The organism is Brachybacterium phenoliresistens, assembly GCF_000576425.1.
Taxonomy (GTDB): Bacteria; Actinomycetota; Actinomycetes; order Actinomycetales; family Dermabacteraceae; genus Brachybacterium; species Brachybacterium phenoliresistens.
In genome coordinates, this window is record NZ_KK069989.1 from 395030 (window position 1) to 486077 (window position 91048).

Here is a 91048-nt window from a genome sequence, read left to right on the forward strand (position 1 = left end):
GATTGAAACTGATCTATTTGGCAAGGCGTCTCCTGCTCCGCAACAGGGGAGCCGAGTGGGTCCGTCTCCTTCCGAGAGTCAGCAGACCAGGGCCTTGAAGAACATTGACCGCGCGATCCGAGCCCTGAACACGCATGTGGGCGAACTGCGGCGGTAGTCTTCGAGGCAGCGTCGGTGAGATCGGCGGCGCCTGCGGCGGCCGGAAGCTTGCTCTCCTACACCGGAATCTCCCGCCCCTCCGATCCGTCGTCGACTGGCGGCACGACGGGTAGGTCCTCGCCGGTTGCCGAGTGCCCTCGTCGCCTCTCGTGCGCATGGTCCTGTTCGCTACGTCGTCTCCGACTCTGGGCGCTTCTCGTGGGTGCCCTGCAGCCGCCGGACGGGCCGTCCAGCACGTACATGCCGGTGCGATTGAGGCTGATGCGCAGCATATTGCCGTCGTCGCGTCGGACCGTCTTGGCTTCGGGTCACCGGGCGCGTTTTCTCGTCGCCCCCGCTTGCGCGTTGGTCGTATGCGATCTGCGGATACCGCTGTGACCTGTGGTGGGGCCACGGTCCTCCCCATCCTGGAGGAGTGATGCCGCCCCTGCGGCACCATCCCCCGGTCTGACCGGGAGGTCACCGCCCAGGGGGAGGCGACGGCTCGAGCTCGCGACCAGCGCCGGACGCGGGCACAGCGGCTGCGGGAGGAGGCTCGAGGCCATGACGTCCCGTACCCCTGCCAGGCCGTTCCACGCCCCTCGCCCCGCCCTCGAGCGGACCGCCGTCCTGCCCCGGCTGCTGCCCGCGACCGCCCGACCCGCGCCCTGGAGCTCGTCCGCGTCGACGGCCGCTCCCCGCCGCCGTGGCCTCCCTGCGGGGACCGCGGGCCGCGCGATCGCCGACGGGGGAGCCGGCTCCGGCGGGGTCGCGATCCGCGGGACCGGCGACGTCGCTGCCGGAGCTGAAGCCGCCGCCGAGCAGGGCGGGGCCGACCGGGGGAGCGGCGGCGGCATCGGCCGCCTCGAGTCCCTCGACCTCGTGCGGCTGCTCGCCATCCTCGGGATGATGGCCGCCCACCTCCTCGCGCCGCTGGCGATGGTCGGTGCCGACGGGCTGCAGGGGGCGACGGCGCGCGTCGCGAGCGTGCTGACCGAGGGGCCCGCGTCCACGACCTTCGCGGTGGTCGGCGGCTTCAGCCTGGTGCTGGCCTCCCGCGGCCGGCTGCTCGCCGGGGACCGTCGCGGAGCCGTCCTCGCCGGAGTGCTGCGCGGGGCGCTCGTGGCCGGCATCGGCCTGGTGCTCGGGTTCGTGCCCACCGCCGTGGTCGTGGTGCTGGTGCCCTTCGGCATCGGCATGATGATCACGGCGCCCCTGCTGCTGCTGCGCAGCCGATGGCTGATCGCGATCGCCGCCGTGCTCACCGCCGGCGGCGGGTACCTCAACGCGCTGGTCCGCTCGAGCCTCGGCCAGGTGCAGGAGGTCGGCGCGATCACCCCGCTGAACCTCGCCGAGCCCGTCGTGCTGCTCCGCGGCCTCGCCCTGACCGGCATGTACCCGCTGGTCACCTGGCTGCCGTACCTGCTGCTCGGCGTCGTCCTGATGCGCTCGCTGCTCACGGCCCTCGAGGACGGTCGCGCCCGCCGGTGGTCCGCGCGCGCCCTCGGCATCGCAGCTGCGGTCGCGACGGCGACGTACGGGCTCTCCGCCCTCGCCGGTGCCTGGGCGATCGGTCACGGGGTGGACCCGCTGGCCGTGAGCCTGCACGGCTTCGGCGCCCCGGTCCTCCCGGAGGCCTGGGCCCTCGCCGTGGCCGCCCCGCACAGCGGCTCCCCGGCCGACATGATCGCGACCGCCTCGGTCGCCGTCGCCCTCATCGGCGCCATGACGCTGCTCGTGCCGCCGGGCCGGCACCTGCACGGGACCATCGGCCGTGCACTGCGCGCCGCGGGGGCCGCGCCGCTGACCATCTACACGGTGCACGTGATCCTCACCGGCGTCGCTCTCGTCGTCGCGATGCTGTCCGATCCCGAGGGCGGGTTCATGACGATGCCCTGGTACGTCGCGGGCCTCGGCGTGCTCGCCGTGCACGTCGCGATCGCCCTCGGGATCGGCGCCGCGCTCGCGCGGAGCGGGAGGCGCGGACCGCTCGAGGCGGCGCTCAGCGGAGCCGTCCGCCGAGGCGTCCCGCAGCGGTGACGTCGGCATGCCGTGATCGCGCACGGTCCTCGCCCCGCGCTCCTACACTGCAGCCATGAACGCGGATCCGAAGGACTCCTCGCCCCAGGACCCTCCGCTGTCGGAGGCGGACGGCCCCACCGACTACGCGCGCCATGAGACGAGAGCCGCGCAGCTGGACCGCAACTGGAACGAGATCCTCCAGGAGATCCGCGTGCTGCAGACCGGATCGCAGATCGTCGCGGCCTTCCTCATCGTGCTGCCGTTCCAGTCGCGGTTCGAGATCCTCGACGCCTTCCAGGTGGGCTGGTACCTCGGACTGCTGGTGCTCGCCCTGCTGATCGTGGCCCTGCTGCTGGCCCCGGTGAGCATGCATCGCAGCCTGTTCCGCCGGCGGGTCAAGGACGACATCGTCACCGCCTCGAACCGCATCGTGAAGCTCGCCCTGGTCATGCTGGGGCTGCTGCTGGCCGGGGTCGTCCTGCTGATCTTCGACGTGGTGGTGGGGCGCGGCGCAGGCATCGCGGCCGGCGCCGTGCTGCTCACCATCGTGCTGTGCCTGCAGGTCGTGTACCCGCGGGTGATGGTCGCCCGGAGCTGAGCCCGGCGGTGGGGGCCGGTACCCTCGCGGGCATGGGTACGCCACCGCTCGTGATCGGATCCGCCCAGGGCAGGCCGATGCCGACCCTGCCGACGACGGAGATCGGACTGCGGCGCCTCGGGTCGGCGGCGCTGGGCGGCGGCGCGGTCGTCCTCGTCCTCGCCGCGACCGGCGTGGCCGTCGTCCTCGAGGGCACGGCGCCGGTCACCGCGCTGATCGCGGTGGCGCTGCTGATCGCATGCGCGGCGCCGATGATCCTCACCGGCCGGCGCGTCCTGCGTGCCGTGCACGCCGCACAGGGCGGCCCCGTCCACATCGCCCCGCCCTACGCCTTCCGCGTCGAGAAGGACGAGATCATCTTCCCGCCCTGGTACCGCGGCCGCGGCGAGGTCTGGCTGCTCTCGCAGACCACCCTGCGGAGCCGCCGGACCCGTCGCGGCGCCGTCCTCGAGATGCGGGCTCCTCAGCGTCGACCGCGCCGCTTCTCCCAGTCCGCCCTGGCGCTGCCCGTCGAGGACGTGATCGCCCAGGTCGAGGCTCGCCGCTGAGGCATGCCCGGAGGACGAGGCATGCCCGGATCATGCGTGCCTGGATCAAGAGGCGTGCCCGGATCGGCACGCCTCAGCCGGCGGACGGGCCCTGCTGCTGCGCCACAGCTCCCGCGACCCGGGCGATCTGCGCCGGCCCCACCCGGCAGCAGCCGCCGATCAGCCGGGCGCCCGCCGCCGCCAGCTGCGGGACCGCCCCCGGAAGATCCGCGCCCGGCTCCCCGGGCAGCCAGCGGCGATGCACGTGGTCCCAGATCTCGCCGCTGTTGGGGTACGCCAGCAGCGGCACGTCCAGCTCCTCCGCCAGGATCCGCAGCGCCGCCACCGCATCGGGCACCGGGCAGCAGTTCACGCCGACGGCGATCAGGGAGCTGCCCCGCAGCACCCGGGCCGCCTCGCGCAGGTCCGTGCCGTCGCCGAGGGAGCCCTCGCGCACCGTCATGCTCAGCATCGCCGGAACGGGAAGGCCCTCGAGCTCGCCGGCCAGCGCCTCCACCTCGCGGATGCTGGGCACCGTCTCGGCCAGCAGCACGTCCGCGGCGGTGTCCGCGAGGATTTCCAGCCGCGGCCGATGCCAGGCCGCGAGCTCCCGCGCGCTGAGCCCGTAGGCGCCGTCGTACTCCGTGCCCGCGCCGGGACCCGCTCCGTAGGGGCCGATGGAGGCCGCGACGAGGCGGAGCGCGGACCCGCGGCCCGCCGGCGCCGCACCGGGGTCCGCGTCGCCGCGGGAGCCCTCGGCCCGGGCATCGCTGTCGCCCCCGGCAGCGGCCGGGGCGTCGGCGGCCTGCCGGGCGAGGTCCACGCTGGCCCGCAGCAGCTGCTCGAGCTCCTCCGGGGCGGCTCCCGCGCGCGCCAGACCATCGGCGGTGACCTGGTACGAGCAGCTCGTCGCCACCTGAGCGCCTGCAGCGAAGAAGTCCGCGTGCGCGGCGCGGACCTCCTCCGGGCGCTCCCGCAGGATCTGCGCCGACCACAGCTCTCCGGTGACGTCCAGCCCCCGATCGGCCAGATGGGTGCCCAGCCCGCCGTCCAGCACCCGCGGCGGAGCGCTGCGATCGGCGAGGACATCGGCGAAGGAGGGGGCGGAGGGCGCAGCGGGATTCACCGTTCGAGGGTACGGCCGCGCCGCGCCGTCCCGCGGCCGGCGCCGCCCGCATGAACGCGGATGACACGGCGCGGCGCACGCCGCCCCGCCCCCGGTACCGTTCCTCCGTTCCCGACCCAGGAGGCGCCATGGCCCGCCCCGATGTCCCCCACGGCGCCGCCGGCGCCCCCGCCGCGCTCGTCGCCGAGCCCGCCCGCGACCCATCGGCCGCAGCGCCGGAGGCGGGGGAGGGCGAGCTGCGCTCCGGCCTGCGCCGCACCATGGCCTCGCGCCACCTGGTGATGATCGCCCTCGGCGGCGTGATCGGCTCGGGGCTGTTCGTCTCCTCCGGGTACACGATCTCGCAGGCCGGCCCGCTGGGCGCCGTGCTCGCGTACGTGATCGGCGCCCTGGTGGCCTACATGGTGATGGCGAGCCTCGGAGAGCTGTCCGCGAAGCACCCGGTGGCCGGCGGCTTCCACGCCCACGCCACGCGGAACCTGGGCCCGGCCTGGGGCTTCGCGACCGCGTGGCTGTACTGGCTGTGCTGGGCGGTGGCGCTGGGCAGCGAGTTCACGGCCGCCGGCATCCTCATGCAGCGCTGGTTCCCCGGCGTCGAAGTCTGGGTGTGGTGCCTTGTCTTCGCGTCGCTGCTGTTCGCGATGAACGCCGTCTCCTCCCGGGTGTTCGCCGAGACGGAGTTCTGGTTCTCCCTGGTCAAGGTCGCCGCCGTGGTGGCGATCATCGTCGTCGGCGCCGCGACGATCCTCGGCATCAACCCGGTCGCGGAGGCCGGCACCGGGGGACTGGGCGGCTTCGTCACCGACGAGGGACTGTTCCCCCGCGGGGCCACGGGCGTCCTGGTCACCGTGCTGGCCGTGTTCTACGCCTTCAGCGGCACCGAGCTGATCGGCGTCGCCGCCGGCGAGGCGCGGGACCCCGAGCGCACGATCCCGCGGGCGATCCGCACCGCCGTGATCCGCCTGGCCGTCTTCTTCATCGGCGCGATCGCCGTGATCGCCGCCCTGGTCCCCTTCGAGACCGCCGGCACCGACGAGAGCCCCTTCGTCACCGTGCTGGACCGTGCGGGCCTGCCCGCCGGCGGCGACCTCATGAACTTCGTGATCATCACGGCGCTGCTCTCGGCCGGGAACTCCGGCCTGTACTCCTGCGCGCGGATGCTCCACTCCCTGGGCGCCGAGGGGCAGGCGCCGCGCTGGCTCTCGCGCACCACCGGCCGCGGCATCCCCCTGATCGCCCTGTCGCTGTCGATGCTGGGCGGCCTCGCCTCCCTGCTCACCAGCGTGATCGCCCCGGGCAGCCTCTTCCTGGCGCTCGTGTCCATCGCCGGGTTCGCGGTGGTGGCGGTGTGGATCATCATCTGCGCCTCGCACCTGGGCTTCCGCCGCCGGTACCGGCGCGACGGCGGCGACCTGGCCGACCTCCCGTACCGTGCGCCCCTGTTCCCGGTGCTGCCGATCATCGCGCTGGTGCTGCTGGGCGCCTCGCTCATCGGCGTCGCCCTGGACCCGGCGCAGCGGGCCGCCCTCTGGTGCGGGGTGCCGTTCACCCTCGCCTGCCTGGCCTGGTTCCGCCTGCGCCACGGGCCCGGGGTCTTCTCGCCGCGCTGAGTCCTGCCTATCCCGGGCCGAGGGGCCGGGCCGAGGGGGCGCCGCGCCGCCGGCGTCTGACCGGCGGGTGACCATCGGATGCCGGGACGGTGACGTGCGATGACGCGGCGGGAGCGCTCTCCTAGAGTGCAGGAGCCCCGTCCTCCCGACCCCAGGAGAACCCCCGTGAACTCCCCTCTCGCCCGTCGCACCCTCATCGCCGGCCTCGGCGGCGCCGCCATCGGCACCGCCGCGCTCGCTGCCGTCGCCGCTCCCGCCGGCGCCGCCCCGGTCCCCGCCCGCGGAGGCGGCGCCGCCCTCATCGGGAAGGCGAAGCGGGACCGCCTGCACATCATGAGCTTCAACATCCGCTACGACCGCTCGCGCACCGGCGACACCCAGCCGGGCGACCCCGATCACTGGCCGGACCGCGAGCCCATCCTCATCGACCTCCTCGAGCGCGAGCAGCCCACCGTGCTGGGCGTGCAGGAGGCGCTGTACCACCAGATGGCCGCCGTCGAGAAGGCCCTGCCCGGCCACCGCATGGTCGGCTTCGGCCGCGAGGGCGGCAGCGCCGGCGAGTACTCCGCGATCTTCTACGACACCGCCCGCCTCGAGGTCCTGGCCTGGGACCAGTTCTGGCTCTCCGACACCCCCGACGTGATCGGCTCCGCCACCTGGGGCAACACCGTCACTCGCATCGTCGTGTGGGCGCGGCTGCGCGACCTGGCCAGCGGCACGGAGTTCGCGGTGATCAACACCCACTTCGACCACCGGTCCGAGCCCGCGCGCATCAAGAGCGCCCAGGCCATGATCGACCTGTTCGAGGGCGGCGAGCTCGACCAGCTGCCCACCATCGTCACCGGCGACTTCAACTCCGTCGCCCACGGCTCCGGCGCCTACACCACCCTGGTCGCCGACGGCCCGACCCTCGACACCTGGGACACCGCGGCCGAGCAGCTCACCCCCGCCTGGGGCACCTTCCCCGGGTACGAGGATCCCGTCGAGGGCGGCAGCCGCATCGACTGGGTGCTCGCCACCGGCGACGTCACGGTCCACCAGGCCGCCATCAACGTCCACCGCGACAAGGACGGCTCCTACCCCTCCGACCACGCCCCCGTGCAGGCGCTCGTCCAGCTGCCCTGACCCGTCCCGGCGCGGCGGCCGATAGTCTCCCCCGATGACCGGGAAACCCAGGACCGAGGACGCCGCGCCGGTGCGCCGCATCGACCACGTCGCGATCGCGGCGCATGACGCCGACGCGGCCGCGCAGTACTACGAGGGCACCCTCGGCATGCGGCGGGTGCGGGACGAGGAGGTCGCCGAGACCGGCTCGCGGCTGGTGTGGCTGGAACCGGTGGGCATGCCCGCCGGCGGGGCGCGCTTCCAGATCGTGCAGCCCCTGCGCGACGGCCCCGTGGCCGAGTTCCTCTCCCTCCGCGGGGAGGGGCTGCACCACGTGTGCTTCGCCGTGGACGACGCGGCGGCCTTCCTCGCCGAGCGCGGCGAGGAGGAGTCGGCCCTGTTCACCGGCGGGTTCGGCCTGCCGTGCGCCTTCCTCGGATCCGCGCCGGAGGGCATGGCCGTCGAGATCGTCGAGCCCGCGCCCGGTGCGCAGGCTTCCCCCGTCGACCCCGTCGACCCCGTCGACCCTGTCGGAGCGGAGCACCCGTGGACCTGAGCTTCGTCGCCGCCCTCGTGTCCTGGCGCGGGCCGGCCCCCTTCGTCTTCGCCCCGGCGCCGGAGGACGCGGCCGATGAGATCGCCGATGTCGCCGCGCGCCTCACCTACGGCTGGGGCGCGATCCCGGCGACCGTGCGGCTCACCGCCCTCGACGGCGGCGAGGGGACGCGGCGGACGCCCCGCCCGGGGACGCCGGCATCGCCTACACCACCTCGCTGTTCCCGCGCGAGGGCACCTACTTCGTGCCCGTGAAGGTCGCCGTGCAGCGCGCCGCCGGCGTCGGCGTCGGGGACCGCGTGCGCATCGACCTCCACCTCGAGCTGCGGCGCTGATCCCGTCCGATTCGTCCGTTGTGCCCCGCCGTCCCGATCCGGGCGATACCCTGCGAGCACCGACGACCGAGGAGCCGACCATGTTCGATCTGACGGCGAGCGCCGACCGCGCGGCGGTCCTGGTGGCAGGCGTCTTCGACGCCCAGCTCGAGGACCCCACCCCGTGCCCCGAGATGCGGGTGCGCGAGCTCGTCGCGCACCTGCACGGCCTGGCGATCGCCTTCGGCGACGCCGCCGCCAAGGTCGACGGCCCCACCACCCGCACCCCGCCGGACCCCGCCGCCTCCGTCCTCGTCCCGGACTGGCGCGAGGCCGCCCCGGCGGCCCTCGCCGCGCTGGGCCGCGCCTGGCAGGATCCCGCCGCCTGGGAGGGCATGACGGCCGCCGGCGGCGTGGAGATGCCCGCAGAGGTGACCGCCATGGTCGCCCTCGACGAGCTCGTCCTGCACAGCTGGGATCTCGCCGTCGCCACCGGCCAGAGCTTCGATCCCGACCCCGCCGCCCTCGACATCGCCGAGCAGTTCTGCGCGGACATCGGCGAGGACCCGGCCGAGCGGGCGGGGCTGTTCGGCCCGCGGGTGCCCGTCCCCGAGGGCTCCGGACAGCTGGACCGCGTGCTGGGGCTCTCGGGCCGCGATCCGTTCTGGACCCCGCCGGAGGACTGACGCGCAGCGAACCGTCGCGGCGCGTCAGGCGCCGATGCGCGCGCGGATCGCGAGGACCGCTGCGGCGCGCGCCCATTCGTTGAACTCGAACGGTGCGATCTCCAGGCTGATCAGGGCACCGTTCGGATGGGCGTGCGCGGTGATGGCCTCGTCGATCTCGGCGCGTGCGAGCTCGGTGACGGCGATCCCGTCGCCGGTGACGACGACCTTCTGCGGGTCCAGGGTGTTGGCGAGCGTCGCCGTCGCCGCGCCGAGGGCGCGGCCGGCGATCCGGAACACCTCCAGCGCCTCCTCGTCCCCCGCCCGGGCCAGCGCGACCAGCCCGGGGTAGTCGATCCCGGGGCGCGCAAGGGTGCGCAGCATGGCATCGTTCGTGAGCGCGGCGGAGAAGCAGGCGCGCCGGCAGTACGGGCAGATCGGCCCGTCCTCGCTCAGCGGCAGATGGTCCAGCCGTCCCGCCTTGCCGTGCGTCCCCGTGACGAGCCGGCCGTCGAGGATCATCCCGAACCCCAGGCCGACCCCGACGGTCAGCAGCACCAGGGAGTCGAGGCCGGATCCGACGCCGAAGAGGTGCTCCGCCGCGGTGAGGCAGCGCACGTCGTTCTCGACGTGCGCCGGGATGCCGAGCGCCTCGTCGACCAGGCGGGCCAGGGGCACGCCCTGCCATCCGTGGTACGAGGAGTCGACCATCGCGCCCAGTCCGGGGATCATCCGGACGTCGGCTCCCAGGGCGACGCCGGCCGCGGCGAGGGGCGGGTGCGGTGCCTCGAGGCGCTCTCGTGCCTCCGCGATCTGGGCGACCACCTCCTCGACCGCGCGAGAGCGCAGCGGCTCATCGGCCTCGACGAGGATCTTGGCCGACAGGTCGGTGATGACTGCGTAGAGGCGGTCGCCGGTCAGCTTGATGCCCAGGAAGCTCCAGGCCTCCGGCCGGGCGTGGAGCATCTCCCCGGGGCGTCCGGTCGCCCCGCGCAGCTCCAGGTGCCCCTCGGCAACGAGGCCGTGGTCGACCAGGTCCCGGGCGGCGCGGGTGATGCTCGCGCGGGACATGTCGAGCTCCCGGGCGATCTCGGCGCGGGACCGGGAGCCCCGCGTGAGCAGCGTGCGCAGCGTCCCGCGGTGGACCGGGCTCAGCGGAGGCCAGCCCGGGGCCGGAGATCCGCCGGGCCGGGCCGTGGGGTCTGTCATCGCTGCTCCTTCGCCGGGTGTGGCGACACCCTAGCCGCGCTCGCTGGGGTCCGCGATCGGCGGGCTGCGTCCTCGGCGGGCCCGGTCGGCCGGTCGGCCCGGTCGCCGCCGAGGGCCGGGACAACGTCTTTGTTACATTCGTTGACAAAGAAAAGCGTCGCCTCGTAGCGTGTGCCGCGCGGGAGGCCGGGACCCCGGCCGCGACCCGCGCATCGCTCCATCTCAACGATGAGGACAGGACCATGGCGAACGACGTGAAGACCTCCGCCCTGCGACGGCGGACAGTGCTCAGGACAGGACTGCTCGGCTCGGTATGCGCCGCAGGGCTGCCCCTGCTGAGCGGGTGCGGGGAGATCAGCGGCGGGGAGGGGAGCGTCCAGACGCTCAACGCCGAGCTGGACATCCTCCCCGAGTACGTGGAGTGGCCGCTGCCGACGCAGCCGGATCTGGTGGGGGAGCCGCCGGACCACCCCAGCGCCTACCTCACCTACCCCAGCCCGGTGCCCAAGGCGGTCCCCGAGCCGCACGGCGGCTCCGGGACGTACCGGGTGTACGTGCCGAACTGGGGGCCGGCGATGGCGAAGGACGATCCGTACTACGACGCCATGGCCGAGGCCATGGGCGGGACCCGGATCGAGTTCGTGCAGAACGACCCCAACGCCTACACCGAGGCATCCGTGCAGTGGATCAAGGCGCAGGAGTTCGGGGATGCGATCCTCCTGTTCTCCTGGATGACCGGGGCGGACGCGAACTTCGACCAGACCGTCGTCAACCGCTTCGCGAACCTCTCCGAGGTCCTCGCCGGGGACATCTCGCAGCGGTGGCCGCTGCTGGCAGGGCGCGGCGACGCCGCCTGGGCAGCCTCGGTCTGGGCGGCCGATCCCGAGAACCCGGCCGAGACCTCGGGCATCTACGGCATCCCATGGACGCTCAACGGCGGCCCCGGCAACGGCTTCTTCTACCGCGCGGACCTGCTGCGGGAGGCCGGGCTGGAGGTCCCCACCACCGTCGAGGAGCTGCTCGAGGTGGCGCGCGCCTGGACCGATGATCCCGCGGGCCGATGGGCGATCGGCGGCACGGACTACATGTCCCGGGCCTGGTTCCGCCTCGCCCCCGGCTCCGGATGGATCTGGGACGGCTCGGCCATGGTCCACAACAACGAGCGCTCCGAGTTCGCGGAATGGGTCGCCTTCCAGCGCCAGATCCGCGAGGAGGGCCTGGTCCATCCCTCCGTCGGCACTCCCGAGTTCGACGGCAAGGCGCTGCAGCGCGCCGGCCAGGTCCTCCTGGACCAGGACGGCTGGGCGCGCTGGACCGACATGCCGGCGCAGGTCGCCGCCACCGGCGAGAACCCCGACTTCGACCTGGACGTGCTGGGGCCGCTGACCTTCGAGGGGCGCGAGCCGATGTACCACGGCGCCGGCGGTGTGGCCGGATGGCTGTTCCTCAGCAACCAGCTCGAGAAGGAGCAGATCGAGGAGATCCTCGACGTCGCGAACTGGTGCGCGGCACCCAGCGGCACGGTCGAGGCCGAGATGATCACCTACGGCATCGAGGGCGAGCACTTCGAGCGCGGCGACGACGGTCGCCCGCAGTTCACCGAGGCGGGCATCGCCGCCAAGCAGGACTCCTTCGCCTTCACGGCGATGAGCGGGATGGTCCAGAACCTGCTCGAAGGGCCGGCGGAGATGGTCCAGCGCCGCTTCGACTTCCACGCCTCCGTGCTCCCCGTGCTGGTGAAGGACCAGTTCGAGAATGCGCGCGTGACAGCTCCGGCCGGCGCCTCGGAGGCCGGCACGGTCTTCGACGAGAAGGTCAACGACATCATCTCCGGCCGCGCGGAGCTCAGCAGCCTCGAGGACGCCGTGGCCGCATGGAAGGCCGACGGCGGCGACGCGACCCGCGCCGTCTACGACGAGGTCCGCAAGACCCTGGAAGGGCAGTGACATGGCGCCCTGTCGGATGACGACCGCCCCCGGCGGTCCCCAGGGAGAGGCGCGGATCCGATGATGCTCCGTTCCTCCCGCGCGACCTCGACCCTGGAGGCCGGGTCGCCCCCGGGCGACGACGTGCTCCCGGGCGCTTCTCGGCCCTCGTCCTCCCGCCCCCGGACGCGCCGCGCGAAGGCCGGCGCGACGGCCCACGGCGCTGAGGGGGTCGGCACGATCGAGCGCCGCCGCATCCCGCTGCGCAGCCGGCTCCGTCGCGACTGGCCGCTGCTGCTGCTCGTGCTCCCGGCGCTCCTCCAGCTGGCGTTCTTCTTCTATCTGCCCTCGGCGTTCAGCGTCATCGCGTTCATGGACTACAGCCCGTACCGGCCGTTCTGGGAGAACCCGATCATCGGGTTCACCTACTTCCAGATGCTGTTCCAGGACCCGTACTTCGTGAGCGCGCTGATCAACACGCTGCAGTTCGCCGGGGCGCAGCTGCTGTTCGTCTTCCCGTTCTCGATCATGCTCGCGCTGGTCGTCCACGGGATCATGTCGACGGTCCTGCGCAGCACCTTCCAGTCGATCGTCTACCTCCCGTACTTCTTCTCCTGGGTGCTGGTGGTGACGATCTTCCTGCAGGTCCTCGGGCAGGACGGGCTCCTCAGCCGATGGCTCGTGGGGATCGGCGCCGAACGCCTCCAGATCATGAACGATCCGGACACGTTCATGCTCCTGGCGTGGATGCAATGGACCTGGAAGGACGCCGGCTGGGGGATGATCATCTTCCTCGCCGCGCTGGCCGCCATCAATCCGAGCCTCTACGAGGCCGCGGCGGCCGATGGCGCGAACCGCTGGCAGCGCCTGTGGCACATCACGCTGCCGGGGATCCGCCCGGTCATCGTGCTGCTGCTGATCCTGCAGCTCGGCGGGATCCTCACCGTCGGCTTCGAGCAGTACCAGCTGCAGCGCCAGGCCGTGGGATGGGGGACGGCGGAGGTGCTGGACACCTTCGTCTACTACCGCACGATCCTCGCCTCCAACGGCGAGTCCATCGGCACCGCGGCCGGTCTGTTCAAGGGCGTGATCGGCCTGCTGCTGATCCTCGCCGCCAACAACGTCGCGCATCGGCTCGGCGAGCAGGGGGTGTACCAGCGATCATGACCGCACAGATCCAGCTGTTCGGCGCGAAGAAGCGCGCCCGCGTCCGCCCGGTCTGGGACGAGGAGCCGTCGATCCCGACGAAGATCCTCAAGGGCCTGTTCCTCGCCGTCTACGCGGGGGCCATCCTGGTGCCGATCTGGGCGGTGGTCGCCACCAGCCTCGCCAGCGAGGAGGCGCTCGCCCGCGCCGGCGGAGACCTCGTCCTGCTGCCCTCGGACATCAGCCTCCAGGCCTACCGGGAGATCCTCTCCGGCGGCGCGGTCACGGCATCGCTGCTGTTCACGATGCTGCTGACGGCGATCGGCACCGCGGTGAGCCTCGTGCTCACCGTCGGCGCCGCCTACGGGCTGTCCCGCCCCGGCACGCTGTGGCACTCGAAGATCCTCACGGCCGTCCTGATCACGCTGCTGTTCGCCCCCGGGATGTACCCGTCCTACCTGGTGGTCCAGAAGCTGGGCCTGCTGAACAACATGTGGGCGCTCATCCTCCCCGTCTGCTTCAGCGCGTGGAACCTCATCGTGCTGAGGACGTTCTTCATGACGAGCATCCCCGGGGATCTCATCGACGCGGCGAAGATCGACGGCGCCGGGGAGTTCAAGATCCTGTTCAGCATCGTCCTGCCGATGTCCAAGGCGATCCTCGCCGTGATCGGCCTGTTCTACGCCGTCGGCTACTGGAACACCTACTTCCTCGGCGTGCTCTACACCCCGGGGATGGACGTGAAGCCCATCCAGGTCCTGATCCAGCAGTGGCTGCTGGCCTCCTCCGGGCCGACGGGCCAGGACGCCGCCGCGGCGGCGGCGATCTCCTCGGGGATGAAGAACGCCCCGGCGGCCTCCCTGAAGATGGCGGCCGTGGTGTGCACGATCATCCCGATCATCATCATGTACCCCTTCATCCAGAGGCACTTCACCAAGGCGGTGATCACCGGCGCCGTGAAAGGCTGATCGGCCGATCGATGCTCGCCCCGGGCCGCCCGATCCGCGGCGCGGGGCGGGCATCGTCCCTGTCTCGGCATCGCGGTGGCCGATGGTGGCGGCCGAGACCCCTCTCGGACCAGCCGGGACAGCCCGTCGCATGCCATCGCTAGGATGAGGCCATGGATGCATCGGGGTGCACCGTATCTCCGCTCGACTCCTCGACCTGGCCCGCATACGAAGCGGCGGTTCGCGAGGCGGGCGGCATGCCTGCGGGGTGCTGGTGCATGGCCTTCCATCCCGAAGGCACGGCGATGGCCGGGCGCGGCGCGGACGCCGAGCTCAACTGCGCACGCCGCCGGGCGAAGGTCGAGGCGGGGACCACGCGAGCGGCCCTCGTCCTCGACGGCGAGCGATGCGTGGGCTGGTGCCAGTACGGCACGCCGGACGAGCTGCCCCGGATCAAGAACCGCGGCGCGTACGAGAAGGCCGTCGAGAAACTGCCGGACTGGCGCATCGGGTGCTGCTACGTCACCAAGCCCTCCCGTCGGCACGGCGTCAGCGAGATCGCGCTGCGCGGCGCGATCGACCTGATCGCCCGCGCCGGAGGCGGGGTGGTCGAGGGGTATCCGGAACCGGCGGACCAGGTCCCGGCGGGATTCCTGTTCCACGGCTCCCTCGGCACCTTCGAACGGCTCGGCTTCACGCGCACCCGGCAGATCGGCAAGCACCGGTGGGTCGTGACGCGCCAGGTCGATCCGGCCCCGCCGGCTGCCGGCGCGCCCTGACCCCGGCTCCCCGCCCCTGATCGCGGGCCCGCCTCGCGCCGGGACGTCGCCGGCACGGCCCCGGTCGCCGACGCGCCGGGGCGCGCAGGGCGGATCCGGGGTCCCGCCAGGTCCGGAACCGTATCCTGGTCCTCTCCCCACCTCCGCCGATCCGCATCGGCCTCGCGCCCGGGGAGGTCGCAGCCGGCCCGGAAGGAGGGCGCATCCCCATGCAGCGGAAGCCGATCCGGCGGCCCACGATCGCCACGATGGCGGGTGATCTGGGGGTCTCGCCGGCGACGGTGAGCTACGCGCTCAACGACAAGCCGGGCGTCTCCCCGGCGCTGCGCGAGCGGATCCTCGCCCACGCCCGCGAGGTCGGGTGGGTGCCCAACTTCGGGGCGAAGGCGCTGCGGCTGGGGCTGACCGGCAACATCGGCCTCGTGCTCGTGCGCGATCCCGAGGAGATCTCCCGCGAGCCGTACTACTCGTCGGTCACCGCGGGGATCGAGTCCGCCACCAGCGCCAGCGGCTACGAGCTGCTGCTGCGCTTCGTCGAGGGCGGCACCGCCGCCGAGCTGGACGTCTACCGCTCCTGGGCGGAGAACCGTCGTGTGGACGGCGTCGTCCTGCTGGACCTCAGCGTCGACGACCCGCGGCCGCGCGCCCTGGAGGAGCTGGGCATGCCCTTCGCGGTCCTCGGCGACCACGGCGGCGACGAACGGTTCGTGAAGGTCGTGACCCCGGAGTCCAGCGACGCCCAGATCCTCGTGGACCACGTCCTGGCCTGCGGCTACGACGCATGCATCCAGCTCACGGGGCCGATGCGGTACGGCCACGAGACGCGCCGCGCGGACCTGCTGCGGGAGCTGTGCGCCGAGGCGGGGCTCCGGCACGTCCTCGCGGAGGCGCCGTACACCATCGCCGGCGGGACGCAGGCGTTCTCGCGGATCGGCGACCTGGACGGCGCCCGGGCTGCCGTGATCGCCTCGAGCGACCTCATCGCCCTCGGCGCCCTGCGCGAGATCCGCTCCCGCGGCATCGACGTCCCGCGGCAGATGGGCGTGATCAGCTGGGACGACTCGCTCATCGCCGAGGTGGCGGCGCCGGCGATCACCGCGCTGGACCGGGCGCCGTTCCTGAAGGGCCGCTGCGCCGGCGAGCTGCTGGCTCGGCTGGTGCGCAACGAGGTCGAGGCCGGCACCGCCTCCGCCTCCGGCCCCTCCACCCTCGTGCCCCGGGAGTCCACCGGCCCGCGCTGACCCGCGCAGCCGTCGCCCCGTCGTACCCCGCGCGACGGGGAGCTCGGCGGCGCCCGCGCCGTCCCCGCCCCCCCGCCCCGCCGTCTCTGCCTCCTCCGGACGGTCGCCCGAGGCGCCGCACCCTGCTCGGTTGACACGCTCGACCCCTCGATGCCAGACTCACGAATCGATTAAGCACGAATCGATTAAGCGACAGCGTCCGATGCGGGACCACCGTCGCCGATCGGCCAGCAGCACCCCTCGACATTCCCCCTCACCTGCACCGATGTCGGTGCTCAAGGAGACGATGATGCGACGCCGCACCCTTCTGTCCGCTGTCCCCCTCGCCGCCGCAGCCGGCGCCGGGCTGGCCGCCTGCGGCTCCGGCGGCTCGGACGCGCAGCCCGACCGCCTCACCTACTGGGCCTCCAACCAGGGCCAGTCCCTCGACGACGACAAGCAGATCCTCACCCCGGTGCTGGAGAAGTTCACCGAGGACACCGGCATCACCGTGGACCTGGAGGTCATCGGCTGGACCGACCTGCAGACCCGGATCCAGACGGCGATCACCTCCGGGCAGGGCCCGGACGTGGTGAACATCGGCAACACCTGGGGCGTGAGCCTGCAGGCCACCGGCGGGCTCTACGAGCTGGGCGACGCCGAGTTCGAGACGCTCGGCGGCAAGGACCGCTACGTCGAGGCGGCGCTGGAGACCGCCTTCGCCCCCGACACCCAGCCCGCGTCCGTGCCGCTGTACGGCCTCGCCTACGGCCTGTACTACAACACCGAGATGTTCGAGGCGGCGGGCATCGCCCCGCCCACCACCTGGGAGGAGATGGTCGCGGCCGCGAAGGCGCTCACCGATCCCGCAGCCGGGGTGTGGGGGATGAGCCTGGCCGCGGGCTCCTACACGGAGAACGTCCACTTCGCCTTCATCAACGCCGTGCAGAACGGGGCGCAGCTCAGCACCGAGGACGGCAGCCCCGACTTCACGAATGACGGTGTGGTCGACGGGGTCCTGCGCTACCTCGACCTCATGCAGGCCGAGAAGGTCGTCAACCCCTCCAACGCGCAGTTCGACAGCGGAACCAAGTCGGTGACCTCCTTCGCCAACGGCGAGGCGGCGATGATCATCAACCAGAACAACGCCCACGCCACCATCGAGGCCAACGGCATGACCGCCGAGCAGTTCGCGGCCGTGCCCTTCCCGGCCCCGGCCGGCGCGGCCAGCCAGTGCGCCTCGCACCTGGCCGGCATCAACATCGCGGTCATGGAGTCGACGAAGAACCTCGACGGCGCCCTCCAGCTCATCGCGCACCTGACCTCGAGCGAGGTCCAGGCCCAGCTCGGCAAGCCCTTCGCCGCCCTGCCGGTGCTCACCGACGGCGAGCCGACCTTCACCGAGGACGCCGAGCAGGCGGAGATGTTCCTGGACGTCTACCGCGAGCGCGCCGAGCCGCTGCCCCGCGTCCCGTGGGAGGACCAGTTCGAGTCCGCCGTCGGCCAGGCCATGAACGAGATGTTCGCGACCATCGCCACCGGCGGCACCGTGACCCGCGAGGACGTCACCACCGCCATGCAGACCGCGCAGGACGCGATCCGCGCCTGAGCCGTCCCGGCCGGGCCGATGCCCGCGACCTCCCCGTCCGGCATCGGCCCCCGGGGCCCGAGCCCGGCCGTCCCTCGACCACGAGAAGAGATCATGCCCCCGACCTCCACCACGACGCCCCCGCGCGCCGATGTCGCCCCGGCCCCCGCGGCCGCGGCGCCCCGACCGCGCGGGCGGCGCACCTGGTTCCCCTACCTGATCCTGATCCCCGCGCTGCTGCTCGAGCTGCTGATCCACATCGTCCCCATGGTCACGGGGTTCTGGATGAGCTTCGTGGAGCTCACCAAGTTCTTCATCCGCCGCTGGACGGACGCCCCGTTCGCCGGCCTGGAGAACTACCGGATCGCGGTCGACGTGAGCACTCCCGTCGGCCAGGGGCTGCTCACCTCGTTCCTGGTCACCGTGGCGTTCACGCTCCTGGTGGTGAGCCTCAGCTGGGCCATCGGCATGGCCGCCGCCGTCGCGCTGCAGCGGACCTTCCGCGGGCGCGCCGTCTTCCGCACCCTGTTCCTGGTGCCCTACGCCCTGCCGATGTACGCCGCCGTGATCACCTGGAACTTCATGCTCCAGCGGGACACCGGCGCGGTGAACCACGTGCTCGTCGACCAGCTCGGGATCCTCGACGAGGCGCCCTTCTGGCTGATCGGCGACAACGCCTTCGTCTCCGTGGTCGTGGTGGCGATCTGGCGCATGTGGCCCTTCGCCTTCCTCATGTTCATGGCCGGCCTGCAGTCGATCCCCGGGGAGCTGTACGAGGCCTCCGCCCTGGACGGCGCCTCCCCGTGGCAGCAGTGGCGGCGCATCACCCTGCCGCAGCTGAACGCCGTGAACTCGACGATGCTGCTGGTGATGTTCCTGTGGGTGTTCAACGACTTCAACACCCCGTACGTCCTGTTCGGCACCGCCCAGCCCGCGGCCGGGGACCTCATCAGCTTCCACATCTACAACGCCTCGTTCCTCACCTGGGACTTCGGCACCGGCAGCGCGATGAGCGTGCTCCTGCTCCTGTTCCTCCTGGCGGTCAGCCTCGGCTACCTCCACCTCACCCAGCGGAAGGCGAAGCGCGATGCGTGAGACCACCGGCGAGAAGATCTTCCGGGTCGTGGTGCTGAGCGTCCTCAGCGTCTTCGTCCTGGTGCCCCTGTACGTCATGGCGACCACGGCGCTCAAGCCGCTGGGGGACGTGCAGTCCTCCTTCAGCTGGATCCCCAGCCGCGTCACCCTGGCGCCGTTCGTGCAGATGTGGGAGACCGTGCCGCTGGCCCGGTACTTCCTGAACTCCCTCATCGTGACCTGCGCGGCGACGCTGTTCAGCGTGCTCGTCGCGATCCTCGCGGCCTACGCCGTCTCCCGCTGGCGGTTCCGCGGCCGCGGGCCGTTCATGACCACGGTTCTGTCCACGCAGATGTTCCCCGGCGTGCTGTTCCTGCTGCCGCTGTACCTCATCTTCGTCAACATCGACACGACCTTCGGCATCACCCTGGTGGGCACCCGCCTGGGCCTGATCATCACCTACCTGACGTTCTCGCTGCCGTTCTCGGTGTGGATGCTCGCCGGCTACTTCGACGGCATCCCGCGGGAGCTCGACGACGCCGGGAAGGTCGACGGCGCCTCGAACATGGGGATCCTGCTGCGGATCATCCTGCCCGCCGCCCGCCCGGGCATCGTGGCCGTGGCCATCTACGCCTTCATGACCGCCTGGGGCGAGGTGCTGTTCGCCTCGGTCATGACCACGGAGGACAGCCGCACCCTGGCCGTGGGCCTGCGCCAGTACGCCACCCAGACCAACGTGTACTGGAACCAGATCCTCGCCGCCTCGCTCGTGGTCAGCGTCCCGGTCGTCGCCGGCTTCCTGCTGCTGCAGAAGAACTTCGTGGCCGGCCTGACCGCCGGCGCCGTGAAGTGACCGCCGCCCGTCCCCTCCGCCCCTGACGCGCGGGCCCGTCCGTCCGCGGCGGGCCCGCCCCCCGCCCATCGGCCGCCCCTCACAGAGAGCACCCCCATGCAGATCTCCCTCCAGCTGTACAGCGTCCGCGACGCCCTCGCCCAGGACCACCTCGGCACCCTGCGCCGCCTGGTCGAGATGGGCTTCGACACCGCCGAGCCCTACCACCTCGTCGAGCAGCGCGATGACCTGGTGCGCGCCCGCGAGGAGCTGGGCATCGCCTTCCCCAGCGCCCACCAGTCCTTCCTCGGCGACGGCGAGCTCGGCCCGGTGCTCGAGGCGGCTCGGGCCGTCGGCGTCCGCTATCTCGTGGACCCCTTCTGGAACCCCGAGGACTGGACGGACGCCGGCGCCGTCCGCGCGCTCGCCGATCGACTGAACCGGCGGGCGGCCGAGGCGGCCGGATCCGGGATCACCGTCGGCTACCACAACCACCACTTCGAGCTCGCCTCGCAGCTGGAGGGCCGCTCGGCCCTGGAGCTGTTCGCCGACGAGCTCGAGCCGGGCATCGTCCTGGAGATCGACACCTACTGGGCCGTCGTCGGCGGAGCGGACATCACCGCGCTGCTGGGCGCCCTGGGGGAGCGGGTGAAGCTCGTCCACCTCAAGGACGGCGACCTCGCCGAGGACCCCGCCGGCCAGCTGCCGCTGGGCGAGGGGCGCATGCCGCTGGCCGAGACCCTCGCCGCCTCCCGCCGCGCCGAGCTCGGGGTGATCGAGTTCGACGCGTACGCGGGCGACATCTTCGAGGGCGTGGCCGCCTCCCGGACCCACCTGCTCGAGCGCCGCTGAGCCCGCGGGCCGGGCCCCGGCCCCCGCCACGAACCCGACCACGGGCCTCACGGCCCCGACCTCCCGCGGCCCCGGCCGCCCCGCATCCCTCTCAGGAGACCCCTCATGACCACCCCCACCACCGGCCCCGTCGGCGTCGGCATCATCGGCGCCGGGACCATCTCGGCCGAGTACCTCACGCACCTGACCTCCTTCCCGGACGTCATCGTGCACGTGATCGGCGACATCGTCCCCGAAGCCGCCCGCGCCCGCGCCGAGGAGTTCGCGGTGCCCGCCTCCGGCAGCCCGGAGGACGTGCTGGCCCACCCGGACGTCGAGATCGTCGTGAACCTGACGATCCCCACCGCCCACTACGCGGTCTCCCGCGCCATCGTGGAGGCGGGCAAGCACGTGTGGACCGAGAAGCCGATCACCACCGCCCCCGCGGACTCCGCCGCGCTGCTGCAGCAGGCCGCGGACGCGGGCGTGCGCGTCGGCGGCGCCCCGGACACCGTGCTCGGCGCCGGCATCCAGACCGCGCTTCGGACGCTGCGCGAGGGACGCGCCGGCGAGCTCGCCAGCGCCCTCACCCTCTTCCAGACCCCCGGCCCGGAGGACTGGCACCCCAACCCGGCCTTCCTGTTCCAGGAGGGCGCGGGCCCGCTGTACGACATCGCGCCCTACTACGTGACCACCCTGGTGCTCGCGCTCGGTCCGGTCACCGGCGTCTCCGCGGCGGGCTCGACGGCCCGCGCGCAGCGCACCATCGGCTCCGGCCCGAAGGCCGGGGAGGTCTTCGACGTCACCGTCCCCACGCAGGTCGCGGCGCTGCTGCGCTTCGCCGGCGGCCAGAACGCGACGACCCTGCTGAGCTTCGACTCCCCGCACCGCCGCGCCGGCTTCGTGGAGGTCTACGGCACCGAGGCCACCCTCGCGTTCCCCGACCCCAACGTCTTCGACGGCGACTCCCGGCTGACCGCCTACCGCTCCGATGCGGCCGATGCGATCCCCGCCTCCGGCGCGACGACCGGCCGCGGCCTCGGCGTGCTGGAGATGGCCCGGGCGCTGCGCGCCGGCGTGCCGCACCGGGCGCAGGGGGCCATCGCCGCGCACGTCCTGGACGTCATGGTCGCCATCGAGCAGGCCATCGGCTCCGGACAGACGGTGCCGGTGACCTCGACCTTCGAGGCCGTCGAGCCGATGCCCGCGGACTTCGACCCGTACGCCGCGACCCTCTGAGCCCCGACGGCCCGCCCCGGGCGGGCCGTCGGCGGCGCGGTCAGTACAGGGTGCTGCTGCCCGCGTCGACGCGGGCTCGGTAGTCCTCCAGCACGGCGAGGGCCTCGGTCTCGCAGCGGCCCGTGGTCACGGCGATGCCGCGGCCCTCGAGCTGCTCGCGCCAGTCGGCCGGGACGGGGCCCTCGTCGAAGCCGGTGATCCGCTCGACATCCGCCCCCAGGGCGGCGATGTCCACGGCGCGCACGCCGGACCAGATCACCGCGCCCAGGCACATGGCGCACGGCTGGGCGCTGATGACCAGGACGAGCCCCTCCGTGCCGTGGGCGCCCAGATCATGGGTGCCCAGCCGGGCCTGGGCGAGGCTGAGGGTGACGACCTCGGCGTGCGCGGCCGAGAGCCCGGAACCGGTCACGAGGTTCGTGCCCACGGAGACGACCCGCCCGGTCGCGCGGTCCAGGACCATCGCGGCGAACGGGCCGCCGGTGCCCTCCTCGACGCTGCGGGCCGCCAGATGCAGCACGAAGCGCATCCGCTCCTGCGCATCGGGGACGCGCGGCGGCATCGCGGCGATCTCCTCGCGCAGCCAGACGGGCAGCTCGACGCCGAAGGCGTCGGGATGGGGCGGGAGGGCATCGGTGGTCATGGCAACCCCTGGGACGTCGGTCGGCTCGGGCCCGCATCCGGCGGCGGCCCGGCATCGAACGTAGCACCGCGTGCAAGGATGTCGGCACCCTCGCCCCGCCGCGCGTCGCGGCCCGACCTCCCCGAGGTGAACGATGTCCTCCTCCGCCGACCTCCTCTCCCTGCTCGCCGTCGTCGCCATCGGCGCCGTCGGAGGCGTGCCCATGGGGGTGCTGCTCGCCGCCGGGATCCTCGCCGCCGCCCCGGGCAGGGGCCGGTTCGTGCTGGCGGCGGCCGCGGCCGTGATGCTGCCGACCGTGCTGCTCGTGATCGCCCTCGCCCTCGGGGCCGCGCGGCCGATGCCCGCCGTGCAGGATGCCGTGATGGCGCTCGCCCTGCTCGGCCTGGTGCTGTGCACCCTGTGCTCCCTGGTCGCGGCGGTGCTCCTCCTGGCCCGGCGCGCCGGGACGACGGCGGCGACGGTCGCCGGGGCCGCCGCGGCGGTGCTCAGCGGGGCCCACGTCCTCGAGCAGGGCCCCGCCTTCGCGGGCCTCGCACCGCTGGGCGCAGGGGGCTTCGGCGCGACGCTCGGCGTGCTGCTGGGCACGGGCGCGACGGTCGTCGTCCTGCTCGCGGTGGCGGCAGGGCTGGCGTCCCTCGGCCGTGCGCGTCCCCGGGCGGCCGGGGCGGTCGCCGTCGCGGCGATCCTCACCGGCGCCGCCGTGCTCCTCCAGGTGCTGGTGTACGCCCTGCACCGGCTCGTGCATCTGCCGCTGATCCCGATGGCGGCGATCCTCGCCGTCGCGGTCCTGGGGCTGGGCCTCGGGGCGATCCTGGCCGCGGCCGGCGCCCTCCCGGCGACGCCGCACCGCGAGCAGGTCAGCCCGAGACGCTGAGGCCGAACTGCGCCAGCAGCGCGGAGCCGACGTAGGTGCCGATGAACACGAACACGGCGGTGATCGCGACCTTCCACGACGTCCGCGAGAGGTCCACCATGCGGTCGGCGACGCTGACGCCGGCGAAGGCGAGGATCGGAGTGGTCAGCGACAGGAAGTCGACCGCGCCGATGGCGTCGACGAAGCCGCCCCAGGCCAGGCAGCCGGCCAGCGAGGTCAGCGACACCCAGCCCAGCACGGGGAAGTCCCGCAGGACCGGCACCCGGGACAGGGTCATCAGGTCCCCGATGACGATGCCGATCATCGCGAACAGCCACAGCGTCGCGAGGCCCCCGATGGTCAGGGCGGTCAGCGGCGTGGACTCGGGGTTCACCCACAGCTTCATCTGCTGGGTGAACAGCACCAGCGCCACCGACAGCAGCAGCACGGCGGCGAAGGTCGCGTAGCGCCGCGCGGCGAACAGGGTGGCCGCGCTCGCCGGCGCCGCCTCGGCCGCAGGGGAGGCCGGGGACGCCGAGGAGGGCGCGGCGGGGATCGCGCCGCCGGCGGGCAGGCGGTCCTTCCCGCGCATGAGCAGGTTGTACAGGAAGCGCTGCAGCGGCACGGCGAGGAAGACCATCGTGTAGGTGCCGATGAAGCTGGTCAGCAGCTGGCTCGCCGCGGCGTAGGAGACGATCGTGTCCTGCAGGTCCGGCGTCTGCGCGGCGAGGGTCGAGGAGGCCGCCGTCATCATCGAGGCCGAGCCCATGCCGGAGGCGATCGCGAGCGCCCGCACGTCCAGCCCCAACCCGAGCAGCACCGGCGCGAAGAAGGAGAAGAACAGCGCGCCGAACAGGGTGCCCATGAGGTACATCGACAGCACGCCGCGGCCTGGGTCGGAGTTCAGCGAGTACTTCTCGGAGATGTAGGCGAGCTCGCCCTCGCGGCCCAGGCCCAGCGTGGAGCCGATGGCGTGACGGCGCAGCCCCAGCAGCAGGGCGATCGGCAGGCCCAGCAGGACGGTGCCCAGGTTGCCGAGCTCCTGCAGCAGGAACACCCAGCCGATGGAGACGATCTCGCCGAGCCGCGGGGCGACGTCGGCGCCGTAGCGGGCCATCAGCGGCAGCATGATGATGATCAGGAACGCGCCGGAGAAGCCGACGTTGCGCCGCGAGTAGATGCGCCGCAGGATGCCCTTCCGCCACACCGGGATGCCCAGGATCATCGTGATCAGCACGGCGAACACGAGCGGCAGGATCGTGATGGTGATCGAGTCGGTGATCGGCACCGGGCGGATGCCGATGGCCTCGGCGATCACGATGGTGACCAGCACCAGGCCGATCAGCAGGCCCATGTCGAGCAGGGCGCCGCCGCGCGAGGGCGCGACGGCCGCCGGGGCGGGGGATGCGGGGTGCGAGGTCATCGGGCCTCCGAGGGCGAGGTGGGGACAGGGGCGCCGGGCGCGGCGGGGGAGGGGGCGTCGGCCGCGGCGGCCGGGGCGGCTCCCTCGGGCACGGGGGCGATCGCGGCGATCGTCTCGACGTACTCGGCGTAGGTGCGGCGCGGCAGCGGCTCGGGCAGGTGGGCGCCGAGGCGCAGCAGGGCGGCGACCAGCAGCCGCGGCACGGCGATGAGCACGTGCTCGGGATCGACCATCCGGAAGTCGCGGCCGTGGATGGTGCCGTCGAAGCCGCCGTAGGACAGCTGCACCGTCGGCATCATGAAGGACAGGTCCCCGGCGTCGCCCGCGGCGGCGATCGCCCCGCGGTCCTCGATCAGCCGGGTGATCGTCGGATCCTCCGCGAAGGCCTCGCGGAACGCGCCCGACATGGTGCGGTCCTGGACGAAGGGCAGGTACCCCATCTCCGTGCGCACGTGCGCGGTGCCGCCGAGCGCGGCGGCGCAGCCGTGGGCGGCGCGGTCCACGCGGGAGGCGACCTCGCCCAGGTAGTCCAGGTCGATGGAGCGCACGTCGGTGCCCACCACCGCCCGGTGCGGGACGACGTTCGTGGTCATCTCCGTGGAGGGGATCACCGGGTTCATGCGCACCAGCACGTCCTCGCGCAGCTGCTGGCGGCCCAGCCCCAGCGCGGTCGTGAACAGGGTGGCCATGGCGTAGGCGTTGGTGCCGCTGAACGGGTCCAGGCCCGCGTGGGAGGCGACGCCCTCGAACTCGACGGTCTTGTACAGGAAGCCGGCGAGGTCGCAGTCGATCTCGATCGTCGGCTCCTCCTGCAGGCCGCCGATGGCGTGCAGGCACACCGCGGCGTCCACGTCGTCGAAGACGCCCAGCATCATCGCCTCCGGCTTGCCGCCGAACCAGGTGATGGTGCCCTCCTCGCGCAGCCGGGCCCGGTGGGCGAGGTCGACGAACTCCTCGGCGGGCACGAAGACGAAGGTCAGGTCGACATCGGCCTGCTTCCAGGCGCCCGTGGCGACCAGCTGCGCGAAGGCCGCCAGGGCGATGCCGACCTGGGTGTGGTGCCCGCAAGCGTGCACGGCGCCGGTCGTCGGGTCCGCGTCGGGATGGGCGGGGGAGATGACCGCGTCGAGCTCGGCGACCACCGCGATGCGGCGGCGCGGCGCGGCCGCGGGGTCGCCGCCGGGCACGGCCGGGCTCGCGCCGGCGGCCGAAGGCAGGGCGACCTTCAGGCCGGTGGTGGAGAAGCGCTCGACGCGCAGGCCGTCGCCGTGGCGGTGCAGGAACTCCTCGACCGCGCGGGAGGTGCGCTCCTCGCGGTAGCCGAGCTCGGGATGGTCCCACAGGCCGTCGACCAGGGCGCGGACCTCGGGGTAGATGCTCTCGAAGGACATGGTGGGGCGGAGTCTCCAGGGTGGCGGGGGAGGCCGGGGTGCGGCCGGGAGCCACTGTAAATCGGTCAACCGGTCCCGGGCACGGGCGTCCCGCTCCGTGGCGGCCCCCGCCCGGGGTGCGGGGCGGGGTCGGCGCCCCCGGGCCGCCGCGTCCCGGCCCCGGCGCGGCCCGGTCACTACTGTGGGGCCATGGTGGTCGAGCGCGGCGAACGGTACAGGCAGATCGCCGAGGTCCTGGTGGGCTTCGGCTGGAGCGCGGTGGCCGATGCCCTCGGCATCGGCCGGCAGGTCCCCTCCTTCGCCGCGATCGTGCGCCGGCATCGGCACGAGCACGGGCGCGGCGCATCGGCCCCGCAGCCCGGGGGCGAGGCGCCCTCGGCCCCGGTGCGGCTGCGGCTGGCCCTCGAGGCGCTGGGCCCCACCTTCATCAAGCTCGGGCAGATGCTCGCCACCCGCGAGGACATCCTGCCGCCCGCCTATGCGCGCGAGCTCGGGGCGCTGCAGGACGGCGCCGCGGCGGTCCCCTTCTCCGACATCCGCGCGGTGCTGCGGGCCGAGCTCGGCGCCGATGCCGAGCACCTGTTCGCCCATCTCGAGCAGACGCCGCTCGCCTCGGCGTCCATCGGGCAGGCGCATGCGGCGCGGCTGGCCGACGGCCGGGAGGTCGTGGTCAAGGTCCGCAAGCCGGGCGTCTCCTCGCAGGTCGAGGCCGATCTCGCGATCCTGCGGGACCTCACCGAGATCGCCGCGCGGGAATGGGAGCTGGCCGAGCGCTACGGGCTGCCGGCCCTGGTCGCCTCCTTCGACCGGGCCATGCGCCGCGAGCTGGACTATCGCATCGAGGCCGAGAGCGCCCGCGCCTTCGCCCGCAACCTCGCCGACGACCCCCTGGTGCGGATCCCCGCCGTGATCGACGAGCTGTCCACCGCGCGCGTGCTCACCGAGGAGCGGGCCACGGGGATGCGCATCGACGACACGGCCGCCCTGGACGCGGCGGGACTGGACCGGCGCGCCCTCGCGCAGGGGGCCACGCGCACGGTGATCCGCATGGTGCTGGCCGACGGCCTCTTCCACGCGGACCCGCACCCCGGCAACATGTTCGTGCAGCCGGACGGCAGGCTGTGGCTGATCGACTTCGGCATGGTCGGCGAGCTGGACGAGGACACCCGCGGCGAGCTGCTGTGGCTGCTGCTGGCGCTGGGCCGCCACGACGCCGACGCGGTCATGAGCCGCCTGCTGCACCTGGCCCCGCCGCGCGGCACGGTGGACCGGCGGCGGCTGCGCGCCGACGTCCGGTCGCTGATGGAGACCGTCAGCGGGAACCTCGCCGAGATGTCGATGGTGGACTTCTTCGCGCAGCTCACCGGCATGCTGCGCCGCCACGCCCTGCAGCTGCCCGGCGAGGTCGCGACCCTGCTGCGGATGCTGGTGCTCACCGAGTCCACCGCCACGGTGCTGGATCCCGGGTTCCGCCTGGGCGCGGTGCTCGAGGAGGTCGGCTACGGGGCGCTGTTCGAGCAGTGGGGCGTGCACGCGCTGTCCCGGCGGCTGACGGGCGCCGGGCTGCGGTCGGCGCACCTCGCGGCGGACCTCCCCGAGCGGGGCGAGCTGCTGCTGGAGGACTTCGAGGCCCACGGCCTGCGGGTGCGGCTGGATGCGCAGGATCTGGAGCCGCTGGTCGAGCGGGTCGAGGTGGTCAGCGACCGGGTGATCGCCGGGATCACGATGAGCGGTCTGCTGGTGGCCCTCGGCAGCGTCGTCGCCACCGGCGCCGGCCCCGCGGGCCGATGGCGCGACCCGATCATGCTCGCCGCCGGAGGGGCGACCAGCCTGCTGGGGGCGTACCTGATGGCTGGGGCGGGGCCGGCCCGCGGGGCGCGGCGGGCGGTGCGGCGCGCGCTGCGACGCCCCTGACCGCGGGGGACGCTGACCGCGGGGGACGCTGGCCTCGCGGACGCCGGCCCCGGGGACGGGCGCCGGGGCCGGGATCAGCCGGCCGCCGCGACCTCCCCGTCCCGCAGCCGCAGCGCCCGCCCCGCGAGCGCCCCGGTCGGCTCGCCCTCGGCCAGGGCGGCACGGCCGTTCACGAGCACCCAGGAGATCCCGATCGCCGGCTCGCGCGGGTGCTCGTAGGTGGCGCCGGGGGCGATGGTCTCCGGGTCGAACAGGACCAGGTCCGCCGCCCATCCCTCGCGCACCAGGCCCCGGTCCCGCAGTCGCAGCCGCCGCGCGGCCCGTCCGGTGAGGTGCGCGATCGCCTCTTCGAGCGTCAGGTCGCCCAGCTCGCGGACGTATCGGCCCAGCAGCTGCGGCGCGGTGCCCCAGGCCCGCGGGTGCGGCTTGGCGCCCACCAGCAGGCCGTCGCTGCCCACCAGGTGGGCGGGGTGCCGCTGGATCGCGCGGACGTTCTCCTCGTGGCCGACGTGCTGGAGGATCCCGGTGGCCAGGCGGTCGCGCCGCAGCTGGTCGACGAGGACGGCGAAGGGCTCGATCCCCTCCGCCCGGGCGATCTGCGCGATCGTGCGGCCCACCCGGCCGGAGAGCTCCGGGCGGGAGACCCCGCTGATCTCGATCGTCTCCCAGTCGGCGGTGACGCCGTGGCAGCCGTCGGAGCCGGTGACCTCGAGCGCCTCCCGGATCCGGGCGAGGGCCGCGGGATCGGCCAGGCGCCCCAGCGTCGCCTCGAGACCGCCGGCCGATGCCCAGCTGGGCAGGACCGCCGCGAGGGTGGTGGCCCCGGCGAGATAGGGGTAGGAGTCCACGGTGACGTCCCCTCCCTCGGCGATCGCCGCGTCCACCAGCGCCAGCAGCTCCCCGGCGCGCCCGGCGTTGGGCGGGAAGTTCATGGTGGCGTGGGTGAGGTGCAGGGCGCAGCCGCTGTCCCGGGCGACCTCGAGCACCTCGCGGTACGCCTCCAGGGCGCCGGCCCCGTAGGAGCGGGTGTGCGGGGCGAAGACGCCGCCCGCGGCCGCGACCACCCGGCACAGCCGCACCAGCTCCTCGCGCCCCGCGTACATCGCCGGGGTGTAGGTCAGCCCGGTGGACAGGCCCACGGCCCCCTCGGCGAGGCCCTGGGAGACGAGCTCCTCCATGCGCGCCAGCTGCGCCGCGGTCAGCGGCGCGTCCTCCCAGCCGGCGGCGACCGCTCGCACCGTCCCGTGCGGGACCAGGTGGGCGGCGTTGGTGGCGATCCCCTGGTCCAGCCGGTCCAGGTACTGCCCGACGCCGCGCCAGGACCAGTCGAACCCCTCCGGGTCGCCGTTCCAGCCGGCGATCTTCGCCCGCAGCTCCGGCAGCACGGCGTCGGTGACGGGCGCATAGGACAGACCGTCCTGGCCCAGCACCTCGGTGGTGAAGCCCTGGGTGATCCGTGAGGGGTGCGCGGGCTCGAGGAGGATCCGCAGGTCGGCGTGGGAATGCAGGTCGATGAAGCCGGGGGCGAGCACCTGGCCGTCGGCGTCGATGCGGTGGGTCCCGGGCGGGACGGCCACCTCCCCGCGGGAGCGACCGATGGCCGCGATGCGCCCCTCGCGCACGAGCACGTCGGCCCGGAAGCCGGCAGCACCCGTGCCGTCGAGCACCTGCGCGCCGCGCAGCAGGATCGGCGCGGCGGGGGAGGCCGGGACGGTCATCGGGCGCGGACCCCGGGCGCCGGGTCGGCGCGCATCAGAAGTAGGTCCGCAGGAGCGCGGTCACGGCCGGGTCGGCGGCCTCGGCGTCGTCGATCACGGGGATCAGCCGCCACTTGTCCAGAGCCGTGCACGGGTGGGAGAGGCCCAGGCGCACCACGTCCCCGACGGCCAGCGGGTCATCGGCCGGGATCTCGAGGAAGGTGTGCTGGTCGTTCATCGCCGTGGCCCGGGCGCCCTCGAGGCGGCGGGAGGCGGCGCCGAAGCCGGGCATCGCGCGCTGCGGCTCGGGCAGCCCCTCGTCGAAGGACAGGTCCCGCTTGCCGCCGTCGAGCAGGGCCAGCGTCGGCTCCGGGCGGGAGAGCACCCGCACCCAGGCGTGCATCGCCGGGACCAGTCCGCCGCCCTCGGTGGCGGCGCCCAGCGGGGTGATCCCCCGGTAGAAGCCGTCGTCGTGGACGATGTATGCGCCGGAGCGGAGCATCACCGTGGTGCGCAGCTCCCCGGCGCTCGCGGCGACCTCCTCGCCGACCCCGGCGAAGCGATCCACCACCAGGTCGAAGTAGGCGCTGCCGCCGGCGGTGAGGACGATCTCCTCCGCATCGAGCAGCCCCTCGGCCGCGAGGCGCACCAGCAGCGCCCGCATGTCCTCGAGGTAGGCGGTGACGGCGGCGAGGCCCTCGGCGGAGCGGTCGTGCGCGAGGGCGCCCTCGTAGCCGGCGACGCCGCGCAGCCGCAGCCGGGGCGAGGCGTGCACGGCGGCGGCGACCTCCCGGGCCGCGTCGATCCCGCGGGCCCCGGTGCGACCCCCGGGAGCGCCGAGCTCGACGAGCACGTCCAGGGCCGGACCGTCGGCCGCGAGATGCCGGGCGAGGCGGGCCACCGCGGCGAGGTCGTCCACCCAGGACAGGACCTCGACGCCCTCGGCGGTCATGGCCTGCGCCAGCGCGATCCCGTGCGGGTCCACCAGGCAGTTCGCCAGCTGCACCCGGGCGATGCCGGCGGCCCGGGCCACGGCGAGCTGGGCGGGGTTCGCGACGGTCACGCCCCAGGCCCCGGCCTCGATCTGTTGGCGCCACAGGTCCGGGGCCATCGTCGTCTTGCCGTGCGGGGCGAGCGCGACGCCGTGCCGCGCGCAGTACTGCGCGAGCAGCGCGATGTTCGCCTCCATCGCCGGCCCGGTCAGGGCGAGGACCGGGGTGGTCAGGTCGCTGAGGTGCAGGCCGCGGTCCAGCAGCTCCCGCACGGTCAGCTCGGAGGATCCCTCCGGAAGGGACTTCTGGGCCGGGCCGACGCGCAGCGCGTCGAGGTTCTCGAGGGTCATGGCGTCCTCCCGGGCGATCGGGCGTGGGATGGAGAGGGGTGGGGACGGTACGGGTCGGGGAGCGGCGGGGCCGGGTGCGGCGGGGCCGGGGAGCGGCGGGGCCGGGGAACGGCGAGGTTGGAGAGCGGCGGGGCCGGGTGCGTGCACGGACGGCGGTCTCAGGTCCTCGAGCCAGGCAATCGCTTGGCTCGAGGACCTGAGACCGCCGTCCGTGCACGCCGACTCCGGGGAACTCCGGCGAGCAGGGCCGGACGTGCCGGCTCAGGCCTGCTCGGAGCCCTCGGGCAGGGCCAGGATCGCGTCGATCTCGATGTCGAAGCCGACCAGGGCGATGGGCAGGGTGGTGCGGGTGGGCGGGTTCTCGCCGAAGTACTCGCCGAAGACCTCGTTCATCACGGGGAAGTGGTCCATCGAGGTGATGTAGACCTGGGCGCGCACGGCATCGGCGAGGCTCGCGCCGGAGGCCTCCGCGAGGGCCTTGAGGTTCTCGAAGGCCTGCACGGCCTGGGCGCGGAAGTCGCCCTCGACGACCTTCTTCTCCGGCCCGGTCAGGTGCGGGGTGCAGCCGGAGAGGAACGCGAAGCCGTTCGCGATGACGGCGGGGGAGTAGGGCCCGCCGGGAGCGGCGGCCTTGTCGGTGGTGATGACCTTCTTCATGGACCGAACCTACGCCGACCCGGACGATCTGTCCATCTGTTCGGACGATGAGTCCAGACGCTGGGCGGTGCTGGGTGGGCCCGCCGCCCGCTGGCTAGGGTGGCGGCGTGCCGACCGATCCCGCCCCGCGCCGCGTCGCCGTCCCCTTCGAGACCATCGACGAGGTCCTCGCGGTGTACGGCCCGCTGCTGCCGGCGATCGCCGCGGCGGTCGGGCCGCGCTGCGAGGTCGTCCTCCACGACCTCTCCGCGGAGGACGTGGACCTCTCCGCCACCATCGTCGCGATCGCCCACGGCGAGGTCAGCGGCCGGGATGTGGGAGGGCCGTCCTCGAACCTCGGCTTCGAGGTGCTGGCCGACGGAGACGAGGACCACGACGCCTTCGGCTACGGCGGGCGCACCCGGGACGGGCGCGAGCTGCGCTCCTCCTCGCTGTACCTGCGCAACGCCGCCGGTCGCGTGATCGCGGCGCTGTGCATCAACTACGACCTCAGCGCCGTGCGCGCCCTGCAGTCGCTCGCGGCGGCGCTCGACCCGGTGCGCCCGGCGGGCAGCGCGGGAGCCGAGGGCGCTGCAGGTGCCGCGGTCGGCGGGGCGCCGGGGGCCGAGGCTCCGCAGGAGGTCCTCGGCGCGGACATCGGCGACGTCGTGGAGGACATGATCACCCGCGCGATCGCGGAGACGGGCCGCGAGCCCGGGGCGCTGGGCCGGGACGAGAAGGTCCGGATCGTGCGGCGCCTGGACGAGCGCGGGGTGACCCGGGTGGGCGATGCGATGCGCCGCATCGCGGCGCGTCTGGAGGTGTCCCGCTCGACGGCCTACCAGTACCTCGACGAGGCGCGCCGCCGCGCTTGACCTCACCCGTCGCGGGAAGGCACGCTGGGCCAGACATCGGGTGACTGCGACGACGGCGTCGCGAGCGCCCCGACGATGGCAAGGAGGCCATGCATGTCCAGCAATCGTGGAGTCGCGTACAAGGGGCCGGGCGAGGTCGAGGTCGTCGACCTGGACTACCCCACCTTCGAGCTCAAGGACGGGCCGGGAGTGAACCCGGCGAACGTGGGGCGCCAGCTGCCCCATGCGGCGATCCTCAAGGTCGTCACCACCAACATCTGCGGATCGGACCAGCACATGGTCCGCGGCCGCACCACCGCCCCGGAGGGGCTGATCCTGGGCCACGAGATCACCGGGGAGGTGGTGGAGGTCGGGCCCGGCGTCGAGTTCATCCAGAAGGGCGACCTGTGCTCGGTCCCCTTCAACATCTCCTGCGGCCGATGCGTCAACTGCAAGACGGGGCGCACCGAGATCTGCCTGAACGTGAACCCGGACCGTCCCGGCAGCGCCTACGGCTACGTCGACATGGGCGGCTGGGTCGGCGGGCAGGCCGAGTACGTGCTGGTGCCCTACGCCGACTGGAACCTGCTGCGGTTCCCGGACAAGGACCAGGCGCTCGAGAAGATCCTCGATCTCACGATGCTCTCGGACATCTTCCCCACCGGCTACCACGGCGCCGTGACCTCGGGCGTCGGCCCGGGCAAGTCGGTGTACATCGCCGGTGCCGGGCCGGTGGGCCTGGCCGCCGCGGTCGGCGCCCAGCTCCTGGGTGCGGCCGTGGTGATCGTCGCCGACATGGTCGCCGAGCGCCTGGAGGCGGCCCGCGCCTTCGGCTGCGAGACGGTCGACGTCTCCGAGTCCGACCCCCGCGAGGAGATCGCCAAGATCCTGGGCCGGGAGGAGGTCGACTGCGGCGTGGACGCCGTCGGCTTCGAGGCCAAGGGGCACGGCCATGACGCGAAGGAGGCGCCGGCCACCGTGCTCAACTCGCTCATGGACATCACCAAGGCCGGCGGCGCGCTGGGCATCCCCGGCCTGTACGTGACCGGCGACCCGGGCGGCGTGGACGCCGCCGCGCAGGAGGGCTCGCTGTCGCTGCGCCTGGGTCTGGGCTGGGCGAAGGCGCACTCCTTCACCACCGGCCAGTGCCCCGTCATGCGCTACCACCGCGAGCTGATGGAGGCGATCCTCCACGACCGCGTGCAGATCGCGAAGGCGGTCAACGCCACCGCGATCTCGCTGGACGATGCGCCGCGCGGCTACGCGGAGTTCGACTCCGGCGTGGCCAAGAAGTTCGTCATCGACCCGCACGGCATGACAGGCCTCGTCGCTGCCTGATCGGCCTCGTGGCCTGATCGGCCCCGCCGCCTGATCGACGACACGGCCTGACCGACCTCGCCGCCGGCGACCGGCCCCGCAGCGGGCCGCTCGCCGGCGGCGTGCGTCCTCGCGGCGTTCGTCGCTGCGGCGTCGCGCCGAGCTCCGGCGCGGCGTCGAGCCCCGGCGCGCTGCCGAGCTCCGCCGCGATGCCGATGCCAGGAGGCGCGGTGGCGATGCCGGCATCGGCCCCCGGACACGTATCGTCGCCCTGGTGACGCGGACGTCTCGCGGAGCGGCCCGCCCGATGCCTGGATCGGGTGAATGTATACAATCCCGCGCATGACGTCCGTGCGCCGCGACCTGCCCCTGATGCTCGCCCTCACCTTCTCGACCGGGGTGATCGACGCGGTCGGCTACCTGGGCTTCGACCGGGTCTTCAGCGGGAACATGACCGGCAACGTCGTGCTGCTGGGCATGGGCATCGCCGGCGCCGAAGGGCTGCCCGTCGTCCGCCCCGCCCTCGCGCTCGCCGGCTTCCTGCTGGGGGCCGTGCTGGGCGGCCGGATCCTGGGGAAGACCCCCAAGAACGTCTGGGCGCCGCGCACCACCCTGGTGCTGCTGCTCGTCGCCGCCGGGCTGCTCGGCTCCGCCGTCCTGGCCGGGCTCCCCGGCTCGCCGACGCACGCGATCCTGGGCTCGAGCACGACCACGCTGCTCGCGGTCGCCATGGGCATGCAGGCCGCGGCCGCCCGCCGCCTGGCCGTGGCCGATGTGACCACGGTCGTGGTGACCTCCACGATCGTGGGACTGGCCGCCGATTCGCGGCTGGCCGGAGGCGCGGGCGAGGCCTGGGGGCGGCGCCTGCTGGCGATCGTGCTCATCGTCCTCGGCGCCTTGGTCGGCGCGCTCACGCTGTCGGTCTCGTTCTGGCTGGGCATCGCCCTGACCGTCGCGATCACGCTCACCGTCGCGATCCTCGGCCACCGCTCCCGCGACGCCGCCTGAGGGCGAGCCGACCTCGCGTGAGGGGCGGCCGGTGGATCGGCGCCTCTCGAGGAGCGTGCCGGATTCTGCGCGGCGAGCGCCCGGCGGGTCTTCCGCGCCGGTGTGACAGAGCTGTGACCCGGACGCATCATGACCTGGGGCCGACCGCGCGCATACTGAGCTCGACCTCCGCATCCGGAGGGGGAATGCGGCTGTCGTGCCGCGAGCGCACGAAGGGGTCCGCGATGGGGATGAGGTCTGGGGGGTCGTGGGTCCGTCGACCCGCGGTCGCGCTGTTCGTGGGGTTCCTTCGGGTGGCGTCGACGCGCGCTGCGGCCGTCCTCCTCGAGGTCGCCGTCGTCCGCCCCTCCCTCGCGACGGGGCAGACGGTCATCGCTGTCCAGCTCCTGGTTGCTGCGCTGGAGATCGTCGGGCTGCTGCTCGGAATCCTCGTCCCGGTCTGGGCTCTCCTGTGCGTCGGGGCGGCAGGACGCAGGTTCTCCGTGAACCTCGTGGCATTCCTGCTGGTGATGGCGGGGGCGATGAGCGCGGGCGGGATCAAGCACATCCTCGACCGCCTGCATCCGACCTCCCTGGAGAGGATCCCCTTCGGGCAGGGCTGGAGCTACATCGCATTCACCGACCCGCAGGTGCCGCTGATCGCCTCGCTGGTGCTCCTGGTCGTCTACCTCGGCGGCGCAGCTCTCTGGTGGAGGCCTGCGACGAGCACCGGGAGCGACACGGGACCCGGACCCGCGCGAGGAGCCACGGAGGATCATCCGGCGCCCTCGTCGCGGACGACCCCCGGGGCCGCGTGAGGCCAGCGGGTCGGCCTGCTCGTCAGGCCGGCGCGCCCCGATGCCGGGCCATCAGCGCATCGCGCGAGCGCTCCAGGTGACGGGTCATGAGCGCGGCGGCGCTGTCCGCCTCGCCGGACTCGATATGCGCGAGGATCTCCCAGTGCTCGTGCCAGGCGGCGTCGCCGCGCTGGTGCAGGTGGGCGGGCGTGAGGGAGTGCAGCCACTGGGTGCGGCCGGTGAGCTGGCGCAGCAGGCCGGTGAACCCGGTGCGGCCCGAGAGCAGGCCGAGCGCGTTGTGGAAGCGGAGGTTCAGCGCGGCGAGCTGCTCGTTGTCGCCCGCGGCGATCGCGGCATCGCCCGCCGCGAGGATCTCCCGCACCGCCTCGCGGGCCGCATCCCGGGCCGGATCCGCGCCGCCGCCGCCCGCTCCCTCCGCCGTGTCGTCCGGGCTCGGCGCGGTGGCGGCGCCCTCGGCGGCGCTGCGGGCCAGGGACGCCTCCAGCACGATGCGCATGTCGAAGAGCACCTGCACATCGGCCGCGGTCGTCTGCGCGACGCGCGCCCCGGCGTTCGGGCGCAGCTCGACATAGCCGTCGGCGGTGAGCTCGCGCAGGGCCTCGCGCACGGGCACGCGGGAGGTCGAGAACTGCGTCGCGAGCGCCACCTCGCGCAGCCGCTCCCCGGGGGCGAGGGCGCCGGTGATGATGGCCTCGCGCAGCGACTCGGCGATCTGCAGCGCCGCCGGATCAGACATGCATGAACTCCCGACCGGGCGCCGCCTCGAGCAGGCCCCGGGTGTAGTCGTGGGCAGGGTCGCTGATCACCCTATCGGTGGGCCCGGCCTCGACGATCCCGCCCCGGTGCATCACCACGACCTGGTCGGCGAGGTTCGCGACCACCGCGAGATCGTGCGTGATGAACAGGCACGACACCCCCAGCCGATGCTGCAGGTCGCCCAGCAGCTCGAGGATCTGGTCCTGCACCAGCACGTCCAGGGCCGAGACCGCCTCGTCGCACACCAGCAGCTGCGGCGAGCTGGACAGCGCCCGGGCGATCGCGACCCGCTGGCGCTGCCCTCCGGAGAGCTCCCCGGGCAGGCGGGCGGCCGCGGAGCGGGGCATGGCCACCTGGTCCAGCAGCTCCGCCACCCGGTCGCGGCGCTCGGCGCGCGAGCCGATGCCGAACACGGCGAGCGGCTCGGCGATGATCCGCTCGATGGTCCACGTCGGGTCCAGGGAGGAGTACGGGTCCTGGAAGACGGGCTGGGCGAAGCGGCGCAGCAGACGGCGCTCGGCGCGGCTCGCGGCGCCGACGGCCTGCCCGTCCAGATGGACGGTGCCGGAATCGGCGGTCTCCAGGCCCAGCACGATCTTCGCGAGGGTCGACTTCCCCGATCCGGACTCGCCGATGATCGCCGTGGTGCGCCCGCGCGGCGCGGACAGCGAGATGCCGTCCAGCGCGCGGACCTCGCCGCGCCCGCCCCGCAGGCGGTACGTCTTGCGCAGGTCCTGCACCCGCAGCACGTCCCCGCCCCCGGCCGATGAGCCCGCCTGCGGCTGTGACCCATCGGCTGCTCCATCGGCCGATGAGCCGGCCGGGCCGACCGTCGCGGCGCCCGACTCCTCGCGCGGGGTGACCTCGAGGGTGGGGGAGGCGGCCACGAGGCGGCGCGTGTAGTCCTCGGCCGGGGTGCGCAGCACGGTCGCGGGGGTGCCGCGCTCGACGACACGGCCGCGGTGCATCACCAGGATGGTGTCGGTGCGGTCCGCGGCGACGCCGAGGTCGTGGGTGACCAGCAGCAGCGACATGCCGCGCTGGGCGACCAGGTGCTCGAGGTGGTCGAGGATCTGCTTCTGGACGCTCACGTCCAGCGCGCTGGTCGGCTCGTCGGCGATGATCACGTCCGGGGCCCCGGCCAGGGCGATCGCGATGAGCACCCGCTGGCGCATGCCGCCGGAGAACTCGTGCGGGAACTGGCGGCGGCGCCGCTCGGCATCGGGGATGCCCGCCTCCGTCATCAGGCGCACCACGTCCCGGGCGATGCCGTCGCGGTCCCGCCGGCCGGAGGCGCGCAGCGCATCGGCCACATGGTCGCCCACCCGCAGGGTCGGGTTGAGGTTGGACATCGGATCCTGCGGGACCAGGGCGATGCCCTGCCCGCGCAGCCCCTCCCGCACCGCCTCGGGCGCGCCGACGAGCTCCTGCCCGCGGTAGCGGATGGAGCCGCCGATGATCCGCCCCGCCCCCGGCAGCAGGCCGAGGATCGCGGCGATCGTGGTGGACTTCCCCGAGCCGGACTCGCCGACGAGCGCGAGCTTCTCCCCGGGGGCGAGCGTCAGGCGGACGTCCTCCAGGACGGTCGTGCCGCCGTAGGCGACGGCGAGGTCCTGCACGGACAGGACCAGCCCGTCATCGCCGGGTCCCGTGGTGGCAGAGGCGCTCGTGCGCGCATCGGCCGTGGTCGCATCGGGCATGCCGCTCACCTCCCCGCCGCGTAGCCCTGGGCGCCGCGCGGGTTCGCGGCGGCGCGCAGCACGCCGGTGGCCGGGTCGCGCACCACGCAGGAGAGCCGGCCCAGCGCCCAGTCCCCGGCGCGGACCACGCGGTGGCCGCGCCGCTCGAGGCCGGCCAGCAGCTCCTCGCCCAGGCGGTCCTCGACCACGGCCTCGCCGGGCGACCAGGTGCGCGGCCAGAACGAGCCGGGCATCGAGGTGGTGTGCAGGGCGGGGGCATCGATGGCCTGCTGCGGGCTGAGCCCGCCCACGAGCACCCGCAGCAGGAACAGCAGCTGCCACTGGTCCTGCTGGTCGCCGCCGGGGGAGCCGCAGGCGATCACGGGCACGCCGTCCTTCAGCACCAGGGTCGGGGTCAGCGTGGTGCGGGGCCGGGCGCCGGGGCGTAGCACCGAGGGCATCGCCTCGTCCAGCCACATCATCTGCAGCCGCGTGCCCAGGCAGAAGCCCAGCCCCGGCACGGTCGGGGAGGACTGCAGCCAGCCGCCCGAGGGGGTGGCGCTGACGATGTTGCCCCAGCGGTCCACGACGTCGATGTGGCAGGTGTCCCCGCGCACCTCGCCGCTGGGCCGCACGGTCGGCTCCCCGGCGCCGTGGTCCACCACGCCGCCGCTCTCGCGGGCGAACTCGGCCTCGGTGACCAGCGGCGGCAGCGCCGGGGCGGCCCCGTCGAGGGCGCCGGGGCGGAACTCGTGGGAGGCCTCGGGGCCGATCAGCGCGCGGCGCTCGGCCGTGTACTCCTCGGACAGCAGCGTCTCCAGCGGCACCGCGGCGTCGCCGTAGTGGGCGTCGCGGTCCGCGAGCGCGAGCTTCAGCGCCTCGAGGACCAGGTGGGCGCCCTCCTCGGTGGCGGGGTCCAGCTGGGCGTCCTCGAAGCCGTCGAGGATCCGCAGGGCCTGCAGCAGCACGGGGCCCTGCCCCCACGGCCCGGTCTTGGCGATCGTGTACCCGCGGAAGGTCGCGGTGGCGGCCGGCTCGAAGGTCGCCTCGGTGGCGGCGATGTCCTGGGCGGTGATGACGCCGGCGTGGTCGGCGCCGTCGGAGTGGCGGTGCGGGGTGCGCACGAAGGCGTCGATGGCCTGGGCGACGGGCCCCGTGCGCCAGCGCTCCCGGGCCGCCTCGATGCGGGCCCGGCGGGCATCTGCGGCATCGGCCGATCCCGGGGAGCCGGCGGCGCCCTCGGCCGCGGAGCCCGCGGACCCCTCGGCGCCGATGCCCTCCCCGGCGGCGACCAGGTCCCGCAGCACCGCCGCGTACTCGGGGTTGCGCACCAGCTCGCCGGGGGCGGGGGCGGTGCCGCCGGGCATCCACAGGGCCGCGGAGCTGGGCCAGTGCTGCGTGAACATCTCGGCGCAGGAGGCGATCTGGGCGCTGACCCGGGCCAGCACGGGGTGGCCGTCCTCGGCGAGGTCGATCGCGTAGGCGAGGACATCGGCCAGCTCCCAGGTGCCGTGCTCGGCCAGCAGCTTCAGCCAGGCGTCCACGGCGGTGGGCACCGCCGCGGCGAGCGCGCCGGTGCCGGGCACGCGGGTGAGGCCCTCGGCGCGGTAGTGCTCGAGGGTGGCGCCGGCGGGGGCGGCGCCCTGGCCCATCATCACCACGGGGGTCGGGTCCTCGGCGGTGGCGAAGATGCCGGTCATGTCGCCGCCGGGCCCGTTCAGGTGCGGCTCGACCACGTGCAGCACGAAGGCGCCGGCGGTGGCGGCGTCGAAGGCGTTGCCGCCGCGCTCGAGGACGGCCTGCGCGCAGGCGGTGGCGATCCAGTGGGTCGAGGCGGTCATCCCGAAGGTGCCCTCGAGGGTGGGGCGGGTGGTCGGCTCCGGCGGCACGACGAAGGCGGGGGAGGCGGGGGAGGCGGTGCTGGTCATCGGGAGGATCCCTTCGCGGTGGACGGGTCGAAGGCGTCCCGCAGGGCGTCTCCGAAGATGTTGAAGGCCAGGCAGATCAGCATGATCGCCAGACCCGGGAAGACCGCTGCGGAGGGCGCGCGGTAGATGTACTGCTGGGCGTCCGAGAGCATGATCCCGAGGCTGGGCGCGGGCGGCTGGATGCCCAGGCCCAGGAACGACAGCATCGCCTCGCCGATCACGGCGACGGGCATGATCACGGTGGCCTGCACGATGATCGCGCTGATCGTGTTGGGCAGCACGTGCAGGCCCAGGATGCGCACCGGTCCGGCGTCGGTCGCGATCGCGGCCTTGACGAAATCGGCCTCGCGCAGGCGCAGGGTCTCCCCGCGGACGACGCGGATCATGGTGGGGATGTTGGCGATGCCCAGGGCCAGGGCCGCGTTGGTGAGGCTGGCGCCGGTGATCGCGGTCAGGCCCACCGCGAGCACGAGGAACGGGAAGGCGAGGGCCACGTCGGTCAGGCGGGAGACGACGAGGTCCGCGGGCCGCCAGTAGCCGGCCAGCAGCCCCAGCGGGGTGCCGATGACGACCGCGAGGGTCACCGCGAGCACGCCCACGATCATGGAGGCGCGCACGCCGTGCAGCAGGCGGGAGAGCACGTCGCGGCCCAGGTCGTCGGTGCCCAGCGGGTAGCCGATGGTGCGGGGGCGCTGGAAGGGGTGGGCGAAGTCCGTGGCGGCGAAGCCGTGCGGGGCGAGCCACGGGCCGAGCACCGCGGCGAGCAGCACGAGGGCCACGAGCACGGTGCCGACCCGGCCCTGCGGGCTGCTGAGCAGGCGGCGGAGGATGCCGCGGCGGCGCGCGAGGGCGGGCGCCGACGAGCCGGCGCCGTCATCGCTCTCGCGGGCGGGCGGGGGCTGGAGGACGTCGGTCATGAGGCGGCACCGCCTGTCCGGATCTGGGGGTTGATGACGGAGTAGAGCACGTCCACGAGGATGTTGATGAGCACGTACCCGAGGGTGATCACGAGGACCACGGCCTGGATGACGGGGTAGTCGCGGGAGAACACGGCGTCCAGGGTGAGGCGGCCCAGGCCCGGCAGGGCGAAGATCCGCTCGGTGACCACGGCCCCGGAGATGAGCCCGCCCAGCTGCAGGCCCACGATGGTGACCAGCACGATCAGCGAGTTGCGCAGCCCGTAGCGCAGCAGGATCCGGGCCTTGCCGATGCCGGTGGCGCGGGCGGTGCGCACGTAGTCCGTCGCCATCGTCTCGATCATGGAGGCGCGGGTCTGGCGGGTGATCACCGCTGCCAGGCCCGTGCCGAGGATGACCGCGGGCAGGGCCAGGTGGTGCAGCCCCGCGAGCGGGTGCTCGAGGATGTCGACGTAGCCGGAGGCGGGGAACCAGCCGAGCCCCACGGCGAGCACGAGGATCGCCAGCAGGCCCAGCCAGAAGTTCGGCACGGACAGGCCGATCAGGGCGAAGAGGTTCGCGCCGAGCTCCGCGGGGCGGCCGCGGCGCCGCTCCGCGAGGACGCCGAGGGCCAGGCCGATGACCACGGCGACCACGATCGCCAGCCCCGACAGCCACAGGGTCACCGGCAGCGTCGTCGCGATCATCTGCGTGACCGGCTGCCCGGTGCGGGTGGAGGTGCCCAGGTCGCCGGTCGCGACGGACTGCACGAAACGGCCGAACTGGACGATCAGCGGCTCGTCCAGTCCCAGCTCGGCGCGCACGGCGGCGACCTGCTCGGGACTGGCCTCCTCCCCGGCCATGGCGAGGGCCGGGTCGCCGGGCAGGGCCCGCACCCCCAGGAAGATGAGCACCGCCGCGATGAGCAGGGTGGTGGCGGCCTCGGCGAGGCGCACCAGCAGGAAGCGGATCATGAGTCGTCTCCGTCCAGGAAGCCGGCATGGGAGAGGTGGACGACGCCGTCGGCGTACACCGACAGCCCGGCGACGTCCTCGCGGTGGGCGGTGAGGCTGCGCTGGCGGTACAGGTAGACGAAGGCGTCGATCTCCTGCATCCGGGCGACGGCCTCGCCGTAGATCTCGGCGCGCGCGGCCGGGTCGGTGGCCTGCGCGGCCTCCACGAGCAGGGCGTCGATCTCCGGGTCGGACAGGCCCGGGTAGTTGTTGCCGCCGCCGGTGGACCAGAAGGAGTACATGTTCCCGTGGGGGTCCACGCGTCCGGACCAGCCCAGCAGCACGGCCTCGAAGTCGCCGCGGTCCTGGGCGTCCAGCACGGCCGTGTACTCCATCGGCAGGATCTCCAGCGCGAAGCCGGAGTCCTTGACCTGCGCCTGCAGCGCCTGGGCGTAGCGCAGGGAGTCCTGGGTGTTGGTGACGGTGACCCGCACCGGGTAGGGGATGGGGGCGCCGGCCTCCTCGAGCAGGGCCCGCGCGGCCTGCGGGTCGTGCGCGGGAAGGCTGCTGCTGGCCTCGGTCGCGAACGGCGAGTCGGGGGAGATGGGCGAGCCGGCGGCGGTGTACCAGCCGTTGAACACGGTGTTCACCAGCGCCTCGCGGTCCACCGCGAGGGATAGGGCCCGGCGCACCCGGGCGTCGGTGGCCAGCGGCGTGGTCGGCGGCTCCTGTCCCTCGGGGACGTGGCCCATGTTGATCGTGAGGCCCTGGTAGCCCAGGGACCCGACCTGCAGGGTGCGCACCCGGGCGGCGGCCTCGAGGGTCTCGATGTCCTGCGGGGAGATGGTGTCGGCCACGTGGACGTCCCCGGACTGGATGTTGGCGGCCCGGATGTTCGCGTCGGACATGATCCGGTAGGTGATCCGGTCCAGGTGGACGTTCTCGGCGTCGTAGTACAGCGGGTCCGCCTCGACCTCGATGGAGGTCTGGGGGACGCGGCGCACGAAGCGGAACGCGCCCACGCCCACCGGGTGGTTCCCGAAGTCCTCGCCGCGCTCCTCCAGGGCGGTGGGGGACATGATCATGCCGGCGCGGTCGGCCAGCGCCGCGGTGAACGGCGCGAAGGGGCTCTCGAAGGTGACGCGCACGCGCAGCGGCTCCACCGCCTCGACCGCGGTGATGGGTCCCAGCTCGCCGACGCGGGCCGATCCTTCCAGGGTGAGGTGGCGCTCCAGGGTGATCCGCACGGCCTCGGCGTCGAACGGGGTCGCGTCGGAGAAGGTCACGCCCTCGCGCAGGGCGATCTCGACGGTGAGGCCGTCGGCGGAGATCTCCGGGAGCGCGGCGGCGAGCATGGGGACGATCTCGCCCTCGGCGGAGATGTCGTAGAGCTTCTCGCACATCGTCTGCATGACGTAGCGGGTGTACAGGGAGCTCGAGGTGGTGGGGTCGAGCTTGTCCGGCTCGGAGGACAGCGCCATCACCAGGTGACCGCCCTCGCGGAACGGCCGCCCTCCGGGCGTCGCGTCGGTGCGGTCCGGGCGCGGGGGCGGGTCCTCGAGGGGCTGGAGCGGGATGCAGCCGCTCATCAGCGCGGCCGCTCCGGCCGCGCCGAGGGTCAGAGCCGTGCGGCGTCTCACGTGCGTGCCTCCAGGGGGAGATGCTGAGGCCGATGCCGGACATCGGACCTCTCGGGCAGTGAGGCGATGATTGTATACATTCCGCATCGCGTCCATGGCGGTCCCGCATGGCAAGACGACGGGTCGCGGGGAGGTCACGGAGCGCGGCAGGGCGAGTCGCCCCCTGGGCCTCGATCCTCGCGTGCGACCTCAGGGCTCGAGGGCCTCGATGCACCGCCCCAGGGCCTCGTGCAGGGCCGCGGCCTGGCTCTCGTCGAGGTGCTCGACCATGCGCCGCTCGATGCCCAGGGCGACCTCCGCCGCCTGCGCGCGCATGGCCTCGCCCTTCTCGGTGAGCAGGGTTGGCAGGGCCCTCCCACCGGCGTCTCCGCGCGTGCGCTCGACGATCCCGCGCTTCTCGAGGCCGATGAGCAGGGTGCTCATGGTCTGCCGGGTGACGAAGGCGTCGCGGGCCAGCTGCGAGGTCGAGGCCCCGGGATTCCTGCTCAGCAGCTCGAGCGTCGCGTACTGGGCGGTGGTCAGCTCCAGGGGGCGCAGCGCCTCGTCCATCCGGGCGCGGAGCACGGCCTGCGCCTGCTTGAGGCGGTATCCGACGAGCGAGGCGAGGGGAGGAGGTTGCGTCATGTCAGGAGTCTGACATAGTGTCCCATGTCAGGAACCTGACATTCGAATCCCGACATGAGGAGCCCGCCATGAGCGTCATCGGACCCGACTTCATCGCCCTGCAGGTGCGCGACCTGGAGGCCTCGGCCTCGTTCTACGAGGAGGTGCTGGGCCTGCGCCGCGCGGAGGCCTCGCCTCCCGGGGCCGTCGTCTTCGCGACCGCGCCCATCCCCTTCGCCGTCCGCGAGCCCCTGCCGGGGGTCGATCTGGAGGAGACGGACCGGCCCGGTCTGGGCGTCGCCCTCTGGCTGCGGGCCGAGGACGTCGCGGCGGTGCGCGAGGCGCTGGACGCCGCCGGCCGGCCGATCCTGCGGGACCTGGCGCCGAGCCCCTTCGGGCTCACCCTCACCTTCGCCGACCCGGACGGGTACGCGATCACGCTGCACGACCAGGGCTGAGCCGCGCAGGGGGATCCGGGCGGGCGTCCGCCCGGCCGCGCGGAGGGTCGCGGTCCGTCAGAGTGTCGCAGCCCGTCAGAATGTCGTGGCCCGTCAGAGGGTCGCGGCCAGGCCGCGCGCCAGCGCGATGACCGCCCCGGCCAGCGCGATGCCGACCACCACCCGCATGGCCGCGGGGCCGTCGACGCGCCGCGCCAGCGCGTCCCCGGCCAGCAGCCCGGCGCCCAGCGCCAGCAGCAGGGCGATCCAGCCGCTCATCGGCAGGGAGGGCAGGGAGCGCTTCGCGGCCAGGGCCGCGGCCCCCAGCACGACGCCCTGCAGCTGCGCGGTGGCGACGAAATGGTGGTGCTCCCAGCCGGTGGCCCGGGCGTAGACGACCACGCCCGGCCCGCCCACCCCGGCGGTGACGTTCATGAACCCCGAGGCCAGCCCGCCGCCGGCGGCCAGGGCGGGGGAGGAGGGCAGGGTGCGCCCGCGCAGCGCCATCGTCGCGAGCAGGCCGATGATCACCACCGCGCTCACCGCCACCGTGAGCGGACCGCCGGGCAGCAGGCCCACGGCGATCGCCCCGGGGATCGTCCCGACCACGCCCATCGGCACCAGCACGGCCGCCCGCGGCCAGTCCACGTCCCGCCACAGCTGGACCAGCACGAGGAGGCTCGCCAGCAGGCCGGCCGCGTTGATGACGAGGACCCCTTCGAAGGGGCCCAGCACGAGCACCAGGAACGGCGAGGCCAGCAGGGCGAAGCCCATGCCGGTGGCCCGTTGCGCGAGTGCGCCCACGAAGACGGAGGCGGCCATGCCCAGCAGGACGAGCAGGCTCGGCTCGGGCACGACGGGGCTCCTCGGGGTGCGATGGCGGGGTGTGATGGCGGGGTGGGACGGCAGGGTGCGACGGCGGGTGCGGCCGCGGAGTGCGACGGCCGGGATCGATGCCGGGAGGGCGGCGGCGCGTCAGGCGGGGTCGAGCGCGCGTCCGTCCAGAGGACTCGAGTAGACCACGCTCGTGGTGATGCTGCCCAGCGCGGCCAGGCGCCCGGTGATCCGCTCGAGGTCGAGCATCCCGCGGGCGTGGACCTTGAACAGGAAGCAGTCGTCGCCGGTCACGTGGTGGGCCTCGACCACCTCGGGCGTGGAGTCCAGCACCCGGTGCAGCGGGTCGTAGTTCCCGGTCGGGTAGGCCAGGCGCACGAAGGCGGTGATGGAGTAGCCGAGCGCCGCGGGGGAGAGCGTGGCGACGTACCCGGTGATGACCCCGGCCTCCGTGAGGCGCCGCAGGCGCTCGCCGGTGGCGCTGGGGGACATCGACACCAGGCGGCCCAGCTCGGCGATGCTCAGGCGCCCGTCGCGCTGCAGGGCCGCGATGAGGGCGCGATCGGTCCCGTCGAGGTCCAGCCGTGCATCCGATGCCATGACACCCACGATACCGGCGCATCGACGGCCATCCGCCCCCAACGCCGCGCGGAGGGCATTCCCGCGGGAACGGATCGACGGTGCACTGGAGCCATGACCGCAGACACCGCCCCGACCTGTCCCGACGTCTCCGCCGAGCCCGATGCCCCCGGGGTCGACATCTCCGAGCGCGCCCGCAGCGCGGCCGCGCACTTCGCCGCGAAGCTCGAGCACGAGACGGACCCCTCCGACCTCGCCGCCGCACGGGCCTCGGCGACCCCGCCGATCATCGTCGACACCCGCGCGCAGGCCGCCTGGGACCAGGGACACATCCCCGGCGCCCTGCACATCCCCGGCCCCGAGCTCGCCTCCCGGGCACAGCATGAGCTGCCGGATCGCGACGCCCCCGTCGTCGTCTACTGCTGGGGGCCGGGCTGCAACGGCTCCACCCGCGCGGCGCTGACGCTGTCCCGCCTCGGGTACACCGGGGTGCGCGAGCTCATCGGCGGCTTCGAGTACTGGGCGCGCGAGGGGCTCGCGATCCGCACGGCGCAGGGCCGCACCCGGCACCCGGTCGACCCGCTCACCGCGCCCATCGGCCTGTAGAGCGCAGAACCCTCGTCCTCCGCCTCAGTGTGCATGCCGTAGGCGAGCGTCACCATTCGTCAGGATCTTCGGTATCGATGTAGCGGCTCACGTACCCGTCTCCGGTCACGGTGATGGTGACGGACTCTTCCGCATTCGTGGGCTTGATCTCCAGTTGATACGTGACGTCTTGGGGGCGTGAAGCGTTCTCCGAAACGAAATGAATCCCGAGAAGCAAGCCCTCCGTGTATTCGTCACTGTCGTCCGCCGGATCGTACAGGACAGTATCCCCAAGTCGGAGCGGGGTTAGGTCCCCAGGGTCGGTGACGATCCACCGGTATCGGTCCTCGTCTTGGGAGTCATCTTCCTCGTAAGTCTGGTTCTCGGTCGTCTTGACCGGCACTGCGATCTTGACTGGCCGGCTAGGTGGCACGTGGGGTGCGCCTGGGGCGCGGACCAGGTCCTCCCCCTCGAGCAGGAGCAGCTTGGCGTCGAACGCTGCATGGTGGTTGGCGCAGAGGACCCGCACGTTGCTGGTGCTCGCTGCCCCACCCTGGCTGTCGGGAATGATGTGGGCCGCTTCGAGGACCTGGGGAACATCGAGTCCGCAGTACATGCATCGGGCGCCATACCTCTGTAGTGCGGCCTCGCGGAGCGGTGCCTGATGGAGGCGCTGCCTAGTGACGCGCTGGATATAGCGACGCTCAAACTCGATCTCCTCGTCGCCCGAAGGCTCTGATTCTGCTCCAGAGGTTGTTCCCGGGAAGCCTAGAAGGGCCCCCAGGTATGGGTTGTGCCAATCGGAACGACGGGTTCCTTGACGCTGATTCCACGTCGCGCTTAGGACTTCTAGAAAATCGCGGTTGCTAAGGGCGGCAAAGAGGTCTCCGAGTGTCTCCCCGTGCACGCCGATGTCTCCATTGTCGGCAGTGCTCTGCCGAAGTTCATCCAATGCCGGCAGGTCTCGGTCGAGCCCTTTTGGAATTCGGGCGCCCCACGAGGTCACGAGGCCTGAGGAAGACTCGAACCAGACATAGAACAGCTCGATGTTTGCGCCACTCACTGTCGCAAACCGCTGCTCGTCAGTGGCTCCGGCCCAGCTCGGCATCGCCGACACGGACCAGCGGTCGGTTTTGTCGAGTCCGACGGCGCACATGTATGAGCGCAGCATGGCCAGCGCCGTGGGAGCGTCTGGCATCGACAGGGCGTAGGTGAATGACGCGAGCGACCTCGTCCCACCCCGCCGTCCACGCCGAAATTGCCAAGCGGGGCGCTCGATGTCGAGGTCGGCGATCAGGTCGCGTTCCCTGGCGATCTGGGTGTCCGGATCCAACAGCTTCATGATGTCTGCACCTCTTCTTTAGTGGCTAGCGGGTCGCTGGATGCCAGTCGAGGCAGCTTGCGCCTTGGCGAGCTCGATCGTCGGTACCGAGACTGAGATTACCTTCCGGACTGCGGAATCCATCGTCGGTGGAGCGGAGAATGTCGAGCTCTCCAAACCGCCGATAAGGCGGACTCTTGGGCCTTGGTGGAGAAAGTGTGCTTGCGTGGGACAGCGCTCGTGACGGCCGTGCTCCTCGTGCTCGGCATCCGGGGCCGCCCGCGCGGCGAATGCGACGGCCCAGGAGCCGTCCGGCAGCGAAGCTGCACGGGGCCTCCCGGGCCGTCGATCTTGCGGACGACCGCGATCAGATGTCGCGGAACGTCTCGATCTTCGCGCCCAGGGCGTTCAGGCGCTCGGCGAGATCCTCGTAGCCGCGGTTGATGACATACACGCTGCGCAGCACCGAGGTGCCCTTCGCGGCGAGCATCGCCAGCAGGATCACGACGGCCGGGCGCAGCGCCGGCGGGCAGACGATCTCCGTGCCGGACCAGCGGGTGGGGCCCTCGATGAGCACCCGGTGCGGGTCCATGAGCTTCACGCGGGCGCCGAGCTTGGTGAGCTCGGTGAGGTAGATGGCGCGGTTCTCGTACACCCAGTCGTGCAGCAGGGTCTGGCCCTCGGCGGTCGCGGCGATCACCGCGAAGAACGGCAGGTTGTCGATGTTCAGGCCCGGGAACGGCATCGGGTGGATCTTGTCGATCGGCGCCTTGAGATCCGAGGGGTGGGTGGTGATGTCCACCAGGCGGGTCTCGCCGTTGTCGGCGACGTACTCCGCCGAGCGCTCGTAGCGGAAGCCCATCTCCTCGAGGATCGCCAGCTCGATCTCCAGGAACTCGATCGGCACGCGGCGCACCGTGATGCTCGAGCGGGTGACGATGGCGGCGGTGATCAGGCTCATCGCCTCGATCGGGTCCTCGCTGGGGGAGTACTCGACGTCGGTGCGGATCTCGGCGCGGCCGTGGACGCGCAGGGTCGTGGTGCCGATGCCCTCGATCCGCACGCCCAGCCTCTCGAGGAAGAAGCACAGGTCCTGGACCATGTAGTTGGGGCTGGCGTTGCGGATGACCGTCTCGCCCTCGTAGCGGGCGGCCGCCAGCAGCGCGTTCTCGGTGACGGTGTCCCCGCGCTCGGTGAGGACGATGGGGCGGCTCGGGCGGGTGCCCTGCGCGGCCGATGCCTGGTAGTGGCCCTCGGTCGCCACGACGGTCAGGCCGAAGGGGCGCAGCGCCGTCATGTGGGGTTCGACGGTGCGGGTGCCCAGGTCGCAGCCGCCGGCGTAGGGCAGCTGGAAGGACTCCTCGCGGTGCATGAGCGGGCCCAGGAACATGATGATGGAGCGGGTGCGGCGCGCCGCGGCGGCGTCCATCGCGTCCAGGTCCAGCTGCTCGGGCACCCGGATCTCGAGGTCGCCCTGGTCGTTCAGCCAGCGGGCCTTCACGCCGATGGAGACGAGCACCTCGAGCAGGCGGTTGACCTCCTCGATGCGGGCCACCTTGCGCAGCACCGTGGTGCCGACGTTCAGCAGGGAGGCGCACAGCAGGGCGACGCCCGCGTTCTTGGAGCTCTTCACATCGATGCTGCCGTGCAGCTCGCGCTGGCCGTGCACGCGCAGGTGGCTGGGGCCGGGGGTGCCGAGCCCCACCAGCTCGGAGTCCAGGGCGGAGCCGATGCGGGAGATCATGTCGAGGGTCAGGTTCTGCTGGCCTTTCTCGATGCGGTTGATCGCGCTCTGGCTGGTGCCCAGCTGGGTCGCGAGCTGCGCCTGGGTGAGCTGGGCGCCCTGGCGGGCGTCGCGGATCATGGAACCGATCTTGGCGAGGTAGGTGGGGTCCTCGGTCTCGACTGTCGTCATGACCGCGATGCTATCTCACATATGAGATAGGCGGGTGTGATCTTGGAGGCGCCCGGCGATCGCGTGCCATCGGGCACCATGGCGCAGAGGCACGATCCCGGACGCAGGCCCGCGGGCGTGCCCCGCACCAACCGCACACGGAGAGGACGACATGGCCGACAGCACCGACAGCACCTCGGATCCGGCGATCGAGCTGCGCCTGGGAGACCGGGAGCTCGAGATCTCGGACCGCTACGAGACGGCCAGCATCGCCAACGACGTGCTCATCGGCCTGTGGTTCATCGTCGGCTCGGTGCTCTTCTTCTCCGAGCAGCTGGCGACGGCCGGGACATGGCTGTTCCTGATCGGCAGCGTGCAGATGACCATCCGCCCCGCGATCCGTCTCGCCCGGCGGGTGCACCTGCGGCGGCTGTCGGGCGAGCGGACCACGGCCCACCCCATGGACTTCTGAGGCTCGCGGCCCCGAGAGGGGCCGGGCCCCGGCGACCCGCGGGGCGTCGCCGGGGCCCGAGCAGCCTCAGGGGCCTCAGGGGCCCAGGGACCTCAGGGGATGATCACCTCCTCCACCTGGCCCGATGCCGCGGAGCGGGCCGCCGCCTCCATGAGCGCGATGCTGCCGAGGTTGGCGGCCCCGGCGGTCTCCGGGACGGTGCCGTTCTCGATCGCGTCGCGGAAGATCGCCAGGTTCTCGGAGCGGTCGTACAGCTCCTGCCGCGGCAGCTCGATCACCTCGAGCCCATCGGCCGGGGCCTCCTGGACGGTGCCGGTGCGGGCAGGACCGCCGGCCCCCGGGGCCCCGGCGTCGCCGGCCCCGGCACCCGGCGCCTGCGCGCGGGAGTCCTCGAGGACGGGACGGCGCACGGTGACGATGTCCGCGGCGGCCGGATCCTCGGCGGTGCCCTCGCGGCTGGTGAAGTACAGCTCGCCCTTCTCCCCGGCGATGTGCCACTCGCCCGCCCACGGCGTCGGCTCGCCGCGGCTGAGCCAGCTGCCGCGATAGCTGACCACCAGGCCATCGGCCATCTCGATGGTGATGACGGCCGATGCCTCCTCGAGGTACTTGCTGAAGGAGGGGTCCTTGACCTTGGCGTACACCCGCGCGGCCTCCTGGCCGGTGACCTTGCGCAGCAGGTCGAAGTGGTGGATGGCCATGTCGTTGATCAGCGGGTGCGGGAAGCGGTAGTGCGGGTGGTCCTCGAAGGGGAGGTCGTTGTCCCAGCGCCGGAAGTCGATGCTGATCGCGGCGAGCTCGCCGAGCACGCCCTCCGCCAGCAGCCGCTGGGCGGCCCGCGGCGCCGGATAGGTGCGGTAGTTCTGGCTGACCTGGATGACCAGCCCGAGCTCCTCCGCACGGCGCACGGCGGTGACCGCCTCCGCGGCCGTGTTCGCGAACGGCTTCTCGACCAGCACGTGCTTGCCGGCCTCGAGGGCCTCCAGCGCCAGCGGCACATGCGTGACCGCCGGCGCCGTGATGACCACGGCATCGGCCTCGACCGCGGCGAGGGCCTCGGTGAGGGAGGCGAAGGCCTGCCCGTCCTCCAGGCCCAGCTCCTCCTGGACGCGGCGCAGGGTGCTCTCGCTCGGGTCGGCGATCGCGGCGACCTCGACGCCGGGCACCGGCGGGATGGCGTTGCGCGCCCAGTCCCCGCCCCAGCCGCCGAGGCCGACGTGGATGATCCGGATGCTCACGGGGCGCCTCCCGTGGTGAGCCAGTCCCGGCGGGCGGGGTTGCTCACGGCGGGCGTGGCGCGCTCGCCGGAGGGCGCGGCCCACTCCACGGCGTTGGCCAGCACGCGCCGCACCTGCGGGTGGAAGTACACGGGGTACTCCTGGTCGCCCGGGCTGAAGTAGAAGATCCGGCCGCGGCCACGGGTGAAGGTGACGCCGGAGCGGAACACCTCCCCGCCCTCGAAGGAGCTGATGAACACCTGGTCGTCGGGGTTGGGGATGTCGAAGTGCTCCCCGTACATCTCCTGCTTCTCCACCACGAAGGGCTGGTCCACGCCGCGGGCGATGGGGTGCCCGGGGGCGCTGGTCCACACGATCTCGCGCTCGCCGTCGTTGCGCCAGGACAGCGAGCAGGTCGTGCCCATCAGGCGGATGAAGATCTTCGAGAAGTGCCCGGAATGCAGCACGATCAGGCCCATGCCGCCCTGGACGTGGCGCTGGACCCGCTCGACGACGGCGTCGTCGACCTGGTCGTGGGCGATGTGGCCCCACCACAGCAGCACGTCGGTCGCGGCGAGGGTCTCCTCGTCCAGGCCGTGCTCGGGATCGGCGAGGGTGGCGGTGGAGATCTCCGCCTGCTCGCCCAGCAGCTCGCCGAGGCCCTGCGCGATGGCGCCGTGGATCCCGTCGGGGTAGATCGCGCGGATCTCCTCCTGGGTGGTCTCGTGGACGTTCTCGTTCCAAACGAGGACTCGGATGCTCATGCCTCCTCCCCGATGATCTCGAGGTCCTCGCCGAGCGCGATCTCGCGGCCGGCGGCCGCGGAGGCGTAGGCCGCATCGACGATGCGGGCGCGGCGCAGGCCCACGGTCCCGTCGTGCTCGGACCAGGACTGCGGATCGCGCACGTGCTCGAGGAACCGCTCGACGACGGCCCCGTGGCCGCGGCCGGCGGGCGCCTCGATCACGGTGTCCTGCGCGGTCTCCCCGTCGCCGGTGTAGAGCGTCAGCTCGCCGGAGGGGGCGTAGTCCACGACGTTGAGGTCGGCGCCGCCGTCGGTGCCGTACAGGGTGATGCCGAACTGGTCGGGGGTGGAGCGGTGGGTGGCCCAGCTGGTCTCCAGCACGATCGAGCCGCCGCCCTCCAGGCGCAGCAGCACGGTGGCGAGGTCCTCGACCTCGTAGGCGGAGCTGGTGCCGCTCTTGGTGCCGGTGGAGCCGCCCAGGCCCCGCGGGCCCAGCTCCGCGTGGGTCACGGCGGAGACGGCGGTGACGCGCGGCTCGCCCATGATGTGCAGCGTCCAGTCGAGCACGTGCACGCCGAGGTCCACCAGCGGCCCGCCGCCGGAGGCCTGCGCGTTGGTGAACCAGCTGCCCAGCGCGGGGATGCCGGCGCGGCGCAGCCACATGGCCCGCGCGTGGTACGGGCGGCCGATCGTGCCGTCCTCGACGGCGGAGCGGATCGCCTCGATGTCGCCGCGGCGACGGTGGTTGAAGACGACCTCGAGGATGCGGCCGGCCTCGCGGGCGGCGTCGACCATGGTCTGGCCCTCGGCGCCGGTGCGGGCGATGGGCTTCTCCGAGAGCACGTGGGCGCCGGCCTTGAGGGCGCCGATCGCGATCGGCGCGTGCAGGAAGGTGGGCACGGCGACGCTGACGACGTCGAGGTCGCCGCGCGCGATCATCGCCTCCCAGTCGGCGTAGGTGTCGGCGATGCCGTACTGCTCGGCGAGCTCGGCGCGGACGTCCTCCTCCTTGCCGGCGATGGCGACGAGCTCCACGCCCGGCGCCTCGTGGTAGGCGGCCATGTGCTGCTGTCCGGCCCAGCCGATGCCGACGACGCCGGCGCGGATGGGACGGCCCTCGGGGACGGGGGCGGTGGATGCGGTGGTCATGCGGACTGATCTCTCCTCAGGGTGGGGGCGAAGCGGTGGGGCGGGGGTCGGACGGTCGGGTCGGACGGTCGGACGGTCGGGGCGGTCGGGGCGGTCGGACGGTCGGGGCGGTCGCCGGCTCCGGCGACGGGGCTCATCGGCCCGCGGGGGCGGGGCCGAGGACTCCAGGATCTCTCAGCGGCGCAGCCAGGCGGTGGTGGCGCCGGGCAGCAGCGGGGCGCCGTCCGGGCCGTCCTCGAGCGGGGCGCTGCTGAGCAGCACCTCGCCCGCGGGCAGGGGGACGGGGGCGTCGCCGAAGTTGGTGATGCTGGTCCAGCCGCCGGGGCGGACCAGGGCCAGGACGTCGCCGGTGCTGTGCTCCTCGTCCCAGGTGAGCTCCTCGGCGCCCTGCAGCGTGCGCCGCAGGCGCAGCGCCTCGCGGTACAGCGTGAGGGTGGAGGCGGGGTCGCCGTCCTCGGCCTCGACGGAGACGTCCGCGAACCAGGCCGGCTGCGGCAGGTGCGCGCCGTCGGTCCCGAAGCCGAAGGAGGAGCCCTCGCGGGTCCACGGCAGCGGCACGCGGGTGCCGTCGCGGCCCAGGCCGTCGAAGGAGCGGTCCTCGGCGGTGGTGCGCCAGAACGCGGGGTCCTGACGCTGCTCGTCGGGGATCTCGGCGACCTCGTGCAGGCCCAGCTCCTCGCCCTGGTAGAGGTAGGCGCTGCCGGGCAGGGCCAGCTCGAACAGGGTGGCGGCGCGGGCGCGGCGCAGCCCCAGCTCGCGGTCGATGCCCTCCTCGGGGCCGCCGGCGATGATCCATTCCGCCCCCTGCTTGACCTCGCGCCCCTGCAGCGGGGGCAGGCCGTAGCGGGTGGCGTGGCGGACCACGTCGTGGTTGGAGAGCACCCAGGTGCTGGAGGAGCCGGTCGTGGCGGACTGGCGCAGGTTGTCGGTGACGATGCGGCGGAAGGCGTCGGCCTCGAAGTCCGCGGTGAGCAGGTCGAAGTTGAACGCCTGGCCCAGCCCGCGGGGGCTGGCGTACTTCGCGCGTCGCTCGGGGGAGGAGACCCAGGCCTCGGCCACGGCGGTGCGCGGCGGCGTGTACTCCTCGAAGACCCGGCGCCACTCGGCGTAGATCTCGTGGACCTCGTCGCGGTCCACCAGCGGGTGGGTGCCGTCCTGGGGCATCTCGGCGAGCTCCGCGGAGCTGGGCAGATCCTCGGCCAGGTGCTTGGCCAGGCACTGGGCGACGTCGACGCGGAAGCCGTCGACCCCGCGGTCGGACCAGAAGCGCAGCGTGGTCAGGAAGTCCTCGCGCACCTCGGGGTGGTCCCAGTTGAAGTCGGGCTGCTCGCGGGCGAAGGTGTGCAGGTACCACTGGCCGTCCTCGACCCGCGTCCAGGCGGGGCCGCCGAAGGCGCTGGTCCAGTCCGCCGGGGGCAGCTCGCCGTGCTCGCCGAGCCCGTCGCGGAAGATGTAGCGCTCCCGCTCGGGGGAGCCGGGACCGGCGGCCAGGGCCTCGCGGAACCAGGCGTGCCGGTTCGAGGAATGGTTGGGCACGATGTCCACGATCAGGCGGATCCCGGCCTCGTGCAGCGCCCGGGACATCTCGTCGAACTCCTCGAGCGTGCCGATGCGCGGGTCCACGTCGCGGTAGTCGTCCACGTCGTACCCGCCGTCGGCCAGGGCCGAGGGGTAGAAGGGGCTCAGCCACACGGCGTCCACGCCGAGCCGGCGCAGGTAGGGGATGCGGGAGATGATCCCGCGCAGGTCGCCGATCCCGTCGCCGCTGCCGTCGGCGAAAGACCGCGGGTAGATCTGGTAGACCACGGCCTGGCGCCACCAGGTGGGATCGGCGGTGAGCTCGACGGCATCCGAGCCGGCGGCGGCCGGGCCGGTGGCGGCGGTGCTGCCGGGCGCGGTGGCGGCGGTGGTCTCGGCGGGGGCGGGCGACGACGGCGTGGGCGTGCTCAAGCGAGGACTCCTCGATACGGGGCGGGCGGTTCGGGGCTTCGGGGGAGGGCGCCGCGCCGGGGCGGGGCGGCCGGGACCGGGGACGGCAGGGCCGGGCCGATGCGGGCCCGGCCCTGCCGGAGGGTCACTTCACAGCGCCCTGGGTGAGGCCGGAGATGACCCACTTCTGGGCCAGGAGGTAGGCCACGATGGCCGGCGCCATCGCCATCAGGTAGCTGGCGAAGGACACGTTGTAGTTGTTGCTGAACTGGTCCTGGAACATCGACTGGAGCACCGGGACCGTCTGCAGGCGGGGATCGGAGATGATCAGGCTGGGCATCATGAAGTCGTTCCACGACTGCAGGAAGGCGAAGATGCCGACGGTCGCGGACATCGGCCCGAGCAGCGGGAAGATCAGCCGCCAGAACACCTGCCAGGTCGATGCGCCGTCGATGCGCATGGACTCCTCCAGCGAGATCGGGATGGACCGGAGGAACGCGGTGAAGAGCATCGTGTTGAACGCGAGGGCGAACACGATGTGAAGGGCGGCGACCCCGACGGGATTGTCGAGCCCCAGCATGCCGGTCATCTGCACCTGCGGCAGCGCCACCACGGGGAACGGGATGAACATCGCGGCGAGCAGGTAGAAGAAGGACCAGCGGAACAGGCGTCGGTGCCAGTTGCGGACGATCGCATAGGCCGCGAGCGAGGAGATGACGATCTCGCCGACCACCGCGATGGCGGTGATGAAGATGCTGACCGAGAGGGCGCGCGGGAGGTCGGTGAGGCTCCAGGCCTCGGCGAAGGCGTCCCCGGAGAGCGGCGCCGGCAGGGTGAACGCCCGGCCGTCGACGGCCTGGGCCGTCGTCTTGAGCGACATGTTGATCGTGACGAACAGCGGGATCGCGACGGTGATGGCGCAGACCAGGAGGATGATCGTGGCCGGGACGTTGTAGCGGACCTTGGCCCGCATCCGGCGCGGCGCCGTGGAGGTGGAGGCGGTGCTCATGATCCGAAGCTCGCTTTCCCGCGGGTGAGGCGCAGTTGGAAGATCGCGATGATGATGCTGATGACGAAGAAGACGGCGGCGTTGGCCATCTGGTATCCGAAGTCGCCGCCCTCGAACCCGCGGATGATCGACATGGCGACCGTGCGGGTGGCGACGCCGGGGCCGCCGTCGGTCAGGCCGACGACGATGTCGTAGGCGTTGAGGTAGCCCTTGAAGCCGAGGATCGTGTTGATGACGACGTACCCGGAGACCAGGGGCAGGGTGATGTGCCAGAGCTTGCTCGCCGGGGAGGCGCCGTCGATCGAGGCGGCCTCGTAGACCTCCTCGGGGACGGTGACGAGGCCTGCGATGTAGATGAGCAGCGCGGGCGGGATGGTCGACCAGGCGTGGACGATCACCAGGGCGATCCAGGCCAGGTTCTCGTTGGCGAGGATCGACTGCGACAGCGCATCGATGCCGAGGGTCTGGGCGATCGCCGGCACGGTGTTCGAGAACAGGAACTTGAACACGTAGGCGATGATGATGCCGGAGATCACCATCGGCAGGACGAACACGGTGCGCAGCGTGCGCTGGAAGCGGATCCGCGCCGTGAGCCCGAGGGCCAGGAAGAACGCGATGGCGTTGGTGATGATCACCGTCACCAGGGCGAAGCCGAGGGTGAACAGGTAGGCCCCGACGATGCCCTCGTCGCGGAAGACGGCGATGTAGTTGCGGATCCCGGTGAACTCCCAGTCCCCGAAGCCGATCGAGTTCGTGAACGAGTACCCGAAGCCCACGATGGCCGGGACGGTGATCGCGAGGGTGAACGCCAGGAGGGCGGGGAACAGGAAGAAGTAGTAGATCGGGTCGATCTTGGGGGAGTTGGGGGATTCCTTGGGCGGAGGCGCGGAGCTGCGCTGAGGCGTGCTCGCGCGCGGAGGCGTCGATGTCGTCTCTGACATGGGTGTTCCTTGTCCGGTGCGGGGTGGGGCGCTCAGGCGCGGTAGGCGAGGCTGGCCCAGTCGCTGTCGAGGCGGGCCAGCATGGTCTCGGGCTTCTCTCCGAAGACGATCGCCTGGAGGTAGTTCGCCCACGGGATCGTGTTGGGGATGAACTGGGAGGCGCCCATGTAGTAGCGGGCCTCGTCGTAGTAGGACTGCATCTCCACGATCCGCGGATCGGTAGCCGGCGGGGCGTCCTTGGTGGTGCCCAGGTACAGGAAGTCCACGTTGTAGGTGTCCTGGACCTCCGGCTGCATGAAGAACTTCACCAGCTCACGGGCGCCCTCGGGCTGGTCGGCGGCCTCGGGGATCCACAGGGCGAGGTCGATGTTCACGCGGATCTTGAGATCCGCGGGATCCTCGGTGACCGGGAGCGGGAACATCCCCATCTCGGCGCCGGTCTCCGCCTTGGCGATCTCCGGCAGCGCCCAGGGGCCCTGCAGCAGCATGGCCGCCTCGCCGTTGGCCATCGCGGTGTTGCCCTCGTTGTAGGTGCGGGCCGGGGCGTCGTCCTGGTGGAAGGGGAGCAGCTCGAGCATGCGGGCGATGGGCTCCTGCCAGTCCTTCGAGAACGAGTGCTCCGCGTTCGGGCCCACCTCCTCGCCGATCTCCGTGACCTGCTCGTAGAAGGTGCGGACGTCGATCATCCCGCCGAGGGTGTAGTCGAACATGCCCTGGTTCAGCGTCCACGCGTCGGCGAAGGTGCCGTAGATCGGGGTTACGCCGGCGTCCTGCAGCTCCGTGCAGAGAGCGGTGAACTCGCTCCACGTGGTCGGGACGCTCAGCCCGTGCTCATCGAAGATGGCCCGGTTGTAGATGACGGCCGCTCCCGCCACCGACCACGGCAGCACGCTGGTGCGGCCGGGGTAGGGCGGGTACCAGTCCGCGAGGTCCTTGATGTCGTCGCGGATCCGGGAGGCCTCCTCCATGTCGGAGAGGTCCGAGAGGCCGCCGCGCTCGCGGAAGCGCGACATCTCGAGGTTGTAGTTCTGCAGGGCGACGTCCGGCGGGTTCCGCCGGGCGAAGCCGGCCGAGAGGTTGGATGCGACGTCATGGACGTACCGGTACTGCGGCTGGGCGGCGTCGAGCTCCGCCAGCAGCATCTTGATGTGGTCGAAGATCTCTCGCTTGGACTGGTAGAACGTCACGTCCTTGCGACCGGAGGCGCCGCAGCCGGCGAGCCCGGTCGCAGCGAGTGCCCCGCCTGCGGCGAGCAGGCCGCGCCGGCTCGTCTGCAGTCGGGAGAGGGGAGAGGGTGACACCGTCGTCTCCTTCGGGTGGTGGGCTCGGGAGCCTGGATGGACCGGCCGTGCGGCCGAATCGGTCGGGCCGGGCGGTGCCCGGCGGGTCGGTCGTGGCCGGAGCCGGGGCGGCCGCCCCGGTCGAGGGCGGGCTGCCGATCAGCGCCGACCGGGAGCGCCAGCCTAGGCCGAAGGCGGCGGTCCTGGTCACCGGAGCGGAAACCTCCGCCCGGCGGTTCCGGTCTTCTCCTCCGAGGGGCGCGCGAGGTGCTCGACGGAGAAGATATAGACCTTAGATTTAAGTTCTGCAGGAAGTATGGCGGCTGTCTCGGGTACCGTCAAGGGATGACTCAGAGCACGGCGCGGTCGCCCCGGCTGCTGCGCCGGATCAACACCGGCCTGCTGCTGCGGTTCGCGCTGGCCAGCACCGATTTCACGGCGGCCGAGGCGATGGCCGCGAGCGGTCTGACGCGGGCCACGGTGCTCGGCGTGTGCGGGGATCTGGTCGCGGCCGGCTGGCTCGAGGAGATCGAGGACAGCCGCGTCGCGGGGCTCTCCCAGCGGGGCCGCCCGGCGCGGCGCTACCGGTTGCGCGAGGGGGTCGGCGCCGTGGTCGGCGTGGACGCCGGGGAGAACCGCTTCGCCGCGGCCGTCGCGAACCTCCACGGCGAGGTCCTCGCCTTCCAGCACCGCCGGGTCGACCCCTCCGAGGTGGACCGCGACGAGCGCGTCGTGATCGTCCGCGACCTGATCCGGGGCGTCCTCGCCGACGCCGGCGTCGCCGCGAGCTCCCTGCTGATCACCGTGGTCGGCATCCCGGCCCCGGTCGATGCCGAGGGCCGCTCCCCGGAGGACCAGAACATCTTCTGGACGATGATGAACTCCGGCTTCCAGGACCACCTCGAGGGCTTCGTCGTCCTCGAGAACGACGCCAACCTCGCCGCGCTCGCCGAGCAGGCGGCGAACCCCGGCCGGAACGTGGCGACGCTGCTGTCGGGCGAGCGGTTCGGCGCCGGCCTCGTCGTGGACGGGCGCCTGCTGCGCGGCGGCCGCGGGGGCGCGGGCGAGATGCGCTTCCTCGACCTCCTCGTGCGCGAGGACGACCTCGACCTCGGCTCCGCGGACGGCGTCGGCGCCCTCGCACGGCGCTGGGCGCAGACGGAGCTGAGCCGCAGCGACGCCCCCTCCGTCCTGCGGCGGCTGCCGCTGGACCAGGTCGACGCCGAGGCCGTGTTCGCCGCGGCCCGGGACGGGGACGCCCTCGCCGAGGACATCCTGCGGCGGCTCGGCGGCCGCATCGCCCAGATCGCCATGGTGCTCGAGAGCATCCTCGACGTGGAGAAGGTCGTGGTCGCCGGGGGCATCGCCGCGGCCATCGGTCCCGTGCTCGGCCACGCCCGCAGCATCCTCGAGGCCCAGTTCCAGCCGCCGTTCCCCGAGCTCGTCGCCAGCGGGCTGGGCCGTGACGTGATCGTGCGCGGCGCGGTGGAGCTCGCCCTCAGCCGGATCCGCGAGGCGCCGCTGGACTTCCTGCCCGCCGGGGCGGAGGCCTGAGTCCGAGGGAGCGGACCTGCGCCGCAGCGCCCAGGGCTCCGTCGCGGCTCAGCGGCCCGTCGCGAGGGCGATGATGCTCCGCGACGGCGCCGCCTACGGGGCGCCGGCGTCCTCGCGGGACGGCGCCGCCCGGGAGATCCGGATGCGGATGCCGTCGAAGTGCTCGCGCATGCGGGAGCGGTACAGGTCCACGTCGCCGCGCTCGAGGGCGCGGACCAGGCCGTCGTGCCATGCCCAGGCCTCGGACGGCGAGTAGTGGGGGCCGGGGAGCTCGGGATCGATGAGGTGGAACGTGTTCCAGAAGACCTCCAGCAGCTCCTGGATCATGCCGTTGCCGATGGGGCGGTACAGCGCCCCGTGGAAGGCGAGGTCCTCGTCGGGGAAGAACTCCCCGGCGTCGGCCTTCGCGCGCATCGCGGCGACGATGGCGCCCAGCTCCTCGGTGCCGCGCGACAGGTGGGTGCGGACGACGTCCGATGCCATCCCGACCTCGAGGGCCTCGCGCAGCTGGAGCAGATCGGCGACCTCGCGCAGGTCCGTGCCGAGGGAGCGGCGCAGGCGGAAGGACAGGAAGTCCTGCAGGGGGCTCAGCGGCAGCGCCCCCGCGTAGGTGCCGTGGCCGTGGCGGACCTCCACGAACCCGAGGGCCTGCAGCGCCTTGATCGCCTCGCGCAGCGGGTTGCGGGAGGTGCCCAGCAGCTCCATGAGCTCGCTCTCGGTGGGCAGGGCGTCGCCGGGGTGCAGCTCTCGGGTGAGGATCAGCTGCTTGATCTCGTCCTGCAGCCGCTCCTGGTTGCTGCGGGAGCGGGCTGCGCCGGGCGGCGCGGGGGAGGAACTCATGGGGAAACTGTACGAGCCGCCGCCGGGACGGGCCCGTGGGCCGCCAGCAGCGCGGCCACGCGGTCGCGGTCGGCGTCCCGGTAGAGCACGGACGGCACCGCGCAGCGATCCTGCGCGATCACGCCCAGGAGGCGGGCGGCCGCCTTGAAGGCGCCCAGCGCCCGCGAGCTGCCGCCCATCGGCGCGATGGTGGGGATGGCGACCATCGCGAACAGGGACCGCAGGCGCTCCTGCAGCGCATCGGAGCCGGAGGGGTCGGTGCGTGCAGTCCCCATCAGCTCGACGTAGCCCGCCGGGTCGACGTTGCCCAGCCCCGGGACCAGGCCGTCGGCCCCGGCCCGCAGTGCCGCGGCGGCCTCGACCTCCGAGCCCGAGAGCACCCGGAAGCCGCTCAGTCCCCGCGCGTCGCGCCCGGCGAGGGTGCGCACGAGACGGTCGGTGTCCCCGGAGGAATCCTTGATGCCGGCCAGCACGCCCTCCGCGGCGAGGTCGAGGACCAGCGGCACGGGGATCGAGGTCCCGTTCACCCGCGGCGGGTTCTCGTAGGCGAACAGCGGCACCGGGCCGATCGCCTCCTTCAGCCGCCGGAAGTGCTCGGCGATCTCCGCCTCGCCGGTCTCGGCGAAGAAGGGGACGGTGGCGACGGCGGCATCCGCCCCGAGGGGCAGCAGCCGGCGGGCCTGGGCGATCGCCCGAGCGGTGCCGGTGTCGCTCACGCCGACCAGCACCGGGACGCGCCCGGCGACGTGCTCGACCGTCGTCGCGACGACCTGCTCGCGCTGCGCATCGGTGAGGAACCCGAACTCGCCGCAGGTTCCCAGGACGAACACGCCGTGCGCCCCGTGGCCCAGCAGATGGTCCAGGAGGCCGCGGAGGGATTCCGCGTCGACCTCCCCGGCCTCGTCCAGCGGGGTGATGGCCGGGATGATGACGCCTGTTCCCAGGTCTGTGGTCATGGGGTCTGCTCCTTCGAGGGGGCGGGTCGGACGGCCGCGGCGATGTCCGCGAGGTCGGCGCGCAGCAGGTCGATGCGCTCGTGGGTGCGCTCCTGGCCGGTCTCGACCAGGACCAGGATCTCGCCGTCGGCGACCGCGAGGTCCGAGTAGCCGGCGGGGCCGGGGTGCAGCAGGGCGAGGGGGCGGCAGGCGGATCCGGCGATCGCATGCAGCACCAGGTCGCGCCGTGCTGCGGCACGGACGGGAGCGCTCAGCAGCGCCTCCGGTGCGGCCGCCTCCCCGGACCCGCCCCGTGGCCCGGTCCCGGGGAGGGACGGCGGCGCGGCGGCGAGCCCCGCCTGGATGCGCGGGCCCGCGAAGCCGGCCAGCGCCGCGAAGCGGCCAGTGGCCTCGAGGGCCGTGCCGGCGCGGAGGAGTGCGGGGTCGATCCGGCCGATGCTCCGGGTCCTCGGGCCGGCGGGATCCTCGCTGCGGCAGGTGACCAGGAGCTCCGGTGCGCCATCGGCCGGGGCGAGCGCGAGGGCGGATTCGTTGGGGGAGGCGGCCTCCGCGGTGCTGCGGGCGGTCCAGGCGATGCTCCAGCTGTGCCCGTCGTCCTCGGACAGCAGCCCGTGGGCCGCGTAGTGCGGCCGCCCGTCCGGGTCGCGCCGGGAGTGGTTCGCGGCGGCCACGAGGCGACCGTCCGCGAGGGCGACGCCGTGCCCGGGTCCGGTCGCGTACCAGTCCCAGGCGGGGTCCTTGACCTGGTCGGTCAGGTCCTGACAGGTGCCGATGCGCGCGAGGTCGGGGGACAGCCGCGTGAGGTGGACCCGACGGCCGGAGGCGGCGGGGACCGAGCCCGCGAGGATCTCCGCCTCGTGCACGGCGGCATCGTTCGAGGTGGTCAGCAGCACGATCGCGCCGTCCCCCGCCTCGATCGGCACCGGGTTCCCCATGGTGCGGCCGGGCGCGGTCGCGACCACGACGGGGTCTGCCCAGCGGGTCCCGTCGGCCGAGGTGCGGGCGATGACCTCGATGGGCCCCGTGTCCCCGGCGCCCTCGCGCCGCGCCTCCGCGAACACCACGATCCGCCCGTCGCGGCAGCGCAGCAGGGCCGGGATCCGGACGGCCGCGACGCCGAGCTCGCGCGCGGCCAGCACCGTGCGGCGCTCGATCCCCGGCACGAGCGGAGGGAGCGACGAGGAGGGGGGGCGGAGCACCAGGACCACTTTCGATCATGGGACGTACTATGTCAGACCCCTTTTCGGCTGGCAAGGACCGACCTCCGATCCACGGAAATGCTCGGTGCCTGACGTGCAGATCTGGCGGCAGACTGGGTCAACCTGCTGGTCGCGGGCCAGGACGTGGGGGCTGGGCCTCGTCGGTGGACGGGGGTGTGCGCCAGGGGTTGTCGGGGTGGACATCCCATGTCATAGTGGCCGCACGGCCCGTCGACGAGGACGGGACCCGACACGACGAGGGGAGACCCCATGGTCCAGATCACGCGACGAGGCGCGCTGGCAGGCGGTGCGGCCGCGCTGGGTTCCATCGGCGCGCTGAGCGCCTGCGGCAGCGGAGGCGGCGGCCCGGCGGAGTCCGGCGGCGGCCCGGCCCCGATGCCCACGTACACGAAGTTCGAGGGCGTCACCCCGGACTGGGTCGGCGACGACATCCTCCTGGACGGCTTCCGCAGCTATCCGGCCGAGCCCGTGGCGGGCATCGAGGAGCCCCCGGGCGACGGCCGGCCCATCTCCTTCATCACCAACATCCCCGGGGCCATCCCGCCGCAGCGGGGCGAGAACCCGTTCTGGCAGGCGATCGAGGAGACCATCGGCTCCGAGCTGCACATCGACATGGCGCCCAACGCCGACTACGAGGCGAAGTTCCAGACCACGATCGCCAGCGGCGACCTGCCCGACCTCATCAACATCCCGATGTCCACCCCGGACCTCCCGGGTCTGCTCTCCGCGACCTGCATGGACCTCACCGAGCACCTGGCGGGGGACGCGATCTCCGCCTACCCGTACCTCGCCAACCTCGGGCCCGAGTACTGGAAGGGCTGCGTGGCCGAGGGCGGGATCTTCGGGGTGCCGGTCCCGCGGCTGTTCTCCCGCAACTTCGCCGTCCTGACCCGCCGCGACCTGCTGGAGGCCAAGGGCGTGGACCCGGACGTGCAGCCCGAGACCTGGGACGAGTTCGTGGCCCTGTGCCAGGAGCTGACCGACCCCGCCGGCGGCACCTGGGCGCTGACCCGGATGCCCGGCAACATCGCGAACATGGCCGCGGGGATCCCCAACGGCTGGCACCGCGGCGAGGACGGCGCCTTCACCCACTACATCGAGCACGAGGCGATGACCGCGAGCCTCGAGGCGCAGCTCGCCCTGTTCGAGGCGGGGGTCCTGAACCCCGACGCCTTCCTCGCCAATGCCTCCACCCGCAAGGAGTGGTTCGCCGGCGGCCGCGCCGCCCTGGACTACGACTCCTTCGTCGCGTGGACGCAGTACGAGTCGGAGAACATCGCCGTGGACGGCTTCTCCGTCGGCGGCATCGTCGCCCCGCCCTACCAGGGGGCGGAGGCCGTGCAGTGGCTCGGCGGGGCGCTGAACAGCATCACCGGGTTCTCGGCGGCGTCCGAGCACTCGGTCGAGACCCTGCTCGCGGTCGCGAACTGGTTCGCCGCGCCGTTCGGGACGGCCGAGCACCTCATGAAGAAGTTCGGGATCCGGGGCCAGCAGTTCGAGCTCGAGGGCACGGATCCGATCCCCACCTCGCGCGGAGTGCTCGAGACGGGCATCGGCCTGCAGTACATCTGCGATGCGCCGATGGCGTACTACTTCCCGGGACGGCCCGAGATCCCCGAGCGGCAGGTCGGGGTGCAGGAGCGCATGGCCGCCGCGCTGTCGCGGGATGACGGCTACGGCCTGTACTCGCCCACCCGCGACCAGAAGGCGGCCGAGATCGAGACCCCGGTGTGGGATGCGATGAGCGAGATGGTCCAGGGCCGCCGGTCCATCTCCGAGTACCCGGACGTGGTCGCGGCCTGGCGCGAGGGAGGCGGCGCCGCGATCGCCGAGGAGCTCGCCGAGGCCTACGAGGCCGCCGAGGGCGCGTGAGCAGCGTGTCGAGGACCGATGCGCCCCTGCGCGCGAAGACCGTGCGCGGCGACCTCACCGACCCCTCCCCGCCTCGGACGGGCCCGGCGGCCGCGCCCGCACCGGTGCGCCGCAGGCCGGGGTTCTGGCAGAGGCTCTGGCGCGACCGGATCCTGGTGCTGTTCGCGCTGCCGGGGTTCCTGGTGCTGGCGATCTACCACTACCTGCCGGTCCTCGGGAACGTCATCGCCTTCCAGGACTACCGGCCCTATCGCGGGATCCGCGACAGCGCATGGGTGGGCCTGGAGAACTTCCGGGTCATCACCGAGGGCGACCCCGCCTTCCTCAACGCCCTGGCCAACACGCTGATCCTCACCGGGCTGCAGGCGGTGCTGGTCTTCCCCGCGCCGATCGTGCTGGCGCTGCTGCTCAACTCGCTGCTCAGCGAGCGCATCAAGAGGCTCGTCCAGTCCATCCTCTACCTCCCGCACTTCCTGTCCTGGGTGGTCGTGGTGGCGCTGTTCCAGCAGCTGCTGGGCGGTTCGGGGCTGCTGAACTCCTTCCTGCGCTCGCACGGCTGGGACGCGCTGAGCATCGTCGGGAACCCGGAGCTGTTCCGCCCCCTGCTGCTCGCGCAGGTGCTGTGGAAGGACACCGGCTGGGCGACGATCATCTTCCTCGCCGCGCTCTCGGCGATCAGCGCGGACCTCTACGAGGCCGCCGCCGTGGACGGGGCCGGACGCTGGCGCCAGCTGGTCCACGTGACCCTGCCGGGGATGAAGAGCGTGATCATCCTGCTGTTCATCCTCCAGCTGGGCACCTCCCTCACCGTCGGGTTCGAGCAGATCCTGCTCCAGCAGAACGCCGTGGGCCTGGCCAGATCCGAGGTGCTGGACACCTATGTGTACAACCGCGGCGTGATCGGCGGGGACTGGGGCATGGCAACCGCCGTGGGACTGGTCAAGAGCGTGGTCGGCGTGGTCCTCGTGCTGGGGGCCAACAAGCTCGCCCACATGTTCGGAGAGGCAGGCGTCTATGCCGCGCGCGAGAAGTAGAGCCCTGGTCCACGGGCAGGCCGCCCCGGGACCGATCGAGAACGCGATCAAGATCCTCGTCCTGGGCGTGCTGTGCCTGGTGGTGATCGTCCCGTTCCTGACGGTGGTGTCCACCTCCCTCGCCCCGCGCGAGCAGATCAGCGCCGCCGGCGGTCTGGTCCTGCTGCCGCGCGGCATCGACCTGTCCGCCTACCGGGCGCTGTTCAGCGGCGGAGTGGTCAGCCGGGCGCTCGGGGTGAGCATCGGGGTGACGGTCGTCGGCACGGCCCTGAGCCTGTTCGTGTCCTGCCTGCTGGCCTACGCCACGAGCCGGCCGTACTTCGTGCTGGCCCGGCCCGTCCTGCTGGTGGTGCTGATCGGCATGCTGTTCTCGCCCGGCATCATCCCGGTGTACCTGGTGGTCAAGCAGACCGGGCTGCTGGACAGCCTGTGGGCGCTCATCATCCCCACGATGGTCAGCGGCTTCAACGTGATCGTGCTGCGGTCCTTCTTCCAGGGCATCCCCGCCGAGCTCACCGAGTCCGCGACCATCGACGGTGCGGGCGAGTGGGGCGTGTTCGCCCGGATCGTCCTGCCGCTGTCCAAGGCCCCGCTCGCCGTGGTCGGCCTCTTCTACGCCGTCGGGTACTGGAACAGCTTCTTCACCGCCCTGCTCTACATCTCCGACGCCGCCAAGTGGCCGATGCAGCTGGTCCTGCGCACCTACGTCGTCAACGACGCCGCCATGGGGCAGGCCGAGCTCGCCACCGAGAACCTGCCGCCCCAGTCCTCCCTGCAGATGGCGATCCTCGTCGTCTCCATGGTGCCGATCCTGCTCATCTACCCGTTCCTGCAGCGCCACTTCGCCAAGGGCGTGCTGACCGGCGCCGTGAAGGGCTGACCCCGGTCCGACCGCCTCCGCCTCCTCACCCGCCCGCAGCCCGGGCACCGACGAAGGGAATCCCATGTTCACCCAGCTCATGACCGCCGGGGCGATCCTCGCCCTCGCCCTCCCGATGGGCGGCGCCGATCCCGGCGACGGCACCAGCGACCACTGGCCCGAGCAGACCGACGGCGTCACCGTGTTCGACAAGGGGACCGAGGGCTTCCAGTGCTTCCGCATCCCCGCCGTGATCCGGGCGGGAGACGGCAGCCTGATCGCCTTCGCGGAGGCGCGCCGTGCGCACGGCACCGCGTTCTGCCACGACGACGGCTCGATCGACCTGGTCATGCGCCGCAGCCACGACGACGGCCGCACCTGGTCGCGCCTGCGCACGGTGCTCGCCGGCGACCCGTGGGGCCGCGACCTCGGGGCCACGCGCGGCAACCCCGTGCCGATCCTCATCACCCGCGGCGAGCACGCCGGGAGGATCGTGCTGCTCAGCACCTGGAACGTGGAGGGCTCCCGCGCGGAGCGGCGGCCCTTCGTGCAGTACAGCGACGACCACGGCCGCACCTGGTCGGAGGCCGTCGACCTCACGGCGCAGCTGAAGCCGGGCTTCCCCACGCACGGCTGGTACGCCACCGGGCCGCAGCACGGCATCGAGATCACCCACGGCGAGCACGCCGGCCGCCTGGTCGCCGGGGTGAACTTCGTGAACACGGCCGAGTCCGCGCGCGCCCAGGGCGGTCTCGCCTACAGCGACGACGGCGGGATCACCTGGACGCTCGGGGCCACCGCCCCGATGCCGGCCGATGCCGACCACTTCTCCGAGGTCGGCGTCGAGGAGACGGACGACGGCACGCTGTACGCCATCGGCCGCAGCCGCAAGGGGCCCAAGAGCGAGGAGACCCGCGAGTTCTCCCGGTCGGTGGCCACCAGCACCGACGGCGGCGAGACCTTCACCGCGGACGCCTTCGCCTACCAGAGCGACCTGCTGACCACCCCGGAGGTGCAGGGCTCGATCGTCAACGCCTCCCAGGCCGAGGGCGAGGCCGGCGACCGCCTCGTCTACGCCGCGCCCCAGCACGGGACGCTGCGCAAGAACCTCGGCCTGTTCGTCAGCGCCGACGGCGGCGACAGCTGGACCCCCGCCGCGACGCTGACGTACAACCGCTCGGGCTACTCCGACATGGTGATGCTGGACGACGAGTCCGTCGGCGTGCTCTACGAGACGGGGCTGCGCAGCGGCGACGCCCGCGACCGCATCGTCTTCCAGCCCGCGGAGCTGCCGCGGTGGCGGTGAGGCGGCGCGCTCAGCCTGCGACCGGGATCAGCTCCACGTGCCCGCCCACCCGGTACGCGACCGCCGGGTCGTAGGGCTCGAAGCGCAGGGCCATCCCGGCCTCCTCGGGGGTGCGGTCGGCCTTGCGGTTGTTGCACTCCTTGCAGGCGCTGACGAGGTTCAGCCACGAGGACTCGCCGCCACGGGAGACGGGCATGATGTGGTCGACCGTCGCCAGCAGCGCCTCGATCGCCGGGCTCTTGGAGACGCTGCGGCCGCAGTAGGCGCAGGTCCAGTGGTCCCGCTCGTGGACGGCCCGGAAGGAGAAGCCGACCGAGCGCTGCCCGCCGCCCTCGACCCACGCACCGCTCAGCTCGCGGGTCAGCTCGAGGGCGGTGGGCACGATCCGGTCGTCGGGGGCGAGCATGAGCTCGACGGGGTCCGCCACGCCGCGGCGGATCATGCCGAAGGCGTGGCGGACGGAGGTGGTGTGCAGCAGCTCGCCGATCCCCGTGCCGGGGTCGTAGCCCTTGTTGTAGACCTTCACGATGCCCATGCCCACCGCCTCCTCTCCGTCAGCTCCGGGCCGGCGGGCCCGGGGTCCTCGCCGGGCGCGCCGGCCTGCTCATCGGCCGCTCATCCCTTCACGCACAGCACCGTCTGCAGGTGCGCCACCGGCTCGACCAGGTCGGACTGGTAGCGCAGGACTGCGTGCAGGTCCTTGTACGCCGCGGGGATCTCGTCGATCACCCCGCGGTCCTTGCGGCACTCGATCCCCTCCGTCTGGGCGACGAGGTCCGCCCGGGTGTACGCCTTCTTCGCCGCGGTGCGGCTCATCCGGCGCCCGGCCCCGTGCGAGGCCGAGCAGAAGTCGGGGTTCGCGAGCCCGCGCACGATGTACGAGCCCACGCCCATCGACCCGGGGATCAGGGCGAGCCCGCCCTCCCGGGTGGAGATCGCGCCCTTGCGGGTGACGACCATGTCCGCGCCGTCGATCTCCTCGATCGAGACGTAGTTGTGGTGGCAGTTGACCGGCATGTCGAAGCCGACCTCGCGGCCGCGGGCGGACCAGTGCGCGGCCACGGTCTCGCGCAGCAGGCCGATCATGATCGCGCGTGAGCGGGAGGCGTACTCCTGCGCCCAGTGCACGTCGCGCACGTATGCGTCCATCCCCGGGGTGTCGGCGAGGAAGACGGCCAGGTCCCGGTCGGGCAGGGCCTGGTTGTGCTCGAGGCCGCGGGCCGCGGCGATGTGGACCTCCGCGACCTCCTTGCCGATGTTGCGGGAGCCGGAGTGCAGGGTGATCCACACGCGGCGGTCGCGCGAGTCCACGCACAGCTCCGCGAAGTGGTTGCCGCCGCCCATGGTGCCGAGCTGGCGGCGGGCCTTGCCCTCGCGGTCCTGGACCTTCTCGGGCAGGGCCGCGAAGCCCTCCCAGAACCGGTCGAGGCCGGCGCGGGCGCCGATCCGCGTGAGCGTCCCGGCGGGGACCGGGGCGGAGTGCTCGTGGAAGCCGACGGGGATGGCCTGCTCGATCGCCGAGCGCAGGGCGCCCAGGTCCTCGAGGTCCTCCTCGACGAGGTCGGTGCGCACGGCCGCGACCCCGCAGCCGATGTCCACGCCGACGGCGGCGGGGGAGACCGCGCCGCGCATCGCGATGACGGAGCCGACCGTCGCACCCTTGCCGAGGTGGCAGTCGGGCATGACGCGCACCCCGTGCACCCAGGGGAGGGAGGCGATGTTGCGCAGCTGGTCCAGGGCGGCGGGCTCGGTCTCCTGCTCGGGCAGCCACATCCTCACGGGCGCCGCGGTTCCGGGCAGGGTCGACGGGAGGGTCGGGAGCGCTGCTCCGGCCAGGGTCGTCATCGGTTCTCCTCCTTCCGGGCGGTCGGGCCCCGGGAGGGGCCGTGGTCGCCTCACGCGCGGCGGAGGATCTCCCCGTCGTGCGGGTGCGAGCCGCCGCCCCGGCCGATGCCGGGGCGGGCGACCCGTCTGTCGGGCACTCTCCGCTGCGCCGTGGGGACACGGCCGCGACTCTGGATGTCCCGGTGCCAGGGGACCCGTGGGAGGCGGGGGAGTCGAACCCGCCGGCCTCCCTCCGGGCGTGCGGCGGATCCGGCGCCGGGGCGCGGGTCCGATGCAGGCTCGGAAGCGTGGTGAGGTGGTGATGCGTGGTGCGCGTCGGGGGCGCGGGGCGCTGCGGCCGAGGGCGGGACCCGGGCGATCCGGCGGAGTGCCGGTCGCGGCGGAGCGTGCGGTCGCTATGCGGTTGCGATCAGGCCGCGGGGAGCTCCCGGAGTCGCCATTGCGGGGCGGCGGGATTCTCGCGCTGCGGATACGTCGGCATGGCTCCTCCTTCCCGGGCGGCGGCGCCGGACGATCTGTCCGGGCCAGGGCTCATGACGGTGCGTAAGCAGTATGTCCCCGCCGTGCAGATCGGATCAACCGAATTAATCCGACGTTCCCGCAGTGTTCGGCCTCTCCTCCCCAGGCCCGTCCCGTCCACAATCGCGGCCGGGCCCCTCGCCCGGTCCGTCCCGGGCGCCGACGCTGAGGGCATGTCGAAGAAGAACCGCCGCCGTTCCCGTTCCCGTTCCCGTCCCGTGCCCCGTCCTGCCCCGGGGCGCGCCGCGGAGCCCGCCCCGTCTCCCCGGGCCGCTTCCCGGCCGGGCGCGGTCGCCCCGCCGGCCTCCCCGCGGTCCGCCGCCGCCCCGCCCTCGCCCTCCGCCCCGTCCTCCGCCGACCCGTCGCCCTCCGGCCGGCCCGGCCGGTTCCCGGTGGACGCCCGCGGCCGATGGGACGCCCGTCGCGGCGCGATGCGGCAGGAGGCCTGCGAGCCGTGCCTGTGCCTGGACGCTATGGAGGCGCTGCTGCTGCCCCGCGAGGACGAGCTGATCGTGATCTGCGAGGACCTCCACCAGGCCGCCTGCGACCCCGGCCGGCTCCTGGACGCGGCCGCGCGGGTCCCGTTCGCGCGCCGGGCGGCGGCGCTGATCGAGCACATCGGCAACGGTCGGGAGCTCGGCCCGGACCGCCGCCTGACCAGGTCCGATGTGGAGGCGCTGCGCCCTGCCTTCGAGCTCGAGCAGCTGAGCCCCACGTTCCTGCGGATCCCCCGACTGGACGTGGTGTTCGAGGTCCTCTGCGCCGAGGGATGGCTGGAGAGGATCGGCGGCCGCGTCACGCCGGGGGACCACCCCGTCGCCTATGTCGAGGAGTCGATGGACGCGGAGTCCTTCGCCTACTTCGCCCACGCGGTGGTCGTCGCCGCGCTCGCCCACCGCTTCGCCGGCCGCATCGGGCGCGTGCCCCACAGCTCCTCCGCGCTCACCTTCCGGGCGCTGCTGGCGGCCTGCCGCCCGCAGGGCCTCACCGTCCCGGACCCGTGGGGCCCGGAGTGCCGCGACGCGCTGGTCGATCTGGTGCCGCCGCATCTGGACCCGGAGGTCGTCGAGGGACTCGAGGGCATCATCGACGACCTCGAGATGGCCCGCGACCTGGGGATCCTCGGCGGGAGCGGGGCGCACTACACCGGGGGCATCGCCCTCTACACGGCGCTCGCGGCGGTCGGCGACGACCACGCGGGCCCGCCGCAGGTCCCGGAGACCCTCCGGTGAGCTGCGGCGCGGCGCCGGGGAGCTCAGCGGCGGGTGAGGCGCACGCTCAGCTCCCCGGACTCCGCGGGATCGCGCTGGGTGAGCACCAGGCGGTGCACGGCCGCGCCCCACACCGGGGCGAGCTTCTCGTCCTCGACGTCGATGCGCTCCACATGCGCCTCGACCGCGACGCCCTCGCAGGTGAGCAGGGCGGGCCCGATGCCGATGGACCCGTCCGTCTCGAGAGAGGGGGCCAGCGCCGTCATGAGCACGAGGGACATCTGCCGCGGCTGCGTGAAGCGCCAGGCATCGCGCAGCAGCACGCCCGCGTCCGCGCCGGTGTCCGGGCGTGCCCGCTCGAGGCGGGCGGTGCGCTCGCAGCTCTCCAGCGCCGCCTCGGGCGGGTAGGCGGGGGCCAGGTCCATCCGCAGCGTCGCCGCCGCCCCGTCGTCGGCGAACTCGGTGCCGCGGGCCGCGAAGTCCCGCCCGGGGCGCTGCTCGACGCCGCCGGGCAGCGGGACGCAGTGGTAGGAGCTGCGCATCGTCCAGATGCCGTAGCGGGTCGCCGGATCGAAGGTCTCGCGGCAGTACACGCCCACGCCCACGTCGATGAGGACGGGGGCGCCGTCCAGGGAGACGATCACCCCGCCCACGTCGTTGTGGTTGTGGGAGACGTCGTTGTGCCCGCCCTTGGCGGCGAGGAACCAGCCCTGCGGGGAGCCGGCCTCCTCCCGCGCCACCGCCGTCTCCGTCCCCGGCGCGTACCAGGAGGCGGGCATGCCGGGCGCGGCCGGCCCCTGCGACCATCCCGGATCGCGCAGCTCGTGCAGGGTGCGCAGGAACTGCGGGGCGATCTGGCCCTCGACGCGGAACGGGTGCCTGCGACCCATCCATCGGCCGTGCTCCTGGACCGCCTCGTCGCCCGTCGCCGCCCCGAAGCGGGTCAGCAGGTGCCAGGAGACGTTCGAGGGCACGGTCGCCTGCCCGTCGGAGTAGTTGACCTGCGTGTCCGTCCCGATCTGCATGCGCATCGGGAAGCGGGCCATGGCCGGGACGGGCTCGATGCTGAAGCCGTCCAGCGCCCCGTCGCTGATGCGGTGCAGCACGTCGAGCGCCTCGAAGAGCGTCGCCCCCGCCCACCACCAGTAGGTCGCGCCCTCGTCGCAGGAGCCGTCCGGGGCATACCCGTCGCGGAAGCGGTCCAGGATCTCCAGCGCCCCCGCGACGTCGTCGGCGAGGACGTCGGCGGACTCCTCGACCACGGCCGCGCAGACCAGCACGTTCGAGACGATCCACGGCGCCCAGTTGTTCGGCGGCTTGTCCCGGCCGTGCCAGAAGTAGACCTCCGAGCGCCACGGCTCGAGCACCCGGCGGCGGATCTCGGCATGGACCCGTGCCCGCAGGCCGGGGAAGCTGCGCTCGAGCCGGTCCCCGGCGAAGCTGTCGATCGCCGCGAGCATCCCGCCGATGTAGCCGCACGACAGGTCCAGGATGTCGCGGTCGCCCAGCGGCACCTCGGGCCTCTCGCCGCTCTCGGGCAGGGCGTAGTGGGCCGGAAGGCACCAGGCGCTCAGCTCGCACAGGCGCCACATCGCATCGGCCAGCGCCTCGACCCGGGCATCGTCGCCGGTCACGGCGAGGGCCAGGGCTGCGGAGCCGACCTCGCCCAGCAGGGCCTGCTGGGCCTGCTCGTAGGGCAGGCGCTCGCCGGCGGCGGCGTAGCGGTGCCACAGCGAGAGCGTCGGCGGATTCGCCGCGGCGCGATCGCGCAGCTCCCCGGCGGCCTCGAGCACGTGCGCCGAGTCCTCCGGGGCGAGGTGCGCCCAGGCCTCGCGGTCCTCGACGGGAGGGGCGGCCCGCCAGACCCGGGGGCGCAGCGCCTCGCGGGCCGGGGCGGTCAGGAGGGAGCGGAAGGTGGCCGGGGGAGTCGTCATCGATCATCCTCGAAGCGATGGGCGGATTCATCCGATCATTTCATGGAGACGTGGCGGAGGGAATGCCCTCGGCCGGACCCGCGGGGCGCTCCCGTGATCCCCGAGCTCCTCGCGAGACCCGCCCCCGGGGCGGGGACGAGGCGACGTGCCGGGGCGCGGTGCGGGCCGCAGCTCCCGGCGGGGCCCGGTGCGCGGCATGATGGGCGCATGAGCAACGGCGTCATCACCTCGGACTTCACCCTGGCCGGTCATGCGGGAACGATCGTCGGCACGTCCTGGCGTCTCGAGCGGCCGCGCTGGATCGCGGTGCTCGTGCACGGGTACGGCGAGCACGTGGGGCGGTACGGCTGGGTCGCGGCGCGGCTGAACGAGGCGGGCGCCTCCGTCTATGCGGCCGACCACGCCGGTCACGGCCGCAGCGACGGCGAGCGCGTGCTGATCCGCGACTTCGAACCCGTGGTCGAGGACGTGGACCGGGTGCTCGACCACGCCCTCGAGCAGGACCCGGGGCTGCCGGTGGCGCTCATCGGCCATTCCATGGGCGGGATGATCGCCGCCCGCTCCACGCAGCGGTTCGGCGCCCGGCTCGCCGCGACCGTGCTCACCGGCCCCGTCCTCGGCCGATGGGAGACGATCGAGGAGCTGCTGGCCCTGCCGAGCATCCCGCACACCCCGATCGACCCCGACACCCTCTCGCGCGACCCCGAGGTCGGGGCGGCGTACGCGGCCGATCCCCTCGTCTGGCACGGCGACTTCAAGCGCCCCACCCTGCAGGCCTTCCACGACGAGATGCAGCGCATCACCATCGTCGGCCATGTGGGGCGCAGCCCCCTGCTGCACCTGCACGGCGAGGACGATCGCCTGGTGCCGCTGGAGACCTCCGCCGCGGGCCTGGCGAAGATCGCGGGCACCGCCACGGAGTCCCGCACCTATCCGGGTGCGCGCCACGAGATCCTGAACGAGATCAACCGCGGCGAGGTCATGGCCGATGTCCTGGCCTTCCTCGCGCGGTATCTCCCGGTGGAGACCGGCGGGCGGCGCGGGGCCTGAGCCGCCCGCGCAGGCGACGAGCGCGCCGAGCCTTCCGCCGCTGCCGCCGGCGGGGCATACTGCGGTGATGCAGGGACGCATGCGGGGACGCCGGGCGGGGTCGCTCCTCCTGATCGCCGTGATCGGGCCGCTCCTGGCCGCCTGCACCCTCGCCCCCGGCGGCCTGACCTCGACGTACCAGTGCGCGGACTGGGCGGACCTCTCCGACCCGCAGCTCGCCTTCGACACGGCCGATGCCGTGGTCATCGGGACCCCGGCCGCATCCCATGCCACCGTCCCGATGCTCGGTGTGGACGCCGCCGTGCACGAGGTCTCCGTCCGCGACGTGCTCAAGGGCGACGTGGCCCCGGACTCCACCATCGAGGTCGCCTCGACGCCGGCGTCCTGCGGGGACGGGGAGCCCTATCCCGACGGCGACCCGCTCGGCGAGGAGACGGAGCTGCTGCTGTACCTGACCACGCCCAGCGCGCTCGGAGTGCGGGGCCTGGTGAACCCCTACCAGGGAGCTGGCCCGGTGCCGGATGCGGGCGATCTCCCCTCCGCCGGATGAGGCCGCGGGCCGCGGAGGGATCGTCCTCGGGAGTGCGGCCCGAGCGCGCGTTCTCCCCGGAGGAAGGGCGCACGGCCGTCAGGCAAGAGGCGTCCTCCGGACGGCCCGTGAGATGACGGCACCCGCACAGAGAGGAGGCAGGAGATGGGCTGGGTGATCCAGATGGCGGGCCCGCCGGGATCGGGGAAGTCCACGATCGCCGCCGCGCTGGGGGCTCGATATCGGATCCCGGTGCTGGACGTCGACGTCATCAAGTCCTCCCTGCTGGAGGCTGGAATCGCGATCGCGGACGTCGGACCCGTGGCCTACCGGGTGCTCCGCGATCTCGCCCCGGCGATGGCAGAGCAGTCTGGGTCCGTGATCCTGGACAGCCCCTGCCACCATCCCGAGGTGCTGCAGGCCGGGCAGCGCCTCGGTGAGGCCGTCGGCGCCCCCTTCGTCGTCATCGAATGCTGGAGCGATGATCTCGGGCTCCTCGACCGGCGGATCCGCGCGCGCCGCGCCCTGCGCAGCCAGCGCCGGTCCGTGGCCGACGGGCCGGTCGACCTGCCCGAGGCGCCGGATCCCCGCGCGACGTTCGAAGGGTGGATGACCGGTTCGCTGGTGCCGGAGACGGGACACCTGCGGGTGGATGCCCAGCAGCCCCCGGAGGTCGCCGTTCGAGCGGTCGACGAGTTCCTGGCGGGGCTCGGCGTCACCGAGGAGCAGTGAGCCCGCTCTCGCCGTCCAGCTCCCGGAGGTCCACGATCCTCAGATCGTGCTGGTCGGTCGTGAGCGCCGCCCTCAGGGGAGGCACGTGGGCGGATCCGACGATCACCAGCACACGCCCTCCCGGGCAGCGGCCGGTGGCCTCTCGCAGGCGAGCCGCCATCGCGAGGTTGCGCGCCCGCCACTGCGCGAGCCGTGCCCGATGGATGAAGGTCTTGACGTGGCTGCGGGCCAGGGAGCCGCTCTCCAGGTCCTCGATCCAGGAGAGGAAGCTCGGTCCGGCCATGCGCATCCACTCGTCCCATTCGTCCGCAGGCTCCGGGACCGGCGGCGGACCGGAGTCTCGCAGCTCCCCCGAGGCATCCGACTGCTCGAGGATGTCCATCCATGACGACGTCAGGCGCTCGGTGATCGCAAGACCGGCGTGATCATCGATGTGCGCGAGTTCGCGATGGCCGAGGTCGAGGGCGAGCCGCACGCCGATCCGCACCCGTTCGGTCGGCAGCTCGCACACCGCGGAGAGCTCGTCGAGGAGCGCCGCGGGCACGTCGGCGGTCTGCCAGGGGAGAAGCAGGGCATTGAGCGGCTCGCGAGCGAGGAGCCAGCCGATCACGCGATCGGTGAGGTCTGCGCTCTCGTCCCGAGCAACAGATCGAGCGGTCCAGACGTCCCAGTCCTGCAGATGCGCCGCGGACTCCGCCAGCTCCCGAGCGGTCGGCGCGCCGCCCACGGGAAAGTCGTGGAACGGCCCGCCGCGGGAGGCGTACTCGACGACCAGATGCCCCGGAAGGCTCTCGATCGCGATGACGTCCGGGCGCCATCGGCGCAGATGCGCGAGCCCGCGGGCGAGCGCGGCGTCGGGGATCGACCTCTCCAGGTGCCGCACTCCGAGGATCAGCACGTCCGTCGGGTTCTGCGGAGATCGGTCGTTCACCGGGCATCGCTCCCGCGCTGCGCTGCGGGCCGTGCTCCGCGCACGGCGTCGAAGAGACGGTTCAGGCCCTCCCGGTACTGCGACGTGACCTCGGGCGGCGTCCGTTCGACCTCCCGGGCGATCCGTGCCGAGGCCGTGTCGAGCACGGCACGGTCCGCGGGGTCCTCCGGATCCAGGATCGGCCCGAGCGGCGCGAAAGCGGGGGCGGTCGGCGACGAACCGTTCCAGGTGCCGACAGCGAGACCGAGCTGCCCCAGCGGAGGATCGTGGGTCGGGTCGACGAGGATCCAGCCGTCCTCGGTGCGGACCTCGACGGCGGAGTGGACGTCGGTGCGGAACGCGAGCTGTTCCTGGACATCGAGCAGGCGCGGAAGCTCGTACTCCCAGCAGACGCGTCGCGTCGCGACGCCGAGGACGGCGAGCTCCTCCCGGAGCAGCTCGGTCTTCGCGACGCAGTTCCCGCGGCCCTGCTCCCGCAGACCCGTCGCATCGTGCGCCGCATCGGTCGCGTAGGGCATCGCCTGCACCCGCACGTAGGCGGCTGCCGCAGCGTCCCGGACCTCGTCGATGCCCATGGCGACACTCTGTCATCCGGGCGTGCCGCTGGTGCGGACTGCCGCGGATCCGGGCCGCACGGGCCGTCAGCGCGGCGCGAGGGCCACGGTCCGGTGCGCTGCGGCGATGGTCGAGGCGCGGTGCGCGATCATCAGCACGGCGCAGCCCTCGAGCCGGTCGAGGACCTCGAGGATCGCGGCGTCGGCGCTCTCGTCCAGGGCGGCGGTGGCCTCGTCGAGGACGAGCACGCGCGGGCCGCGGATCAGGGCGCGGGCGATGGCGACGCGGGCGCGCTGCCCTCCGGAGAGCCCTTCTCCGTTCTCCCGCACCGGGGTGTCCAGTCCCCGCGGCAGGCCCGTTCCGGGTGCGGTGATCCCGGTCTGCTCCGCGACGGCGAGGACCTGCGCCTCGGAGGCATCGGGGCAGGCCACGAGGATGTTCTCGCGGATGGTGCCGCGCAGCAGCGGGGAGGACTGCGGGACGATCCCGATGGCCGCGGTGCGGTGGGCGGTGTCGAGGTCGCGCAGGTCGCGGCCGTCGACCCGGATCGACCCGGCATCGGGGTCCCACAGCCGTGCGACCAGCCGGGCGAGGGTGGACTTCCCGGCGCCGGAGGGGCCGATCAGCGCGACGCGCTCGCCGGGGCGCACCCGCAGGCTGACGTCCTCGAGGACGGCGCGGCCCGGCTCGTAGGCGAAGCCGACCGCGTCGATGACGAGGCCCTCCTCGTCGGGGCGCACCGCCCGGGGCCGCTGCGCCTCCCGCGCCTCCGGCGGGGGATCGTCGAGGGCCGGCGGCAGGGCGAGGGTCTCGCGGATCCGCCCGGCGGCGGTGCGCAGGGTGGCGGCGCCGCGCAGAAGGTCGGCGATCTGCGCGGCGGGGCCGAGCCCGGCCACGGACACCACGACCGCGAGCGGCGCGAGCGCGGGATCCAGCTGTGCGGAGGTGAGGACGACGATGCCGATCGCGCCGATCGCGGCGAGGGCGAACAGCGCATCGCCGATCCCGCGCTCCATGCCCACCCGGGAGGCCTCGCGCACCTGCGTGCGGGCCATCGTCCGGGTGGCGGCGTCGATCCGGGCGAGCTGGGCGGGCAGGGCGCGGGCGCCGCGCAGCTCGCGCAGGCCGCGCAGCATATCCAGCAGGTCCGAGCGCAGCACGGCGCCCTGCCGGGACAGCGAGGCCGCGCGGCGGGCGGCGGCGCGGGAGGTCAGCCAGGGCACGGCGATGCCGGCCGCGAGCAGCGGGATCCACACCAGCAGCAGCGCCGGCGTGATCGAGACGGAGACGATCCCGCTGATCAGGAGCACGGCGGCGGCGGTGAGCATCTGGGCGACGGTGTGCGCGTACAGCCATTCGAGGGTCTCGATGTCTCCGATCACGGTGGTGACCAGGGTTCCGGTGCGTCGCCCGGTGCGCCGCTCGGGCAGGCCGCGGCGCAGCACCGCGAACACGCGGGTGCGCAGCAGGCCGATGAGCGTGTAGGCGAGGGCGTGGGAGACCCAGGACTCGCGCCAGGCGGCCAGGGCGACGACCACGGCGAGGGCGGCGAGGGCGGCGGCGCCGCCCGCGCCGATCCCGTCCCCGTGCGCGACGGTGCGGCCGACGACCAGCGCGAGGCCCAGCGCGATGCCGAGGATCCCGAGCTGGGCGACGAGGTTCCACAGCACCGTCTCGGCGAACAGGCGGCGGCGCTCGGCGATGATCGGCAGCAGGGCGCGGATGTCGGCGAGGGCGCTCCTCATCGCTGCTCCGTCCCGGCCGCGGCCGCGGGCGTGCTCTCCAGGCGGCCCTCGCGCATCGTGACCCAACGGTCCGCCGAGGGGGCGGCGCTGCGGCGGTGGGCGATCACGACCAGGGTCGCCCCGGCGGCCTCCCGGACCACGCCCTGCATGACCTGCTGCTCCGTCGCGGCGTCGAGGGCGGAGGTCGCCTCGTCCAGGACCAGCACGGCGGGGCGGGCCAGGAGGGCGCGGGCGAGCGCGAGGCGCTGGCGCTGCCCTCCGGACAGCCGCGCGGCGTCCTCGCCCATCGGCGTGTCCCAGCCCTCGGGCAGGGCGGCGACCACATCCTCGAGCCCGGCGGCGCGCACCGCCCGGCCCAGCTCCGCGTCCGTCGCGCCGGGGCGGTAGAGGCGGAGGTTCTCCGCGAGGGTCCAGGAGAACAGCACCGGGTCCTGCGGCACCACGACGATGCCGCGGCGCAGCGCATCGAGGGCGAGATCGCGCAGGTCCGTCCCGTCGGCGAGGATCCGCCCGCGATCGGGGTCGACGTCCCGCTCGAGCAGCCGGGCGATGGTCGACTTCCCGGAGCCGGAGGGGCCGGCGATGGCGAGATGCTCCCCGGCGCCGATGGTGAGGTCGAGGTCCTCGACGCCCTGGTCGGTGCCGGGGTAGCGGAAGGTGACGCCCTCGAGCCGGATCTCCGGGCCGGGCGCGGGCGGCCGGGGGATCCTCCCGGCATCGGCCGCCCGGGAGGGGAGGTCGTCGATCCGGGCGAGCCCGTCGACGGCGAGCAGCCCCACGTATCCGGCGTGCCACGCCCCGGAGAGGTCGGCGAGCGGACGGAACGCCTCCCGGGTCAGGAGGAGGACGGGGACCACGGCCGCGGCCTCGGCGGAGCCTCCCGCCACCGCCGTGACGGCGGCGATCACCGCGAGGACGGTCCCCAGATGGATGGCCAGGCCGCTGATCGCGCTCTCGACCAGGGAGAACCGCATCTGCGCCATCGTCGAACGGGCCAGGGAGCCCGCCCGATCGGACAGCTCCCGGCCGATCCGCGCCTCCGCGCCGAGGCTGCGCAGCAGCGGCATCGCGCGCAGCGCCTCGGCGTAGCGGTCGGTGAGATCGGCGAAGCGGTCCCAGCGCTCCCGGCCGCCGCGCATCAGCTGGGCGTCCCACAGCCGCGGCCCCAGCACGGCGACGGCCATGGCCGCGCCGAGGACGGCGCCCGCGCTCGGCGACTCCCGCGCGACGAGCACGACGATCGCCGCCGGCACCACCAGGACCACCAGCAGCTGCGGGAGGTACCGGGTGTAGTACGCGTCCAGGCCGTCGACGCCGTCCAGGAGCGTCGCGGCCTGCTCGCCGTGCCCCTCGTCGCGCCCGCCGGGCGCATCGACCAGCCGGGCCAGCAGCCGATGCCGCAGCCGGATCCGCACGGCGGCGCCCAGGTGCGCGGCGACCGGCTCGCGCAGCCACACGACCGCGGCGCGCGCCAGCGCGATGAGCGCGAGCGCGATCAGCGCCGCGGCCGATGCGCCGCCGCCGGAGGCGAGGGAGGCGAGCAGGCCCGCGGCGGTCAGGGCGAAGGCGACGTGCAGAGCGCTGATGACGCAGCCGAGCGCCGCCACCAGCAGGATGGGGCCGGGGACCGTCCCGGCGAGCCTCAGCAGTCGGCGGTGGATCATCTCAGAGCGCGCCCGGGTGCAGGGCCTCGGCGATGGTGCGCACGGCGGAGACGTTCCCGAGCGTCCCGGGGAAGAGCGACGTCGAGGGCACGGCGATCAGCCGGCTCTCCGCGACCGCGGGCATCTGCGGGAACGTCGAGGTCAGGTAGTCGCGGGTGGCCTGCTCGTGCGCGGCGTCGTGGACCCCGAACACGAGGGCGGCGGGCTCCTCGGCGGCGAGGGCCTCCGGGCTGATCTGGGCGGCGAAGAAATCGGCGAACAGATCCTGGTCGGGTCCGTGGACCGGGTCCGCCCCGGCGCGCAGCAGGATGTCGTGCTCGACCCCCGCGCCGATCACGGACAGGGTGGTGCCTTCGACGTACACCTGCGCGGTGCGGACCGGCTCGCGGCCGGAGACGGCGGCGCTGACCTCCTCGAGCGTTCCGCGCTGCTGCGCGGAGAGCTCGCCGGCGCGCTCGGCGATGCCGAAGATCTCGCCGAGGTTGTCCAGATCGGTGAACAGGTCCTCGACGGTGCCGGTCATGCGGCGGTCCGCGCAGCCGCCGGTGGCGACGTACACGGCGGCGCCGGCCTGCGCGAGCTGCTCGACCGTCGCGAAGCCCTGCTCGCCGGAGAACTCGTAGGTGGTGGGGGCGTACACGAAATCGGGCTCCGCGGCCAGCAGCTCCTCGCGGGCCGGCGGGGTCTGCCCACCGATCACGGGGATGTCCGCGGCGAGATCGGCGACGTCCTCGGGCAGGGGCTGCGCCTCGGCCTGCGCCTGGCCGACGATGCTCTCGCGCTGCCCCAGCCGCAGCAGCAGCTCGGTCTGGGAGGGGTGCAGCCCGATGGCGGCCCGGGGCGGGCCCGCCAGCTCGACCTGCGATCCGCAGTTGGAGATCGACACCGCACCGCCTGCGGCAGGGCTCGCGGCCGGGCCCGTCACGGAGGAGCCGCAGGCGGCCAGGACGGCGCCGAGGGGCAGGAGGGCGCCGGCGCCCAGCAGCAGGCGGCGCCCCGGGGCGAGGGCCGGGGCGGCGTCGGGGGCAGGATCGGGCGCGGGAGCCGCGGATCGGCGGGGCGTGGGGCGGGACGGGCGTCGGGTGGTCATGGCAGGGCGCTCCTCAGCGGGGACAGGGGACGGAAGGCGAAGGTCGGGTCCTGCTCGCCCAGCAGGCGCGCGTCGACCTCGAAGACGCGGCCGATGAGCTCGGGGGTGAGGACCTCGCGCGCGGGCCCCTGCCCGGCGACGCGGCCGCGCTCGAGCACGACCACGTGATCGCACGAGGTCAGGGCGAGGTTCAGGTCGTGGAGGGCGGCGACCACGGTCGACCGCTGCTCCCGCACCAGCTGCATCAGCTCCAGCTGGTGGCGGATGTCGAGGTGGTTGCTGGGCTCGTCCAGCAGGAGCACGGGGGACTGCTGGGCCAGGGCGCGGGCGAGCATGACCCGCTGGCGCTGACCGCCGGAGAGGGTGGCCATCAGGCGGCCGGCGAGATCCTGGACCCCGGTGCGGCGCAGCGCGTCGGCGGCGATCCGCAGGTCCTCGCGGGTGTCGTCGCCGAAGGCGCTGCGGTGCGGGATCCGCCCCAGCAGGACCACCTCGAGGACGGTGAGGTCCACGTCCGTCGGCGCGTCCTGGAGCATGACGGCGATCGCGCGCGCCCGCTCCCGGGCCGGCATGGCGGACACGTCCCGGTCGCCGATGCGGACGCTGCCGCGATGGGTCGGCACGGCCCGGTACAGCGAGCGCAGCAGCGTCGACTTCCCGCTGCCGTTGGGGCCCAGCAGCCCGGTGACCTGCCCCGCGGGGGCGTCGATGTCCACATCGCAGAGCACATCGGCCCCGCCCAGGCGCACGCCGATGCCGCGTGCCCGCACCCTCATCGGCCCATCCCCGCGCGCTCGGCGCCGGAGCGGCGCATCAGCCACAGGAAGAAGGGCGCGCCGACGAACGCGGTGAGGATCCCCAGCGGGATCTCGGTCGGCTCGGCGAGGGTGCGCGCCAGCAGGTCCGCGAGGGCCAGGAACAGCCCGCCGCCGAGGACGGTCACCGGCAGCATCCGCCGATGGTCGGCGCCGACCAGGATGCGGGCGACGTGGGGGACGACCAGGCCCACGAAGCCGATGCCGCCGGCGACGGCGACGATGGTGCCGGTCAGCAGCGAGGTCACCAGCAGCAGCAGGCCGCGCAGCCGGGCGACGTCGATCCCGAGGGCGAGGGCCTGCTCGTCCCCGGTCATGAGGGCGTTCAGATGACGGGTCAGCGCCGCGGCCACCAGGCAGGCGACCCCGAGCGCGGCGGCGGGGCCGATGAGCGATCCCATGCTCGCCGCGGAGACGCTGCCCAGCAGGAAGAACAGCACCCCCACCACGTTCTGCGCGCTCGTGGAGACGGTGATGTAGCTGGTGATGGCGCTGAACAGGGTCCCGAGCGCGACGCCGGTGAGGATCATCCGCGTGGGGGACAGGGCGCCGCGGTGCCGGGACAGGGCGACCACGGCGAGGCTCGCGGCGACGGCTCCGAGGAAGGCGGCGGCGTGCAGGCCCAGGCCCAGCACCGCCCCGGATCCGAGCACGATCACGAGCACCGCGCCGACGCTCGCACCGGAGGAGACCCCGAGGATGTACGGCTCGGCCAGCGGGTTGCGGACGGTGACCTGCATGAGTGCGCCGGCGAGCGCGAGGCCCGCCCCGGCCAGCACGGCCAGCAGGGTGCGCGGGAGGCGGAACTGCCATACGGCCTGGTCCTGCAGCGGGGTGAGGCTCCCGTCGCTCATCCACGGCATGCCCGGCAGCAGGTGGCCCAGCGTGATCTGCACGGACTGCAGGGGCGAGACCTCCACCGTGCCGATCGCCGCGGACAGCGGAACCGTCGCGACCAGCGCGAGGGCCAGGGCGAGCGTCAGCCGCCGGGCGCGCCGGCGCGCGCGGTCGCGTCCCGCCGTGACGACGGCGGGAAGGGGCGGAGCTGTCATCGGACCCACATTCGCTAGTGATAATCGTTCTCGAAACTAGTCGATGGGTCGCGGCCCGCGCAAGCGGGCGCCGGTGCGGCTGTGTGCCGGATCGGGCGCCGGTGCGGCTGTGTGCCGGATCGGGCGCCGGTGAGGCTGTGTGCCGGACCGGGTGTGCACGGACGGCTGTCTCAGGGCCGCGAGCCAGGCGATTGACTGGCTCGCGGCCCTGAGGCGGCCGTTCATGTCCGCCCCGGCCGGTCCTGAGGCGGCCGGTCGCGTCCGCCCTGACCGACCCCGGGGCAGTCGGTCGTGTCCGCCACGGCCGGTCTTGAGGCGGCCGGTCGTGTCCACCCCGGCCGCGGGCGGGGCCCGCCGCGTCGATAGGATCCGGGGTGACCGCGGGCGAGGCCCGCCGGCCCGACGGAAGGTGCGCCATGAGGATCTCGGCCAAGGGCGACTACGCTGTGCGCGCCGCCGCGGAGCTCGCCGCCTCGCAGGACGGGCGGCCCGTGCGCGCCGAGACCCTCGCCCGCCAGCAGCAGGTCCCGCACCGCTTCCTCGAGGCGATCCTCTCCGACCTGCGGCGCGAGGGGATCGTGGTGAGCCGGCGCGGCGCCGGGGGCGGCTACGTCCTGGCGCGCCCGGCCGATCGGATCACCGTCGCCGATGTGGTGCGCGCGGTCGAGGGCCCCCTCGTCTTCGTGCGCGATGCGCGCCCCTCGGACCTGGAGTACACCGGCGCGGCGGCCTCGCTCCAGCACGTGTGGGTGGCGCTGCGGGTGAACGTGCGCGCCGTCCTCGAGCAGGTCACCCTCGCGGACCTCGCCGCAGGCACCCTTCCTGCGAGCGTGCTCGCGCTGACCGGGGACGACGCCGCCTGGCAGAACCCCTGACCCGCTCCTGCGCCAGCTCATCGTGTGAACTTATGAGAACCCCTGGCACGACTTTGCCCTGAACCGTTGAATCCGATAGAGATGGTCGGGTACTTTCGAGCCACTCGGCGGAGCCACCGCCGCACGACGGACGGAGCGCTCATGCGATCACTCATCCTGCTCGCCCTGGTCGGGCTGGCCGCACAGCTCGTGGACGGCAGCCTGGGGATGGCCTACGGCGTGACCTCGACGACGCTTCTGCTGGCGATCGGCGCGAACCCCGCCGCGGCCTCGGCCACCGTGCACCTGGCGGAGATCGGCACCACCCTGGCCTCCGGCGCCTCCCACTGGCGCTTCAAGAACGTGGACTGGAAGGTCGTCGCCCGCATCGGCATCCCCGGGGCGATCGGCGCCTTCGCCGGCGCGACCTTCCTGTCCTGGCTCTCCACCGAGATCGCCAAGCCGCTCATGTCCGTGCTCCTGCTGGGCCTCGGCGTGTACGTGCTGATCCGCTTCACCGTGCGCGGCCTGCGCACCGACCGCCTCGGCCAGCCGCTGCGCAAGCGGTTCCTGACGCCGCTGGGCCTGGTCGCCGGCTTCATGGACGCCACCGGCGGCGGGGGCTGGGGCCCCGTCGGCACCCCCGCCATCCTCGCCAGCGGCCGCCTCGAGCCGCGCAAGGTCGTCGGCTCCATCGACACCAGCGAGTTCTTCGTGGCGATCGCCGCGAGCGCCGGCTTCCTGCTGGGCCTGGGCACCGCCGGCATCGACCCGGCCTGGGCGCTCGCCCTGCTCATCGGCGGCCTCATCGCCGCGCCCATCGCGGCCTGGCTGGTCCGCCTGGTGCCGCCGCGGGTGCTGGGCTCGGCCGTCGGCGGCGTCATCGTGGTCACCAACGCCCGCACCCTGCTGAGCCTCGACTCCCTGGGGCTGGGCGGCGGCGTCATCACCACGGTCCTGGCCCTGCTCGTGCTCGGCTGGATCGCCGCGGTCGTCCACTCCCTGCGCGAGCACCGCCGCGCCGTCGCCGAAGCGCGGGACGAGGCGCCCGAGCCGGAGGAGGCCCCGGCGCTCGCCGGCTGACGGCTCCTGCACCGCCCGGCGGAGGGAGCATCGGCCCGATCCCGGCACGTCCGGTTGTGATCGGGCCGATGCTCCGTCACGCTGGCCCCATGCCCAAGAAGAAGCGCCGCCCGACCGCGAAGCAGCCCGGCCGCACCGCCGGGGCGCTGAACCGCTTGGCGCGCGAGCGCGACCAGGCCCTGCGGGAGTTCGCCGGCTGGCGCTCGAGCATGGACCCGGGGCTGGAGGCGGAGCGGGCCGCCTCGAGCGTGCGCACGCTCGTGGAGCTGAAGGCCGAGCACCTCGACAGCCCCGAGATCGGCCGGTGGAGCGTCCCGCTGATCGACGAGCTGCTCACCGTGGTCGTGCCGCGCCGCGTCGCCCAGCGCCGCGAGGACTCCATGGCCATGGCCGGGGATCTCGCGGAGTTCTTCGGCTTCCTCGAGCGGACCGGCCGCTGGGACCTCGCCTCCCCCTCCGTCTTCTCCGTGCAGGAGCACCTGCGCGACATCGAGTTCACGGTGCTCGAGGCGGCCGATGACCCCAGCCGTCGCAGCGTGTCCGGGAACATCCTGCACCTCGCCGTCGAGCACGGCGTGCCGCTGGAGGACCGGGAGGCCCTCGAGGACTTCATGGCCTGGTACAACCGTCTGCCGCACGCCGAGCGGGTATCGGTCAGCGACACCGGGCGGCTGCAGGACGAGTCCTACGCGTACCGGCCGGGGGCGGGGCGCGGGACGGCGGCATCGCTGCGGCCCCCGGGCTCGGCCGGCGAGCGCTCGGGCTCCGGGATCGACGTCGACGACCTCGACGCGCTGGACCGGCTGTGCGACGCCGAGGACGCCGCGGCCCAGGGCTCGAGCGAGCACCTGCCGTTCTGGCCCTGGTACCTCGAGGACGGCATGGAGCGGCAGCTGGACGAGGTGCCCTCCGACGAGGAGTTCCGGCGGCAGGTCGCCGCCGCGGCACGGGAGAACACCTACGTGCAGCGGGCCTTCGCCGTGCTCGACGTGATCGGCCCGGGCAGCCGGGTCACCGCGACCGATGCGCTGGGCCGGCCGGACACCCAGGAGCTGCTGGCCCGGTTCGGCCTCGCGCAGAGCCAGCGCTCGATGTGGGACGTCCCCGAGATCGCCGACCCCTACCAGTCCCTCATCATGCTCGGGGCGGTCGAGATGCAGGGCCGCCGCATCGTCCCCACGGAGGCGATGCAGGAGATCCTCGCCGCGCCCGCGGAGGCGGAGCTGCGCGACGAGTTCTCCGTGAAGCTGCTGGTGGTCCGCCTGATCGAGTCCCTCGTCCGGGAGCGGTCGCGGCCCGAGCTCCTCGACGCCCACGATGTCGCCGGGGCCGTCCTGTTCGCGGCGCAGCCCGAGGGGCTGGACGTCCCCGTCCCCCACGAGATCACGCCGCTCCTGCGGGCCATGGCCGCGCGCATCGAGCGGGACCCCTACGATCTCTTCGTGCAGCTCGTGATGGTCCGCCTGGAGTTCGAGACCCTGGCCCAGCTCGGCGTCCTCGAGCGGGACGAGGAGACCTTCCACGCCGATGCGGCCGTCCGCCTGGCCGTGTATGCGGCGCTGGAGCACGTCATGGATCTGCGCGGGCAGAGCTGATGCCGGCCGTCACCGCCGCCGACCTCGGCGCGCTGCCCGAGCCCGCGACCGGCTGGCCCCGCTGGGTGTTCGAGGCGCCGTACGATGCGGCGCGCCACCCCGGAGCCGCGCCGGACGGCGGGGCGCTCAGCCCCGAGGGCGGGGCGAACTGCCAGCTGTACGCCTACGGAGTCCTCGGGCTGCTGGGGCGCACCGTCCCCCCGCACCGCTCGAGCGAGCTGTGGGAGGACCCCGCCCTCGGCCATCCCTCGCCCGCTGACGTGGCCGACCTCGACCTCGTGCTGTTCGCCCCGGAGGACAGGGCGTTCGGTGCGCACGTCGGCGTCGTGCTCGGCGGCGGGGTTCTGCACCTGTGCCGGGAGGTCGGCGTGCCGGCGCTGTGGGGATGGGAGGAGTTCGCAGCGCGCGAGCGGTACTCCGTCGTCGTCGGGCGCGTCCGGGTGCCGGCGGACCCGCCGATCCAGGGATGAGGGGCCGGGCCCCTGCGGGCCCGGGTTCTCGACTCCTTCGCCGCACCCGGCACAATGCGGTCATGGACTCCGCCTTCTCGCGCCTGGCCGACTACGAGATCTCCGCCGATCCGGACCGGCTCGATGCGGAGCGCATCCACCTGCTCGTCTCCGAGCACACCGCCTGGGGCGCAGGCCGGGAGCGCGCGACGCAGGACGCGATCCTGCGGAACTCCCGGAACTACGGGGCGTACGAGCGGTCCACCGGCCTCCAGGTCGCCTACTGCCGGGTCGTCACCGACCAGGTGACCTTCGGGTGGCTGGCCGACGTCATCGTCGACCCCGCGCATCGCGGTCGCGGGATCGGCCGGGCCCTGATCGACGGCGTGCTGGAGGACCTCGCCCCGCTGAACCTGCGGCGCATCGTGCTGAAGGCCTCGGAGGAGGCCAGGCCGATGTACGAGCGCGCGGGATGGACCGGCCCGCAGGACCCCGAGCTGTGGATGGAGCGGCGCCAGGGCTGATCAGGCCAGCAGCATCGCCGCGACCAGCACCATCGTCGCCGCGACGAGGCCGTCCAGGACGCGCCAGGACCACGGGCTGCGCAGGAGGCCGCTCAGGCGGCGGGCGCCGAGGCCGAGCGCCACGAACCAGATCGCGCTGCCGCCGATCGCCCCGGCGGCGAACAGCCAGGACTGCGCGCCGTGGGTCGCGGCGACCGAGCCGAGCAGCAGCACCGTGTCGAGGTAGACGTGCGGGTTCAGCCAGGTCAGCGCGAGCGCCGTGAGCACGACAGGCCACAGCCCGGTGCGGGCGCCGGACTCCGCCGGATCCAGCGCCTGGCCCGTCCCGCGCAGGGCCCGGCGGGCCGCGAGCACCGCATAGCCCAGCAGGAACGCCGCTCCGGCCCATCGGGCCAGGTCCACCACCTGCGGGACCGCCCGCACCAGGGCGCCCAAGCCGCCGGCGCCCGCGCTGATCAGCACCACGTCCGAGCCCAGGCACACCGCCACCACGGCGGCCACGTGCTCGCGGCGCAGCCCCTGGCGCAGCACGAACACGTTCTGGGAGCCGATGGCGATGATCAGGGTCAGTCCGGTCAGGAGGCCGTGGAGAGCTGCAGTCACGTCCTCGACGCTAGGCGCCCGTTCGATGAAGCACCAGCGAAGATTCATGACGGCGCATTAGCAGAGCTTCATCTACGATCGGGGCATGCCGATCGATCCGCACCTGGCCGAGACCCTCGCGACCGTCGTCGACGAAGGGACCCTCGAGGCCGCCGCCCGACGGATGCACGTGACCCCCTCCGCCGTCAGCCAGCGCCTCAAGCAGCTCGAGCAGCAGGTGGGGCAGCGTCTGCTGGTCCGCGCCAAGCCCGTACGACCCACCGAGGCGGGGCAGGCGGTGGTGCGCTTCGCCCGCCGCTACGCCCTGCTCGAGCACGAGACCCAGGCGGCGCTCGGCCTGGAGGCGCAGGGGGCCCGGCCGCGCATCACCATCGCCGTGAACGCGGACTCCATGGCCACGTGGTTCCTCGGCGCCCTCGCCGAGTTCACCCGCACCCGGGACGTGCAGGTCGAGCTGCTGCGCGAGGACCAGGACGAGACCGAGCGCCTGCTGACCTCCGGCGCCGCGATGGCCGCCGTGACCTCCTCGCCCATCGCCTCGCCCGGCTGCGCCGTCGCGCCGCTGGGAAGCCTCGTCTACGTCGCCGCCGCCGCGCCGGACTGGTGGCGACGCTGGATCGGCGACCCGGCCACGGCGCGGACGCAGCAGGTCGGGGCCGATGTGCTCGCTCGGGCGCCGCGCGTCGACTTCGACCGCAGCGACGAGCTCCAGGCCACCTGGCTGCGCGAGCGCGGCGTGGACCCGGCGCTCACCCCGCGCCACTTCGTGCCCTCCACGCACGACCTCGCCGTCGCGGTGGAGCAGGGCATCGGCTGGGCGATGCTGCTGGTGCACCAGGCCGAGCCGCTGCTCGAGACCGGCGCCGTCCTGCCGCTCGGCGGGCAGCCCGTGACCACCCCGCTGTACTGGCAGGTCACCCGCACCCCGTCGACGCTGCTCGAGGATCTCAGCCGCTCCGTCGCCGAAGCGGCGCAGCGGTCCCTGCGTCGCCCGTCCTAGCGTCCAGGAGGACCTGGGGTCGGCACCGCAGGCAGCGCCGGTCTCGGCCTGACGGGAGCCGCTGCCTCGGGCCGGACGTCGATGCGTGCGGGGGTCGGCCCCACAGCTCGATCTGCGTGCGTGGATCAGACGCGAGGGGCACCCTCCTCGACGGTGATGACGGGCTCGTAGTGGACGGGGAAGCTGACGGAGCGGGCGATGAAGCACACCTCGGGGACCTGAGCATGGACACGATGCGCGACATCGGGGTCGCTGTCAGCGGTGATCGTGACGCGGGGTCGCAGCGTGACCGACGCGAACTGCCCTCCGCCGCCGGCGTCCTGCACCATGACGCCGTGGGCGCTGTCCTCGTAGGCGGTGACCACGACACCGGCAGCCGCAGCGAGATGGAGGTACCAGAGCATGTGGCACTGCGACAGCGCGGCGACCTGCAGCTGCTCGGGGTTCCATCGAGCCGGGTCGCCGCGGAAGGCGGGATCCGCGCTGCCCGGGATCGTCGGCGCCGAGGCGGTGCTCAGGTCGTGCTCGCGCCCGTAGGTCGTGTACCCGGACGTGCCGACGCCGCGGTTGCCGGTCCACACGACCTCGACGTCGTACTCGTGGGTCCTGCCCCTCATACCTGCTCCTCGCTCTGCTCTGGTCTGCCGTGGGCGGTCAGCTCGGGTCGTCCGATGTGCGCTGCGACCCCAGCGCGAGTTTGCATCTGCGGTCAGGACGGCTGGGCCGCGGCGCGCCACGTCGCGACGAGGTCGGAGACCAGGTCCGCGCGCGGACCGGCCGCGTCGAGGGCGTCGATCGGGATCCACTCGGCGCGGTCCGTCGTCCCGTCCACCTCGAGGGTGCCGAGCGTCCCGCCGACGACCTGCGCCTCGTAGACCACGCGGACGGCCTGGAAGGGAAGGTCCCGCTGGAAGGAGCGCTCGGCGGTGCGGGTGGAGACGGTCAGCACCCGGCCCACCTCGACGCGGTAGCCCTCTCGCCGAAGTCGACGCCGCCGCCGGGCAGGGTCCAGCACGGGGTGGGGCCGTTGTACCAGGACAGCAGGATCCGCCGCTGCTCGTCGACGATGAGGGCGTAGGCGCCCAGTCGCGTGTCGTACTCCGTGAAATGCATGGCATCGGAGCCTACGGGGGCGCGGCCCCGCCGGACAGGCCGCGGCGGACGATCGCCGAATGACGAGCCAGATGACGATCGCCGGATGGCGAGCCAGAACAGGCCCGAATTGGCTCGTCATCCGGCGATCGCGCGTAGACCCCGATCGCGCGGGGCGGCCCGCCGGGCGGGCCGCGGCCGACGAACGCCGGATGGCGAGCCAAAACAGGCCCGAATTGGCTCGTCATCCGGCGATCGAGCGCGCGGACGCCTCCGCGGATCATGCGAGGACCCCCCCGACGGTCGCGCGCGGACCCGCGGCGATCGCGCGGGCGGGCCCCTCCGGCACCGCGCGGGCGGGCCC

The 91048-nt window shown here is 73.3% G+C and carries 87 protein-coding genes; 44 read left to right on the forward strand and 43 right to left on the reverse strand.

Going from position 1 to position 91048, the window contains the following annotated elements:
• Positions 1-702 precede the first annotated feature (702 nt).
• From BF93_RS04855 to BF93_RS04865, 3 genes are read left to right on the forward strand one after another with little or no spacing between them, the layout of a single operon-like run.
• Positions 703-2178 carry a heparan-alpha-glucosaminide N-acetyltransferase domain-containing protein gene (locus BF93_RS04855; RefSeq protein WP_051486527.1) on the forward strand — a complete coding sequence of 492 codons (1476 nt, stop codon included), beginning with the start codon at positions 703-705 and terminating at the stop codon, positions 2176-2178.
• A gap of 55 nt (positions 2179-2233) precedes the next feature.
• Positions 2234-2758 carry a DUF6328 family protein gene (locus BF93_RS04860; protein ID WP_232226193.1) on the forward strand — a complete coding sequence of 175 codons (525 nt, stop codon included), beginning with the start codon at positions 2234-2236 and terminating at the stop codon, positions 2756-2758.
• Positions 2759-2790: 32 nt separating this feature from the next.
• Entirely contained in the window at positions 2791-3306 is a 516-nt protein-coding gene (locus tag BF93_RS04865) for a hypothetical protein (RefSeq protein WP_156954040.1), read from the forward strand.
• Positions 3307-3379: 73 nt separating this feature from the next.
• Here BF93_RS04865 and mmuM read toward each other — a convergent pair whose 3' ends face one another.
• Entirely contained in the window at positions 3380-4411 is a 1032-nt protein-coding gene (gene mmuM, locus BF93_RS04870) for a homocysteine S-methyltransferase (RefSeq protein WP_038370917.1), read from the reverse strand.
• A 128-nt stretch (positions 4412-4539) separates the two neighbouring features.
• Here mmuM and BF93_RS04875 point away from each other — a divergent pair, with 128 nt between their 5' ends.
• The 6 genes from BF93_RS04875 (at position 4540) to BF93_RS04895 (ending at position 8680) form a co-directional block, all read left to right on the forward strand.
• On the forward strand, positions 4540-6021 hold the full coding sequence (locus BF93_RS04875; protein ID WP_084148270.1) for an amino acid permease: 1482 nt from the start codon (positions 4540-4542) through the stop codon (positions 6019-6021).
• A 165-nt stretch (positions 6022-6186) separates the two neighbouring features.
• Positions 6187-7146 carry an endonuclease/exonuclease/phosphatase family protein gene (locus BF93_RS04880; RefSeq protein ID WP_232226194.1) on the forward strand — a complete coding sequence of 320 codons (960 nt, stop codon included), beginning with the start codon at positions 6187-6189 and terminating at the stop codon, positions 7144-7146.
• Positions 7147-7180: 34 nt separating this feature from the next.
• Complete coding sequence (locus BF93_RS18835) at positions 7181-7681, forward strand: VOC family protein (RefSeq protein WP_084148272.1); 501 nt, start codon at positions 7181-7183, stop codon at positions 7679-7681.
• Entirely contained in the window at positions 7672-7935 is a 264-nt protein-coding gene (locus BF93_RS04890) for a DUF1905 domain-containing protein (protein WP_051486529.1), read from the forward strand. Before BF93_RS18835 ends, BF93_RS04890 begins: the two co-directional genes overlap by 10 nt.
• Positions 7926-8015: a hypothetical protein gene (locus BF93_RS19945; RefSeq protein WP_232226195.1), complete on the forward strand. Its 90-nt coding sequence runs from the start codon at positions 7926-7928 to the stop codon at positions 8013-8015. The genes BF93_RS04890 and BF93_RS19945 overlap by 10 nt, the downstream gene beginning before the upstream one ends.
• 80 nt (positions 8016-8095) lie before the next feature.
• On the forward strand, positions 8096-8680 hold the full coding sequence (locus tag BF93_RS04895; RefSeq protein WP_038370918.1) for a TIGR03086 family metal-binding protein: 585 nt from the start codon (positions 8096-8098) through the stop codon (positions 8678-8680).
• 24 nt (positions 8681-8704) lie between these two features.
• On the opposite strand, the gene BF93_RS04900 is transcribed toward BF93_RS04895, so the two are convergent.
• Entirely contained in the window at positions 8705-9868 is a 1164-nt protein-coding gene (locus BF93_RS04900) for an ROK family transcriptional regulator (protein WP_084148273.1), read from the reverse strand.
• Positions 9869-10110: 242 nt separating this feature from the next.
• Here BF93_RS04900 and BF93_RS04910 point away from each other — a divergent pair, with 242 nt between their 5' ends.
• The 10 genes from BF93_RS04910 to BF93_RS04955 all read left to right on the forward strand — a co-directional run bounded on the left by BF93_RS04910 (position 10111) and on the right by BF93_RS04955 (position 21449).
• Positions 10111-11814 (forward strand): type 2 periplasmic-binding domain-containing protein, encoded by a 1704-nt coding sequence (locus BF93_RS04910; protein ID WP_038370922.1) that lies wholly within the window; start codon positions 10111-10113, stop codon positions 11812-11814.
• A 63-nt stretch (positions 11815-11877) separates the two neighbouring features.
• A complete protein-coding gene (locus BF93_RS04915; RefSeq protein WP_084148288.1) occupies positions 11878-12960 on the forward strand; it encodes an ABC transporter permease subunit in 1083 nt (360 codons plus the stop codon).
• Entirely contained in the window at positions 12957-13907 is a 951-nt protein-coding gene (locus tag BF93_RS04920) for a carbohydrate ABC transporter permease (RefSeq protein ID WP_051486530.1), read from the forward strand. Before BF93_RS04915 ends, BF93_RS04920 begins: the two co-directional genes overlap by 4 nt.
• Positions 13908-14164: 257 nt before the next feature.
• Entirely contained in the window at positions 14165-14665 is a 501-nt protein-coding gene (locus tag BF93_RS04925) for a GNAT family N-acetyltransferase (protein WP_198025348.1), read from the forward strand.
• A 209-nt stretch (positions 14666-14874) separates the two neighbouring features.
• Positions 14875-15906, forward strand: a complete 1032-nt coding sequence (locus BF93_RS04930) for a LacI family DNA-binding transcriptional regulator (protein ID WP_038370925.1) — start codon at positions 14875-14877, stop codon at positions 15904-15906.
• Between the two features lie 265 nt (positions 15907-16171).
• Positions 16172-17494, forward strand: a complete 1323-nt coding sequence (locus tag BF93_RS04935; RefSeq protein WP_232226196.1) for an ABC transporter substrate-binding protein — start codon at positions 16172-16174, stop codon at positions 17492-17494.
• 93 nt (positions 17495-17587) lie between these two features.
• On the forward strand, positions 17588-18568 hold the full coding sequence (locus BF93_RS04940; RefSeq protein ID WP_038370926.1) for a carbohydrate ABC transporter permease: 981 nt from the start codon (positions 17588-17590) through the stop codon (positions 18566-18568).
• Positions 18561-19400 carry a carbohydrate ABC transporter permease gene (locus tag BF93_RS04945; RefSeq protein WP_038370927.1) on the forward strand — a complete coding sequence of 280 codons (840 nt, stop codon included), beginning with the start codon at positions 18561-18563 and terminating at the stop codon, positions 19398-19400. Before BF93_RS04940 ends, BF93_RS04945 begins: the two co-directional genes overlap by 8 nt.
• A 96-nt stretch (positions 19401-19496) precedes the next feature.
• On the forward strand, positions 19497-20231 hold the full coding sequence (locus BF93_RS04950) for a sugar phosphate isomerase/epimerase family protein (protein WP_038370928.1): 735 nt from the start codon (positions 19497-19499) through the stop codon (positions 20229-20231).
• Between the two features lie 105 nt (positions 20232-20336).
• Positions 20337-21449: a Gfo/Idh/MocA family protein gene (locus BF93_RS04955; protein WP_038370929.1), complete on the forward strand. Its 1113-nt coding sequence runs from the start codon at positions 20337-20339 to the stop codon at positions 21447-21449.
• Between the two features lie 40 nt (positions 21450-21489).
• On the opposite strand, the gene BF93_RS04960 is transcribed toward BF93_RS04955, so the two are convergent.
• A complete protein-coding gene (locus BF93_RS04960) occupies positions 21490-22092 on the reverse strand; it encodes a nucleoside deaminase (protein WP_051486531.1) in 603 nt (200 codons plus the stop codon).
• 133 nt (positions 22093-22225) lie between these two features.
• On the opposite strand from BF93_RS04960, the gene BF93_RS04965 reads away from it, so the two are divergent.
• A complete protein-coding gene (locus BF93_RS04965) occupies positions 22226-22966 on the forward strand; it encodes a hypothetical protein (RefSeq protein WP_038370931.1) in 741 nt (246 codons plus the stop codon).
• Here BF93_RS04965 and BF93_RS19270 read toward each other — a convergent pair.
• Both BF93_RS19270 and BF93_RS04975 read right to left on the reverse strand, forming a co-directional pair.
• Positions 22950-24368: a DUF3100 domain-containing protein gene (locus BF93_RS19270; protein ID WP_198025349.1), complete on the reverse strand. Its 1419-nt coding sequence runs from the start codon at positions 24366-24368 to the stop codon at positions 22950-22952. The two genes, BF93_RS04965 and BF93_RS19270, sit on opposite strands and share 17 nt — an antisense overlap.
• Positions 24365-25759 carry a M20/M25/M40 family metallo-hydrolase gene (locus BF93_RS04975; protein WP_156954041.1) on the reverse strand — a complete coding sequence of 465 codons (1395 nt, stop codon included), beginning with the start codon at positions 25757-25759 and terminating at the stop codon, positions 24365-24367. The genes BF93_RS19270 and BF93_RS04975 overlap by 4 nt, the downstream gene beginning before the upstream one ends.
• Positions 25760-25948: 189 nt before the next feature.
• On the opposite strand from BF93_RS04975, the gene BF93_RS04980 reads away from it, so the two are divergent.
• On the forward strand, positions 25949-27673 hold the full coding sequence (locus tag BF93_RS04980) for an ABC1 kinase family protein (protein ID WP_051486532.1): 1725 nt from the start codon (positions 25949-25951) through the stop codon (positions 27671-27673).
• 74 nt (positions 27674-27747) lie between these two features.
• On the opposite strand, the gene BF93_RS04985 is transcribed toward BF93_RS04980, so the two are convergent.
• The 3 genes from BF93_RS04985 to BF93_RS04995 form a co-directional block, all read right to left on the reverse strand.
• Complete coding sequence (locus BF93_RS04985; protein WP_038370933.1) at positions 27748-29391, reverse strand: N-acyl-D-amino-acid deacylase family protein; 1644 nt, start codon at positions 29389-29391, stop codon at positions 27748-27750.
• 34 nt (positions 29392-29425) lie between these two features.
• Positions 29426-30712, reverse strand: coding sequence for a type III PLP-dependent enzyme domain-containing protein (locus tag BF93_RS04990; RefSeq protein ID WP_051486533.1), 1287 nt, complete (start codon positions 30710-30712; stop codon positions 29426-29428).
• A 261-nt stretch (positions 30713-30973) separates the two neighbouring features.
• The gene (locus tag BF93_RS04995) at positions 30974-31369 is read right to left on the reverse strand and encodes a RidA family protein (protein WP_038370935.1); all 396 of its coding nucleotides are present in this window, start codon (positions 31367-31369) and stop codon (positions 30974-30976) included.
• A gap of 107 nt (positions 31370-31476) precedes the next feature.
• On the opposite strand from BF93_RS04995, the gene BF93_RS05000 reads away from it, so the two are divergent.
• The 4 genes from BF93_RS05000 (at position 31477) to BF93_RS05015 (ending at position 35324) form a co-directional block, all read left to right on the forward strand.
• Positions 31477-32223: a helix-turn-helix transcriptional regulator gene (locus BF93_RS05000; protein ID WP_084148274.1), complete on the forward strand. Its 747-nt coding sequence runs from the start codon at positions 31477-31479 to the stop codon at positions 32221-32223.
• Positions 32224-32316: 93 nt separating this feature from the next.
• On the forward strand, positions 32317-33540 hold the full coding sequence (gene fdhA, locus BF93_RS05005) for a formaldehyde dehydrogenase, glutathione-independent (RefSeq protein WP_038370937.1): 1224 nt from the start codon (positions 32317-32319) through the stop codon (positions 33538-33540).
• 321 nt (positions 33541-33861) lie between these two features.
• Positions 33862-34527, forward strand: a complete 666-nt coding sequence (locus BF93_RS05010) for a YoaK family protein (RefSeq protein WP_038370938.1) — start codon at positions 33862-33864, stop codon at positions 34525-34527.
• Positions 34528-34820: 293 nt separating this feature from the next.
• Entirely contained in the window at positions 34821-35324 is a 504-nt protein-coding gene (locus BF93_RS05015) for a hypothetical protein (protein WP_156954042.1), read from the forward strand.
• Between the two features lie 22 nt (positions 35325-35346).
• Here BF93_RS05015 and BF93_RS05020 read toward each other — a convergent pair whose 3' ends face one another.
• The 7 genes from BF93_RS05020 to BF93_RS05050 form a co-directional block, all read right to left on the reverse strand.
• The gene (locus tag BF93_RS05020; RefSeq protein WP_051486534.1) at positions 35347-36060 is read right to left on the reverse strand and encodes a GntR family transcriptional regulator; all 714 of its coding nucleotides are present in this window, start codon (positions 36058-36060) and stop codon (positions 35347-35349) included.
• On the reverse strand, positions 36053-37780 hold the full coding sequence (locus BF93_RS05025) for a dipeptide ABC transporter ATP-binding protein (RefSeq protein WP_038370942.1): 1728 nt from the start codon (positions 37778-37780) through the stop codon (positions 36053-36055). Before BF93_RS05025 ends, BF93_RS05020 begins: the two co-directional genes overlap by 8 nt.
• A gap of 5 nt (positions 37781-37785) precedes the next feature.
• Positions 37786-39687, reverse strand: coding sequence for a gamma-glutamyltransferase family protein (locus BF93_RS05030; RefSeq protein ID WP_038370944.1), 1902 nt, complete (start codon positions 39685-39687; stop codon positions 37786-37788).
• The gene (locus BF93_RS05035) at positions 39684-40604 is read right to left on the reverse strand and encodes an ABC transporter permease (protein ID WP_038370946.1); all 921 of its coding nucleotides are present in this window, start codon (positions 40602-40604) and stop codon (positions 39684-39686) included. Before BF93_RS05035 ends, BF93_RS05030 begins: the two co-directional genes overlap by 4 nt.
• A complete protein-coding gene (locus BF93_RS05040) occupies positions 40601-41557 on the reverse strand; it encodes an ABC transporter permease (protein WP_038370948.1) in 957 nt (318 codons plus the stop codon). Before BF93_RS05040 ends, BF93_RS05035 begins: the two co-directional genes overlap by 4 nt.
• Positions 41554-43176 carry an ABC transporter substrate-binding protein gene (locus BF93_RS05045; RefSeq protein ID WP_038370949.1) on the reverse strand — a complete coding sequence of 541 codons (1623 nt, stop codon included), beginning with the start codon at positions 43174-43176 and terminating at the stop codon, positions 41554-41556. Before BF93_RS05045 ends, BF93_RS05040 begins: the two co-directional genes overlap by 4 nt.
• A 189-nt stretch (positions 43177-43365) precedes the next feature.
• Positions 43366-43800, reverse strand: a complete 435-nt coding sequence (locus BF93_RS05050; protein ID WP_038370950.1) for a MarR family winged helix-turn-helix transcriptional regulator — start codon at positions 43798-43800, stop codon at positions 43366-43368.
• 68 nt (positions 43801-43868) lie between these two features.
• On the opposite strand from BF93_RS05050, the gene BF93_RS05055 reads away from it, so the two are divergent.
• Positions 43869-44237 (forward strand): VOC family protein, encoded by a 369-nt coding sequence (locus tag BF93_RS05055; RefSeq protein WP_038370951.1) that lies wholly within the window; start codon positions 43869-43871, stop codon positions 44235-44237.
• Between the two features lie 93 nt (positions 44238-44330).
• Here BF93_RS05055 and BF93_RS05060 read toward each other — a convergent pair whose 3' ends face one another.
• Entirely contained in the window at positions 44331-45071 is a 741-nt protein-coding gene (locus BF93_RS05060) for a TSUP family transporter (protein WP_051486535.1), read from the reverse strand.
• 120 nt (positions 45072-45191) lie between these two features.
• Entirely contained in the window at positions 45192-45650 is a 459-nt protein-coding gene (locus BF93_RS05065; protein WP_038370952.1) for an Lrp/AsnC family transcriptional regulator, read from the reverse strand.
• Between the two features lie 93 nt (positions 45651-45743).
• Between BF93_RS05065 and BF93_RS05070 the strand changes: the two genes are divergently transcribed.
• Entirely contained in the window at positions 45744-46235 is a 492-nt protein-coding gene (locus BF93_RS05070) for a rhodanese-like domain-containing protein (protein WP_084148275.1), read from the forward strand.
• 49 nt (positions 46236-46284) lie between these two features.
• Here BF93_RS05070 and BF93_RS18840 read toward each other — a convergent pair whose 3' ends face one another.
• Both BF93_RS18840 and BF93_RS05080 read right to left on the reverse strand, forming a co-directional pair.
• Entirely contained in the window at positions 46285-47556 is a 1272-nt protein-coding gene (locus tag BF93_RS18840) for an HNH endonuclease (RefSeq protein WP_051486536.1), read from the reverse strand.
• A 346-nt stretch (positions 47557-47902) separates the two neighbouring features.
• Positions 47903-49450 carry a UDP-N-acetylglucosamine 1-carboxyvinyltransferase gene (locus BF93_RS05080; RefSeq protein WP_038370953.1) on the reverse strand — a complete coding sequence of 516 codons (1548 nt, stop codon included), beginning with the start codon at positions 49448-49450 and terminating at the stop codon, positions 47903-47905.
• A 151-nt stretch (positions 49451-49601) separates the two neighbouring features.
• Between BF93_RS05080 and BF93_RS05085 the strand changes: the two genes are divergently transcribed.
• On the forward strand, positions 49602-49901 hold the full coding sequence (locus BF93_RS05085; protein WP_038370954.1) for a YrhK family protein: 300 nt from the start codon (positions 49602-49604) through the stop codon (positions 49899-49901).
• A gap of 92 nt (positions 49902-49993) precedes the next feature.
• On the opposite strand, the gene BF93_RS05090 is transcribed toward BF93_RS05085, so the two are convergent.
• The 7 genes from BF93_RS05090 to BF93_RS05120 form a co-directional block, all read right to left on the reverse strand.
• Positions 49994-51139, reverse strand: a complete 1146-nt coding sequence (locus BF93_RS05090) for a Gfo/Idh/MocA family protein (protein WP_038370955.1) — start codon at positions 51137-51139, stop codon at positions 49994-49996.
• On the reverse strand, positions 51136-51882 hold the full coding sequence (locus BF93_RS05095; protein ID WP_038370956.1) for a ThuA domain-containing protein: 747 nt from the start codon (positions 51880-51882) through the stop codon (positions 51136-51138). Before BF93_RS05095 ends, BF93_RS05090 begins: the two co-directional genes overlap by 4 nt.
• Positions 51879-53012, reverse strand: coding sequence for a Gfo/Idh/MocA family protein (locus BF93_RS05100; RefSeq protein WP_051486537.1), 1134 nt, complete (start codon positions 53010-53012; stop codon positions 51879-51881). Before BF93_RS05100 ends, BF93_RS05095 begins: the two co-directional genes overlap by 4 nt.
• 174 nt (positions 53013-53186) lie before the next feature.
• On the reverse strand, positions 53187-54962 hold the full coding sequence (locus BF93_RS05105) for a glycoside hydrolase family 13 protein (RefSeq protein WP_156954043.1): 1776 nt from the start codon (positions 54960-54962) through the stop codon (positions 53187-53189).
• Between the two features lie 124 nt (positions 54963-55086).
• Complete coding sequence (locus tag BF93_RS05110; protein WP_038370957.1) at positions 55087-55950, reverse strand: carbohydrate ABC transporter permease; 864 nt, start codon at positions 55948-55950, stop codon at positions 55087-55089.
• Positions 55947-56891: a carbohydrate ABC transporter permease gene (locus tag BF93_RS05115; RefSeq protein ID WP_038370959.1), complete on the reverse strand. Its 945-nt coding sequence runs from the start codon at positions 56889-56891 to the stop codon at positions 55947-55949. Before BF93_RS05115 ends, BF93_RS05110 begins: the two co-directional genes overlap by 4 nt.
• A gap of 32 nt (positions 56892-56923) precedes the next feature.
• Positions 56924-58192: an ABC transporter substrate-binding protein gene (locus tag BF93_RS05120; RefSeq protein ID WP_038370960.1), complete on the reverse strand. Its 1269-nt coding sequence runs from the start codon at positions 58190-58192 to the stop codon at positions 56924-56926.
• A 324-nt stretch (positions 58193-58516) separates the two neighbouring features.
• Between BF93_RS05120 and BF93_RS05125 the strand changes: the two genes are divergently transcribed.
• Positions 58517-59725: an ROK family transcriptional regulator gene (locus BF93_RS05125; protein ID WP_038370961.1), complete on the forward strand. Its 1209-nt coding sequence runs from the start codon at positions 58517-58519 to the stop codon at positions 59723-59725.
• A gap of 93 nt (positions 59726-59818) precedes the next feature.
• On the opposite strand, the gene BF93_RS05130 is transcribed toward BF93_RS05125, so the two are convergent.
• Genes BF93_RS05130 through BF93_RS05140 form a run of 3 tightly spaced genes read right to left on the reverse strand, consistent with a single transcriptional unit; the run spans position 59819 to position 62720 of the window.
• Positions 59819-60565, reverse strand: a complete 747-nt coding sequence (locus BF93_RS05130) for a FadR/GntR family transcriptional regulator (RefSeq protein ID WP_038370962.1) — start codon at positions 60563-60565, stop codon at positions 59819-59821.
• Entirely contained in the window at positions 60562-61521 is a 960-nt protein-coding gene (locus BF93_RS05135) for a dihydrodipicolinate synthase family protein (protein ID WP_038370963.1), read from the reverse strand. Before BF93_RS05135 ends, BF93_RS05130 begins: the two co-directional genes overlap by 4 nt.
• Positions 61518-62720, reverse strand: a complete 1203-nt coding sequence (locus BF93_RS05140; RefSeq protein WP_198025350.1) for an exo-alpha-sialidase — start codon at positions 62718-62720, stop codon at positions 61518-61520. The genes BF93_RS05135 and BF93_RS05140 overlap by 4 nt, the downstream gene beginning before the upstream one ends.
• Positions 62721-62990: 270 nt before the next feature.
• On the opposite strand from BF93_RS05140, the gene BF93_RS05145 reads away from it, so the two are divergent.
• The 4 genes from BF93_RS05145 to BF93_RS05160 all read left to right on the forward strand — a co-directional run bounded on the left by BF93_RS05145 (position 62991) and on the right by BF93_RS05160 (position 67812).
• Positions 62991-64613 carry an extracellular solute-binding protein gene (locus tag BF93_RS05145; RefSeq protein ID WP_038370967.1) on the forward strand — a complete coding sequence of 541 codons (1623 nt, stop codon included), beginning with the start codon at positions 62991-62993 and terminating at the stop codon, positions 64611-64613.
• Positions 64610-65647: an ABC transporter permease gene (locus tag BF93_RS05150; RefSeq protein ID WP_332248906.1), complete on the forward strand. Its 1038-nt coding sequence runs from the start codon at positions 64610-64612 to the stop codon at positions 65645-65647. Before BF93_RS05145 ends, BF93_RS05150 begins: the two co-directional genes overlap by 4 nt.
• The gene (locus BF93_RS05155) at positions 65628-66527 is read left to right on the forward strand and encodes a carbohydrate ABC transporter permease (protein ID WP_038370968.1); all 900 of its coding nucleotides are present in this window, start codon (positions 65628-65630) and stop codon (positions 66525-66527) included. The genes BF93_RS05150 and BF93_RS05155 overlap by 20 nt, the downstream gene beginning before the upstream one ends.
• A gap of 64 nt (positions 66528-66591) precedes the next feature.
• Entirely contained in the window at positions 66592-67812 is a 1221-nt protein-coding gene (locus BF93_RS05160) for a sialidase family protein (RefSeq protein WP_051486538.1), read from the forward strand.
• Between the two features lie 10 nt (positions 67813-67822).
• Here BF93_RS05160 and BF93_RS05165 read toward each other — a convergent pair whose 3' ends face one another.
• Both BF93_RS05165 and BF93_RS05170 read right to left on the reverse strand, forming a co-directional pair.
• Positions 67823-68347, reverse strand: coding sequence for an HNH endonuclease (locus BF93_RS05165; protein WP_038370970.1), 525 nt, complete (start codon positions 68345-68347; stop codon positions 67823-67825).
• Positions 68348-68427: 80 nt separating this feature from the next.
• A complete protein-coding gene (locus BF93_RS05170) occupies positions 68428-69657 on the reverse strand; it encodes an RtcB family protein (RefSeq protein ID WP_051486539.1) in 1230 nt (409 codons plus the stop codon).
• A 692-nt stretch (positions 69658-70349) separates the two neighbouring features.
• On the opposite strand from BF93_RS05170, the gene BF93_RS05175 reads away from it, so the two are divergent.
• On the forward strand, positions 70350-71408 hold the full coding sequence (locus BF93_RS05175) for a hypothetical protein (protein ID WP_156954044.1): 1059 nt from the start codon (positions 70350-70352) through the stop codon (positions 71406-71408).
• 23 nt (positions 71409-71431) lie between these two features.
• Here BF93_RS05175 and BF93_RS05180 read toward each other — a convergent pair whose 3' ends face one another.
• Entirely contained in the window at positions 71432-73321 is a 1890-nt protein-coding gene (locus BF93_RS05180) for a heparinase II/III family protein (protein ID WP_038370973.1), read from the reverse strand.
• Positions 73322-73528: 207 nt separating this feature from the next.
• Here BF93_RS05180 and BF93_RS05185 point away from each other — a divergent pair, with 207 nt between their 5' ends.
• From BF93_RS05185 to BF93_RS05195, 3 genes are all read left to right on the forward strand, one after another.
• The gene (locus BF93_RS05185; protein WP_038370974.1) at positions 73529-74371 is read left to right on the forward strand and encodes an alpha/beta hydrolase; all 843 of its coding nucleotides are present in this window, start codon (positions 73529-73531) and stop codon (positions 74369-74371) included.
• 67 nt (positions 74372-74438) lie between these two features.
• The gene (locus BF93_RS05190) at positions 74439-74921 is read left to right on the forward strand and encodes a hypothetical protein (RefSeq protein ID WP_156954045.1); all 483 of its coding nucleotides are present in this window, start codon (positions 74439-74441) and stop codon (positions 74919-74921) included.
• A 144-nt stretch (positions 74922-75065) separates the two neighbouring features.
• Complete coding sequence (locus tag BF93_RS05195) at positions 75066-75632, forward strand: P-loop nucleotide/nucleoside kinase family protein (protein ID WP_038370976.1); 567 nt, start codon at positions 75066-75068, stop codon at positions 75630-75632.
• Here the strand turns inward: BF93_RS05195 and BF93_RS05200 are convergent.
• The 7 genes from BF93_RS05200 to BF93_RS05230 all read right to left on the reverse strand — a co-directional run bounded on the left by BF93_RS05200 (position 75616) and on the right by BF93_RS05230 (position 83484).
• Entirely contained in the window at positions 75616-76563 is a 948-nt protein-coding gene (locus tag BF93_RS05200; RefSeq protein ID WP_038370977.1) for a hypothetical protein, read from the reverse strand. The genes BF93_RS05195 and BF93_RS05200 overlap by 17 nt on opposite strands.
• On the reverse strand, positions 76560-77138 hold the full coding sequence (locus BF93_RS05205) for a transglutaminase-like domain-containing protein (protein ID WP_038370978.1): 579 nt from the start codon (positions 77136-77138) through the stop codon (positions 76560-76562). The genes BF93_RS05200 and BF93_RS05205 overlap by 4 nt, the downstream gene beginning before the upstream one ends.
• A 66-nt stretch (positions 77139-77204) precedes the next feature.
• Positions 77205-78863 (reverse strand): ABC transporter ATP-binding protein, encoded by a 1659-nt coding sequence (locus BF93_RS05210; protein WP_038370979.1) that lies wholly within the window; start codon positions 78861-78863, stop codon positions 77205-77207.
• On the reverse strand, positions 78860-80527 hold the full coding sequence (locus BF93_RS05215; RefSeq protein ID WP_038370980.1) for an ATP-binding cassette domain-containing protein: 1668 nt from the start codon (positions 80525-80527) through the stop codon (positions 78860-78862). Before BF93_RS05215 ends, BF93_RS05210 begins: the two co-directional genes overlap by 4 nt.
• 1 nt (position 80528) lies before the next feature.
• Positions 80529-81617 (reverse strand): ABC transporter substrate-binding protein, encoded by a 1089-nt coding sequence (locus tag BF93_RS05220; protein WP_084148276.1) that lies wholly within the window; start codon positions 81615-81617, stop codon positions 80529-80531.
• Positions 81614-82393, reverse strand: coding sequence for an ABC transporter ATP-binding protein (locus BF93_RS05225; RefSeq protein WP_038370981.1), 780 nt, complete (start codon positions 82391-82393; stop codon positions 81614-81616). The genes BF93_RS05220 and BF93_RS05225 overlap by 4 nt, the downstream gene beginning before the upstream one ends.
• Entirely contained in the window at positions 82390-83484 is a 1095-nt protein-coding gene (locus BF93_RS05230; protein ID WP_051486540.1) for a FecCD family ABC transporter permease, read from the reverse strand. Before BF93_RS05230 ends, BF93_RS05225 begins: the two co-directional genes overlap by 4 nt.
• Before the next feature lie 416 nt (positions 83485-83900).
• On the opposite strand from BF93_RS05230, the gene BF93_RS05235 reads away from it, so the two are divergent.
• The 5 genes from BF93_RS05235 to BF93_RS05255 all read left to right on the forward strand — a co-directional run bounded on the left by BF93_RS05235 (position 83901) and on the right by BF93_RS05255 (position 87989).
• Positions 83901-84359 (forward strand): RrF2 family transcriptional regulator, encoded by a 459-nt coding sequence (locus BF93_RS05235; protein WP_038370982.1) that lies wholly within the window; start codon positions 83901-83903, stop codon positions 84357-84359.
• Positions 84360-84500: 141 nt separating this feature from the next.
• Entirely contained in the window at positions 84501-85421 is a 921-nt protein-coding gene (locus BF93_RS05240; RefSeq protein WP_038370983.1) for a sulfite exporter TauE/SafE family protein, read from the forward strand.
• 89 nt (positions 85422-85510) lie between these two features.
• Complete coding sequence (locus tag BF93_RS05245) at positions 85511-87016, forward strand: hypothetical protein (RefSeq protein ID WP_038370985.1); 1506 nt, start codon at positions 85511-85513, stop codon at positions 87014-87016.
• Positions 87016-87486, forward strand: coding sequence for a hydrolase (locus BF93_RS05250; RefSeq protein WP_198025351.1), 471 nt, complete (start codon positions 87016-87018; stop codon positions 87484-87486). Before BF93_RS05245 ends, BF93_RS05250 begins: the two co-directional genes overlap by 1 nt.
• 62 nt (positions 87487-87548) lie before the next feature.
• Entirely contained in the window at positions 87549-87989 is a 441-nt protein-coding gene (locus BF93_RS05255) for a GNAT family N-acetyltransferase (RefSeq protein ID WP_038370986.1), read from the forward strand.
• Here the strand turns inward: BF93_RS05255 and BF93_RS05260 are convergent, their stop codons facing one another.
• Positions 87990-88592 carry a LysE/ArgO family amino acid transporter gene (locus BF93_RS05260; protein WP_232226197.1) on the reverse strand — a complete coding sequence of 201 codons (603 nt, stop codon included), beginning with the start codon at positions 88590-88592 and terminating at the stop codon, positions 87990-87992.
• Positions 88593-88677: 85 nt separating this feature from the next.
• Here BF93_RS05260 and BF93_RS05265 point away from each other — a divergent pair, with 85 nt between their 5' ends.
• Complete coding sequence (locus BF93_RS05265) at positions 88678-89592, forward strand: ArgP/LysG family DNA-binding transcriptional regulator (protein WP_038370987.1); 915 nt, start codon at positions 88678-88680, stop codon at positions 89590-89592.
• A gap of 125 nt (positions 89593-89717) precedes the next feature.
• Here the strand turns inward: BF93_RS05265 and BF93_RS05270 are convergent, their stop codons facing one another.
• The 3 genes from BF93_RS05270 to BF93_RS19955 form a co-directional block, all read right to left on the reverse strand.
• A complete protein-coding gene (locus BF93_RS05270) occupies positions 89718-90209 on the reverse strand; it encodes an OsmC family protein (RefSeq protein ID WP_038370988.1) in 492 nt (163 codons plus the stop codon).
• Between the two features lie 92 nt (positions 90210-90301).
• On the reverse strand, positions 90302-90541 hold the full coding sequence (locus tag BF93_RS19950; protein ID WP_232226198.1) for a hypothetical protein: 240 nt from the start codon (positions 90539-90541) through the stop codon (positions 90302-90304).
• On the reverse strand, positions 90535-90705 hold the full coding sequence (locus BF93_RS19955; RefSeq protein ID WP_232226199.1) for an NUDIX hydrolase: 171 nt from the start codon (positions 90703-90705) through the stop codon (positions 90535-90537). The genes BF93_RS19950 and BF93_RS19955 overlap by 7 nt, the downstream gene beginning before the upstream one ends.
• Before the next feature lie 59 nt (positions 90706-90764).
• Between BF93_RS19955 and BF93_RS19960 the strand changes: the two genes are divergently transcribed.
• Positions 90765-91048: hypothetical protein (locus BF93_RS19960; protein ID WP_232226200.1), on the forward strand; the 284-nt coding region annotated here is incomplete at its 3' end.

Coding starts and splice junctions, on each gene's coding strand:
- BF93_RS04915 (WP_084148288.1), top strand. CDS start 11,878: ATGCTCCGTTCCTCCCGCGCGACCTCGACCCTGGAGGCCGGGTCGCCC.
- BF93_RS04930 (WP_038370925.1), top strand. CDS start 14,875: ATGCAGCGGAAGCCGATCCGGCGGCCCACGATCGCCACGATGGCGGGT.
- BF93_RS05205 (WP_038370978.1), bottom strand. CDS start 77,138: ATGGGCATCGACGAGGTCCGGGACGCTGCGGCAGCCGCCTACGTGCGG.
- BF93_RS05265 (WP_038370987.1), top strand. CDS start 88,678: ATGCCGATCGATCCGCACCTGGCCGAGACCCTCGCGACCGTCGTCGAC.
- BF93_RS18835 (WP_084148272.1), top strand. CDS start 7,181: ATGACCGGGAAACCCAGGACCGAGGACGCCGCGCCGGTGCGCCGCATC.
- BF93_RS05030 (WP_038370944.1), bottom strand. CDS start 39,687: ATGACCAGCACCGCCTCCCCCGCCTCCCCCGCCTTCGTCGTGCCGCCG.
- BF93_RS05225 (WP_038370981.1), bottom strand. CDS start 82,393: ATGAGGGTGCGGGCACGCGGCATCGGCGTGCGCCTGGGCGGGGCCGAT.
- BF93_RS05035 (WP_038370946.1), bottom strand. CDS start 40,604: ATGACCGACGTCCTCCAGCCCCCGCCCGCCCGCGAGAGCGATGACGGC.
- BF93_RS05020 (WP_051486534.1), bottom strand. CDS start 36,060: ATGTCTGATCCGGCGGCGCTGCAGATCGCCGAGTCGCTGCGCGAGGCC.
- BF93_RS05040 (WP_038370948.1), bottom strand. CDS start 41,557: ATGATCCGCTTCCTGCTGGTGCGCCTCGCCGAGGCCGCCACCACCCTG.
- BF93_RS05135 (WP_038370963.1), bottom strand. CDS start 61,521: ATGACCACAGACCTGGGAACAGGCGTCATCATCCCGGCCATCACCCCG.
- BF93_RS04860 (WP_232226193.1), top strand. CDS start 2,234: ATGAACGCGGATCCGAAGGACTCCTCGCCCCAGGACCCTCCGCTGTCG.
- BF93_RS04940 (WP_038370926.1), top strand. CDS start 17,588: ATGCCCCCGACCTCCACCACGACGCCCCCGCGCGCCGATGTCGCCCCG.
- BF93_RS05245 (WP_038370985.1), top strand. CDS start 85,511: ATGCCCAAGAAGAAGCGCCGCCCGACCGCGAAGCAGCCCGGCCGCACC.
- BF93_RS05190 (WP_156954045.1), top strand. CDS start 74,439: ATGCAGGGACGCATGCGGGGACGCCGGGCGGGGTCGCTCCTCCTGATC.
- BF93_RS04950 (WP_038370928.1), top strand. CDS start 19,497: ATGCAGATCTCCCTCCAGCTGTACAGCGTCCGCGACGCCCTCGCCCAG.
- BF93_RS04925 (WP_198025348.1), top strand. CDS start 14,165: ATGGCCTTCCATCCCGAAGGCACGGCGATGGCCGGGCGCGGCGCGGAC.
- BF93_RS04965 (WP_038370931.1), top strand. CDS start 22,226: ATGTCCTCCTCCGCCGACCTCCTCTCCCTGCTCGCCGTCGTCGCCATC.
- BF93_RS05025 (WP_038370942.1), bottom strand. CDS start 37,780: ATGCCCGATGCGACCACGGCCGATGCGCGCACGAGCGCCTCTGCCACC.
- BF93_RS04875 (WP_084148270.1), top strand. CDS start 4,540: ATGGCCCGCCCCGATGTCCCCCACGGCGCCGCCGGCGCCCCCGCCGCG.
- BF93_RS05100 (WP_051486537.1), bottom strand. CDS start 53,012: ATGACCACCGCATCCACCGCCCCCGTCCCCGAGGGCCGTCCCATCCGC.
- BF93_RS05235 (WP_038370982.1), top strand. CDS start 83,901: ATGAGGATCTCGGCCAAGGGCGACTACGCTGTGCGCGCCGCCGCGGAG.
- BF93_RS04900 (WP_084148273.1), bottom strand. CDS start 9,868: ATGACAGACCCCACGGCCCGGCCCGGCGGATCTCCGGCCCCGGGCTGG.
- BF93_RS19955 (WP_232226199.1), bottom strand. CDS start 90,705: ATGCATTTCACGGAGTACGACACGCGACTGGGCGCCTACGCCCTCATC.
- BF93_RS05110 (WP_038370957.1), bottom strand. CDS start 55,950: ATGAGCACCGCCTCCACCTCCACGGCGCCGCGCCGGATGCGGGCCAAG.
- BF93_RS04985 (WP_038370933.1), bottom strand. CDS start 29,391: ATGACCGTCCCGGCCTCCCCCGCCGCGCCGATCCTGCTGCGCGGCGCG.
- BF93_RS05130 (WP_038370962.1), bottom strand. CDS start 60,565: ATGAGTTCCTCCCCCGCGCCGCCCGGCGCAGCCCGCTCCCGCAGCAAC.
- BF93_RS05145 (WP_038370967.1), top strand. CDS start 62,991: ATGGTCCAGATCACGCGACGAGGCGCGCTGGCAGGCGGTGCGGCCGCG.
- BF93_RS05055 (WP_038370951.1), top strand. CDS start 43,869: ATGAGCGTCATCGGACCCGACTTCATCGCCCTGCAGGTGCGCGACCTG.
- BF93_RS05215 (WP_038370980.1), bottom strand. CDS start 80,527: ATGATCCACCGCCGACTGCTGAGGCTCGCCGGGACGGTCCCCGGCCCC.
- BF93_RS05010 (WP_038370938.1), top strand. CDS start 33,862: ATGACGTCCGTGCGCCGCGACCTGCCCCTGATGCTCGCCCTCACCTTC.
- BF93_RS18840 (WP_051486536.1), bottom strand. CDS start 47,556: ATGAAGCTGTTGGATCCGGACACCCAGATCGCCAGGGAACGCGACCTG.
- BF93_RS04960 (WP_051486531.1), bottom strand. CDS start 22,092: ATGACCACCGATGCCCTCCCGCCCCATCCCGACGCCTTCGGCGTCGAG.
- BF93_RS05175 (WP_156954044.1), top strand. CDS start 70,350: ATGTCGAAGAAGAACCGCCGCCGTTCCCGTTCCCGTTCCCGTCCCGTG.
- BF93_RS05085 (WP_038370954.1), top strand. CDS start 49,602: ATGGCCGACAGCACCGACAGCACCTCGGATCCGGCGATCGAGCTGCGC.
- BF93_RS04975 (WP_156954041.1), bottom strand. CDS start 25,759: ATGTCCTTCGAGAGCATCTACCCCGAGGTCCGCGCCCTGGTCGACGGC.
- BF93_RS05070 (WP_084148275.1), top strand. CDS start 45,744: ATGACCGCAGACACCGCCCCGACCTGTCCCGACGTCTCCGCCGAGCCC.
- BF93_RS05160 (WP_051486538.1), top strand. CDS start 66,592: ATGTTCACCCAGCTCATGACCGCCGGGGCGATCCTCGCCCTCGCCCTC.
- BF93_RS05240 (WP_038370983.1), top strand. CDS start 84,501: ATGCGATCACTCATCCTGCTCGCCCTGGTCGGGCTGGCCGCACAGCTC.
- BF93_RS05210 (WP_038370979.1), bottom strand. CDS start 78,863: ATGAGGAGCGCCCTCGCCGACATCCGCGCCCTGCTGCCGATCATCGCC.
- BF93_RS04855 (WP_051486527.1), top strand. CDS start 703: ATGACGTCCCGTACCCCTGCCAGGCCGTTCCACGCCCCTCGCCCCGCC.
- BF93_RS04945 (WP_038370927.1), top strand. CDS start 18,561: ATGCGTGAGACCACCGGCGAGAAGATCTTCCGGGTCGTGGTGCTGAGC.
- BF93_RS05065 (WP_038370952.1), bottom strand. CDS start 45,650: ATGGCATCGGATGCACGGCTGGACCTCGACGGGACCGATCGCGCCCTC.
- BF93_RS05050 (WP_038370950.1), bottom strand. CDS start 43,800: ATGACGCAACCTCCTCCCCTCGCCTCGCTCGTCGGATACCGCCTCAAG.
- BF93_RS05125 (WP_038370961.1), top strand. CDS start 58,517: ATGACTCAGAGCACGGCGCGGTCGCCCCGGCTGCTGCGCCGGATCAAC.
- BF93_RS05195 (WP_038370976.1), top strand. CDS start 75,066: ATGGGCTGGGTGATCCAGATGGCGGGCCCGCCGGGATCGGGGAAGTCC.
- BF93_RS05095 (WP_038370956.1), bottom strand. CDS start 51,882: ATGAGCATCCGAGTCCTCGTTTGGAACGAGAACGTCCACGAGACCACC.
- BF93_RS05165 (WP_038370970.1), bottom strand. CDS start 68,347: ATGGGCATCGTGAAGGTCTACAACAAGGGCTACGACCCCGGCACGGGG.
- BF93_RS04955 (WP_038370929.1), top strand. CDS start 20,337: ATGACCACCCCCACCACCGGCCCCGTCGGCGTCGGCATCATCGGCGCC.
- BF93_RS19270 (WP_198025349.1), bottom strand. CDS start 24,368: ATGACCTCGCACCCCGCATCCCCCGCCCCGGCGGCCGTCGCGCCCTCG.
- BF93_RS05185 (WP_038370974.1), top strand. CDS start 73,529: ATGAGCAACGGCGTCATCACCTCGGACTTCACCCTGGCCGGTCATGCG.
- BF93_RS05115 (WP_038370959.1), bottom strand. CDS start 56,891: ATGTCAGAGACGACATCGACGCCTCCGCGCGCGAGCACGCCTCAGCGC.
- BF93_RS05255 (WP_038370986.1), top strand. CDS start 87,549: ATGGACTCCGCCTTCTCGCGCCTGGCCGACTACGAGATCTCCGCCGAT.
- BF93_RS05155 (WP_038370968.1), top strand. CDS start 65,628: ATGCCGCGCGCGAGAAGTAGAGCCCTGGTCCACGGGCAGGCCGCCCCG.
- fdhA (WP_038370937.1), top strand. CDS start 32,317: ATGTCCAGCAATCGTGGAGTCGCGTACAAGGGGCCGGGCGAGGTCGAG.
- BF93_RS04990 (WP_051486533.1), bottom strand. CDS start 30,712: ATGACCCTCGAGAACCTCGACGCGCTGCGCGTCGGCCCGGCCCAGAAG.
- BF93_RS05080 (WP_038370953.1), bottom strand. CDS start 49,450: ATGACGACAGTCGAGACCGAGGACCCCACCTACCTCGCCAAGATCGGT.
- BF93_RS05180 (WP_038370973.1), bottom strand. CDS start 73,321: ATGACGACTCCCCCGGCCACCTTCCGCTCCCTCCTGACCGCCCCGGCC.
- BF93_RS05170 (WP_051486539.1), bottom strand. CDS start 69,657: ATGACGACCCTGGCCGGAGCAGCGCTCCCGACCCTCCCGTCGACCCTG.
- BF93_RS04920 (WP_051486530.1), top strand. CDS start 12,957: ATGACCGCACAGATCCAGCTGTTCGGCGCGAAGAAGCGCGCCCGCGTC.
- BF93_RS04935 (WP_232226196.1), top strand. CDS start 16,172: ATGTCGGTGCTCAAGGAGACGATGATGCGACGCCGCACCCTTCTGTCC.
- BF93_RS04865 (WP_156954040.1), top strand. CDS start 2,791: ATGGGTACGCCACCGCTCGTGATCGGATCCGCCCAGGGCAGGCCGATG.
- BF93_RS05220 (WP_084148276.1), bottom strand. CDS start 81,617: ATGACCACCCGACGCCCGTCCCGCCCCACGCCCCGCCGATCCGCGGCT.
- BF93_RS04995 (WP_038370935.1), bottom strand. CDS start 31,369: ATGAAGAAGGTCATCACCACCGACAAGGCCGCCGCTCCCGGCGGGCCC.
- BF93_RS05270 (WP_038370988.1), bottom strand. CDS start 90,209: ATGAGGGGCAGGACCCACGAGTACGACGTCGAGGTCGTGTGGACCGGC.
- BF93_RS04910 (WP_038370922.1), top strand. CDS start 10,111: ATGGCGAACGACGTGAAGACCTCCGCCCTGCGACGGCGGACAGTGCTC.
- BF93_RS05250 (WP_198025351.1), top strand. CDS start 87,016: ATGCCGGCCGTCACCGCCGCCGACCTCGGCGCGCTGCCCGAGCCCGCG.
- BF93_RS04980 (WP_051486532.1), top strand. CDS start 25,949: ATGGTGGTCGAGCGCGGCGAACGGTACAGGCAGATCGCCGAGGTCCTG.
- BF93_RS05230 (WP_051486540.1), bottom strand. CDS start 83,484: ATGACAGCTCCGCCCCTTCCCGCCGTCGTCACGGCGGGACGCGACCGC.
- BF93_RS04895 (WP_038370918.1), top strand. CDS start 8,096: ATGTTCGATCTGACGGCGAGCGCCGACCGCGCGGCGGTCCTGGTGGCA.